This window comes from Serratia sp. szju (genome assembly GCF_044594185.1).
Lineage (GTDB): Bacteria > Pseudomonadota > Gammaproteobacteria > Enterobacterales > Enterobacteriaceae > Serratia > Serratia bockelmannii.
The window spans coordinates 4,961,553-5,071,575 of record NZ_CP172576.1 but is presented as its reverse complement, the minus strand read 5'-3'; the positions used below and the strand labels follow the sequence as shown (position 1 = coordinate 5,071,575).

115 protein-coding genes and 2 pseudogenes (1 of these 117 running past the window's edge) are annotated in these 110,023 nt (G+C 61.8%); 66 read left to right on the top strand and 51 right to left on the bottom strand.

Annotated elements, in window-relative coordinates; translation table 11 throughout:
- Both RE418_RS24080 and lsrK read right to left on the bottom strand, forming a co-directional pair.
- Positions 1–745 carry the 5' portion of an MFS transporter gene (locus RE418_RS24080; RefSeq protein ID WP_089180663.1) on the bottom strand. Its footprint begins 440 nt before the window's first position, so the window shows 745 of its 1,185 coding nt (coding positions 1–745); the start codon lies at positions 743–745; the stop codon falls past the left edge of the window.
- Between the two features lie 220 nt (positions 746–965).
- On the bottom strand, positions 966–2,531 hold the full coding sequence (gene lsrK / locus RE418_RS24075; protein WP_197835260.1) for an autoinducer-2 kinase: 1,566 nt from the start codon (positions 2,529–2,531) through the stop codon (positions 966–968).
- Between the two features lie 193 nt (positions 2,532–2,724).
- On the opposite strand from lsrK, the gene lsrG reads away from it, so the two are divergent.
- The 3 genes from lsrG to RE418_RS24060 all read left to right on the top strand — a co-directional run bounded on the left by lsrG (position 2,725) and on the right by RE418_RS24060 (position 4,685).
- On the top strand, positions 2,725–3,018 hold the full coding sequence (gene lsrG, locus RE418_RS24070) for a (4S)-4-hydroxy-5-phosphonooxypentane-2,3-dione isomerase (protein ID WP_033642299.1): 294 nt from the start codon (positions 2,725–2,727) through the stop codon (positions 3,016–3,018).
- A gap of 87 nt (positions 3,019–3,105) precedes the next feature.
- Complete coding sequence (locus tag RE418_RS24065) at positions 3,106–4,011, top strand: EamA family transporter (protein ID WP_025301996.1); 906 nt, start codon at positions 3,106–3,108, stop codon at positions 4,009–4,011.
- Between the two features lie 83 nt (positions 4,012–4,094).
- The gene (locus tag RE418_RS24060; RefSeq protein WP_043136876.1) at positions 4,095–4,685 is read left to right on the top strand and encodes a LysE family translocator; all 591 of its coding nucleotides are present in this window, start codon (positions 4,095–4,097) and stop codon (positions 4,683–4,685) included.
- Here the strand turns inward: RE418_RS24060 and RE418_RS24055 are convergent.
- Complete coding sequence (locus RE418_RS24055) at positions 4,661–5,488, bottom strand: AraC family transcriptional regulator (RefSeq protein ID WP_025301998.1); 828 nt, start codon at positions 5,486–5,488, stop codon at positions 4,661–4,663. The two genes, RE418_RS24060 and RE418_RS24055, sit on opposite strands and share 25 nt — an antisense overlap.
- A gap of 69 nt (positions 5,489–5,557) precedes the next feature.
- On the opposite strand from RE418_RS24055, the gene RE418_RS24050 reads away from it, so the two are divergent.
- A complete protein-coding gene (locus tag RE418_RS24050) occupies positions 5,558–5,776 on the top strand; it encodes a hypothetical protein (protein ID WP_049203872.1) in 219 nt (72 codons plus the stop codon).
- Between the two features lie 9 nt (positions 5,777–5,785).
- Here the strand turns inward: RE418_RS24050 and RE418_RS24045 are convergent, their stop codons facing one another.
- From RE418_RS24045 to RE418_RS24025, 5 genes are all read right to left on the bottom strand, one after another.
- Positions 5,786–6,634, bottom strand: a complete 849-nt coding sequence (locus tag RE418_RS24045; RefSeq protein ID WP_025302000.1) for a PA4780 family RIO1-like protein kinase — start codon at positions 6,632–6,634, stop codon at positions 5,786–5,788.
- Positions 6,635–6,754: 120 nt separating this feature from the next.
- Positions 6,755–8,245: an alpha-amylase gene (gene amyA, locus RE418_RS24040; RefSeq protein WP_049203873.1), complete on the bottom strand. Its 1,491-nt coding sequence runs from the start codon at positions 8,243–8,245 to the stop codon at positions 6,755–6,757.
- 112 nt (positions 8,246–8,357) lie between these two features.
- Complete coding sequence (locus RE418_RS24035) at positions 8,358–9,014, bottom strand: DUF799 domain-containing protein (RefSeq protein WP_089180664.1); 657 nt, start codon at positions 9,012–9,014, stop codon at positions 8,358–8,360.
- Positions 9,011–9,367: a DUF4810 domain-containing protein gene (locus RE418_RS24030; RefSeq protein ID WP_089180665.1), complete on the bottom strand. Its 357-nt coding sequence runs from the start codon at positions 9,365–9,367 to the stop codon at positions 9,011–9,013. The genes RE418_RS24035 and RE418_RS24030 overlap by 4 nt, the downstream gene beginning before the upstream one ends.
- 18 nt (positions 9,368–9,385) lie before the next feature.
- Positions 9,386–10,057 (bottom strand): CsgG/HfaB family protein, encoded by a 672-nt coding sequence (locus RE418_RS24025; RefSeq protein ID WP_016928605.1) that lies wholly within the window; start codon positions 10,055–10,057, stop codon positions 9,386–9,388.
- Positions 10,058–10,538: 481 nt separating this feature from the next.
- Here RE418_RS24025 and RE418_RS24020 point away from each other — a divergent pair, with 481 nt between their 5' ends.
- Both RE418_RS24020 and RE418_RS24015 read left to right on the top strand, forming a co-directional pair.
- The gene (locus tag RE418_RS24020) at positions 10,539–11,444 is read left to right on the top strand and encodes a helix-turn-helix domain-containing GNAT family N-acetyltransferase (protein WP_080440167.1); all 906 of its coding nucleotides are present in this window, start codon (positions 10,539–10,541) and stop codon (positions 11,442–11,444) included.
- Positions 11,445–11,528: 84 nt separating this feature from the next.
- Complete coding sequence (locus RE418_RS24015; protein ID WP_043136891.1) at positions 11,529–12,827, top strand: SLC13 family permease; 1,299 nt, start codon at positions 11,529–11,531, stop codon at positions 12,825–12,827.
- Here the strand turns inward: RE418_RS24015 and dapF are convergent.
- From dapF to RE418_RS24000, 3 genes are all read right to left on the bottom strand, one after another.
- Positions 12,802–13,677 carry a diaminopimelate epimerase gene (gene dapF, locus RE418_RS24010; RefSeq protein WP_060447585.1) on the bottom strand — a complete coding sequence of 292 codons (876 nt, stop codon included), beginning with the start codon at positions 13,675–13,677 and terminating at the stop codon, positions 12,802–12,804. The genes RE418_RS24015 and dapF overlap by 26 nt on opposite strands.
- Before the next feature lie 113 nt (positions 13,678–13,790).
- Positions 13,791–14,048 carry a YdgH/BhsA/McbA-like domain containing protein gene (locus tag RE418_RS24005; RefSeq protein ID WP_016928601.1) on the bottom strand — a complete coding sequence of 86 codons (258 nt, stop codon included), beginning with the start codon at positions 14,046–14,048 and terminating at the stop codon, positions 13,791–13,793.
- Positions 14,049–14,239: 191 nt separating this feature from the next.
- On the bottom strand, positions 14,240–14,497 hold the full coding sequence (locus RE418_RS24000; RefSeq protein WP_016928600.1) for a DUF1471 domain-containing protein: 258 nt from the start codon (positions 14,495–14,497) through the stop codon (positions 14,240–14,242).
- A gap of 176 nt (positions 14,498–14,673) precedes the next feature.
- Between RE418_RS24000 and RE418_RS23995 the strand changes: the two genes are divergently transcribed.
- On the top strand, positions 14,674–15,318 hold the full coding sequence (locus tag RE418_RS23995; RefSeq protein ID WP_049203879.1) for a TetR/AcrR family transcriptional regulator: 645 nt from the start codon (positions 14,674–14,676) through the stop codon (positions 15,316–15,318).
- Between the two features lie 35 nt (positions 15,319–15,353).
- Here the strand turns inward: RE418_RS23995 and RE418_RS23990 are convergent, their stop codons facing one another.
- The 4 genes from RE418_RS23990 to RE418_RS23975 form a co-directional block, all read right to left on the bottom strand.
- Positions 15,354–16,172: a MetQ/NlpA family ABC transporter substrate-binding protein gene (locus tag RE418_RS23990; protein WP_043136906.1), complete on the bottom strand. Its 819-nt coding sequence runs from the start codon at positions 16,170–16,172 to the stop codon at positions 15,354–15,356.
- A gap of 19 nt (positions 16,173–16,191) precedes the next feature.
- Complete coding sequence (locus RE418_RS23985) at positions 16,192–16,860, bottom strand: methionine ABC transporter permease (RefSeq protein WP_004939505.1); 669 nt, start codon at positions 16,858–16,860, stop codon at positions 16,192–16,194.
- On the bottom strand, positions 16,853–17,878 hold the full coding sequence (locus RE418_RS23980; RefSeq protein ID WP_025302007.1) for a methionine ABC transporter ATP-binding protein: 1,026 nt from the start codon (positions 17,876–17,878) through the stop codon (positions 16,853–16,855). Before RE418_RS23980 ends, RE418_RS23985 begins: the two co-directional genes overlap by 8 nt.
- A 262-nt stretch (positions 17,879–18,140) precedes the next feature.
- Complete coding sequence (locus tag RE418_RS23975) at positions 18,141–18,584, bottom strand: acetyltransferase (RefSeq protein ID WP_016928596.1); 444 nt, start codon at positions 18,582–18,584, stop codon at positions 18,141–18,143.
- A 242-nt stretch (positions 18,585–18,826) separates the two neighbouring features.
- Between RE418_RS23975 and RE418_RS23970 the strand changes: the two genes are divergently transcribed.
- From RE418_RS23970 to RE418_RS23960, 3 genes are all read left to right on the top strand, one after another.
- Entirely contained in the window at positions 18,827–19,699 is an 873-nt protein-coding gene (locus tag RE418_RS23970) for an oxygenase MpaB family protein (RefSeq protein WP_025302008.1), read from the top strand.
- Positions 19,700–19,862: 163 nt separating this feature from the next.
- Positions 19,863–20,966, top strand: a complete 1,104-nt coding sequence (locus tag RE418_RS23965; RefSeq protein WP_025302009.1) for a suppressor of fused domain protein — start codon at positions 19,863–19,865, stop codon at positions 20,964–20,966.
- 25 nt (positions 20,967–20,991) lie between these two features.
- Positions 20,992–21,519, top strand: coding sequence for a cysteine hydrolase family protein (locus RE418_RS23960; RefSeq protein ID WP_043136914.1), 528 nt, complete (start codon positions 20,992–20,994; stop codon positions 21,517–21,519).
- A 32-nt stretch (positions 21,520–21,551) separates the two neighbouring features.
- Here the strand turns inward: RE418_RS23960 and RE418_RS23955 are convergent, their stop codons facing one another.
- Complete coding sequence (locus tag RE418_RS23955; RefSeq protein ID WP_025302011.1) at positions 21,552–22,427, bottom strand: NAD(P)-dependent oxidoreductase; 876 nt, start codon at positions 22,425–22,427, stop codon at positions 21,552–21,554.
- Between the two features lie 290 nt (positions 22,428–22,717).
- On the opposite strand from RE418_RS23955, the gene trpS reads away from it, so the two are divergent.
- From trpS to urtE, 15 genes are all read left to right on the top strand, one after another.
- Positions 22,718–23,725 (top strand): tryptophan--tRNA ligase, encoded by a 1,008-nt coding sequence (gene trpS, locus RE418_RS23950; RefSeq protein ID WP_043136919.1) that lies wholly within the window; start codon positions 22,718–22,720, stop codon positions 23,723–23,725.
- 117 nt (positions 23,726–23,842) lie between these two features.
- Positions 23,843–24,676 carry a phosphonate ABC transporter ATP-binding protein gene (phnC, locus tag RE418_RS23945; RefSeq protein ID WP_019454697.1) on the top strand — a complete coding sequence of 278 codons (834 nt, stop codon included), beginning with the start codon at positions 23,843–23,845 and terminating at the stop codon, positions 24,674–24,676.
- A 47-nt stretch (positions 24,677–24,723) separates the two neighbouring features.
- Positions 24,724–25,656, top strand: coding sequence for a phosphonate ABC transporter substrate-binding protein (phnD, locus tag RE418_RS23940; protein WP_089180666.1), 933 nt, complete (start codon positions 24,724–24,726; stop codon positions 25,654–25,656).
- 78 nt (positions 25,657–25,734) lie between these two features.
- Positions 25,735–26,598: a phosphonate ABC transporter, permease protein PhnE gene (gene phnE, locus RE418_RS23935; protein WP_021503954.1), complete on the top strand. Its 864-nt coding sequence runs from the start codon at positions 25,735–25,737 to the stop codon at positions 26,596–26,598.
- Positions 26,595–27,494, top strand: coding sequence for a phosphonate ABC transporter, permease protein PhnE (gene phnE, locus RE418_RS23930; RefSeq protein ID WP_025302015.1), 900 nt, complete (start codon positions 26,595–26,597; stop codon positions 27,492–27,494). The genes phnE (RE418_RS23935) and phnE (RE418_RS23930) overlap by 4 nt, the downstream gene beginning before the upstream one ends.
- A 231-nt stretch (positions 27,495–27,725) precedes the next feature.
- On the top strand, positions 27,726–28,190 hold the full coding sequence (locus RE418_RS23925) for a DUF1456 family protein (protein ID WP_004939471.1): 465 nt from the start codon (positions 27,726–27,728) through the stop codon (positions 28,188–28,190).
- Positions 28,191–28,378: 188 nt separating this feature from the next.
- The gene (locus RE418_RS23920; RefSeq protein WP_089180667.1) at positions 28,379–31,522 is read left to right on the top strand and encodes a right-handed parallel beta-helix repeat-containing protein; all 3,144 of its coding nucleotides are present in this window, start codon (positions 28,379–28,381) and stop codon (positions 31,520–31,522) included.
- 253 nt (positions 31,523–31,775) lie between these two features.
- On the top strand, positions 31,776–33,605 hold the full coding sequence (gene atzF / locus RE418_RS23915; RefSeq protein ID WP_089180668.1) for an allophanate hydrolase: 1,830 nt from the start codon (positions 31,776–31,778) through the stop codon (positions 33,603–33,605).
- A 2-nt stretch (positions 33,606–33,607) separates the two neighbouring features.
- Complete coding sequence (gene uca / locus RE418_RS23910) at positions 33,608–37,228, top strand: urea carboxylase (RefSeq protein ID WP_089181667.1); 3,621 nt, start codon at positions 33,608–33,610, stop codon at positions 37,226–37,228.
- Between the two features lie 14 nt (positions 37,229–37,242).
- On the top strand, positions 37,243–37,953 hold the full coding sequence (locus RE418_RS23905) for a GntR family transcriptional regulator (protein ID WP_049208994.1): 711 nt from the start codon (positions 37,243–37,245) through the stop codon (positions 37,951–37,953).
- Between the two features lie 35 nt (positions 37,954–37,988).
- Complete coding sequence (gene urtA / locus RE418_RS23900; RefSeq protein WP_049208925.1) at positions 37,989–39,257, top strand: urea ABC transporter substrate-binding protein; 1,269 nt, start codon at positions 37,989–37,991, stop codon at positions 39,255–39,257.
- A 56-nt stretch (positions 39,258–39,313) separates the two neighbouring features.
- Positions 39,314–40,894: an urea ABC transporter permease subunit UrtB gene (gene urtB / locus RE418_RS23895; RefSeq protein WP_089180669.1), complete on the top strand. Its 1,581-nt coding sequence runs from the start codon at positions 39,314–39,316 to the stop codon at positions 40,892–40,894.
- The gene (urtC, locus tag RE418_RS23890; RefSeq protein ID WP_089180670.1) at positions 40,894–41,970 is read left to right on the top strand and encodes an urea ABC transporter permease subunit UrtC; all 1,077 of its coding nucleotides are present in this window, start codon (positions 40,894–40,896) and stop codon (positions 41,968–41,970) included. The genes urtB and urtC overlap by 1 nt, the downstream gene beginning before the upstream one ends.
- On the top strand, positions 41,967–42,773 hold the full coding sequence (gene urtD, locus RE418_RS23885) for an urea ABC transporter ATP-binding protein UrtD (protein WP_015377102.1): 807 nt from the start codon (positions 41,967–41,969) through the stop codon (positions 42,771–42,773). The genes urtC and urtD overlap by 4 nt, the downstream gene beginning before the upstream one ends.
- A gap of 12 nt (positions 42,774–42,785) precedes the next feature.
- Entirely contained in the window at positions 42,786–43,484 is a 699-nt protein-coding gene (gene urtE, locus RE418_RS23880) for an urea ABC transporter ATP-binding subunit UrtE (RefSeq protein ID WP_089180671.1), read from the top strand.
- 7 nt (positions 43,485–43,491) lie between these two features.
- On the opposite strand, the gene RE418_RS23875 is transcribed toward urtE, so the two are convergent.
- Both RE418_RS23875 and RE418_RS23870 read right to left on the bottom strand, forming a co-directional pair.
- Entirely contained in the window at positions 43,492–43,749 is a 258-nt protein-coding gene (locus RE418_RS23875; protein WP_233497028.1) for a type II toxin-antitoxin system RelE/ParE family toxin, read from the bottom strand.
- Positions 43,750–43,775: 26 nt separating this feature from the next.
- Positions 43,776–44,039 carry a type II toxin-antitoxin system ParD family antitoxin gene (locus RE418_RS23870; protein ID WP_049203895.1) on the bottom strand — a complete coding sequence of 88 codons (264 nt, stop codon included), beginning with the start codon at positions 44,037–44,039 and terminating at the stop codon, positions 43,776–43,778.
- Positions 44,040–44,173: 134 nt separating this feature from the next.
- Here RE418_RS23870 and RE418_RS23865 point away from each other — a divergent pair, with 134 nt between their 5' ends.
- Positions 44,174–44,686, top strand: a complete 513-nt coding sequence (locus RE418_RS23865; RefSeq protein WP_043136947.1) for a DUF2165 family protein — start codon at positions 44,174–44,176, stop codon at positions 44,684–44,686.
- Between the two features lie 22 nt (positions 44,687–44,708).
- Here the strand turns inward: RE418_RS23865 and RE418_RS23860 are convergent, their stop codons facing one another.
- The 5 genes and pseudogenes from RE418_RS23860 to RE418_RS23840 all read right to left on the bottom strand — a co-directional run.
- Positions 44,709–45,221 (bottom strand): GNAT family N-acetyltransferase, encoded by a 513-nt coding sequence (locus tag RE418_RS23860; protein WP_089180672.1) that lies wholly within the window; start codon positions 45,219–45,221, stop codon positions 44,709–44,711.
- 24 nt (positions 45,222–45,245) lie between these two features.
- A complete protein-coding gene (locus tag RE418_RS23855) occupies positions 45,246–45,551 on the bottom strand; it encodes a type II toxin-antitoxin system RelE/ParE family toxin (RefSeq protein WP_028127915.1) in 306 nt (101 codons plus the stop codon).
- Position 45,552: 1 nt separating this feature from the next.
- Positions 45,553–45,813 (bottom strand): type II toxin-antitoxin system Phd/YefM family antitoxin, encoded by a 261-nt coding sequence (locus RE418_RS23850; RefSeq protein ID WP_016928576.1) that lies wholly within the window; start codon positions 45,811–45,813, stop codon positions 45,553–45,555.
- A gap of 68 nt (positions 45,814–45,881) precedes the next feature.
- The gene (locus tag RE418_RS23845) at positions 45,882–47,117 is read right to left on the bottom strand and encodes an FAD-dependent oxidoreductase (protein WP_060432678.1); all 1,236 of its coding nucleotides are present in this window, start codon (positions 47,115–47,117) and stop codon (positions 45,882–45,884) included.
- Between the two features lie 76 nt (positions 47,118–47,193).
- Positions 47,194–47,502, bottom strand: a pseudogene (locus RE418_RS23840) (DUF4865 family protein); the annotation flags it as partial.
- Between the two features lie 287 nt (positions 47,503–47,789).
- On the opposite strand from RE418_RS23840, the gene RE418_RS23835 reads away from it, so the two are divergent.
- Positions 47,790–48,188 carry a hypothetical protein gene (locus RE418_RS23835; RefSeq protein ID WP_049203899.1) on the top strand — a complete coding sequence of 133 codons (399 nt, stop codon included), beginning with the start codon at positions 47,790–47,792 and terminating at the stop codon, positions 48,186–48,188.
- 45 nt (positions 48,189–48,233) lie between these two features.
- On the opposite strand, the gene RE418_RS23830 is transcribed toward RE418_RS23835, so the two are convergent.
- The 3 genes and pseudogenes from RE418_RS23830 to RE418_RS23820 all read right to left on the bottom strand — a co-directional run.
- Complete coding sequence (locus RE418_RS23830; protein WP_072269807.1) at positions 48,234–48,521, bottom strand: colicin Z C-terminal domain-related protein; 288 nt, start codon at positions 48,519–48,521, stop codon at positions 48,234–48,236.
- A 15-nt stretch (positions 48,522–48,536) separates the two neighbouring features.
- Complete coding sequence (locus tag RE418_RS23825) at positions 48,537–48,743, bottom strand: hypothetical protein (RefSeq protein WP_399675630.1); 207 nt, start codon at positions 48,741–48,743, stop codon at positions 48,537–48,539.
- 395 nt (positions 48,744–49,138) lie between these two features.
- Positions 49,139–49,291 (bottom strand): annotated as a pseudogene (locus RE418_RS23820) (DUF4865 family protein); the annotation flags it as partial.
- A gap of 105 nt (positions 49,292–49,396) precedes the next feature.
- On the opposite strand from RE418_RS23820, the gene RE418_RS23815 reads away from it, so the two are divergent.
- A complete protein-coding gene (locus RE418_RS23815) occupies positions 49,397–50,266 on the top strand; it encodes a LysR substrate-binding domain-containing protein (protein ID WP_025302028.1) in 870 nt (289 codons plus the stop codon).
- Here the strand turns inward: RE418_RS23815 and sseA are convergent.
- A complete protein-coding gene (sseA, locus tag RE418_RS23810) occupies positions 50,263–51,108 on the bottom strand; it encodes a 3-mercaptopyruvate sulfurtransferase (RefSeq protein ID WP_049203902.1) in 846 nt (281 codons plus the stop codon). The two genes, RE418_RS23815 and sseA, sit on opposite strands and share 4 nt — an antisense overlap.
- Before the next feature lie 106 nt (positions 51,109–51,214).
- Here sseA and RE418_RS23805 point away from each other — a divergent pair, with 106 nt between their 5' ends.
- Positions 51,215–51,637 carry an NUDIX hydrolase gene (locus RE418_RS23805; protein WP_049203903.1) on the top strand — a complete coding sequence of 141 codons (423 nt, stop codon included), beginning with the start codon at positions 51,215–51,217 and terminating at the stop codon, positions 51,635–51,637.
- A 10-nt stretch (positions 51,638–51,647) separates the two neighbouring features.
- Here RE418_RS23805 and RE418_RS23800 read toward each other — a convergent pair whose 3' ends face one another.
- From RE418_RS23800 to RE418_RS23790, 3 genes are all read right to left on the bottom strand, one after another.
- On the bottom strand, positions 51,648–52,313 hold the full coding sequence (locus RE418_RS23800; RefSeq protein ID WP_060447572.1) for an epimerase: 666 nt from the start codon (positions 52,311–52,313) through the stop codon (positions 51,648–51,650).
- Entirely contained in the window at positions 52,310–53,335 is a 1,026-nt protein-coding gene (locus RE418_RS23795) for an AraC family transcriptional regulator (RefSeq protein WP_025302032.1), read from the bottom strand. The genes RE418_RS23800 and RE418_RS23795 overlap by 4 nt, the downstream gene beginning before the upstream one ends.
- Before the next feature lie 81 nt (positions 53,336–53,416).
- Entirely contained in the window at positions 53,417–54,853 is a 1,437-nt protein-coding gene (locus tag RE418_RS23790; RefSeq protein WP_060447571.1) for a PLP-dependent aminotransferase family protein, read from the bottom strand.
- A 180-nt stretch (positions 54,854–55,033) separates the two neighbouring features.
- On the opposite strand from RE418_RS23790, the gene RE418_RS23785 reads away from it, so the two are divergent.
- The 3 genes from RE418_RS23785 (at position 55,034) to RE418_RS23775 (ending at position 57,214) form a co-directional block, all read left to right on the top strand.
- On the top strand, positions 55,034–55,216 hold the full coding sequence (locus tag RE418_RS23785; protein WP_016928567.1) for a DUF1127 domain-containing protein: 183 nt from the start codon (positions 55,034–55,036) through the stop codon (positions 55,214–55,216).
- Positions 55,217–55,231: 15 nt separating this feature from the next.
- On the top strand, positions 55,232–55,855 hold the full coding sequence (locus RE418_RS23780) for a glutathione S-transferase family protein (RefSeq protein ID WP_049203905.1): 624 nt from the start codon (positions 55,232–55,234) through the stop codon (positions 55,853–55,855).
- 228 nt (positions 55,856–56,083) lie between these two features.
- Positions 56,084–57,214 carry a Gfo/Idh/MocA family protein gene (locus RE418_RS23775; RefSeq protein ID WP_049203906.1) on the top strand — a complete coding sequence of 377 codons (1,131 nt, stop codon included), beginning with the start codon at positions 56,084–56,086 and terminating at the stop codon, positions 57,212–57,214.
- 101 nt (positions 57,215–57,315) lie between these two features.
- Here the strand turns inward: RE418_RS23775 and RE418_RS23770 are convergent, their stop codons facing one another.
- The 3 genes from RE418_RS23770 to RE418_RS23760 are packed head-to-tail and all read right to left on the bottom strand — an operon-like array spanning position 57,316 to position 60,447.
- Positions 57,316–59,187, bottom strand: a complete 1,872-nt coding sequence (locus RE418_RS23770) for an amidohydrolase (RefSeq protein WP_049203907.1) — start codon at positions 59,185–59,187, stop codon at positions 57,316–57,318.
- 21 nt (positions 59,188–59,208) lie between these two features.
- Positions 59,209–59,754 carry an antibiotic biosynthesis monooxygenase gene (locus RE418_RS23765; protein ID WP_049203908.1) on the bottom strand — a complete coding sequence of 182 codons (546 nt, stop codon included), beginning with the start codon at positions 59,752–59,754 and terminating at the stop codon, positions 59,209–59,211.
- Between the two features lie 48 nt (positions 59,755–59,802).
- Positions 59,803–60,447: a hydrolase gene (locus RE418_RS23760; protein WP_004939390.1), complete on the bottom strand. Its 645-nt coding sequence runs from the start codon at positions 60,445–60,447 to the stop codon at positions 59,803–59,805.
- Between the two features lie 140 nt (positions 60,448–60,587).
- Here RE418_RS23760 and RE418_RS23755 point away from each other — a divergent pair, with 140 nt between their 5' ends.
- The 9 genes from RE418_RS23755 (at position 60,588) to RE418_RS23715 (ending at position 68,337) form a co-directional block, all read left to right on the top strand.
- Positions 60,588–61,499, top strand: coding sequence for a LysR substrate-binding domain-containing protein (locus tag RE418_RS23755; protein ID WP_025302038.1), 912 nt, complete (start codon positions 60,588–60,590; stop codon positions 61,497–61,499).
- A gap of 41 nt (positions 61,500–61,540) precedes the next feature.
- Positions 61,541–61,915: a cell envelope integrity protein TolA gene (locus RE418_RS23750; RefSeq protein WP_060447570.1), complete on the top strand. Its 375-nt coding sequence runs from the start codon at positions 61,541–61,543 to the stop codon at positions 61,913–61,915.
- A gap of 140 nt (positions 61,916–62,055) precedes the next feature.
- The gene (locus RE418_RS23745) at positions 62,056–62,532 is read left to right on the top strand and encodes an OsmC family protein (RefSeq protein ID WP_049295238.1); all 477 of its coding nucleotides are present in this window, start codon (positions 62,056–62,058) and stop codon (positions 62,530–62,532) included.
- A gap of 89 nt (positions 62,533–62,621) precedes the next feature.
- Positions 62,622–63,653 carry a fatty acid desaturase gene (locus RE418_RS23740; RefSeq protein ID WP_060447569.1) on the top strand — a complete coding sequence of 344 codons (1,032 nt, stop codon included), beginning with the start codon at positions 62,622–62,624 and terminating at the stop codon, positions 63,651–63,653.
- 40 nt (positions 63,654–63,693) lie between these two features.
- Positions 63,694–64,623 (top strand): ABC transporter substrate-binding protein, encoded by a 930-nt coding sequence (locus tag RE418_RS23735; protein ID WP_060447568.1) that lies wholly within the window; start codon positions 63,694–63,696, stop codon positions 64,621–64,623.
- Between the two features lie 61 nt (positions 64,624–64,684).
- Positions 64,685–65,845 (top strand): ABC transporter permease, encoded by a 1,161-nt coding sequence (locus RE418_RS23730; RefSeq protein ID WP_060447567.1) that lies wholly within the window; start codon positions 64,685–64,687, stop codon positions 65,843–65,845.
- Entirely contained in the window at positions 65,842–66,777 is a 936-nt protein-coding gene (locus tag RE418_RS23725) for an ABC transporter ATP-binding protein (RefSeq protein WP_060447566.1), read from the top strand. Before RE418_RS23730 ends, RE418_RS23725 begins: the two co-directional genes overlap by 4 nt.
- A complete protein-coding gene (locus tag RE418_RS23720) occupies positions 66,774–67,547 on the top strand; it encodes an ABC transporter permease (RefSeq protein WP_025302044.1) in 774 nt (257 codons plus the stop codon). Before RE418_RS23725 ends, RE418_RS23720 begins: the two co-directional genes overlap by 4 nt.
- Positions 67,548–67,575: 28 nt before the next feature.
- Positions 67,576–68,337 carry a phosphate/phosphite/phosphonate ABC transporter substrate-binding protein gene (locus tag RE418_RS23715; protein ID WP_080433008.1) on the top strand — a complete coding sequence of 254 codons (762 nt, stop codon included), beginning with the start codon at positions 67,576–67,578 and terminating at the stop codon, positions 68,335–68,337.
- Positions 68,338–68,343: 6 nt separating this feature from the next.
- On the opposite strand, the gene RE418_RS23710 is transcribed toward RE418_RS23715, so the two are convergent.
- Positions 68,344–69,063 (bottom strand): SDR family oxidoreductase, encoded by a 720-nt coding sequence (locus RE418_RS23710; protein ID WP_025302046.1) that lies wholly within the window; start codon positions 69,061–69,063, stop codon positions 68,344–68,346.
- A gap of 134 nt (positions 69,064–69,197) precedes the next feature.
- Here RE418_RS23710 and RE418_RS23705 point away from each other — a divergent pair, with 134 nt between their 5' ends.
- The gene (locus tag RE418_RS23705; protein WP_025302047.1) at positions 69,198–70,109 is read left to right on the top strand and encodes a LysR family transcriptional regulator; all 912 of its coding nucleotides are present in this window, start codon (positions 69,198–69,200) and stop codon (positions 70,107–70,109) included.
- Here RE418_RS23705 and RE418_RS23700 read toward each other — a convergent pair.
- The 4 genes from RE418_RS23700 to RE418_RS23685 all read right to left on the bottom strand — a co-directional run bounded on the left by RE418_RS23700 (position 70,097) and on the right by RE418_RS23685 (position 72,735).
- Positions 70,097–70,273, bottom strand: coding sequence for a hypothetical protein (locus RE418_RS23700; protein ID WP_165698097.1), 177 nt, complete (start codon positions 70,271–70,273; stop codon positions 70,097–70,099). The genes RE418_RS23705 and RE418_RS23700 overlap by 13 nt on opposite strands.
- Positions 70,274–70,379: 106 nt before the next feature.
- Positions 70,380–71,300, bottom strand: a complete 921-nt coding sequence (gene yedA / locus RE418_RS23695) for a drug/metabolite exporter YedA (RefSeq protein WP_049203915.1) — start codon at positions 71,298–71,300, stop codon at positions 70,380–70,382.
- Between the two features lie 110 nt (positions 71,301–71,410).
- Positions 71,411–71,905, bottom strand: coding sequence for a DUF2878 domain-containing protein (locus tag RE418_RS23690; protein WP_025302049.1), 495 nt, complete (start codon positions 71,903–71,905; stop codon positions 71,411–71,413).
- Positions 71,906–72,081: 176 nt separating this feature from the next.
- Complete coding sequence (locus RE418_RS23685; protein ID WP_025302050.1) at positions 72,082–72,735, bottom strand: metalloregulator ArsR/SmtB family transcription factor; 654 nt, start codon at positions 72,733–72,735, stop codon at positions 72,082–72,084.
- A gap of 103 nt (positions 72,736–72,838) precedes the next feature.
- Between RE418_RS23685 and RE418_RS23680 the strand changes: the two genes are divergently transcribed.
- The 6 genes from RE418_RS23680 to RE418_RS23655 all read left to right on the top strand — a co-directional run bounded on the left by RE418_RS23680 (position 72,839) and on the right by RE418_RS23655 (position 77,423).
- The gene (locus tag RE418_RS23680; RefSeq protein WP_089180674.1) at positions 72,839–74,293 is read left to right on the top strand and encodes an MFS transporter; all 1,455 of its coding nucleotides are present in this window, start codon (positions 72,839–72,841) and stop codon (positions 74,291–74,293) included.
- Between the two features lie 30 nt (positions 74,294–74,323).
- The gene (locus tag RE418_RS23675; protein WP_089180675.1) at positions 74,324–75,172 is read left to right on the top strand and encodes an AraC family transcriptional regulator; all 849 of its coding nucleotides are present in this window, start codon (positions 74,324–74,326) and stop codon (positions 75,170–75,172) included.
- Between the two features lie 71 nt (positions 75,173–75,243).
- Positions 75,244–75,954, top strand: coding sequence for an AzlC family ABC transporter permease (locus RE418_RS23670; protein WP_043137025.1), 711 nt, complete (start codon positions 75,244–75,246; stop codon positions 75,952–75,954).
- Entirely contained in the window at positions 75,951–76,262 is a 312-nt protein-coding gene (locus tag RE418_RS23665; protein ID WP_043137027.1) for an AzlD domain-containing protein, read from the top strand. Before RE418_RS23670 ends, RE418_RS23665 begins: the two co-directional genes overlap by 4 nt.
- Before the next feature lie 70 nt (positions 76,263–76,332).
- Positions 76,333–76,902 (top strand): helix-turn-helix domain-containing protein, encoded by a 570-nt coding sequence (locus RE418_RS23660; protein ID WP_060432694.1) that lies wholly within the window; start codon positions 76,333–76,335, stop codon positions 76,900–76,902.
- 2 nt (positions 76,903–76,904) lie between these two features.
- Positions 76,905–77,423, top strand: coding sequence for a GNAT family N-acetyltransferase (locus tag RE418_RS23655; protein WP_043137032.1), 519 nt, complete (start codon positions 76,905–76,907; stop codon positions 77,421–77,423).
- A gap of 3 nt (positions 77,424–77,426) precedes the next feature.
- Here the strand turns inward: RE418_RS23655 and RE418_RS23650 are convergent, their stop codons facing one another.
- The 3 genes from RE418_RS23650 to ompC form a co-directional block, all read right to left on the bottom strand.
- Positions 77,427–78,257 (bottom strand): 5'-nucleotidase, lipoprotein e(P4) family, encoded by an 831-nt coding sequence (locus RE418_RS23650; RefSeq protein ID WP_043137035.1) that lies wholly within the window; start codon positions 78,255–78,257, stop codon positions 77,427–77,429.
- A gap of 17 nt (positions 78,258–78,274) precedes the next feature.
- Positions 78,275–79,126 carry a GNAT family N-acetyltransferase gene (locus RE418_RS23645; RefSeq protein WP_043137039.1) on the bottom strand — a complete coding sequence of 284 codons (852 nt, stop codon included), beginning with the start codon at positions 79,124–79,126 and terminating at the stop codon, positions 78,275–78,277.
- Between the two features lie 179 nt (positions 79,127–79,305).
- Positions 79,306–80,403, bottom strand: coding sequence for a porin OmpC (gene ompC, locus RE418_RS23640; protein WP_025302059.1), 1,098 nt, complete (start codon positions 80,401–80,403; stop codon positions 79,306–79,308).
- 241 nt (positions 80,404–80,644) lie between these two features.
- On the opposite strand from ompC, the gene RE418_RS23635 reads away from it, so the two are divergent.
- From RE418_RS23635 to dinG, 4 genes are all read left to right on the top strand, one after another.
- Complete coding sequence (locus RE418_RS23635) at positions 80,645–81,301, top strand: glutathione S-transferase family protein (protein WP_025302060.1); 657 nt, start codon at positions 80,645–80,647, stop codon at positions 81,299–81,301.
- A 124-nt stretch (positions 81,302–81,425) separates the two neighbouring features.
- Positions 81,426–81,758, top strand: coding sequence for a carboxymuconolactone decarboxylase family protein (locus RE418_RS23630; protein WP_025302061.1), 333 nt, complete (start codon positions 81,426–81,428; stop codon positions 81,756–81,758).
- On the top strand, positions 81,748–82,140 hold the full coding sequence (locus tag RE418_RS23625) for a tautomerase family protein (protein WP_089180676.1): 393 nt from the start codon (positions 81,748–81,750) through the stop codon (positions 82,138–82,140). The genes RE418_RS23630 and RE418_RS23625 overlap by 11 nt, the downstream gene beginning before the upstream one ends.
- A gap of 66 nt (positions 82,141–82,206) precedes the next feature.
- Positions 82,207–84,405, top strand: coding sequence for an ATP-dependent DNA helicase DinG (gene dinG, locus RE418_RS23620; RefSeq protein WP_025302063.1), 2,199 nt, complete (start codon positions 82,207–82,209; stop codon positions 84,403–84,405).
- On the opposite strand, the gene RE418_RS23615 is transcribed toward dinG, so the two are convergent.
- A complete protein-coding gene (locus RE418_RS23615; protein ID WP_025302064.1) occupies positions 84,406–84,840 on the bottom strand; it encodes an Lrp/AsnC family transcriptional regulator in 435 nt (144 codons plus the stop codon). It lies immediately after the preceding gene.
- Positions 84,841–84,976: 136 nt separating this feature from the next.
- Between RE418_RS23615 and RE418_RS23610 the strand changes: the two genes are divergently transcribed.
- A complete protein-coding gene (locus RE418_RS23610; RefSeq protein ID WP_049203920.1) occupies positions 84,977–85,885 on the top strand; it encodes a DMT family transporter in 909 nt (302 codons plus the stop codon).
- A gap of 3 nt (positions 85,886–85,888) precedes the next feature.
- Here the strand turns inward: RE418_RS23610 and prpR are convergent, their stop codons facing one another.
- Positions 85,889–87,490 carry a propionate catabolism operon regulatory protein PrpR gene (prpR, locus tag RE418_RS23605; RefSeq protein WP_089180677.1) on the bottom strand — a complete coding sequence of 534 codons (1,602 nt, stop codon included), beginning with the start codon at positions 87,488–87,490 and terminating at the stop codon, positions 85,889–85,891.
- Positions 87,491–87,735: 245 nt separating this feature from the next.
- Between prpR and prpB the strand changes: the two genes are divergently transcribed.
- The 4 genes from prpB to RE418_RS23585 all read left to right on the top strand — a co-directional run bounded on the left by prpB (position 87,736) and on the right by RE418_RS23585 (position 92,034).
- A complete protein-coding gene (prpB, locus tag RE418_RS23600; RefSeq protein ID WP_049203922.1) occupies positions 87,736–88,626 on the top strand; it encodes a methylisocitrate lyase in 891 nt (296 codons plus the stop codon).
- Positions 88,627–88,659: 33 nt separating this feature from the next.
- Positions 88,660–89,823, top strand: coding sequence for a 2-methylcitrate synthase (prpC, locus tag RE418_RS23595; RefSeq protein WP_164068360.1), 1,164 nt, complete (start codon positions 88,660–88,662; stop codon positions 89,821–89,823).
- A 50-nt stretch (positions 89,824–89,873) separates the two neighbouring features.
- Positions 89,874–91,325: a bifunctional 2-methylcitrate dehydratase/aconitate hydratase gene (locus RE418_RS23590; RefSeq protein ID WP_169540424.1), complete on the top strand. Its 1,452-nt coding sequence runs from the start codon at positions 89,874–89,876 to the stop codon at positions 91,323–91,325.
- Positions 91,326–91,404: 79 nt separating this feature from the next.
- Complete coding sequence (locus RE418_RS23585) at positions 91,405–92,034, top strand: LysE family translocator (RefSeq protein ID WP_164068358.1); 630 nt, start codon at positions 91,405–91,407, stop codon at positions 92,032–92,034.
- Here the strand turns inward: RE418_RS23585 and RE418_RS23580 are convergent.
- The gene (locus RE418_RS23580) at positions 92,031–92,870 is read right to left on the bottom strand and encodes a helix-turn-helix transcriptional regulator (protein WP_164068356.1); all 840 of its coding nucleotides are present in this window, start codon (positions 92,868–92,870) and stop codon (positions 92,031–92,033) included. The two genes, RE418_RS23585 and RE418_RS23580, sit on opposite strands and share 4 nt — an antisense overlap.
- Before the next feature lie 99 nt (positions 92,871–92,969).
- Between RE418_RS23580 and RE418_RS23575 the strand changes: the two genes are divergently transcribed.
- Genes RE418_RS23575 through RE418_RS23560 form a run of 4 tightly spaced genes read left to right on the top strand, consistent with a single transcriptional unit; the run spans position 92,970 to position 97,982 of the window.
- Positions 92,970–94,394: an MFS transporter gene (locus tag RE418_RS23575; protein WP_025302072.1), complete on the top strand. Its 1,425-nt coding sequence runs from the start codon at positions 92,970–92,972 to the stop codon at positions 94,392–94,394.
- A 57-nt stretch (positions 94,395–94,451) separates the two neighbouring features.
- Positions 94,452–95,081: an FMN-binding negative transcriptional regulator gene (locus RE418_RS23570; protein WP_399675618.1), complete on the top strand. Its 630-nt coding sequence runs from the start codon at positions 94,452–94,454 to the stop codon at positions 95,079–95,081.
- Positions 95,082–95,119: 38 nt separating this feature from the next.
- A complete protein-coding gene (gene ybiB / locus RE418_RS23565; RefSeq protein WP_043137073.1) occupies positions 95,120–96,079 on the top strand; it encodes a DNA-binding protein YbiB in 960 nt (319 codons plus the stop codon).
- A 46-nt stretch (positions 96,080–96,125) separates the two neighbouring features.
- On the top strand, positions 96,126–97,982 hold the full coding sequence (locus RE418_RS23560; protein WP_399675615.1) for a M3 family metallopeptidase: 1,857 nt from the start codon (positions 96,126–96,128) through the stop codon (positions 97,980–97,982).
- A 63-nt stretch (positions 97,983–98,045) separates the two neighbouring features.
- Here the strand turns inward: RE418_RS23560 and RE418_RS23555 are convergent, their stop codons facing one another.
- The 3 genes from RE418_RS23555 to RE418_RS23545 form a co-directional block, all read right to left on the bottom strand.
- Positions 98,046–98,681 carry a carbonic anhydrase gene (locus RE418_RS23555; protein WP_025302076.1) on the bottom strand — a complete coding sequence of 212 codons (636 nt, stop codon included), beginning with the start codon at positions 98,679–98,681 and terminating at the stop codon, positions 98,046–98,048.
- Positions 98,682–98,967: 286 nt separating this feature from the next.
- Positions 98,968–99,225: a YdgH/BhsA/McbA-like domain containing protein gene (locus RE418_RS23550; protein ID WP_193402645.1), complete on the bottom strand. Its 258-nt coding sequence runs from the start codon at positions 99,223–99,225 to the stop codon at positions 98,968–98,970.
- 166 nt (positions 99,226–99,391) lie between these two features.
- A complete protein-coding gene (locus RE418_RS23545) occupies positions 99,392–100,021 on the bottom strand; it encodes a flavin reductase family protein (RefSeq protein WP_099816766.1) in 630 nt (209 codons plus the stop codon).
- Between the two features lie 118 nt (positions 100,022–100,139).
- Between RE418_RS23545 and rlmF the strand changes: the two genes are divergently transcribed.
- The 5 genes from rlmF (at position 100,140) to RE418_RS23520 (ending at position 105,104) form a co-directional block, all read left to right on the top strand.
- A complete protein-coding gene (gene rlmF / locus RE418_RS23540) occupies positions 100,140–101,105 on the top strand; it encodes a 23S rRNA (adenine(1618)-N(6))-methyltransferase RlmF (protein WP_193402728.1) in 966 nt (321 codons plus the stop codon).
- A gap of 294 nt (positions 101,106–101,399) precedes the next feature.
- Positions 101,400–102,704: a PAS domain-containing methyl-accepting chemotaxis protein gene (locus RE418_RS23535; RefSeq protein WP_060432706.1), complete on the top strand. Its 1,305-nt coding sequence runs from the start codon at positions 101,400–101,402 to the stop codon at positions 102,702–102,704.
- Positions 102,705–102,886: 182 nt separating this feature from the next.
- Positions 102,887–103,456, top strand: coding sequence for a TetR/AcrR family transcriptional regulator (locus RE418_RS23530; protein WP_025302081.1), 570 nt, complete (start codon positions 102,887–102,889; stop codon positions 103,454–103,456).
- Between the two features lie 11 nt (positions 103,457–103,467).
- Positions 103,468–104,106 (top strand): N-acetyltransferase, encoded by a 639-nt coding sequence (locus tag RE418_RS23525; protein ID WP_089180680.1) that lies wholly within the window; start codon positions 103,468–103,470, stop codon positions 104,104–104,106.
- Positions 104,094–105,104 carry a S9 family peptidase gene (locus RE418_RS23520; protein WP_089180681.1) on the top strand — a complete coding sequence of 337 codons (1,011 nt, stop codon included), beginning with the start codon at positions 104,094–104,096 and terminating at the stop codon, positions 105,102–105,104. The genes RE418_RS23525 and RE418_RS23520 overlap by 13 nt, the downstream gene beginning before the upstream one ends.
- A 2-nt stretch (positions 105,105–105,106) precedes the next feature.
- On the opposite strand, the gene ybiO is transcribed toward RE418_RS23520, so the two are convergent.
- From ybiO to glnH, 4 genes are all read right to left on the bottom strand, one after another.
- Complete coding sequence (ybiO, locus tag RE418_RS23515; protein ID WP_053085973.1) at positions 105,107–107,326, bottom strand: mechanosensitive channel protein; 2,220 nt, start codon at positions 107,324–107,326, stop codon at positions 105,107–105,109.
- 153 nt (positions 107,327–107,479) lie between these two features.
- Positions 107,480–108,202: a glutamine ABC transporter ATP-binding protein GlnQ gene (gene glnQ / locus RE418_RS23510; protein ID WP_004939230.1), complete on the bottom strand. Its 723-nt coding sequence runs from the start codon at positions 108,200–108,202 to the stop codon at positions 107,480–107,482.
- The gene (gene glnP, locus RE418_RS23505) at positions 108,199–108,858 is read right to left on the bottom strand and encodes a glutamine ABC transporter permease GlnP (RefSeq protein ID WP_019454487.1); all 660 of its coding nucleotides are present in this window, start codon (positions 108,856–108,858) and stop codon (positions 108,199–108,201) included. Before glnP ends, glnQ begins: the two co-directional genes overlap by 4 nt.
- Positions 108,859–108,961: 103 nt before the next feature.
- The gene (glnH, locus tag RE418_RS23500; protein WP_004939223.1) at positions 108,962–109,705 is read right to left on the bottom strand and encodes a glutamine ABC transporter substrate-binding protein GlnH; all 744 of its coding nucleotides are present in this window, start codon (positions 109,703–109,705) and stop codon (positions 108,962–108,964) included.
- Positions 109,706–110,023 lie beyond the last annotated feature (318 nt).

Here is a 110,023-nt window from a genome sequence, read left to right as displayed (position 1 = left end):
AGATAGCCGATGGGCTGAGGACGAACACCTGCTGCAGCAGGGGCCGCAGGTAGGTGTAGGCGGCGAAGTGGCCGATGAACAACAGCACGATGGCGATCAGGCCGATGCGCGCCATCGGCAGGCGCAGCGGCAGTACCAGATCGCGCGGTGTGACCGGCCGGGACGGTGGTACCGAGGTCAGCAAACGCAGCTGCGCCAACAGCACGCCGACCGCCAATGCCGCACCGCCGAAGAAGGCGGCGCGCCAGCCGAACAGATCGCCGATCAGCGCCCCGGCCGGCACGCCGCACACCGCGCCGACCGAGATGCCGCTGAGGATCAGCGCGGTGGCGCGGCCCTGGCTGGCTTCCGGCACCAGATGGCGGCCGTAGTTGGCGGCGAACGACCAGAAACCGCCGACGCAGATGCCCAGCAGCACGCGGCCCAGCAGCATCATCGGGAAGTTGACGGCCAGCGCCGCCACCAGGTTGGACACCATCAGCAGCAGCGACAACCCCAGCATCAGTAAACGCCGATCCAGACGGCCGGAAATCAGGCTCAATGCGGGAGCGGCCACCGCTGCCACGATGCCGGGCATGGTCACCATCAGCCCGGCGGTGCCGGTGCTGACGCCGAGCGAAGGGGCGATGTTGGTCAGCAGGCCGATCGGCAAGAACTCGGTGGTGACCATGACAAAACAGGCGACCGTCAGCGAGAAGATCGCCGGCCACGGGGATGATGCAGAGTTATCTTTATTATTCAGCATAATGCCGCTCGTCTCAGGTGAATGCGCAGGCCGCTCTCGGGGCGCGGCGTGATCAAAGTCACAATCTACGGCAGGCCGAAGGCGCAGATAAATCCATCTGCGGTGGTTACACTGTTTCTGAAGGGAAACAATCGCGGCGGCGAGTGAAAACGCGGCTCGCGCCGCGCCTAAGAGAAAGGAATAAAACGGCATAAGGTTATGACCGAATGCCGCGTGGCGCTTATAGCCCCGGCGCTTTCCACAGCGAGGTGGTCAGGCCGTTGTCCACCAGCGTCAACTGATCGGCGTAGACCCGCCGCCAGGTTTCTTTCTGTTCCTGATACAGCGTGTGGTGGGTCATGTCCGGCTGATGCTCGCGCTCCCAGCGCACCAATCGCTCGCCGGTTTCGGCCAGCGACTCGTATAACCCGGCGCCGACGCCGGCGGCGATCGCGCAGCCCAGCGCGGTGGCCTCTTTCACCACCGGTACCCGTACCGTCAGCCCGGTGACGTCGCTGAGGATCTGGCTCCACAGTTTGCCCTTGGCACCGCCGCCGGCGAACACCAGCGAGCGCGCCTGCACGCCGGAGAAGGCGGCGATCTGCTCCAGATTGCAGGCGGAGACGATGGCGGCATTCTCCTCCAGCGCGCGGAACAGCGTCTGTTTGTTGCAGCGCTCCGGATCGATAGACATGTTGATGAACGACGGCGCCGCGTGATACCAGGTTTTGAAATGCATGGCGTCGGAAAAGATGGGCATCACGCCGTAGGCGCCCGGCGGCACTCTGGCCGCCATCTCTTCCAGCAGGCTATAGGCATCGACGCCCAGCCGCTCCGCCAGCAGTTTCTCTTCGGCGCAGAACGCGTCGCGGAACCAGCGCATGGTCAGGCCGGTAAAGAAGCTGATGGATTCTGCCTGCGCCATGCCGGGAATGACGTGAGGGTTGATGCGGATGTTCATCTCCGGATCGATGGCCGGCTCCGGCAGGTTGACGATTTGCTGCCAGAAGGTGCCGCCGAGCACCGCCGTCTGCCCGGCGCGCACGATGCCAAGCCCCAGGCTGCCGAGCTGCACGTCGCCGCCGCCCATCACCACCGGGGTGCCGCGCAGCAGCCCGCTTTCCTGCGCCGCCTGTTCGGTGACGCACCCCAGCACGCTGCCGGTCTCTTTCACCGGCGACAGAATATCGGCGCGCAGCCCGGCCATATCGAGCAGCGCCGGCCGCCAGTCACGGCTGCTCAGATCCAGCATGCCGGTGGTGCCGGCGTTGGAAGGATCGACCGCCAGCTCGCCGCTCAGCATGTTGGCCAGCCAGTCGCTGATCATGGTCAGCGTCGCCGCCTGGCGATAGATGTCCGGGCGGTGGTGCGCCAGCCATAGCAGGCGCGGCATGGCGCTCAGCGCCAGCGTCTGGCCGGAGTATTGATACACCTCGCGTTCGAAGCCGTGGTTGTGCAGCTCTTTCAGTTCACTGACCTCATGGCTGGCGCGCGCATCGACGTTGGCACAGGCCCAGATCGGCACGCCGTTGCGATCGTACAGAACGATGCCTTCGCGCATCGAGCAGCAGGCCACCGCGCGGATCGCCTGAGCGCTCAATCCAGCGCGTTGCATTGCCTGGCGGATGCACTGGCAGGCCAGCTGCCAGTTGCGGTTGAGGTCAAACTCCATTGAGCCGGGTACGCCCGGCACCGCCAGGTGTTGCCACTCCGCCTGGCCGTGCGCGATCTGGTTACCCGCCAAATCGAAGATCACGGCGCGAATGCTGCCTGTTCCTGCATCCAGCGCCATCAAGTAGTTATCCATAGCCTATGCTCTCAGGGGGAGGAGTGTTAACTATAGATGCCGCCGTCTTCCCTCGCCGGGGGTGGGGTGGGCATCGCCGGTGCGATTTGTGAGCCAGGCGGCAAAATTGCCGTTGCGGCAGGGCAATCGACGGGAATGAACCTATGGTTGGAAAGCGCCATGCTACGGCGCGCCGTTCAAACAAGGAGCTGTCATGCACGTCACATTGGTAGAGATCAACGTTAAACAGGACAAAATCGACGAATTTATCGACGTTTTCCGCGCCAATCATCTGGGGGCGATCGAAGAGCCGGGCAACCTGCGCTTCGACGTGCTGCAGGATGAGCATATTCCGACGCGGTTTTACATCTACGAAGCCTATCGCGACGAGCAGGCGGTGGCGGCGCATAAGCAGACCCCGCATTACCTGCAGTGCGTGGAGAAGCTGGAAGCGCTGATGACCGGCCCGCGCAAGAAAACCACCTTTATCGGCCTGATGCCGGAATAAGCGCCGGCGTTTGCCGGTGTCCATGTCCCCGGTTTGGTTGTAATCTGCAAGGTAAAGCGAATTTTCAATGGGATAAGCGGGGCGAGGATGACATTGCGCGATCGGCTGTTGGCGCTGTTGGTGGTGGTGATCTGGGGTGTGAATTTCGTCGTCATCAAGTTCGGTTTACAGGGCATGCCCCCGTTTCTGCTGGCTGGGATGCGCTTTTTGCTGGTGGCGTTGCCGGCGATCTTCTTTATTCCGCGCCCGACGATCCCGTGGAAATGGCTGTTGCTGTACGGCATGACCATGAGCTTCGCGCAGTTCGCGTTTTTGTTCGTCGCCATCAAGGTGGGCATGCCGGCGGGGCTGGCCTCACTGGTGCTGCAGGCGCAGGTGTTTTTCACCCTGCTGTTGGGTGTCGTGCTGATGGGCGAAAAGCTGCGCGTCAACCATTTCGTCGGCATTGCTATCGCCAGCGGCGGCATGCTGGTGCTGGCGCAGGCCAGCCTGCATAAGCCGGGCAGCGGCGCGGTCCCCCTGGCGGGCCTGCTGCTGACCCTGGCGGCGGCGTTTTCCTGGGCGCTGGGCAACCTGACCAACAAGAAGATCCTGGCCGGTTTCCCGCAGCGCAACATTTTGTCGCTGGTGGTGTGGAGCGCGCCGATCCCGGTCGTGCCGTTCCTGGTCTGCAGCTGGCTGTTCGACGGCCCGCAGGTGGTGCTCGCCAGCCTGAGCCATGTGCAGGTCGGCACCTGGCTGGCGATTGCCTATCTGGCGTTCGCCGCCACGCTGTTCGGTTATTCTGTGTGGGGCAGCCTGCTGGGGCGCTACGAAACCTGGCGCGTCGCGCCGTTGACGCTGCTGGTACCGTTGGTCGGGCTGTTTGCCGCCTGGCTGCTGCTGGACGAAGCGCTGTCGCCGGCGCAGTTCGGCGGCGCATTGCTGGTGCTGGCCGGCATGGCGGTCAACACCTTTGGGCTGCCGCGCCGCCGGGCCGTCGCCGTGCGCTAAATTGAACAGGGCAATTCTGTTCAATACGTTGTCGGCGCGGCCCGGCACTCTGGCACCTGTGAATATTTTCTCAGGTGCCCATCATGAATATCTACCTTTCCATGGCCGCGTTCGCGCTGGCGGCCTCCATCACCCCCGGCCCGGTCAACATCGTCGCATTGAGCGCCGGGGCGCAATTCGGCTTTGGCGCGACCCAGCGTCACGTATTCGGCGCCACGCTGGGGTTTACCCTGTTGCTGTTACTGCTGGGATTGGGCATGCACCAACTGCTGATCCTGTGGCCGGCGCTGACCCGCTTGATTCAGTGGGCCGGCGTGGCCTTCCTGCTGTTTATGGCCTACCGGCTGGCGTTTGACGACGGCAGGCTGGGCAACGGCGCGGCGCAGGCGCCTTCCTGTTGGTACGGCGCGCTGATGCAATGGCTGAATCCCAAGGCATGGTTGGCGTCGGTGGCCAGCCTCGGCGCTTTTGTCGGCGACGGCGACATCCGGCTGCTGTGGCAATTCGCCGGGCTCTACTTCGTGATTTGCTATGCCTCAGTGGCCTGCTGGGCCTATGTCGGTGCGATGCTGCGCGGCCTGCTCAGGCAGGCGCGCAACGTACAGCGTTTCAACCGCGTGATGGCGGCGTTGCTGGCGGCCAGCGCCTGCTATCTGTTGGCGGAGGGTTTTTGATACTGGCCGGGCGTGGCGGCCAGCAGCTGTTTGAAGGTGCGCTGAAAGTGCGCCTGATCGGCAAAGCCGCTTTCGCTGGCGGCCGCGGCGATCGGCAGGCCGCTTTTCAATAGCCGATGGCCGTGCTGCACGCGGCGGTTGACCAGATAGGCGTGCGGCGTCATGCCGTAACGCTGGCGGAAGGCGCGGATCAGGTAAGAGGGCGAGAGCGCGGCGGCGCGGCAAATATCGTCCAGCGTCAGCGGCCGGGTGCAGTGCGCGTCGATAAACGCCGCCGCCGCTTCCAGCCGGGCATGCGGCGGTGTCTCCGGCTGGCGGCCGCTGCCCAGCCCGAGCTGCAGGGCGCTGAAATACTCCACCATGGCGATCTGTTTTTCCAGCGCGCTGCACAGCGGATCCGTCAGCAGCGCATAAAGCCGATTCAGGCCGTGGAACAGCGCCGGATCGCGGCTGTGCGGCTGGCTGAAGGGAACAAAACGCTCTCCTTCGCCCCCGAGCAGCTCCTGCTGCAGCGCGCCGATCCAGGCGAGATCGAGATAGAACATGATGTATGACCAACGGCGGTCGGCGATCGGATTACAGGCATGCGCCTGCTGCGGGTTGATGACAACCAGATCGCCGGCGCTAACCTGCATGCGCCGCTCGCCGTTGACATAGGTGCTGACGCCGCCGGTGATGGCACCGATGGAAAAGAATTCGTGGCTGTGCAGGCTGTAACACGCCTGGCGGCCATCCGCGATGGCGCGGGCTTCGACGAACGGCAACTGCGGATCGCGCCAGAACTGCGGCGTTTTTTCACTCATACGCTTTCCTTTTCACTGCGGTGGCATCACAGTGTTATAGCCTGAAAGCGACGAGAGGGGGAATGGCGGATGATGATTTTTAACGTGTTCGGCCGTCTGCTGGGCGTGAAGCGCATCGGGGATGAGTGGCGGCTGTTCCGCGTGACGCTGCCGGAGCGCAAGTATGCCCCCAGCCACGATATCGTGCTGCCGGCGGATCTGCACGAAGAGGAGATCGCCGGCTATCTGGGGGATATTTATCACGAGGCCGCGACGCCGCAGCGGCCGGACGTGTTTCGCGTCGAATAGCGCGGCGCGTTACTCTTCCGCGTTGCGCGCCATGATGCGGCGCTGGTGTTCCTCGCTGGCGGCCTGGATCTCTTCCAGCACCGAGCCGACATCGGCGCGCTTCTGGATTTCGCTGAACCGGCCGCTGAGGGCGCTGTCCGGCGTCAGATTGCCTTCCTGATACAGCGCCCAAATCTCTTTGGCGTATTGGCTGTCGCGCAGTTCCGGCGCGAATTGGCCATAATATTCCGCCAAATTGTTGATATCGCGCTCGAACATGCTTTTGGCGTGGTTGTTGGCGGCGGCGTCCACCACCTGCGGCAGATCGATGATCACCGGCCCGTCTTTATCCATCAGCACATTGAATTCCGACAGATCGCCGTGCACCAGCCCGGCGCACAGCATGCGCACCGCGTAGTTCATCATCAGGGCGTGATCGGCCCGCGCCTGTTCCGGCGTCAGGATGACATCGCTCAGGCGCGGCGCCACCAGACCTTCTTCGTCGGTAATTAGCTCCATCAGCAGCACGCCGTCCAGGCAGATATCCGGCTGCGGCACCCGCACCCCGGCCTTGGCCAGCAGATACAGCGCGTCCACTTCGGTGTTTTGCCAGGCTTCTTCCTGCTGCTGGCGGCCGAATTTGGAGCCTTTGCTCATGGCGCGCGCGTCGCGGCTGTTGCGCACCTTGCGCCCTTCCTGATAGTGAACGGCCTGCTTGAAGTTGCGCTTCTCGGCCTCTTTGTACACTTTGGCGCAGCGGATCTCATCGCCGCAGCGCACGATAAACACGTCGGCTTCTTTGCCGCTTTTCAACCGGCGGATGACGTCGTCGATTAACCCGTCATCTACCAGCGGCTGGAGTCGTTTTGGAATTTTCATGCAGCCTTGTACCCTATTTAGGCTCCGGTGTGAATGGCTTGCGCAGTTGATAGCGTAAGTTAGACCCGAAAGGCAAACATTAGTTTTGCCGCCGCGGCATCATTGCACGGCGGCGGGCGTTCACAGGCTGCCTGTCGGCACCCAGACGCTGACGCTGCCGGCGTTGACCGGGAAATGGGCGCTGCCCTGGTCGTCGGTGGTGATTTCCTCCTGGCGGTTACCGAGGAAATCGCGCCAGGCGGTGTGCGCCAAATCGGCGCCCAGCGCGACCGTCTTGCCGCTCTCGCTGCCGTTGGTCAGTACCACCACGCAGCCGGGGGCCTCGGCGGTGCCGGCGCGGCTGAAGGCCACGCAGTGGCTGTCGTCGAAGTAGTCGGTTTGCGGGCCGTTGGCGAAGCGCTGGCGGGCGGCGATCAGCTTCTCCAACTCCGGGATCGCCGGCATGTCAATCTGGTACTCGCCGCCGTCGCGCCCTTTGTCGCGGTAGCTGGCGCCATACAGATCGGGGTAAAACACGCAGGGCACGCCCTGTTCACGCAGCAGGATCAGCGCGTAGGCCAGCGGTTTGAACCAGGGTTCCACCGGCGCTTCCAGCGATTGCAGCGGCTGGGTATCGTGGTTGGCGACCAGCGTCACCGCGTGGGCCGGATCGGCGGCGGTCAGGGTATCGGTGAAGATCTGCGCCATGTCGAAGCCGTCGCCCTGTTTCGACGCCTGATGAAACTTCAGGTGCAGCGCTACGTCGAACAGCATCACCTTGCCGTCCACCAACTCGATGTATTGTTGCAGCGCGCCGAGATCGTGCGACCAGTATTCGGCAACGATAAACAGGTCGCGCTGCGCGCTGTCGCGCACGTGATCCGCCCACTCTTTGAAGAACCAGGCGGGAATGTGTTTGGCGGCGTCCAGACGGAAGCCGTCGCACGGCAGGCTTTCCAACAGCCAGCGCGCCCAGTATTTGAGCTCCTCCGTCACGGCGGCATTGCGGAACTCCACGTCGGCGCCCATCAGATAGTCGTAGTTGCCTTTTTCGTCGTCGACCTGATCGTTCCAGCCGTCGTCGCCATAGTCGTTGGCGATTTTGAACACCCCTTTGTCGTCCGGCTGCTCAACGTAGTCGACGCCGCTGAAGCATGTGTAATCCCAGATAAACTCGGAATGCACGCCCTGGCGGCCGGGAAAGGTGAAGCGGGTGTAGGCCAGCGCGTCGAAGCCCTGGTCGTCGATGTCGTTGCGGTTGTTGGCGTCCACCTTGAACACGTGTACCTGTTCTTTTTCGTCCGCGCCGAGCTTGTGGTTGAACACCACGTCGTAGATCACCCCCACGCCGTGTTCGCGCAGCGTAGTGGCGGCATGTTCCAGCGCCGCCTTGTCGCCGTATTTGGTGGCCACGCTGCCTTTCTGGTCAAATTCGCCCAGATCGAACAGATCGTAGGTGTCGTAGCCGACGGAGTAGCCGCCGGAAGCGCCCTTGCAGGCGGGGGGTAGCCACAGATCGGTGATGCCCAGTTCGGCAAGGTGCGGGGCGCGCTCGGCGGCCTCCTGCCACAGTTTGCCGCCGTCGGGGTAGTACCAGTGGAAGAATTGCAGCAGGGTGGTTTTTTTCGTCATGAGCCAGCGTCCCGGTTAGCCAGAAGGAAAGGAGCAGTTAAAGCATGGGCTACTTTTGGCAAAAGGGACAAGTTTGACATAGGCGGCCCGAGAAGGCCGCCCGAGAGACTGCTTAACGCTGGCTGGCGTAATGAGGCGAGCGCGGGCCATAAAGAATGGCGCCGTTCTGACCTGTTGCCGACAGGAGGCGAGTGTTGGCGATGGCGCCAATGTCGAACCCTTTGTCGCTGATGGTATCCGCGATTTGTGAAATCGCGGCGCTGATCACCATGCCCAGCAGGCCACCGGAATTGTTGTTGCCTTCGTTGCTGGATGCGGTGGCGGTACCGGCCCACAGCTGTTTGCCGTTGCGCAGGTCAACCAGGCGAGCGGCTACGGTAACGCGAGTTTCACTGCTGATCACCATGTAGCTGGTACCGTATTGCGTGACATCCAGGTACAGCACGGTGTCGGCGCCGAAAATCTGGTGCAGTTTTTTCGGACTGACGGCGCGGATGTCGTTGGCGTTGGTTAGACCGTTTTGCAGGAAGGTTTCCTCCACTACAGCGACCGGCAGCACATAGTAACCGGCCTCGGCCAGCGGTAAGGTTGCACTGGCGAGCACGCTGTGGCTAGCTTTGACATCCGGCGACTGATTAACCGGCGGCAAGACCAGGATCGACTTCGGCTTGCTCTCATGGAATGCCGCATAGTCATAAGGCGTTTGCTTGGCACAGCCGCTCAGCAACAGGGTGGCGGCAACGCTGAGGAAAGTGAGTACACGCTTCATTTAAAGCTCCCCTTATCCTTGGCCATCAGGAAATTCATAAACGGTGCCGATTCCGGGAACAGCGTTTTTTCCGTGTTGAATTCACTCATGGCTTGTCCGTCGTTGCCGGTTTTGTTGTACAGCAGCCCCAGTTGCGCATGCAGCCCCGGCGGTACGGCTTTATCCTTGGCGCGGGATTTCTCGACGATCTCTTTCAGCGTAGCGATTTGCTGCTCAGGGCTTTGCCCCTCCTGCTGGTAGTATTGATAGAGAGAAGTTTGGTAGCCATCCCAATTGTAAAGCGTTTTCGGCGCGGCGCAGCCGGCCAGCAGGGTCACTGCAAACAGCGCCCCGCCCATTTTTTTAGTTATCATCTTTCTGCTTCTAGTCCGTTAGTTAGCAGGGCGCCATGCGCCGTTTTCGATACCGGTAACCAGGTTATTGACGGCTTCACGCACGGCCAGATCCAGTACCTTGCCGTTAAGGGTGGAGTCGTAGCTGGCGGTGCCCCCGAAACCGATAATTTCGCGATTGGACAGTTCGTATTCACCGGCGCCCTGAGAGGAATAGACGACTTCTGAGGTCTGTACGTTCACCACGTTCAGATTGACTTTGGCGTAAGCGACCTGTGATTTACCACGGCCCAAAATGCCCCACAGCTGATGATCGCCGACTTCTTTGCGGCCGAATTCGGTGACATCGCCGGTAATCACATAGTTGGCGCCTTTCAGCGTTTGTGCTTTCCCTTTAATGCCGGCTTCAGTTTTCAGCTCTTCCATGTTGGCGCGATCCAGCACGTTGAAACGGCCAGTCTGCTGCAAATGCGTGATCAGGATAGTCTTGGACTGATTGCCCAGCCGATCGACCCCATCGGAGAAGATGCCATTCATGTAGCTGGAGCGGTTGTCGAATTTACCGACGGCGATAGGGCTGCGTGGGCCCTGATAAGTGGTGTTGTAGGAAGCCACTTTCGGCACTTCCAAAGAGCGGGAGGATTCGGTCGCGCAGCCTGCCAGCAAAGTGACGGAAAGGGCGACGGAACAGACGGCGAGTGATTTTTTCATTGGTGTGCAATCTATCCATGAGCATAAAACAGCGCGGGAGCAACCCGCGCCCGACGTTGATATAACGAGCGCTGTCGCCGTTATAGAAACGCCGCGATCCTGCCATGAATATGTAACAAATTACAACAAGATATCGGCATTAATGTCGCTATTAACATTGTTGTAACCTATTGTAATACAATGGATTGATATCGATTTTCTCTTTTACCCTCAGATTTTTTCACGATTGTATGTTTTTTAACTGGTTTATTATTTTATAAACATTAAATTAATGAATTTTTATTCTAATTTTTTTGAATTAATTAGTTTATTGTTTTGGGTGATGTAACGTTTTGCATCAGCTCCTCTGTTATACCGGGGTTCATGGCGGCTTGATGATCCGTTAAGGTAGTGAGAATTAGGTAACACTATCAACTAAATCTCATTTTTTATCGGTAGCTAATTGGGGATATCAATTGTGAACATCAGGGATTTCAGGGCATTGGCGCGCAGTTTGGTCAGAGAATTCGGCATGTTGAACAAGCAGAGCAACGGCTCGCGCTTTTCGCCGCTGCAGATCCATCTGATGATCGAAGTCAGCGAGCAGCCGCTGGGCGTCACCGAGCTGGCGGCCCGACTTTGCATCGACAAGGCCAGCGCCAGCCGGGCGCTGCGCAGCCTGGTCGCCGCCGGCGTGATAGAAACGGTGGATCATCCGGATGACAAGCGGCACAACCTGCATCGGCTGAGTAAACAGGGCGGCAAGGCGCTGGCCGGCATCGAGAGCGACGCCGACGGTTTTATGCAGGCGGCGCTGGCGCAGTTGGATGACGATGAGCTGGCGAGCACCACTGCGGCGATGAAAAAGATGACCGCGGCGCTGCGTAGCGCGCGCAAACAGCGCGACGCCAACCTGCGGGTGCGGCCGATCGCCGTGCGCGACGATGCGGCGATGGCGGCGATCATTCGCGATGTGTTTCGCGAGTACGGCATGGACAAGATGGAAGGGGTCAGCCTGCACGATCCGGATCTCGATCGGCTGACCGGCCTGTATCGCGACAACGGCGGCCGCTACTGGGTGCTGGAGCGGGACGGGCAGGTGGTGGGGGGCGTCGGCATGGCGCCGCTGGCGGGCGAAGAGCCCGGCTATTGCGAGCTGCAGAAGCTATTTTTCAAGCCCGGCGCGCGCGGGCTGGGCATGGCGCGCTATATGGTGGTGCAGGCGATGAAGGCGGCGCGGGCGGCAGGGTATCGCTATTGCTATCTGGAAACCACCGAACAGTTGAAAGAGGCGATTGGGCTGTATTACGCGCTGGGTTTCACGCTGTTGACGGAACGGCGCGGCAATACCGGCCACCACGGCTGCAATGTGTGCATGCTGAAAAATCTGCAGAACGACGATATGTGAGCGGTTTCAAGGTTAACGCCTGCGCCTTGTGTCACCCTGTTAACCGTTTGATAACAATCACAACGTTTTATCAGGGAGGAAACTATGTTGGGGGATCCGATGGCGCTGTCCGCGCTGGTCACGCTGGTGGTCATCGCGCTATGGGCCAGCGCCCGCTTGCCGGAGTATTTGGTCGCGCTGCTGTTCTTTGCGGCGGTGATGGTATTGCAGCTGGCGCCCGCCGCGGTGACCTTTTCCGGTTTCGCGTCCTCCGCATTCTGGCTGGTGCTCAGCGGTTTCGTGTTGGGCAGCGCCATCCGCAGCACCGGCTTGGCGGATCGTCTGGCCAACCGGCTCTTGCCGCATCTGGCCGGTTCCTGGCCGCGCCTGGTGGGCGGCGTGGTGGCAATAAGCTACGCGTTGGCGTTTGTCATGCCCTCGAACATGGGGCGGATTACGCTGCTGATGCCGATCGTCATGGCGTTGGCCGAGCGCGCCGGCCTGGCGGAAGGCTCGCGCGGCCGCATCGGTTTGGCGCTGGCGGTGGGGTTCGGCACCTTCCAGCTCTCCGCCAGCATTTTGCCGGCCAACGTGCCCAACCTGGTGATGAGCGGTGCGGCGGAAAGCGCCTACGGCAGCCACTTCGCTTATCTCTCTTATCTGCTGTTGCATGCCCCGGTGCTCGGGGTGGCCAAAGGCGCATTGTTGACGCTGTGCATCTGCGGCCTGTTCCGGGCGCGGCCGCAACCGGTGGTGGCCGAGGCGGGGCAAACGCCGCTCAGTGCCGCCGAGTGGCGACTGATCGCGCTGTTGGGCATTACGGTGCTGCTGTGGATGACCGACAGCTGGCACGGCATCGCCCCCGCCTGGATCGGGTTGGCGGCGGCCTGCGTCTGCCTGCTGCCGCGCCTCGGTTTTCTCAACGGCGAACAGTTCGCCGCCGGCGTTAACGTGCGCACCTGTATTTACGTGGCGGGGATCCTGGGGCTGACCGCGTTGGTCAGCCACTCGGGCCTCGGCGATCGGTTGGGCGGTGCGCTGCTGGCGATGATGCCGGATCTGCACGGCAAGCCGTTTACCGCATTCGGTTCGTTGGTGGGGATCACGGCGTTGCTGAATTTTGTGGTGACCGCCAACGGCGTGCCGGCGCTGTTTACTCCGCTGGCGCAGGCGCTGTCCGCAGGCAGCGGCCTGCCGCTGCTGACGGTGCTGATGACCCAGGTGATCGGTTACGCCACGCCGCTGTTGCCGTATCAGGCCTCGCCGATCGTGGTGGCGATGGGGATGGGCAAAGTGCCGGCGCGTGAAGGGCTAAAGCTGTGTCTGCTGTTGGCCGCGCTCAGCTTTGCGCTGCTGGTGCCGTTGGACTATCTGTGGTTCAGGCTGCTGGGGTGGATCCCGTAAACAGCCCCGCACCGCCGGCAAAACAATCTTCGTCCAGCGTCAGGGTGGCGATTTTATGCACCGGCCCGCGCATGCTGACCTGAAAATCGCCGCTGAAGGCGATCTGCAGTTCGCCGCCCGGCATCCGCACGCTAACCCGATCGCCGACTCGTCCCAACTTGCGCATCACGCTGGCGGCGGCGCAGCTGCTGCTGCCGGAGGCAAGGGTAAAGCCGGCGCCGCGCTCCCAGATGCCGATGCGCAGCGTCTGGCGATCGACCACTTCCACCAGTTGTACATTGGTGCGTTTCGGGAACAGCGGATGGCGCTCAATCTGCGGTCCCAGCCGATGCACCTGCGCCAGATCCAGTTTTTCCACCGGCACCACGCAGTGCGGGTTGCCCATCGACACCAGCGAAACGCTTAACGTCTCCTCCTTCAGGGGAAGCGGATAGTTCAGCGCCTCCGGCAGATCGATCAAGGCCGGCAGCGCCGCCGGGCTGAAATTGGCGCGCCCCATCTCCACGGCTATCTGATGCGCGTCTTCCGCCACCTGGCAACGCACGTCGCCGCCGGCGGTGTGCACCAGAAACGGCTGATGCACTACGCGCTCGCTGTCGAACAGATACCGCGCGTAGATACGCAGGCCGTTGCCGCTTTTCTCCGCTTCGGAGCCGTCCGGGTTGATGATGCGCAGGGTGGGATTGACGGCGTCACCGCTGTCGATCAGCAGGCCGTCGGAACCAATGCCGTAATGCGGGTGGCACAACAGGCGGATCTGTTCCTGGCTCAGACGATCGGCGACCGAACGATGGCAGACCAGGTAGTCGTTGCCCAGGCCGTGATATTTGTGAAACAGCAGGGGAGTCATGGCGTTGCTCGGCTCAGCAAGAAAAGGTGGCTACAGCTTACAACAGAACGTTGGCGTCAAAACAAACAAAAGGCGGCCTGAGCCGCCCTTTTGCACGATTGCCTATCTGGCCATTAATTATAGATGATCGCGGTGCCGTGCAGTTTGTTGTCACCGGTGGTGGCGATGATCTGGAAGGATTTGGCGCCCGCCGCGTCGGCTTTGGCCGCCAGTTTGTTTTCCAGGCTGCTCAGGTCGGACGCACCGCTGACGGTGACGACGCCGGCTTTTTGCAGGTCGGCGGGTTGTGCGTTAACCAGATCGGCGGCGAAGCTGCCGAAGGAGACGGAAGCCAGTGCGATGGCTGCGATGGTCATTTTCAGGTTTTTCATGGTCTTATTTCCTATCTTTGTTCTTTACGATGTTTGTTTTGTAAGGTCGTTAAATTGATTAACGATCGATAATTTAATGTTAGATGCCGGTTTAACGGATTGCAAGTATTTTTTTAATGCTCGTTAATTAATTTTTTTACGCCCTGGCGTTGTGAGCAAAAGGACAGGCAATCAGTTGGCTTAATACTTTGTTATTGATAGATTTCTGCGGTGCCATGCAGCTGGTTGTTACCGCCGGCACCGATGATGCGGAAGGATTTTGCACCGGCCTGATCGGCTTTGGCGGCCAGGCTGTTTTCCAGCGAGGTCAGATCGGATGCGCCGCTGACGGTGATAACGCCCACTTTCTGCTGGTCTGCCGGTTGGTTCTGGACTAAATCGGCGGCGAAGCTGCCGAAGGAAACGCTGGCCAGAGTGAGAGCTGCTAAGGTTAATTTTAAGTTTTTCATGATGTTAATTCCTTTCCGATAACGGTCAATAGAGGGTTTTAATCTGCTTCGTTAAATTATCTTAACGATCGATAACTAAATGCTAATCGGTTCTCGACGAGCGCGCAATATTTTTTTATAATGATCGTTAAGTTATTTGTGCTAAGCCTGCCGTGGAGCGGGATAGGAGAGGAACGATGAGCATCAATGAAGCGGTCTGCGGCAAGAAAAGCCGTGGCAGACCAAAACAATTTGATCGCGACCGGGCGCTGGAAAGCGCGCTCGATCTGTTCTGGCGGCACGGTTATGAAGCCACCTCGCTGGCCGATCTGGTGGAAGTGACCGGCGCCAAGGCGCCGACGCTGTATGCGGAATTCGGCAACAAAGAGGGGATGTTCCGCGCGGCGGTGGAACGCTATCTGCAAAAATACACCACCTGCACCAACCAGCTGTTGGAACAGGATGTGCCGGTGGCCGAGATCGTCGAGGCCTACGTGCGCTCTTCCGTCGAAGTGTTTACCGACCCCGATACGCCGTCAGGCTGTTTTATGGTGTGCGCCTCCGCGGCACTGTCGTCCGCTTCCGACGACGTCGCCCAGATGCTGCGCAAAAAACATCATGCCCAGGAAGCGGCGCTGAAAGTCTGCTTCGATCGCAAGGTGCAGCAGGGCGAATTGCTGGCGAAAACCGATACCGCGCTGCTGGCGAAATACGTCATTTGCACCATTGAAGGCATGTCGGTGCAGGCGCGAGAAGGGGCAAGCCGGAGCGAGCTGTTGCGGTTGCTGGAGGCGCTGATGCTGGTGTGGCCGCGGCTCAGCCAGATTGGCAATAAGGTGTAACAACAGGCCCGGTTTTCACCGGGCCGTATAACCTACTACTGATTGACCGGGATCACCGCGCCCTGGTATTTCTCGCGGATAAAGTCCTGAATCGGCTTGGAGTGCAGCACCTTCACCAGCGCCACGATCTCCGGCTTGTTCACGTCGGCTTTGTGCACGGTGATGATGTTGGCGTACGGGTTGTTTTCGCCGCTTTCGACCGCGATTGGATCCTTGGTCGGATTCAGCCCGGCGTCGATGGCGTAGTTGGCGTTGATCACCACCGCGTCACCTTCGTTGTTGTTGTACATCTGCGGCAGCAGCGCGCCTTCAACGTTCGCCTGGAACTTCAGGTGTTTCGGGTTTTCCACCACGTCGGTGATGCGCGCGTCCACCTTGCTCACCCCTGGCTTCAGCTTGATCACGCCTTGCTGTTCAAAGATTGACAGAATGCGGCCTTCTTCCGCCACCGCGTCGCGCATGATGATTTTGCCGTTTTCCGGCAGATCTTTCAGGCTCTTGTACTTCTTCGAGTAGATGCCGATAGGCTCAATATGGATCGCGCCGGCGCTGACGAAGTCGTAGCTCTTGTCGTCGGCGTGGTCTTTCAGCACCGAGTTCAGGTAAGGCACGTGCTGGAAGTAGTTGGCGTCGATGTCGTGGCTGGCCAAGGCGGTGTTCGGCAGAATGTAATCCTGGAAGCGCTTGATCTGCAGATCGATGCCTTCCTTCGCCAGTATCGGTTTGGCCTGTTCGAGGATCTCGGCGTGCGGCACGTTGGAGGCGCCGACCACCAGCTTGGTCGCCGCGGCGGCGCCGTAAGAGGCGAGGGTGGCGACAGAGGCGAAAGCCAACATCAGTAGGTGCTTTTTCATCATCGTTTTCCTTGGTTAATTAACGTTTATCGAGCGTTCTTGTCAGGGTGTCGCCAATGAACTGAATGACGAAAACGATCAGCAGGATCGTCAGCGTCGCCACCAGCGTCACGTCACTGTGGTTGCGTTGGAAGCCTTCCAGATAGGCCAGGTTGCCCAGGCCACCGGCGCCGATCACCCCGGCCATCGCGGTGTAGCTCACCAGTGCGATCAGGGTGACGGTGATGCCGGAAACCAGCGCCGGCGAGCTCTCCGGCAGCAATACGCGGAAAATCAGGGTGCGGTTTTTGGCGCCCATCGAGCGCGCCGCTTCGATTACCCCTTTGTCGACCTCGCGCAGCGCGATCTCCACCAGCCGGGCGTAGAACGGCGCGGCGCCGACGATCAGCGCCGGTAGGGCGGCGTCCGCACCGAGAATGGTGCCGATCAGCGACTTGGTGAACGGGATCAGCAGCACGATCAGAATGATGAACGGAATGGAGCGGAAGACGTTGACCAGTACGGAGATCAGCGAGTAGACCGCCCGGTTCTGCAGCAACTGGCCCTTCGAGGTTAAAAACAGCAGCACGCCGAGCACGATGCCCAGCACCAGCGTGGCCAAACCGGCGATGCCGGTCATGTACAGCGTTTCCCAGGTGGCGTCCCACAGTTGGTCCAGGCGCAGGTGGGGGAACAGGGATTCAATCATGTTGGATAACCTCGACGGCGATATCTCTTTCGTGCAGCAGGCTGAGCATGTCGGCGACTTGTTGTTCGTTGCCTTCGGCGTGAATGTACAGTTCGCCGAACGAACCGTTGAGGGTGTGGCTGATCTTGCCGTGCAGAATGTTGACGGTCAGGGCGTAGCGCCGGATCACTTCGGAGATCACCGCCTGATGGGTTTGCACGCCAACGAAGGTCAGCTTGAAAATCGCCCCCGGCAGATGAGCGGTGAGCAGCGGATTGAAGCTCTCTTCCGTGTCCGCATACTGCGACACCTGTTTGACGAATTGCCGGGTGATCGGCTGTTGTGGCCGGGTGAACACGTCAAGCACCGGGCCTTCTTCGACGATGCGGCCGTTTTCCATTACCGCCACGCGGTGGCAGATTTTGCGCACCACGTGCATCTCGTGGGTGATCAGCACGATGGTCAATTTCAGCTGGCGATTGATGTCCAGCAGCAGGTCGAGAATGGCGTCGGTGGTTTGCGGATCGAGCGCCGAGGTGGCCTCGTCGCACAGCAGCACGCTCGGGTTATTGGCCAGCGCGCGGGCGATGCCGACGCGCTGTTTCTGGCCGCCGCTGAGCTGCGACGGATAGGCGTTTTCGCGCCCCTGCAGGCCGACCAGCGCGATCAGTTCCGCCACGCGCGGCGCAATCTGCGCCTTGGGCACGCCGGCGATCTGCATGGAAAAAGCGATATTCTGGCTGACGGTGCGCGACCACAGCAGGTTGAAGTGCTGGAACACCATGCTGATTTTCAGGCGTGCCTGGCGCAGATGGCTCCCTTTGGCGCGGGCAATATCGAAACCGCCCACGTCAATGCGGCCGCTGGTGGGCGTTTCCAGGCCGTTGAGCAGGCGGATCAGCGTGCTTTTGCCCGCGCCGCTGTAGCCGATGATGCCGTAAATTTGCCCGGCGTCCACCGCCAGACTGACGTCGTCTACCGCCACGACGCGGCCCTGTGCGCTGTCAAAAGTTTTGCAAACGTTCGAAAGAACGATCATAACGAAGCGGATCCTTATCGATACATCACAGCATTCCGTCCGGAGCGCGTTGCGCCGGACAGGGATCGTTCGGCTTTTCGGCGGGGCACGACCCGGCGGGAAGTGGCGGACGGAACCTCTGTTGCGGGTGAATACCGGGCAATCCTACCGAGGGTTGATAGTGACAGGAAGAATGTAAAATCTATTACTTATTCTGATTTGATATATTAAACGGCGGGCGCCATGGGGGGAGAAAACCGGCCGCTGGGCGGCCGGTGGAGGGCTAGCGTTTTTCCAGCTTCATGTGCAGCAGCGGGAACGGGTTGCCCTGGCCGTCGAGCGGCGAGCGGCCGGTGATGACAAAACCGTAGTGGCGGTAGAAGCCGCTGGCCTGCGGATTTTGCTCGTTCACGTCCAGCTGCAGCTCATCGTGCAGCGTTTCCGCGTGGGTCAGCAGCGCTTTGCCCACCCCTTTGCCGCGCTGATCGGCGTCGATAAACAGCATCTCCACCTTGTTGCCGTTCAGACCGATAAAGCCGCAGGGATGCCCCGGCCGCTCTTCGGCCACCCAAACGTTGACCGCCGGCAGGTAGTCGTTCAGCACCAGCGGGAACAGCTGTGCGATGTTGTCTTCGGTTAAAAAGTGGTGAGTGGCGCGCACCGAACGCAGCCAGATATCTGCCAATTGCGCGTTGTCTTCCGCCGCGCGTGCTCTGATGGTAATCATCGAACTCTCTGCTATCTAAGTTGAAGGAAAAGAAACTAGATAGAGGTTTTGTGGGGTTAGTGCCGAATTAACGTGGGTTAACGCCCTGCAAAGCGCCTCTGCAGTGGATCGAATAGGCCCGCCTGGTTGCAAGCGGTATAACAACTGTAATTCAGTAAGTTAATGCTTTCAACCGCCGCAGGGCGCAATGAGGCGCTCGCCGCGTGATACACTGGCCGCTGAATGAGCAAGAGGGCGGCAGGATGGAAGCGGTACGCGCAGCGATAGAAAAACAGGTGCTCAGCCTGACCGGGTTGGCGCTCGGCGGCGTCGATTTTGAGAATCCGCCCGGCGATCCGGGGCTGTTCGGCCCGCAGTCGGTCATCTGGCAGGTACACCGCGATTTCACCCCGATGCTGTGCGGCGGCGTCAGCGCCTTGCTGTTGCAAATGCTGCACCCGTTGGCGCTGGCCGGCGTATGGGATCACTCCAACTTCCGCGACGATATGATTGGCCGCCTGCGCCGCACCAGCCAGTTCGTGTCGGTCACCACCTTCGGCCCGACCGCCGAGGCGGAGCGGCTGATCGCCAAAGTCAAAGCCATCCATCTGCGGGTGACCGGCGTCGGCAGCGACGGCACGCCTTATGCCGCCAGCGATCCGGCGCTGCTCACCTGGGTGCACGTGGCGGAGAGCAGCCGTTTTCTGGCCAGCCACCTGCGCTACCGTAACCCGCATCTTTCCCGCGATTTGCAGGATCAATACTACCGCGAAGCGGCGCGCGTGGCCGCCGCGCTGGGGGCGACCGCCATTCCTCAGTCCTGCGCGGAGGTCGAAGAGTACCTGCAGGCGATGCGGCCGCAGCTGGTCTGCGATGAACGCACGCAAGAGGTGGCGCGCATTCTGCTGAAAGCGCCGGCACCTAGCGCATTGGCGCGCCCGCTCGGCGGGGTGGTGATGCAGGCAGGCATCGATCTGTTGCCCGATTGGGCGCAGCGGCAGTTCGGCTTTCATCCGGGCGCACTGCGGCGGCGGCTGGTGCGAACGGGGGCCGCAGGCCTCGGCAAAGTGCTGGGCGCGTCGATGCGCAACGGTTCCTATCAGCGCGCGGTGAGGCGCATTACTCGGCCGTCATGAGCCACAGCCGCTATAATTAGTCTTTGTTTATCTTCGTTTACGGCCGCTTTTGAGACTTTTACGGGTGATCCGGCCAGTAATGCGTTTTACACTTGGGGGCAAAGCCACATTCCATTTTTTGCGCGCAGCCGATTCTGCCGCGCCCTGACCCTATTGAGGTGATATGAACGAGTCATACGTACTTGCTGAAGTCAGCAATGAGAACCAGACGCTGGTCGCGGTGGTTCAGCAAGATCACCGGGCAGCCTATTTTTATATCTATCCCGCCGAAGCCTACAGCGATCGCTATCAGGTGCGCGCCTGTTGGCTGCGCAATCTGGCCGCCGCGCCGCTGCAGGAAGATCGCGCCGCGCTGGAGCAGGGGCAGCCGCCGATGCTGGCGGCGGAATTTTGCCGCAACCTGGAAGGGGAAGCGCCGCTGAACCCGGAAGGGTTGATGGTGGTGTGGAGCGAAAGCGACGACGGCGCGGCCCTGTGGTATTACGGCCAGCTGCTGGCGGTGATCCCCGGTTGGAGCCTGTATATCGACCATTCGGTGTGCTATTCGGCCAGCTGCATCAAGGAGAGCCCGTTGGCCTATCCGCTCGGCTCGGCCTCGACCAACACGCAATATGCGCAGGCGGAAAGCACCCGCCAGTTTTGGCGCAGCTGGCAGCGTGAAGAGGGCAACCCGTGGCCGAAGATGCAGCGCGATTTTCAGGCGCGCTATGAGCCGCATTTCGGCCCTTCGGTAAAATACTACGCCATCGATCAGGGCAAGTGGCCGCCGATGGCCATCACCCAGCACGAGCGCGACGGCATCTATTACTTCCTCACCATGGGCGTCAGCATTCGGCCGATGCCGTGGGTGGAGATTCTGTTCAACGACGAGGCTTCGCGCTATCGCCGCATGGAGATGGCGATCGCCATCGACAGCCAATACATGACCGAAGACAACGCGGTGCAGATGGCCAGCGCGCTGGCCGGTTTCGCGCACGCGCCTTGGGCGCGGCTGACCTGGATCGGCGAAGGGCATACGCTGGAGTCGGACGTGGCGCCGCTGGGCTACGAGGGCTATATTTTATCGTCGTCCTTCTACCCGCATCACGCGCATCTGACTCTGCCGCAGCAGTACGGCGACCCGGTGAACCTGTTTTGGGCCAGCCCGGTGTTTACCGCCGAGCGCCAGCTGGCGCACGCCACGCCGAACGGCGGGCACGATCTGGTGAACCGGTTGCGTGAGCAGGGCGTCGATCATATTTTCCGCCCGCGCCAGCCGGTGTGCTGACGCGGCTTAATCTTCGGGAGCCGCCATGACCACCGCGCTGTTGATTATCGATGTGCAGGAAGGATTGTTTACGCCGCCGCCGGCGGATGCCACGGGCACCGTTACGCGCATTAATCAGCTGAGCGAGCGCGCCCGCCGGGCGGGCGTGCCGGTTGTCGTCATTCAGCACCATACGCCGGACGACGAGCTGCCGCACGGCAGCGCCGCCTGGCAAGTGCTCGCGGCGCTGAAGGTGGCGCCAAGCGACCATCGGGTGGATAAAACCACGCCGGACTCGTTCCTGCGCACTTCGCTTGGCGCGTTGCTGATCGCCAACGGCGTATCGCAGTTGGTGGTTTGCGGTTACTCCACGCCGTTTTGCATCGATTCCACGGTGCGCAGCGCCGCGGCGCACGGCTATCCGGTGACGCTGGCGGCGGATGCCCACACCTGCCACGACAAATCCTATGCCGACGGCCTGCTGATCCGTACCCACCATAACGAGACGCTGTCGAATATCGACAGCTTCGGCGTGCCGATCCGCGCCGTGCCCGCAGCGGACATCGTGTTCTGAGAACGGAAAACGGGGGCCAGCGCCCCCGTTCGTTATTTCAGGCCCGCCCGCCGCGCCGCCACCTTGGCCAGCGCGGCCCAGTCCAGATCCGCATCCCCCTGCGCCATCGCGTCGAGGAAGTTGTCCTTCAGCACTCCGGCGAACGGCATCGGCGTATGGCTGTCGGCGCCGGCGGCCAGCGCCAGCCCGACGTCCTTCAGCCCCAGCGCCAGCCGGAATCCGGCGGGTGAATACTTCTCGGCGGCGATCAGCGCACCATAGCCCTGGTAAGCCGGGGCGGCGAAGACGGTGCTGCTCAGCATCTGCAGGTAGTCGGCGCCGGAAACGCCGTAGTTGCGCACCAGCGCGCTGCCTTCCGCCATCGCTTCAATGGCGCTGGCCAGCGTAAAGTTGGTGGCGATTTTGACCACGTTGGCCTGCGCCGGGTCGGCGCCGAAGTGCCAGGTTTTCTGGCCGAGGGCATCGAACAGCGGCTGCGCTTGCTTCAGCCGTTCGCTATCGCCGGCTGCCAGAATATTCAGCTTGCCGGCGGCGGCCACGTCGATCCGCCCCAGCACCGGTGCGGCGAGATAGCCGATGCCGTGTTCCGCATGCAGCGTCGTCAGGCGTTTGGCGAGCTCGACCGAGATGGTCGCCATATTGATATGCAGCGCGCCCGGTTTCATCCGCTGCAGCAATCCGCTGTCCACCACCACCTGTTGCGTGGCGGCATCGTCGGCCAGCATGGTGATCAGCACGTCGGCATCGGCCAACTGTTCTGGCCGTTCGGCCTGTCGCGCGCCGGCGTTTACCAGCGGCTGCGCCGCCTGCGGCGAGCGGTTCCATACCGTCAACGCGAAGCCCGCCTGCACCAGGTTAGTTGCCATGGCGCTGCCCATCCCACCCAGTCCGGCAAATCCGATCTTCATCATGCGCTCCTTTTTCAGGTTGAAGGTTTTACCCTAGCGCGCCGGGCCAGGAACGCAAATGCCGGAGTGTAACGCCTTCTTACGCGCCGGCGGCGGGCTATTGACGCATTGCCGCTGCGGGTATACCTTGATGGCATGAATATATCGATGCACTCCACCCACAATCAGTCATGGTGGCGCCTCTTCTGAGGCGGCACGAGTATTCACATCTCTTTTTAATGCCGCCGGTTTGGCGGCATTATCTTTTGTGGCGTTGATCCGGCGGTCTACAGACCTTCAGGAGCACTGTCATGAGCTACACCATTCTTACCGGCGATCGCGCTACCGGCCCACTGCATTTAGGTCACTTTGTCGGCTCGCTGCGCCAACGCGTCGAACTGCAGCACCAGCATAACCAAACGGTGATGGTGGCGGATCTGCAGGGCCTGACCGACAACGGCAACAACCCGCAAAAAATCAGCGCCAACGTGCTCAACGTGGTGGCCGACTATCTGGCGGTCGGCATCGATCCGCACAAGACCACGATCTGCCTGCAGTCGGCGCTGCCGGCGTTGGCCGAGCTGACGATGTACTACCTCAATCTGGTCAGCGTGGCGCGGCTGGAACGCAACCCGACGGTGAAAAACGAAATCGCCGAGAAGGATTTCGCCCGCAGCCTGCCGGCCGGTTTTCTGATCTATCCGGTCAGCCAGGCGGCGGACATCACCGCCTTCGGCGCCACCCACGTGCCGGTCGGCGAGGATCAGCTGCCGATGCTGGAGCAAACCAACGAGATCGTGCGGCGCTTCAACCACATCGTTGGCCAACCGATATTAACGGAGTGTCAGCCGCTGTTGAGCAACGTCGGGCGTCTGCCGGGGCTGGACGGGCAGGGCAAGATGTCGAAATCGCGCGGCAACGCCATCCCGCTTGGCGCCGGCGCCGACGAGGTTCACAAGGCGGTGATGAGCATGTTCACCGATCCTGGCCATCTCAACGTCAGCGATCCCGGCCGGGTGGAGGGCAACATGGTGTTCACCTATCTGGACGCCTTCTGCGAAGACGCCGCACTGGTGGCGGAGCTGAAGGCGCACTATCGGCGCGGCGGGTTGGGGGACGTGAAAATCAAACGGCTGCTGGAGGATTGCCTGCAGAGCCTGCTCGAGCCGATCCGCACCCGCCGCGCCGAATTCATTGCCGATAAAGGCGAGCTAACGCGTATCCTGCAGCACGGCACCCGCCGCGCGCATCAGGTCAGCCAGCAGACGCTGCAGCAGGTCAAGATGGCGCTGGGGCTGGACTTCTTTAGCCTGGAATGATGCGCACGCCGGGGCGGCACGCGTCACGCCCCGGCCATAAAACGATCATCCCACTGTCATAAACTTATCCGTTAATAGGTGCCCATAATGATTAGCCACTGAAACCAGAGAAATCATATGGCTCAGGCACTGTTAAAATTGGCACAGCACGACTTTCCAGGGCAGCACGCCGCCGCATCCCGCAAAGTATTATCGGTAAAGGGACTCGGCAAGGCCTATAAAGCGCAGCAGCGCGTGCTGGATGACATCAATTTCGATCTGCACGCCGGCGAGTTCGTGGCGGTGATCGGCCGCTCCGGCGCAGGCAAGTCCACGCTGCTGCATACCCTCAACGGCACCATTCCTTCCAGCTGCGGCGAGATGCTGCACTTCGAAGACGATGGCGTGGCGCAGGATATCGCCCAGCTTGCCGGCCGCCAGATGCGCCAATGGCGCGCGCGCTGCGGCATGATCTTCCAGGACTTCTGCCTGGTGCCGCGGCTGGACGTGATGACCAACGTGCTGCTGGGGCGCCTGAGCCACACCTCCACCCTGAAATCCTTCTTCAAACTGTTCGATGACGCCGACCGCGCTCGCGCCATCGAGCTGTTGCAGTGGCTCAACATGCTGCCGCACGCGCTGCAGCGCGCCGAGCACCTCTCCGGCGGCCAGATGCAGCGCGTCGCCATCTGCCGCGCGCTGATGCAAAACCCGCAAATCCTGCTGGCCGATGAGCCGGTCGCGTCGCTCGATCCGAAAAACACCCGCCGCATCATGGACGCGCTGCAGAAAATCAGCGAAGACGGCATCGCGGTGATGGTGAACCTGCACTCGGTCGAACTGGTGAAAGAGTATTGCTCGCGGGTGATCGGCATCGCCCACGGGAAGATCGTGTTTGACGGGCATCCTTCGCAACTGAACGAACGGATCCTGCACCAGCTGTATGGCGAAGAAGCCAATCAGATCCATTGAAGCACTTTTGACCTTTACCCTTTACCTTTACACACAAGGCACACCTAATGAAAAAAGTATTGAGTCTGACCACCCTGATGGCCGGCGCGATGATGGTATTTAATGCTGCCGCAGCGGGTGCGCCGAAAGAGCTGAACCTGGGCATTCTCGGCGGCCAGAACGCCACCCAGCAGATCGGCGATAACCAGTGCGTGAAGCAGTTCCTGGACAAGGAACTGAATGTCGATACCAAGCTGCGCAACTCGTCCGACTATTCCGGTGTGATCCAGGGCCTGCTGGGCGGCAAGATTGACCTGGTGCTGAGCATGTCGCCGTCGTCGTTCGCCTCGGTCTACATCAAGGATCCGAAAGCGGTGGACATCGTTGGCATCGCGGTCGACGACGTCGACCAGTCGCGCGGCTACCACTCGGTGGTGGTGGTGAAGGCCGGCAGCCCGTACCAGAAACTGGAAGATCTGAAGGGCAAGGCCATCGGCTTCGCCGATCCGGATTCCACCTCCGGCTTCCTGATCCCGAATCAGGCGTTTAAAAAGCTGTTCGGCGGCACGGTCGACAACAAATACAACAACACCTTCTCCAGCGTCACCTTCTCCGGCGGCCACGAGCAGGATATCCTTGGCGTGCTGAACGGCCAGTTCGAAGGCGCGGTGACCTGGGCGTCGATGATCGGCGACTACAACACCGGCTACACCAGCGGCGCGTTCACCCGCATGATCCGCATGGATCACCCGGACCTGATGAAACAGATCCGCATCATCTGGCAGTCGCCGCTGATCCCGAACGGCCCGATCCTGGTGAGCAACTCGCTGCCGGCCGACTTCAAAGCCAAAGTGGTCACCGCCATCAAGAAGCTGGATAAAGACGATCACCAGTGCTTTATCAAAGCGATGGGCGGCAAACAGCACATCGGCGACACCACCCTGGCGGAATACCAGACCATCATCGATATGAAGCGCGAGCTGACCAAAGGCGACCGTTAATTCCCGGCTGCCTCGGCCGTCCGAATGAAGGGGTTCAGCGTGCTGAACCCCTTGTTCCATCAAGATGGAAGACCTGCTTTGAATACCGATTTCGCACACTATTACCAACGGATCCGCAGCAAGCAAAAACGCGAAGCGCTGCTGTGGTCGCTCGGGCTGGTGGTGCTGTACCTGGGCGCCGGCAACCTCGCCGAGTTCAACCTGCACACCGTCTGGGTGTCTATTCCGCACTTCTTCGACTACCTGGCCGAAACCGTGCCGACGCTGCACTGGCACCTGCTGTTCGCCGATGGGCGCACCGAAGGTTCGCTGGCCTATTGGGGTTACCGCCTGAACATCCAGCTGCCGCTGATCTGGGAGACCCTGCAGCTGGCGCTGGCGGCGACCATTTTTTCGGTGCTGGTGGCGACCGTGCTGGCGTTTCTGGCGGCCGGCAATACCTATACCCCGGCCTCGGTGCGGCTGGCAATCCGCACGCTGGTGGCGTTCTTGCGCACCATGCCGGAGCTGGCGTGGGCGGTGATGTTCGTGATGGCGTTCGGCATCGGCGCCATTCCCGGCTTCCTGGCGCTGGCGCTGCACACCATCGGCAGCCTGACCAAGCTGTTCTACGAATCGATCGAAACCGCCTCCAACAAACCGGTGCGCGGGCTGGCGGCCTGCGGCGCCACGCCGCTGCAGCGCATGCGCTTCGGCCTGTGGCCGCAGGTGAAGCCGGTGTTTCTCTCCTACAGCTTCATGCGGCTGGAGATCAACTTCCGTCAGTCGACCATTTTGGGGCTGGTGGGGGCGGGCGGCATCGGCCAGGAGCTGATGACCAACATTAAACTCGACCGTTACGATCAGGTCAGCATGACGCTGCTGCTGATCATCGTGGTGGTTTCCGTGCTCGACTACGTGTCGGGCGAGCTGCGCAAGCGTGTGGTGGAGGGGGCAAAATGATAGCGGGCACTCCGGCATCGGCGGAAACGCTGCGCCAGTTGAAACAGCAGCATCCGGCGATCTTCGCGCAGCAGGGGCGCTACCTGCGCACCGTCGGCCTGATCGCGCTGGCGATCGTGCTGTACTATGTGTTCTTCTTCCTGGTCTTCGGCATTAGCTGGCCGCAGTTTATCAACGGCTGCCAGCAGCTGGGGCGCTATTTCCTGCGCATGTTCGTCTGGCACGACTTCGCCAACTGGCCGTTCATGTACTACTTCCAGCAGATCGGCATCACCATCGCCATTGTGTTCGCCGGCACCATCACCGCGTCGCTGATCGCGCTGCCGCTGTCGTTCTTCGCCGCGCGCAACGTGATGTCGACGCCGCTGCTGCGGCCGATCTCCGTGCTGGTGCGCCGCTTGCTGGACGTGCTGCGCGGCATCGACATGGCGATCTGGGGGCTGATCTTCGTGCGCGCCGTCGGCATGGGGCCGCTCGCCGGGGTGTTGGCTATCGTGATGCAGGACGTCGGGCTGCTGGGCAAACTGTACGCCGAAGGCCATGAGGCGGTGGACAAGTCCCCCAGCCGCGGCCTGACGGCGGTGGGCGCCAACGGGTTGCAGAAGCACCGCTACGGCATCTTCACCCAGTCGTTCCCCACCTTCCTGGCGCTCAGCCTGTACCAGATCGAGTCCAACACCCGCTCAGCGGCGGTGCTGGGCTTCGTCGGCGCCGGCGGCATCGGCCTGGTGTATGCGGAGAATATGCGGCTGTGGAACTGGGACGTGGTGATGTTCATCACCCTGATCCTGGTGGTGGTGGTGATGATCATGGACAAGGTCTCGTCGATGCTGCGCAACAAGTACATCATCGGTGAAGACATCCCGCTGTATCAGCAAAAAAGCCAAATCGATTGAGAAACCCCTTGCCGATCCCTATACTGCCGCACATTCAAGGTGTGCGGCCATACCCGTCATACTTGGAGCTGCCTCTTTGTTGGCTGCATTTGCGCGCCCCGGTCACATAGTTAACTATGCTCCGGGGGCTTACAAATTTGCCGCCGCGATGCAACTCCAATTATTTTGGGTATGGGGCATTTTTTTACAATGCGCACGTCCCCGTTAGACAAGTAAAGGCAATGCAATCCCATGATGAACAACGACGTGCTGCGCAGCGTGCGCTATATGCTGAGCATTAACAACGCCAAAATGGTCGAGATTATCAAACTGGACGATTTCGAGGTGGCGGTGTCGGCGATGGACGCTTACGTGATCAAAGAAGGCGAGCCGGGCTACGAAAAGTGCCCGGACGAAGTGATGGCGCACTTCCTCAACGGCCTGGTGTTCTTCAAGCGCGGTAAGGACGACAAGTTCCCGGCGCCGGCGGTTGAGCTGCCGATCACCAATAACCTGGTGCTGAAAAAGCTGCGCGTGGCGTTCGAGCTGAAAGACACCGACATGCACCAGATCTTCACCGCGGTGGACTTCCGCATCTCCAAGCCGGAGCTGAGTGCGCTGTTCCGCAAAGAGGGTACCAAGAACTACCGCCCGTGCGGCGATCAGATGCTGCGCTACTTCCTCAAAGGGCTGGCGCAGCGCGTTCGCGGCGAGTAACGCGCAGCGTTCACCGAACATCAGGCGCAATCGCAAGGTTGCGCCTTTTTTATTGCCGCTCTCCCGCCCGCCGTTGTTGTACTGGCCCTCAGCCACCCGTCATCGATGGAGGGCGTGCCGCCCGTCCGGTTACTTTTCTAGGGTTCGTTCAATGTCGATTGAAACGTAAAATCCAGAGGAGTAATTCAATGGCTCAAATGTCAAAAGAAGATCCACAGTTCAACACAAAAAATGCCGCCGCTCAGGTCAATGATGGCGGCGAATTCGCTGAATATACCCCTGAACAGTTCGGCGCCGTAGGCGATGGCCTGGCTGACGATAGAGATGCCGTCAGCGCCATGTTCGCTAAAGTGGCGATTGACGCCGCTAGCTCGATGAAAAAACGCCAGGTCAGAATGGCGAATGTCTATCGGTTGACGTTGGGTTCGGCTTGGCAGCCTCTGCAGATCCCTAGCAACTGCCATATTTATGGCGGTGGTGAAATTCACCTGGATGACGATACGCCTCAAATCAATATTTTTAATACCGTGGAACAGTCGAATTTCATCGTGGAAGATCTGAGGATCACGAGAAAGGTGACTCAGAAAGATGCAGATCCTATTTGGTGGTATGCCACTCGCGCGTGTACCGGCATGGCTTTCACCCGTTGTGAACACTTCACCGTGAGAAATTGCGCCATCAGCATGCATACCGATGCTTTGGGCCTTTCTGACTGTACGTCAGTTACCCTTGAGAACAATTTACTTAAAGATCTGGGTGAAGAACCTATCGCCGTTCGTGGCGGACGCCATATTACAATCCAGAATAACGAACTGACGAATCACCAGGGTGACGGGATCTTGCTGAAAACGGGCGTGAACCGAGATGCTTATGACATCTTGATTGTGAACAATCATATTCATGATGGACATAAACCCGCTAAACCCGCTGGGGCCGGGCATACGCAAAGAGGGGGCGGGGTGACATTGAATAATGAAGTGACCGGCACGCCTCATTCATTCACTAACCTGACCGTTGCCAATAACCATATTGTTAATACCAGCTATGGCATCTCGCTGGGTGGAATCAGTGACATTAATATCTCTAATAACTACATCAAAACGATCGAAAGGTTCGGCATTCAGATCGACTATTCCTTAGTGAATAACCCCACCAAAATCCCTACGAATAATTCACGAATTATCGGGAATCACGTTGAAGATACCGTTGAGAATGGCATCGACTATCACGGCAATAACGATATTTCTGTCGCTGAGTCCGTTATCGCAGATAATTTTTTAAATTTCTGCGGCACCTCCAATTCCTCGGCCTTCAATGGCATTGCCGCAACGGAGGCGACCCTCTCAGGCAATATTATCAATAATTGCAAGGTTGCCCTGTTCACCAATAGCTGCGTGATGACCGGCAACAAGATAACCAACTCCGGATGGACCAGCAGCCAGGTATGGATCAAGCTGTACGGCGACCGTACGGTGTTTTCCGGCAATCGGGTCACGGACTCTGGGTTTGGTTATATCCGTTTCTTGAATGGGAAAAACGCCATTATTGAAGGAAATGTGATTAAACTTGCTTCTCCCGCTCGGGCGCTGGAGTTAGGCGGGGCATTTGACGAAACGACTCTCATTGGCAAGAACGTCTGGGATTGCGCTTTTAAACCGATTATCTCTACGCTTGTAGGGGTAACGGGCAATCAACTCATTCAGTATTCCTTCCCGAATGAAGGCGTGCCCCACATTACCCCTCAGATGTTCGGCGCGAAGGGCGATTGGAATGATACAGCTGGCGTTGGTACGGATGATACGCAGGCGTTTAAACAGGCTATCGCTTATGCGATTAGCCAAGGCTGCAAGAAGCTCTATGTTCCTGCCGGTAACTATTACATTACAGATACCTTAAATTTAGGGGGAGAAAACTACACCGGAGATAAAGGCATTGCGATAGAGGGCGAAAATTGGATTAGTACGAAATTCTTCTTTAAGCCGACGTCTAATGATCATGCGTGTTTTGAGTCGAAAGGCGGTTCCGGGATCCATACCAACAGATATATCAGCGATGTGACGATTACGCCGGCCAAGGGCGCGTTATATACGGGCACCGGCTATCGGATCAATGGTTCCTGTTTCATGCGGCATGAAAGATTGCTGATTATGAAGTTTTTTGTGAACTTACATCTGTTGAACGGCTATGCCGGTGCGTTTACCGAGTTCGTCAGTTTTCACTCTTGCCGGTTCCACCGCGGCCTGTCCAACATATTGATGGAGAGCAATGGCGGGGATAGCTCCTTCCACGGCGTGGGGTTCCATGAAATTCAATGTCAGATCAAAGTCTCCGGCAATCCGGGCGATGGTGGCACAAATACGGATGCCGGCGTGGGGCTGGAGCTGAGAGGAAACGCCAACAGAGCAACGTGGTACAACGGTTTCTGCTATATCCACCTGTTCGGTGGCGTCGGCGCTACGGCGATTAAACTCACCCGAACCAACACCGATAACATCCTGGGGCAGTTTACTTGCGAAGGTGAAACTATTCTTCAGAGTGATGGAAGCACTTTTGAATGTCGAGGCGGTTTCTATAATGTGAGTAATACCACTTACAATGTGGCTGCAGAACCGGTAAACGGCATCGCGGCGGCATTTGTGTTTGATAACATGCTGAGCAATACGACAAGATTCGCCAACGCGGCAATCGCCGATATGGCTCCTAGGCAACTTCCGTGGTCCTTGGCGGACAGGGCCAGCCATGGCGCTTATCCGGCGATTTTCCATGGCATCAAGGGCGAATCCGATAACCTGTTCTATGCCGCCAAAGGAGGGAGTACCAGCTACCATTACTTTGGCGGCATTTCTCCAGGCAATAACCTTCAGGGGTTTGAACCGGGCGTCAGGTTGGCTCAGGACGGGGCTTCTTTAATTAGTTTTTCACCTAAGTTTACGCTTGGCGCTAATAACAATACGACCAGCAGCGGCGTATCCATCTCCCCGGCGGATTTTTCGCCGCAGAAGGATATCGCGACCGCCTTAGGACAACCCTCATTTAAATGGAGCGGGTTGTACACCAAGCAGTTAACGGTTGCGGATAATGGCATCTATCCGGCCGGTAACGGCGCTTATCCTATTGGTGGGCCGAATAACCAATTCTCCTCCGGCCACATAAAAGTGTTGAATATTTATGATTCAGCGAACGTGAACGGAGATCCTGTAGGTGTCAGAGTTGCTGTCCCCGCTTCGGCCGTTGCGCCCGGTAAAATAGGCCAATGGTCGGCAGACTCCACGTTCTTTTATATTTGCACGGCGGCCAATACCTGGAGAAGGGTAGCGCTCACGACATGGTAGGTGCTGAGCTTGCGGTTGACGGTTGACCTATCCCCATCGGCCTGCGGGGCGGCGAGTGTCGTCGCCCCGGTTTTTCCTCTGCGTCATCCCGCCATTGCACTCTTTTTGTTCTCCCGCTGCGCGCCGCTGGTGCAGCCCGTTTGCCGCCGCCGTCATAAGTTTTAATTATAATTTATTGAAATCATGAGATTAAAAATTGGCACGCCGGTTGCTCTGTTGAATCCCATCTTGTGTACCAGATGGAATTCAGCCGATGAGCGAACCTGTTGTAGCGTGCGGTTTTACCCTCAGTGAATGGCAGCACCATTACCAAACCCGCCCGGCGGGCGAGCGCCTTGCCTGCGTCAGTGCGACGATCGAAACGCTGGTCGCCGGGCTGAGCCCAGACGATAACGCCTGGCTGTATCTCGCCACGCCGGCGCAGCGCGAGCAGCAGTATCGGCAGCTGGCGCAAAGGCTGGAAGCAGTCGCCGGCGATCTCACCCGCCTGCCGCTGTTCGGCGTGCCCTTCGCCATCAAAGACAATATCGACGTCGGCGGCTGGCCGACCAGCGCCGCCTGCCCGGCGTTCACCTATCAGGCCGCGGCGGACGCCACCGTGGTCGCCCGCCTGCGCGCCGCCGGGGCGATCGCCCTCGGTAAAACCAACCTCGACCAGTTCGCTACCGGGTTAGTAGGCACTCGCTCACCGTATGGCGCGGTGGTCAACAGCTTCGACAGCCGCTACGTCAGCGGCGGTTCCAGCTCCGGCTCCGCCTCGGTGGTGGCACGCGGCCTGGTGCCGTTCGCGCTCGGCACCGACACCGCCGGTTCGGGGCGCGTGCCCGCCGGGTTCAACAACATCGTCGGGCTGAAGCCGACCAAGGGGCGGTTGTCCAACCGCGGCGTGGTGCCGGCCTGTCGGTTGAACGATACGGTGTCGGTCTTCGCGCTGACCGTGGCCGACGCCGCGCAGGTGGCGGAGTTGGCGAGCGGGTTTGACGCGGCAGACCCGTATTCCCGCCCCGATCCGCATACCGCGCCGGCGGATATCCCCGCCGCACCGCGTTTCGCCGTTCCCGCCCAGCTGGAGTTTTTCGGCGACGTTCAGGCCGAGCGGGCGTTTCACCGTGCGCTGGCGCAGCTGCAGGCGGGCGGCGCGACGCTGGAACCCCTCGATTTCGCGCCGTTTCGCACTCTGGCGGAACAGCTGTATTACGGCCCCTGGGTGGCGGAGCGCACGGTAGCCATTGAGCAGGTGCTGGAAGCGAGCCCGCAGGCCATCGATCCGGTGGTGCGCGGCATCGTCGGCAACGGCCTCGGCTACAGCGCCTGCGACGCCTACAAGGCGGAATACCTGCGCGCCGAGCTGGCGCGGCAAATCGCCCAGCGGCTGGCGCCGTTCGACGCGCTGGTGGTGCCGACCGCGCCCACTATTCGCACCCTGGCGGAGATGGCGCAGGAGCCGGTGCTGTTCAATTCGCAATTCGGCACTTACACCAATTTCACCAACCTGGCCGATCTGAGCGCGCTGGCGCTGCCGGGGCCGCAGCGCGAAGACGGTCTACCGGCGGGCATCACCCTGATTGCGCCCGCCTGGCATGACCGGGCGTTGGCGGCGTTTGGCCTGCGCTGGCAACGGCAAAGCGCCTTGCCGCTCGGCGCTATCGGCCGGGCATTGCCGCCGCAGCCTGTGCCTGCGCCGTCCACAGGGCACGTGCGTCTGGCGGTAGTGGGCGCTCACCTTAGCGGCATGCCGCTCAACGTCCAGCTGACACAGCGCGACGCGGTGCAGGTGGAGCAAACCGCTACCGCCCCCTGCTATCGCCTGTATGCGCTGGCCGATACCGAGCCGCCGAAGCCGGGGCTGGCGCGCGCGGCGCAGGGGGCGGCGATCCGCGTTGAGCTGTGGGACATCCCGCTGGCCCGTTTCGGCGAGTTTGTGGCGGAAATTCCGGCGCCATTGGGCATCGGCACGCTGCTGCTGGCGGACGGCCGGCGGGTGAAGGGGTTTATCTGCGAAGCCTGGGCGCTGGAAGACGCGACGGATATCACTGAGTTTGGCGGCTGGCGCGACTATCTCGCCAGCGTTAAGGGGGCATGAACATGTTTACTACCGTACTGATCGCTAACCGCGGCGAAATCGCCTGCCGCGCCATTCGCACCCTGAAACGCCTGGGCGTAACCAGCGTGGCGGTCTATTCCGACGCCGACCGCAATGCGCCGCACGTCGCCGAGGCCGACAGGGCGGTGGCGCTTGGCGGCGACAAGGCCGCCGACAGCTACCTGCGCATCGACAAGATCCTCGCGGCGGCCGCGGCCACCGGCGCGCAGGCGATCTACCCCGGCTACGGCTTTTTGTCCGAGAGCGCCGAGTTTGCCGACGCCTGCGAGGCGGCGGGCATCGCCTTTATCGGCCCGACGGCGGCGCAGATGCGCGAGTTCGGCCTCAAGCACCGGGCGCGCGAGCTGGCGGCGTTGGCCGGGGTGCCGATGACGCCGGGCACCGGCTTGCTGGAGAGCGTTGAGCAGGCGGTCTCGGCCGCTGCGCGCATCGGCTACCCGGTGATGCTGAAAAGCACCGCCGGCGGTGGCGGCATCGGTCTGACGCGCTGTGACGACGAGGCGGCGCTGCGCGACGCGTACGACAGCGTCAAACGGCTGGGAGAGCAGTTCTTCCGCGACGCCGGCGCCTTTATCGAACGCTTCGTCGATCGGGCGCGCCACGTCGAGGTGCAGATTTTCGGCGACGGCCAGGGGCGGGTGGCGGCGCTCGGCGAGCGCGACTGTTCGCTGCAGCGGCGCAACCAAAAGGTGGTGGAGGAAACCCCGGCGCCGCATCTGCCGGCGGCGACCCGCCAGGCGCTGCACCGGGCGGCGGTGGCGCTGGGCGAGTCGGTGAATTACCGCAGCGCCGGCACCGTAGAGTTTATCTATGACGCCGCGCGCGACGAGTTTTATTTCCTGGAAGTGAACACCCGCTTACAGGTCGAGCACCCGGTTACAGAAATGGTCACCGGCCTGGATCTGATCGCATGCATGCTGCAGGTGGCGGCGGGCGACGCGCTGGATTGGGCGGCGTTGCAGCGCGCGCCGCAGGGCGCGGCGATCGAAGTGCGCCTCTACGCCGAAGATCCGCTGAAAAACTTCCAGCCTAGCCCCGGCGTGCTGACCGAGGTGCATTTCCCTGACGACGTGCGCCTCGACGGTTGGGTGGCGACCGGCAGCGAAGTGTCGGCGTTTTACGACCCGATGATCGCCAAGCTGATCGTGCACGGCGCCGATCGGGCGCAGGCGCTGGAAAAATTGCGCGTGGCGCTGGCGGCGACCCGTTTGCACGGCATCGCCACCAACCTCGACTATCTGCGGCAGGTGATCGCCACGCCGCAATTTCAGCGCGGCGACGTCTGGACGCGCCTGCTGGACGATGTGCGTTTCCAGCCGCACTGCCTCGAAGTGCTGCAACCCGGCACCTACAGCAGCGTGCAGGATTATCCCGGCCGCCTCGGCTATTGGGACATCGGCGTGCCGCCGTCCGGCCCGATGGACGACTTCGCGTTTCGGCTGGCCAACCGCATCGTCGGCAACCACCCGGCGGCCGCCGGGTTGGAGTTTACCCTGCAGGGGCCGACGCTGCGCTTTCACTGCGACGCCACCCTCGCGCTGACGGGCGCGAGCTGCCCGGCCGATCTGGACGGTGAAGCGGTTGCGTATTGGCGGCCGATCGCGGTGCGGGCCGGGCAGGTATTGACGCTGGGGCGCGCCACGCATGGCTGCCGCACCTATCTGGCGGTACGTAACGGCTTTGACGTGCCGGTGTATCTCGGCAGCCGCTCCACCTTCGCGCTGGGCCAGTTCGGCGGCCACGCCGGGCGCACCTTGCGCGTGGCGGACATGTTGGCGATCGCCCAACCGGCGCTGGCGGCCAGCACTACGCCGGCGCCGATCGCCGCGCCGCAGGCGATGGACGACAGCCTGATCCCGCACTACGGCGACCAGTGGCACATCGGCGTGCTGTACGGGCCGCACGGCGCGCCGGACTTTTTCACCGCTGAATCGATAGAGGCCTTTTTTGCCACCGACTGGCAGGTGCATTACAACTCCAACCGCCTCGGGGTGCGCCTGGCGGGGCCGAAGCCCGAGTGGGCGCGGGAGGACGGCGGCGAGGCCGGTTTGCATCCTTCCAACGTGCACGATTGCGAGTACGCCATCGGCGCCATCAACTTCACCGGCGACTTCCCGGTGATCCTGACCCGCGACGGGCCCAGCCTTGGCGGCTTCGTCTGCCCGGTGACCATCGCCAAGGCCGAGCTGTGGAAAGTGGGGCAGGTGAAGCCGGGCGACCGCATCCGTTTCCATCCGATCGGCTTCCGGCAGGCGCAGTCGCTGGAGCAGGCGCAGCTCGGCAGCATCGAAGCGCTGGCGGCGGTGAAGGCCATCACCCTGCCGCCGCCGGATCTGGCCCCGGCGGAGACCGTTTCCGCCGCGGTGCTGGCGGCGCTGCCGGCGGCGGACGGGCGCCCGGCGGTGGCGTATCGCCAGGCGGGGGACGGCTACATCCTGATGGAGTACGGCGACAACGTGCTCGATCTGGCGCTGCGGCTGCGCATTCATCTGCTGATGCAGTCGCTGCGGGAGGAGGTGATACCGGGCGTGGCGGAGCTGGCGCCGGGCGTGCGTTCACTGCAGATCCGCTACGACAGCCGGCAGATTAGCCAGGCCGACTTGCTGCAGCGCCTGCTGGCGCGTGAACGGGCGCTGGGGGACGTCAGCCGCCTGAAGGTGCCGACGCGCACCGTGTGGCTGCCGATGGCGTTCGAAGATTCGGCCACGCTGGGGGCGGTGGATCGCTATCAACAGACGGTGCGCGCCTCGGCGCCCTGGCTGCCGAACAACGTCGATTTCATTCAGCGCATCAATGGCCTGAGCCGACGCGAGCAGGTGCGCGACATTCTGTTCGACGCCAGCTACCTGATCCTCGGGCTGGGCGACGTCTACCTCGGCGCGCCCTGCGCGGTGCCGCTCGATCCGCGCCATCGCCTGCTGAGCTCCAAATATAACCCGGCGCGCACCCACACCGCCGAAGGGACGGTCGGCATCGGCGGCATGTACATGTGCATCTACGGCATGGACTCGCCGGGCGGTTACCAGCTGGTGGGGCGCACGCTGCCGATCTGGAACAAGTTTCTCAAAAACCCGCAGTTCACCGCCGGTGAACCCTGGCTGCTGCGCTTCTTCGATCAGGTGCGCTTCTATCCGGTCAGCGAGCAAGAGTTGGACGAGCAGCGCGAAGCGTTCCGTGAAGGGCGCATGCAGGTGCGCATCGAAGAGAGCGAGTTCGACTTCGCCGCCTACACCCGTTTCCTGGCCGACAACGCCGGGGCGATCGCCGACTTCCAGTATCGCCAGCAGCAGGCGTTCAGCGCCGAAGTGGCGCGCTGGCGCAGCGATGACGACGAGGCCGAGGCGCAGCTGTTGCCGCCGGAGGAAGAAGACGCCATCGACGGCGATTTGGTCAGCGCCGATCTGAACGGCAGCGTGTGGAAGATCCTGGTGGAACCGGGGCAGGCGGTGGCGGCCGGGCAGCCGCTGATCGTGGTCGAGGCGATGAAAATGGAGCTGGCGGTCACCGCGCCGCGCGCCGGGGTCGTTAAACGCATCAGCTGCCGGCAGGGGCGGCCGGTCGGGCCGGGCGACGCCCTGCTGTGGCTGGAAAAGGCGGTCTGAACGGAGGAGCGATGATGCAAATCACCAACGGAGAGCACAAGGCGCGGCCGGAAGGGCTGGCGGAGCGCATTTATCTGCAGCTCAAGGCCGACATCTTCGAGTTTCGCCTGCTGCCAGGCGATCGCTTCAGCGAAAGCGACGTGGCGCAGCGCATGGCGGCCAGCCGCACGCCGGTGCGCCAGGCGCTGTTTCGACTCGAGCGTGAAGGCTATGTCGAGGTGCTGTTTCGCAGCGGCTGGCAGGTGCGGCCGTTCGACTTCGCCTACTTCGAAGAGCTGTACGACCTGCGCATCGTGTTGGAGCAAGAGGCGGTGAAACGGCTGTGCGAACGCCCGGCCGGGGAAACGCCGGACGCGCTGGCGGCACTGAGCCGTTTTTGGACCGAAGCGCCGCGTCTGGCGGACGGCAAGGCGGTGTCGCAGCACGATGAGCAGTTTCATCAGGCGTTGGTGGCCGCGGCGGGCAACGGTGAAATGGCGCGCATCCACCGCGAGCTGACCGAAAAGATCCGCATCATTCGCCGGCTGGATTTCACCCAGCAGGCGCGGGTGGACGCCACCTACCGCGAGCACGCCGCCATTTTGCAGGCGATCCTGCAGCGGCAAAGTGAGGAGGCGCAAACGCTGCTCGGCGAGCACATCGCCGTCAGCAAGGCAGAAGTGCGAAAAATAACGCTGCACATGTTGCACCAGGCGCGGGCTCAGCAGCCTGCGCGCTCGGCGTAACGATTTTGATTTCACACACATCAGGAGTTTGAACTATGCAACGTCGTCGTTTTATCAAAGCTTTTGCGCTGTCCGCCGCCGCTGTCGGCATGGGCCTGGCCTGGAGCGCGCAGGCCGCCGACACCATCAAGGTCGGTATTCTGAGTTCGCTCTCTGGCACCATGGCGATTTCCGAGACGCCGCTCAAGGATGTGGCGCTGATGACCATCGACGAGATCAACGCCAAAGGTGGGGTGCTCGGCAAAAAGCTGGAGCCGGTGGTGGTAGATCCGGCCTCCAACTGGCCGCTGTTCGCCGAAAAGGCGCGCCAGCTGCTGAGCCAGGACAAGGTGGCGGCGGTGTTCGGCTGCTGGACTTCGGTGTCGCGCAAGTCGGTGCTGCCGGTGTTTGAGGAGCTGAACGGACTGTTGTTCTATCCGGTGCAATACGAAGGCGAAGAGATGTCGCCGAACGTGTTCTACACCGGCGCGGCGCCGAACCAGCAGGCGATCCCGGCAGTGGAATACCTGCTGAGCGAGGACGGCGGCGGCGCCAAGCGCTTCTTCCTGTTGGGCACCGATTACGTCTATCCGCGCACCACCAACAAGATCCTGCGTGCCTTCCTGCACAGTAAAGGCGTGCAGGACAAGGATATCGAAGAGGTCTATACGCCGTTCGGCTACAGCGATTACCAGACCATCGTCGCCAACATCAAGAAGTTCGCCGCCGGCGGCAATACCGCGGTGATCTCCACCATCAACGGCGATTCCAATGTGCCGTTCTACAAAGAACTCGCCAACCAGGGCGTCAAGGCCACGGACGTGCCGGTGATCGCCTTCTCGGTCGGCGAGGAGGAGCTGCGCGGCATCGACACCAAACCGCTGGTGGGCAACCTGGCGGCCTGGAACTACTTCGAATCGCTGGATAACCCGACCAACAAACAGTTTGTCAGCCAGTGGAAAGCCTACGCCAAGGCGCACAATCTGCCGAATTACGCCACTGCGGTGACCAACGATCCGATGGAGGCCACCTACGTCGGCCTCCACATGTGGGCGCAGGCGGTGGAAAAGGCCGGCACCACCGACGTCGATAAGGTGCGCGCGGCGATGGCTGGGCAAACCTTCGCCGCGCCGTCGGGCTTCACGCTGACCATGGACAAGACCAATCACCACCTGCACAAGCCGGTGATGATCGGCGAGATCGAGGGCAACGGCCAGTTCAACGTGGTGTGGCAGACCGAGGCACCGGTGCGCGCGCAGCCGTGGAGTCCGTATATCGCCGGCAACGACAAAAAACCGGATTACCCGGTGAAAGGCGGCAAGTAACGTCACTCAGCGCCGGCACGGCTCGACGCGCGCCGGCCCAACAGAAGAGGCAGCTGATGCAATCTCCGTTTTTATCCTCTCTGCGCGCCGGGCTGTGGCTGTTGTGCGCCTGGCCCCTGCTGGCGCAGGCCGGACCGGCCGATGAGTTCGCTGCGGCCACTCGCGCGCAGCAGGCTAAACTGCTGCAGGCGTGGGCGGCCGAGCCGGACGCCGCGCGCCTGCCGTTGCTGCAGGGGCTGCAGCAGGAAACCGTGGCGATCGACGGGGCGAAACGCGCCTTTATCCGCCAGGGCGACCGCTATCTGCCGCTTGAAGGTGAGGCGGCCCCGGTTGGCGAGCCGAAGAAAGTGTGGCTGAACAACCGGCTGCGCATTCTGATTGCCAACGCGTTGTCGGCGCAGCGGTTGGTCAGCGCGGACGCGGCGGTGCGGCTGCAGGCGGCGACCGCGCTGCAGCGCGAGGCGCAGGGCGAGCAGTTGCCGCTGTTGACCCGGCGGCTGGCGCAGGAGAAAGACCCGCAGGTACGCGACGCGCTGAGCATTGCGCTGGCGAACCTGCAATTGGCCGACGCCAGCCCGCAGGTGCGCTTCAATGCGGTGCGGCTACTGGGGGAATCGGGCGAGCCGGAAACCCGCGCGCGGCTGCAGGCGTTGACCGACGCGGCCAATGAGCCGGACGCCGCGGTGCGCGCCGAGGCGCAGCGCAGCCTGCAGCGCGTGCAGCACCGCCTGATGATCGGTGATCTGCTCGGCCAGGCGTTCAGCGGCCTGTCGCTCGGTTCGATCCTGCTGTTGGCGGCGCTCGGCCTGGCGATCACCTACGGCCTGCTCGGCGTCATCAATATGGCGCACGGCGAAATGCTGATGCTCGGCGCCTATTCCGCCTATCTGGTGCAGGGGTTGTTTCAGCAATTTGCGCCGCAGTGGCTGGCGCTCTATCCGCTGGCGGCGCTGCCGGTGGCGTTCGCCATCACCGCCGGGATCGGCATGCTGCTGGAGCGTACGGTGATCCGCCACCTGTACGGCCGGCCGCTGGAAACCCTGCTGGCCACCTGGGGCATCAGCCTGGTGCTGATCCAGCTGGTGCGGGTGCTGTTCGGCGCGCAGAACGTCGAGGTCGCCAACCCGGCGTGGCTGTCGGGCGGGGTGCAGCTGTTGCCGAACCTGGTGCTGCCGTGGAACCGCATCGCGGTGATCGTGTTCGTGCTGCTGGTGCTGGCGTTGACCTGGCTGCTGCTGAACAAAACCCGGCTCGGCATGAACGTGCGCGCGGTGACGCAAAACCGCGCGATGGCGGCCTGCTGCGGCGTGCCCACCGGGCGGGTGGACATGCTGGCCTTCGGGTTGGGATCCGGCATCGCCGGGCTCGGCGGGGTGGCGCTGTCGCAGTTGGGCAACGTTGGGCCGGAGCTGGGGCAAGGTTACATCATTGATTCGTTCCTGGTGGTGGTACTCGGCGGCGTCGGCCAACTGGCGGGGACGGTGGCGGCGGCCTTCGGCCTCGGCATCGTCAACAAGATCCTCGAGCCGCAGATCGGCGCCGTGTTGGGCAAGATCCTGATCCTGGTGCTGATCGTTCTGTTTATTCAAAAGCGTCCGCAGGGGCTGTTCGCCCTTAAGGGCAGGGTGATTGACTGATGAGCCAACCATTGACCGTAACCGGCGTGCAGAAAGCGCCCCGGCTGGCGTTGAGCATCGGCGGGCTGGCATTGCTGGCGCTGCTGGTGATGCCGTTCATGACGTTGTTGCCGGCGGATCATCCGCTGGCGGTGTCCACCTATACCCTGACGCTGGCGGGCAAGATCCTGTGCTACGCGGTGGTGGCGGTGGCGCTCGACCTGGTGTGGGGCTATGCCGGGCTGCTGTCGCTCGGCCACGGGCTGTTCTTCGCGCTCGGCGGCTACGCCATGGGCATGTACCTGATGCGGCAGGCGGCGGGCGACGGGCTGCCGGCGTTTATGACGTTCCTCTCCTGGAATGAGCTGCCGTGGTTCTGGAGCGGCACCCAGCATTTCGCCTGGGCGCTGTGCCTGATCGTGCTGGTGCCGGGTCTGCTGGCCTTCCTGTTCGGCTACTTCGCCTTTCGCTCGAAAATCAAAGGGGTGTATTTCTCGATCATGACCCAGGCGCTGACCTATGCCGGCATGCTGCTGTTCTTTCGCAACGAGACCGGCTTCGGCGGCAATAACGGCTTTACCGGTTTCACCACGCTGCTTGGCTTTCCCATCACCGCCGCCGGCACGCGAGTGGCGTTGTTCCTGGCGACGGTGCTGCTGCTGGCCGCCAGCCTGACCATCGGCTTTGCGCTGGCGCGCAGCAAATTCGGCCGGGTGCTGACCGCGGTGCGCGATGCGGAAAACCGCCTGACCTTCTGCGGCTACGATCCGAAGGGTTTCAAGCTGTTCGTCTGGACGCTGTCGGCGGTGCTGTGCGGGCTGGCCGGCGCGCTCTATGTGCCGCAGGTCGGCATCATCAACCCCGGCGAAATGTCGCCGACCAACTCGATCGAGGCCGCCATCTGGGTGGCGCTCGGCGGGCGCGGCACGCTGGTGGGGCCGCTGCTCGGCGCCGGCATCGTCAACGGCGCCAAGAGCTGGTTCACCATGGCCATTCCCGAATACTGGCAGTTCTTCCTCGGCCTGATGTTTATCGTCGTCACGCTGTTTCTGCCCAAAGGGGTGATCGGTCTGCTGCGCCGGAGGAAAACCTCATGAAAGCGATGCAAGTGACCGACGAGCTGTTTACCCACCCGCTGCCGGCGGATAAATACCGGCAGCAAACCGATCCGGTGCTGCAGCTCGACAACGTCAACGTCAGCTTCGACGGTTTTCGCGCGCTGACCGATCTGTCGCTGCGCATTGGCGTCGGCGAATTGCGCTGCGTGATCGGCCCCAACGGCGCCGGCAAGACCACGCTGATGGATGTGATCACCGGCAAGACCCGGCCGGACAGCGGCAGGGTGTTTTACGATCAGACCGTCGATCTGACCCGGCTGGCGCCGATGCAGATCGCCCACGCCGGCATCGGCCGCAAGTTTCAAAAACCGACGGTGTTTGAGGCGCTGACGGTGTTCGAAAATCTGGAGATCGCGCAGAAAACCCGCAAATCGGTGTGGGCCTGCCTGCGCGCCCGCCTGAGCAGCGAACAGCGCGACCGCATCGACGAGATGCTGAAGACCCTGCGGCTGGGGCATGAACGCCACCGGCCCGCCGGGCTTTTATCTCACGGGCAGAAACAGTTTCTCGAGATCGGCATGCTGCTGGTGCAGGAACCGCACCTGCTGCTGCTCGACGAGCCGGCGGCCGGCATGACCGACGCTGAAACCGACTACACCGCCGAACTGTTCCGCGAGCTGGCGGGCAAGCATTCGCTGATGGTGGTGGAGCACGACATGGGGTTTGTGGAAACCATTGCCGATCGCGTGACGGTGCTGCATCAGGGACAGGTGCTGGCGGAAGGATCGCTGGCGCAGGTGCAGGCCGATGAACGGGTGATTGAGGTATATCTGGGGCGCTGAGGAGGCGTAATCATGCTGCAGGTAGAGGAATTGAATCAGTATTACGGCGGCAGCCACATTCTGCGCGGCCTGTCGTTCGAGGCGCGCATCGGCGAGGTGACCTGCCTGCTGGGGCGCAATGGCGTGGGCAAGACCACGCTGCTGAAATGCCTGATGGGGCTGATCCCGGCGCGTAGCGGCAGCGTCCGTTGGCGGGGCGAAACCATCACCGGTAAAAAGCCGCATCAGCGGGTGCAGGCGGGCATCGCCTATGTGCCGCAGGGGCGGGAGATTTTCCCGCGCCTGACGGTGGAGGAAAATCTGCTGATGGGGCTGGCGCGTTTTTCCGGCGCTGACGCGCGCGCGGTGCCGGATCCGATCTATGAACTGTTTCCGGTGCTGCGGCAAATGAAGGATCGGCGCGGCGGCGATCTCTCCGGCGGGCAACAGCAGCAGCTGGCGATCGGCCGGGCGCTGGCCTGCCGGCCGCAGCTGCTGATCCTCGACGAGCCGACGGAAGGGATCCAACCTTCGGTGATCAAGGAGATCGGCGCGGTGATCAAGCAACTGGCGGCGAAGGGCGATATGGCGATCCTGCTGGTGGAACAGTTCTATGACTTTGCCGCCGATCTGGCGGACAGCTATCTGGTGATGTCGCGCGGCAGCATCGTGCAGCGCGGCGCCGGCAGCGCCATGGAACAGGACGGCGTACGCGGGCTGGTGGCGATTTGACGTTGGGTCAGCTTAAAAAGGATTGGCTGAGCGGATCGCGGGAATGATGCAGCACTCTGATGATATTCACCTCCCGCCTCTGCTGTCGAAAATAAATCAGGTGGTTGGCGACGGGCAATACCCATAGGCCGGGGCCGATTGCATCGATGTTTCTGCCGAGTTGGTGGTGGCTAAGGTTATCGAAAGCCTGATGCAGGCGGCGCAGATAATCTTCGGCCACCTGTAAGCCAAAGTGCGCCAACCCGTAAAAATAGATCTCTTCCATATCGTCCAATGCTTTTGGACGAACGGTTACTCTCCTGCGCATCCTTTTGCTTTGCTCCGTATTCTTTCCATGAACACATCACGATCCCATTCAACGGCCTCACCGCTGTTTTCTCCTTCGGCGATCAGGCGCCTAAGCTCTTCCAGCTTTGAGGTGGCGGTACGTTCGCGCAAAGTGCGCACCGATTCGCGGATGACTTCACTGGGCGTGCGGTAATCGCCGCTGGCCACCAGGTCTTCGACGAAGCTACGCAGTTCGTCACCCAGATCTACCGTTAATGTTCTGCCCATTGTTCCTCCTCACTTTCGGCTATGCTGCGTCATTGTAAGATTAGTTCTTACATTGTGCACGTCAAACTATCAGGATCTCAATAGCGGTCCCGTCATGAGGGCGGGAGTCACCCGTTTATTCATTAAGGATAACCATGAACGAAATCACTGTGTCACGCCTCGGTTGCATCGTCCTGTCTCTGTTTCCGGCCCTGTGGGGGCTGTTCAGCCTGTTGAACAATACGGCGGATTTCGCCGGTACCGCGCGCAATGCGGTGGGGCCGCTGCTTGCCATGCAGGATACCTATCAAACGCCGGGGCTGATGTGGCGCGCGATCAGCGCCGACTGGGCCTGCATGTTGGGGTTGGCGGTCATCACCACGCTGGAAACGCTGGCCGGTCTATTCGCGGCGGCAGGCGTGGTGCTGATGATCGGGCGATTGAAAGGCCCTTACGCCGCCTTCGCCAAGGGCAAAGCCTGGGCGATGCTGGGGGCGCTTTGCGCAATTGCGGTGTGGGGCGTCGGCTTTATGGTAGTCGCCGGCGACTGGTTTATGGCCTGGCAGGCCAAGAAGGATCCGCTGGCGGTGCAGCTGGGGGCGCTGATCTACCTGGCGCCCAATGCGTTTGCCTTGCTGTTCCTGATGCTGCAGCGGGAGCCGCGCTAAACGACGGCGGAGCGGGGCGCGGTTACAGCGCCTTGCTCATCGTCCAAAGTTCGATGGCACCCTGTTCGCTGGTGTATTGGGCCTCGCCGCATACGGCCAGGCCTTGCCGCTGATAAAAGCGCTGGGCGTCGGCGTTCTGTTTCAGCACTTCCAGCCACAGCAGGGGCTGACGGCGTTCGACGGCCCGCCGCTGCACCTGTTCGAAAAATTGTCGGCCGAAACCGCGCCCGGCGTAGTCCGGCAGGAAGTAGATCTTTTGCAGTTCGGCGCCGCGCCGTTGGGTCGCGGCCAACAGGCTGTCGAAGTTCACGCGTGCATAGCCGACCAGGGCGTCATCCGCATAGGCTAACAGCCAGCACACGTCGGGATCGCGCAGCGTCTGTTCCAGCGCGGAGACGGAAAAATCCTCGGCCAAAAAGGCCTCCAGCTCGTGCGGGTAGTGCCACAGCTCACCGAAGTGGGCGCGGTAGGTGCGGATGCCGATATCGCGCACCAGGGTTAAATCTTCCAGCAATGCCTGACGAACGGTGAACATCAGTGCCCCTTTGAGTAAGAAAAATTACAGCCGTTGTTCCAGATGCCGGTGAGGCACCATCGCCTGATGCAGAATGGCGAGAACGGTGATGCCGGCAGGGCGGTTGCGGTAGTAGATCCTATGGCTGGCGTAAGGAAAACTGCGTATCTCTTCGCCCAGATCGTGGAAGTGAGCTTTACCCGCTTCCGGCATATCTGCCAAATGATGCATGACCTCTCTCAACTGCTCAAGATAGCGGCGAGATTGCGCTTGGCCCCAGTGCTCGATGGTGAAATGACGAATAGCCAGCAGATCTTGTTGGGCCTGCGGGGTGAGGCGAAACGCGGGCATCTCAGTCTGTTTCATCGGTGAGCAGACGGTTGAAGAAGGCATCGCCGTCTACCGCCTTACCGGCGTCTTCCTCGGCGGTAGCCTGCGCGATTTTTTGCTGCAGTGCGCTTAATTTGAGATCTTCCAGCGCCTGGTAATCTTCTACAGACATGACGACGGCGACCGGTTTGCCGTTGCGGTTGATTTGCACCGGTTCACGCTGCGCCTTGAGCAGCAAATCGCCGAATTGGGTTTTGGCCTCGTTCGCGGTGAGTGCGTACATTTAATCGCTCCAGTTAATTAAATCGTTCGATTTAACCATTATACGGCGCGATGAAAAAATCACCAATGCTATTCCGGCGGGCAGGTTTCGTTGGACAGATGCCGCGGTGTTTCACGGCGAAAACCCAGGCCGATGATGCGGCCGAACAGGCGCGGCAGCCAGCGGCTGTTGCCGACGCGGGCGATCAAGCGCGAGCCGCCCGCCGCGCGGCGTTCGCCCGGCTTGCGCTGGCTCATTTTGATCTGCAAAAACTGGATGGCGCGAGTGGGGAATTCGCGCCGGCGCTGCACGCTCAGCAGATGCTTCAGCTGCAGCCGATGCTGGCGCAGCGGCGGGATCAGGGCGTTGGCGGCGGCCACCGCGTCCTGAATCGCCAGGTTGACGCCCACACCGCCGATCGGCGACATGGCGTGCGCGGCGTCGCCGATGCACAGCACCCCCGGTTTGGCCCAGCGATCCAGACGATCGATGCGAATGCTCAGCAGTTTGACCTGATCCCACTCGACGATCTCCTGCAGGCGATCGTCCTGGAATGGCGCTACCTCGGCGAGGTGCAGTAAAAATTTCTCCAGCCCGCTGTGGCGGATCGCATCGAAGCTGCCTTTGTCGATCGAGTAACCGCACTGCCAGTAGTCGCCGCGATCGATCATGATGAAGTTTTGCTTCGGCCCGGTGTGGCCCATCGACCAGGCCGGATCGCCCGGCTGCTTGCTGAGCTTCATCCACAATACGTCGCGCGGCGCGCCGAAGGATCGGCTGCTGAGCGCCGCCTGTTCGCGCACCACCGAGTTGCGGCCGTCGGTGCCGATCACCAACTGGCTGCGCACGCGGATCGGGCCTTCCGGCGTGTCGGCCAGCACGCCGCACACCTGGCCGCGGTCGTACAGCAGCTGGTGAACCTGCGTTGAGGTCAGCAGCCTGAAGTTGGGGAAGGCGGCGGCCTGCTGGGCCAAAAAGTTGAGGAACTCCCACTGCGGCATAAAGGCGATAAATTTGCAGCGCGTCGGCAGGCGGGTGAAATCCGCCAGCTTGATGTCGCGCCCGGCGACTTCGGCGTGCAGAGACTCCGCACGCTGGTGCGGCAACGTCAGCAGTTCGTCGAGCAGGCCCAGTTGGTGCATGACTTCCAGCGTCGATGGGTGAATGGTGTCACCGCGAAAATCGCGCAGGAAGTCGGCGTGCTTCTCCAGCACCGTCACGTCGATCCCCGCCCGCGCCAGCAGATAGCCGAGCATCAGCCCGGCGGGGCCGCCCCCCACGATGCAGCAGGTGGTGGCGTAAGGTGTGATCGGTGATGACGACATGGCGGTTGACCCCGGAGAGCGGCCCGCATCCCGCGAGCCGCAAGTGAATGTTTAATGTTGATAATGATTATCAATATCAAGTTTGGCTGTCAACCCGCGGCGCAGTGTGGTCAAAGGGGGCAGACAGATGGCCGACGCGGAACAGTTGGCGGTTTTGCGGCCGTGCCTGCGGGGGGGCACGCCAGACATCCAGCCGCACTAATCGCCACTCGGCGGGATCGAACGCCACGATGGAGGCCAGCGCGCCGGGTGCCGCCTGCTGTTGCCGCCGCAGCGCAGGCAGATCGCTGTAGGGGGCGATAACCTGCTCCTGACAGGTCGCCCAGGCGGCCTCGGCCAAATGAGGGCGATCGAAATGCGTCAGCCAGTGATTGACGCGCGGCCAAACGTCGCCAGTACCTGAATCAACATGCACAGGGTAGACGGCAGCTCGCTTTTTAATCATTAAAGGCAGGGGGTGGCCAGCACCAGCAGATAATTCTTTATAGAATTTTGATAATTTCTGGCTCAGTGCGGAGGTGGGAATGTAAGAACATTTATAAAATATGTCAGATGACCGTATGTTGATTTATGTAGGTTATAAGGAGAACATTGAGATGCATCGAACTTATTAACGTACTACAATAAGATTGTAGCTTATTCTAACGCTAAGCCCCCACAAAAGGAGTTGATATGAAAAGATTTAAGACGAAGTCCTTATTGTTAAGCGTACCTGCATTGTTATTATTAGGCTGCTCAAGTTACAAAGAAAAAGATCAGCTAAAGTATGTAGTTGGGCAGGATAGTTTTACCCTAAGTCATAAATGTGTCGCCACAGCAAAGTTACAAGATAATAAAAAGACTAATCAAACCGGTGTGATTATAAATTTGAGTGACAATGACCAGTGTAAGAAAAAGTTAAACAATTTGATAAACAGCAACGAGGGTAAGGATGTTTCCGTTTATTTTAACGAAACACCAGTAACATCTCCTGTAAGAATTCATTCTAAAATAGATGTTGGCAACGGATATTATCAGTCTGTCACCAACAAAGAACTCGCTATCGACATACTCAGTGCTTACGACCAATAAGGTATAGAATAGCAACCTTATTTATAATAAGGTTGCTTTATGATATCAAGCTAAATTAGTATAAACGTGAACACCTTGTCCCGTCCCGCTAATGCTCTTAAATTTGATTTTATCTTGCCCAGCGCCTCGACAGGCAATTTGAAACGATGCAGGGCCAATAACCGTCACTGTTTTAGGGCCGTTTGGCGCATACCAAATAAATGCCACAAAGGGACCTTCAAGTTGAGAGATAGACTCAAAGTAAACAGTGTATGCTATATCACCAATATGACTTTCAAGATTAACCCAGGGTCCAAAGGCACCTGGCGGTGCCCAGACGTTTTGAGAAATCATAATACCTCCAATTAATTAATGTTCATGTGAGTGCTGTTGCCATTGTTTGTCATTAGATACATCTATAATTGAAACATCGGCACCTTCAAAAGCCTTGAAGAAATAGTCTAGTACTTGTTCTTTTGTTGCAACAATATCTGACTGGCAACTAATTTCGGTGCCATTCTCATTTTTATAAGAAAAGAGAATGCGTTGTGTTAAAACTGAATTTTCGTTTTCCATAGTACCTCCTGCCTTTAATAGAGGAACTGAATTTAAGATAAATAACTATTGTTATCACCTTATATAGACCTTGTCAGAGATGGCACAACCTGAGCATTACAGGTCGACTCAGAAAGTGTAGTAAAACTTATAAATTAGGTCAGCATAGCATTCTTGATGATTAAGAAGGTCAATCGACTTTTTGGGGTTTCTAACCATGAAACGTAGCGTGACCTATCCGCGGCTGGCGTGAACTAACGATACATAATGTATGAAAATGCCAGTTTCGATGTGTTTTTTAACCTAAAAACCATTTTTCAGGCACATTTATCCAATGCTGACAGCTGCAGTCATCTTTTTTCTCCATCAGATGGCGCTTGTCTGACAACCGGTTGGTGGCATGCACGCCTCGCAGTGGCGCTGCCTTCGCTGCGCTGTGCGTACAGATACGCTTTGACGATCAGCTGCGGGCAGGCGTCGAGCCGATGGCCGACATCGGCGATGCGGCGGCGGACGATCGCCATGTCGTAATCGGCGGGCAGGGTGAAACGGTATTGCATCGCGAGCATAAGGATTCTCCTGAAAGACATTGACCGGGAGAGCGTGACACGCCATCTTTATCAGTAAAATCGGTATTATTTTGATTGATGGTTCAGAAAATCAGGATGGTCAGCATGGGGCGAATAACGTTCGATCTCGAGGATTTGCGCAGCTTCGTCACCGGCGTCGAGCTGGGCAGCTTCGCCAAGGCGGCTGAACGGCTGGGGCGTTCGACGTCGGCGGTCAGCGCCCACCTGAAAAAGCTGGAACAGCAGGTCGGCGCGCCGATCCTGCGCAAGGCCGGGCGCGGCATGGTGATGACCGAGGCGGGGGAAACCCTGCTCGGCTACGCGCGCCGTCTGCTGGAGCTCAATGACGAAGCCGCCGCCGCGGTGCGCGGGTTGGATCTGCAGGGCACGGTGCGGCTGGGGTTGCAGGAGGATTTCGGCGAGACGTTTCTGCCGCAGGTGTTGGGCAGCTTCGCGCGCGCCAATCCGAAGGTGCGCATCGAGGCGCGCATCGCCCGCAATGCCGAGCTGATCGACTGGGTGCTGAAAGGCCAGCTGGACCTGTCGCTGGCGTGGGATGGCGGTTTGAGCACGCCGTTTCATCAGGCGCTGGGGCAGCGGCAGCTGCACTGGATCGCCTCGCCCGGCTTCGCGCTGGCGCCGTGGCGAGAAGGGGATGAGCCCTTGCCGTTGGTGATGTTCGACGCGCCCTGTCTGATGCGCAGCGCGGCGACGCAGGCGCTGGATCGCGCCGGTATTCCCTGGCGCATCGCCTTTACCAGCCGCAGCCTGAATGGCGTTTGGGCGGCGGTGAGCGCCGGGTTGGGCGTCACGGTGCGCACGGCGGCGGGCTTACCGCCCGGCCTGTCACCGCTGGCCCCCGATCTGCTGCCCGCTCTTGGCCAACTCGGCGTGGTGCTGCACCGCGCCGAGGATCAGCCTTCGGCCGCCGTGCAGCGGCTGGCGCAGATCGTGGTCGAGCGGATCGAAACCTAATCTTGGGCGATTGGCTGCTTGCCGCTCAGCTGGCCCCATTCGCTCCAGGCACCGTCATACAGCTTGACCTGCGGCGCGCCGAGCGACAACAAGCCAAACGCCAGCACCGCCGCCGTCACGCCGGAGCCGCAGCTGGTGATGATCGGGCCGTTGATGTCCACCCCCTTGTCGCTGAAGGTTTGGCGCAGTGCCTCCAGCGATTTGAAACGGCCGTTCTCCAGCAGCTCGCCGTACGGAACGTTGATGCTGCCCGGAATGTGGCCGCGGTGCAGGCCGGGACGCGGCTCCGGCGCTTCGGCATGGAAACGCGGCGCGGCGCGCGCGTCGAGAATTTGCACCGGCGTGCCTAGCGCCTGTTCCACTTGCCGCATATCCACCACCGCGTCGGCGTTGAACCGGGCGTTGAACGTCTGCGGGGCAGGCTGCGCCGGGCCGGTTGCCAGCGCTTGCCCCAGCGCGGTCCAGCCGTTCAGCCCTTCGTCCAGTACGTAAACATGCTCGGCGCCGAAATTGCGGAAGGTCCACCAGCCGCGCGGTGCGGAGAACTGGTTGCCCTCGTCGTAAATCACCAGGGTATCGCGCTCGCTGATGCCCAGTTTGCCCACCGCCGCGCCAAACTCCGCCGCCGTCGGCAGCATGTGCGGCAGCGCGGTGTTTTTGTCCGCCACGTCGTCGATATCAAAATAGACCGCGCCGGGGATATGGCCGCGTTCGAACTCGGCAAGCATGTCCTTTTTCGGCGTTAGCCCCACCGGCGACATCCGAACGTCGATCACCACCAGATTTTCATCGTTGATATGTTGCGCAAGCCATTGGGGAGTCACCAGAAACGGAGAGTTCATCGTTATTGTTCGCCTGTTGTGAAAACGGATTTTCACTATACACCAGGCCGCGCGGGGATGAAGTATGATGTTCGGTCAAAGGCGATGGGCCGGGAGCGGAGAAATCATGACGGACGAGGCGTTTGGCGGGGCCAAGATCGCGCTGCTGTGCGACGATCGCTTGCTGGTTTACCAACGGGACGACAAGCCGGGCATTCCATGGCCCGGTCAATGGGATCTGCCTGGCGGCGGGCGGGAAAACGGCGAAACGCCGCTGCAGTGCGTGCAGCGGGAAACGCAGGAAGAGTTCGGCGTGACGATCGCGGAATGTCAGGTTGTCTGGCGGCGGCGCTACGATGGCGTTCTGCCCGGCTCCCCGCCGACCTGGTTTATGGCCGGCGAGATCGCCCCGGCGCAGATCGCCGCCATTCGCTTTGGCGACGAAGGCCAGCGCTGGCGGATGATGCCGGTGGCGCAGTTTATTGAGCATCCGCAGGGCATCGAGCATCTGCGCCGCCGGGTGGCGGCGTATTGGCGGCGGCGCGGTTGATGACGGTATTTCAGCGCGTCGCCAGTTGATTGATCTGCGGCGGCTCCAGGATGCGCAAGGCGGTTTCCCGGCGCGCCACCGCCAGCATCGCCAGCCCGATTCGTTCGGTGCTGCTCACCTGCGAGGGAAACAGCCGCAATGCGCCGAGCCACAGCGGTTTGAACAGCCGATAAATCAGATCGTATGTACGGACTTTGGAGCGAATGCCGTGCAGCGGCACAATGGCGCCGGGGCGGAACATCACCGCGTGGAACGGCAGCGCCAGCAGCGCGTTTTCGGTGGCGCCCTTGACCCTGGCCCACATGCTGCGGCCGCGTTCGCTGCTGTCGGTGCCGACGCCGGAAACGTAGATGAAGACCATCGTCGGGTTCAGCGTCGCCAACGGGCGAGCCGCGGCCAGCGTCAGGTCGTAAGTTACCGAGCGATACTCGGCTTCGCTCAGGCCGGCGGACGAAATCCCCAGACAGAAGAAACAGGCGTCGTAGCCGGCGAGCTGCGGCTCCAGCGCCGACAGGTCACGCAGGTCGGGCAGGGAGAGCTGGCGCAGTTTGGCGTGGCTCTGCGCCAACGGGCGCCGGCCGATGCTGAGCACTTTGCTGACCCGCGGATCGCGCAGGCATTCTCGCAGCGCGCCCTGGCCCACCATGCCGCTGGCGCCGAAGATAATCACTTTCATGCTCTGTCCTCCCGATGGTCGGCTGCACGCTGAGTGCGCCAGCGGCTGGGCGTCAGCGCTTCCCACTGAATAAAGGCGCGGCTGAACGAGTTCAGCTCTTCGAATCCCAGCACAAAGGCGATTTCGCCCGGCTCGAGATCGGTATCCGCCAACAAGCGGCAGGCGGTACGATGGCGAGTTTTGTCCAGCAGCTGCTGGTAGCTGTAGCCGTGCCGTTGCAGACGGCGCTGCAGCGTGCGCGGGCTGAGATAGAGCTCCGCGGCCACGCTGTTGACGCTGGGGCGCTGGCCGCGCATGCTGCGGCCGAGGATCGTCATCACCTGTGTGGGCAAGTCTTGCTCGGCGCGCGCTTCGGCCAACTCGGCCTCCAGCTCCGGCAGCAGCAGCGCCAGCATGTCCTGGTCGTGGGTGATGAGCGGCTGCTGCATCAGCGCACGGTCAAATACCAGCACGTCCAGCGGCGCGTCGAATCGCACCGGGCAGCCGAAGTGGCGCAGCAGCGGTGAGTGGGGATCGCGACGGCGGGTCACCTCAAGCGCCTTGGGCTGCAGCGGTAAACCGGTGCCACGGCGGCACAGGGTGGTGATAGAGGCGAACATGGTGTCTATCAGCAATTCCGGCGTATGGTCCTCGATCATCGTCCAACGCGTATGCAGCCGAACGCTGTCGCCATCTTCCTCCAGCATCAGTTCTTCCGGGCACACCAACCGTTTGTAGCGCGCGACTTTACGCAGGGCCTCGCCCATCGTGGCGGAGTGCAGTGCGGCGACTGACGCGATATCGTAATGCTCCGGCGCGACGTCGCCGCCCAGCCGCAGACCAAAGGCGGGATCGTCGCTCAGTTGGGCGAGGGCGCGCCAGACGGCGAAGAACTGGTGGGTGGTCAACCGCACTTTTACGCGCCGCTCGCTGAGCAGCCCGGCGGGCAAGCCGGCTAACTGACCGACCCGTTCGAGATCGACGCCTTGCGCCGCGAGGCGCACCGCCAACGCGTTGGAAACCGGAATTTGATCGCTGCTCATGGTTGTTGCCTGCCAGTGGTAAGAGAAGGCATTACTCTAAAACAGCCTGTCCGTGCGCCGATAATCCGATCGCGTCAAGATTTAATCCGATTGCGCCAAACTGTCGGTTGGCATCAGCGCCTGGATGGTGGCGCCGACCCGTTGTACCGCCTGTTCGATCTCCGTCGTCAGCGTCGGCGCATAGTTGATGCGCAGACAGTTGCGGTACTTGCCGGCGGCGGAAAAAATGCTGCCGACGGCGATTTGTACGCCTTGCTGCTCGAGATGGCGGTTCAGCCGCAGGGTATCGAACGCTTCGTCCAATTCGATCCACAGCATAAAACCGCCGCGCGGCCGGCTGACGCGGGTGCCGACCGGGAAGTGTTTCAGGATCAAATCGGTCATGCGATCGCGGTTCTGCTGGTAGCGGGCGCGCATGCGCCGCAGGTGCTGCAGATAGTGCCCGCTGCGGATAAATTCGGCGATCGCCAGCTGCGGCTGGGTGGCGGTGGCGCCGGAGCCGATGAACTTCATGTGTAGCACCCGCTCCAGATAGCGGCCGGGCGCGATCCAGCCCACGCGCAGCCCCGGCGCCAGCGTTTTGGAAAACGAGCTACACAGCAGCACGCGGCCGTCGTCGTCGAACGACTTGATGGTGCGCGGCCGCGGGTAGTGATAGGCGATGTCGCCGTAAACGTCATCCTCGATGATCGCCGCATCGTGGCGTTGCGCCAGCGTCAGCAGCCGCTGTTTATGGGCGTCGGGCATGATGTAGCCCAGCGGGTTGTTGCAGTTGGGCGTCAGCAGAATGGCCTTGATCGGCCACTGTTCAAGGGCCATCTCCAGCGCGGCCAGGCTGACGCCGGTGAGCGGATCGGTGGGGATTTCCAGCGCTTTGATGCCCAATCCCTTCAGCGTTTGCATGGTGCCGTGGAAGCAGGGGGAATCGACCGCCACGATGTCGCCGGGTTGGCAAACGGCGCGCAGCCCGGCGGAGATCGCTTCCTGGCAACCGGTGGTGATCAGCAACTGATCGGCACCGATATGGCAGCCGGAATCCAGCAGCAGACGAGCGACCTGTTCACGCAGCGCGGTCACGCCCTGAATGCTGTCGTAATAAAGGCTGCGCAGGTCGCCGTGGCGGGCGGCGTTGCGCAGGGCGACAATCAGCGGTTTCATCGTCGGCTCGGCGACGTCCGGCATGCCGCGCCCCAGTTGGATCAGGCCTTCGTGCGGCCGGTTGCGCACCAGCTCCAGCACCTGCTCCCATTGCGAAATGTCCACCGGCCGCTGCACCGGTGCCGTCATAGCGGGCAGCTCGGCCTGCGCGCGCCGCGTATGCACGAAGTAGCCCGACTTCGGCCGCGCTTCCACCAGGCGCTGTTCCTCGAGCAGCCGGTAGGCTTGCTGCACCGTGCTGATGCTGACGCCGTGCTCCTGGCTCAATGCGCGCACCGAAGGCAGGCGATGGCCGGCCGGATACAACCCTTGCTGAATGCGTTGGCTGAGAATGGCGGCCAGCGTGGCGTAGCGTGTCATACAGAGGCCTCTCATCGGCGGTAAGAATTAAAAAACCGGTACAGATGCTTTCAAAGTAAACCATTCAGTGGGTTTTTTGGTGCAGCTGTATGAAAAAAATAGCGCCAGCGTGAATCTGTATTGTTTTTCTCTCGGCGAGCATGATGACTGCAACGCGAAAACATCAGGGAGAATAACAAGATGGCTCTGTTTACTGGCGCGCCGCGGCGGCGCTCATTCGGTGGGTCACGCTGGCGTCTGTATCTGCAACGCTACAGGACGCGAAAAGAATTATTATTGCTGGACGATGCGCGGCTGATCGATATTGGTTTGTCGCGTGCAGAAGCGCTGCGTGAAGGATGTAAACCTTTCTGGAAAGAATAGATAAGAGGAAAACCGATGCTGAGAGTCTTGGGCAAGGCTTCATCAATCAACGTGCGCAAAGTGTTATGGACCTGTCAGGAGCTGGGGCTGACGCTGGAACGGGAAGACTGGGGCAGCGGCTTTCGCTCCACGCAGGAGCCGGCGTTTCTGGCGCTGAATCCCAACGGCCTGGTGCCGGTGCTGATTGACGGCGAGCGGGTGCTGTGGGAGTCGAACACCATTTGCCGCTATCTGGTGGGGCGGGAAGGGCGCCGCGATCTGCTGCCGCAGGAACCCGGCGCGCGCGCGGCGGTGGAGATGTGGATGGACTGGCAGGCCACCGATCTGAACGGCGCCTGGCGCTATGTGTTCATGTCGCGCGTGCGCGGGCATGCGGATTACCAGGATGCCGCCAGCCTGGCCGCCGCCGAACGCGAGTGGAATCGGCTGATGGGGCTGCTGGACAGGCATTTGGCGCAGCACGGCCCTTATGCCGCCGGCGGCACCTTCACGCTGGCGGACGTGGTGCTGGGGCTGTCGCTGAACCGCTGGCTGATGACGCCGTTCGAGCGGCCGAATTATGCGGCGCTGGCGGCCTATCAGCAGCGCCTGCTGCAACGCCCTGGCTACGTGCAACACGGTGCCAACGGTTTGCCGTAATATGAAATAAATGGTTCATTTTATCCCGTCCGGATACGACCAGCCGCGTCCGGGCTTTCCTCATTGCATCATCCCGTCAACGTTTCATGAACGGCATCACGAATATGAACTTTATTTTCCCGCGTGCTTGTTATTGAAATTTATATTCCATATAAACCCGTTATCAATCGGCGCGTTTCATTGAGCCGCGCCTGGTTCTACACAGAATTTCGGTCACGGGAGAAAATGATGAAACAGGTACGCGTTGGGTTAATCGGCACCGGCTATATCGGGCGTTGTCACGCTATCGCCTATGCGCAGGCCCCCACGGTATTTCCCCTTAAAGGGGATCTGGTGCTGGAGATGCTGGCGGAGGTGACGCCCGAGCTGGCGGCGCAGCGCGCGGCCGAGTTCGGCTTTGCGCGTTCGACCGGCGACTGGCGGCAGCTGGTGGCCGATCCGGCGATCGACGTGGTAGACATCTGCGCCCCTAATTTCTTGCACAAAGAGATGGCGCTGGCGGCGATCCGCCACGGCAAGCACGTATATTCGGAAAAACCGCTGGCGCTGGACGCCGCCGACGCGGCGGAGATGGTGCAGGCCGCCCGCGCCAAGGGCGTGAAAACGCTGGTCGGTTTCAACTACATGAAGAACCCGACCAGCCAGCTGGCGCGCGAGATCATCGCCAACGGCGAAATCGGCGAGGTGGTGCATTTTTACGGCACCCACAATGAGGATTACCTGGCCGACCCGCGCACGCCGATCGACTGGCACTGCCGCCGCGCCAGCGCCGGGCTGGGCGCGTTGGGGGATCTGGCGGCGCATATCGTCAATATGGCGCACTACCTGGTGGGCGATATCGTGGCGGTCTCTGGCGATATGCAGACCGTGATCAAGCAGCGCCCGGACCCGCAAGACCCGGCGCGCCTGCTGCCGGTGGAAAACGAAGATCAGGCCAGTGCACTGCTGCGTTTCGCCGGCGGGGCGATGGGCACGATCGAAACGTCGCGCATCGCCTGCGGGCGCAAGATGGGGCTGACCTATGTGGTCACCGGCACTAAAGGCACGCTGAGCTATACCCAGGAACGGATGGCGGAGCTGAAGCTGTATCGGCACGATGAACCGGTGGAGCGGCAGGGGTTCAAGACGCTGCTGGTGGGGCCGAAGCACCCGGACTATGCGGCGTTTTGCATCAGCGCCGGGCACGGCATTGGTTTTAACGATCAGAAGACGGTGGAGATCCGCGATCTGGTCAACGGCATCGCCGCGGGCGATCGCATGTGGCCGGACTTTGAAGAAGGCTGGAAGGTGTCTTGCGTGCTGGATGCGATAGCCGCCTCCGCCGAGCAGCGGTGCTGGCTGGAGATCAACCGCGATTGACAATAAAATGGCGCTCTCCGCGGACAGCGCCATTAATTTGCTACTTTACTAACTTAGTATCTTATTAAGCTAGTTACGTAATAAGTTGCTGGGCTGGCAACTTAGAACGAGAAGCACGAACAGCCGAACGCGCCCCAGAAGGCATTCTCGTCCGACACCGGGATGCTGGAGCGGCGCGCAATGTCATGCTGATGCGCGTGTACGCCGCACGGGCCGCAGCATTGGTGCGCCTGGCTCACGACCCCGACGCGAGCTGCCGCCGACGGCGGCGCGGAGCGGTAATGGCCCGGCACTTGGGTGACCGGTGACCACTCCGGCAGCACCGGCAGCGGCGGTGGCGCCAGCGGCGAGAAGCTGCCAGCGGCGTAGACCACTTTGCCATCCACCACCGTCATCACCGACTCGATGCCTTTGATCTGCTCTTCCGGCACGCTGAAATAGTCCTGCGACAGCACCGCCATATCCGCCAACTGACCGACCTTGATCTGGCCTTTCTTGCCCTGTTCGGTGGAGAACCAGGCGCTCCCTTGCGTCCACAGCATCAGCGCCGTTTCGCGATCCAGACGGGCGCTGTCGTCGTACATCGCCATGCCGCCGACGGTGCGGCCGGAGACCAGCCAGTACAGCGCCGTCCACGGGTTGTAGCTGGCGACGCGGGTGGCGTCGGTGCCCAGCCCGACCGGCAGCTCAGCCGCCAGCATTTTCGCTACCGGCGGCGTATGTTTGGTGGCTTCGATGCCGTAGCGATCGGCGAAATATTCGCCCTGGAACGCCATGCGATGCTGCACCGCAATGCCGCCGCCCAGCGCCTTGACCCGTTCGATATTGCGTTCGGTAATGGTTTCGGCGTGGTCGAATAGCCAGTGCAGCCCGTTGAACGGAATGTCGCGGTTCACCTTCTCGAACACGTCCAGCATGCGGCTGATGGACTCGTCATAGGTGGCGTGCAGGCGGAACGGCCAGCGGTGCTCGACCAAATGGCGCACCACCCGCTCCAGCTCGTCTTCGGTGCCCGGCGGCAGATCCGGGCGCGGCTGCAGGAAGTCTTCGAAGTCGGCGGCGGAAAACACCAGCATCTCGCCGGCGCCGTTGTGGCGATAGAAATCGGTGCCCTGGCCTGGCTTGAGCATATCAGTCCACAGCTCGAAGTCTTCCAGTTCCTGCTTCGGCCGTTGGGTGAACAGGTTATAGGCGATACGGATGGTCAGCTGCTTTTTCTCGTGCAGCTCGGCGATCACCTGATAATCCTCCGGGTAGTTCTGGAAACCGCCGCCGGCGTCGATGGCGCTGGTGAGGCCGAGGCGGTTCAGCTCACGCATGAACTGGCGGGTGGAGTTGACCTGCTGTTCCAGCGGCAGCTTCGGCCCTTTCGCCAGCGTGGCGTACAGGATCATGGCGTTGGGTTTGGCGATCAGCATGCCGGTCGGGTTGCCGTTGGCGTCGCGCTGGATCTCGCCGCCCGGTGGGTTCGGCGTGTCTTTGGTGTAGCCGACCACCTTCAGCGCCGCGCGGTTGAGCAGCGCGCGATCGTAGAGATGCAGAATAAATACCGGCGTGTCCGGCGCCGCCTGGTTGATTTCGTCCAGCGTTGGCATGCGGCGTTCGGCAAACTGGAATTCGGTCCAGCCGCCGACCACCCGCACCCATTGCGGGCTCGGCGTGCGCAGCGCCTGCTCTTTTAACATGCGCAGCGCGTCGGCCAGCGAAGGCACGCCTTCCCAGCGCAGCTCCAGGTTGTAGTTCAGGCCGCCGCGGATCAGGTGCAGGTGCGAGTCGTTCAGGCCCGGAATGGCGGTGTGGCCATGCAGGTCGATCACCTGGGTTTCCGGCCCGGCGTGCTGCATGACTTCGCCTTCGCTGCCGACCGCCAGAAACTTGCCGTCGCGGATGGCGACCGCCTGTGCGGTAGGATTTTGGCGATCGACGGTGTGAAACTTGCCGTTGGTGATGATCAATGAAGCGTGGTGGTTCATAACATTCTCCCGGCGAACCGCCTAGCGGCGGGTCAGCCATTGATGAAAAACGCGAGTCACGATGGGCATCCACAGGTACACCACCAGGGCGACCACGGTGGCGTCATTGAGAAAATGGCCGAGCAGCGTGCCGTCCAGCTGCGGCAGCGCCAGCCCCCAAAACCAGGGCACCAGATTGGTGGAAGGGAAGATCACCAGCAGGGTGATGATGAACTGCTTCCACTGGGGCGGCTGGCGCACGTTGGGGTTGGGTGGGGTAAACCAGAACTCCGCGCCGGGGCGGATCTCGATATGGTCGTTCTCCAGCAACAACGGAGTGACTTCTTCGATGTATTGCTTGCGCAGCGGCGAGTTGAGCCAGCGGTAGAGATTGTCGACATTGTCGAAGCGGACCAGCACCGTATAGGCCTGTTCGCTGTCGGATGGGCGGATGACGTTGACGCCCAGATGGCCGGTGAAGCCCGCGGCGTCCGGCATGATGCGGTTCAGCCAGGCCTCATAGGCCTGCTCGTTCCCCGGCGCCAAACGGTGGGTGATCACCAGCGTGACATGCTGCGGATGGGCCATAAAACCGACTCCTGAAAATACCCCGGCGCGGGGCCGGGGCAGGGGGAATTATTTCACCGTGCGGGCCGGTGCGTGGTGCACCATGGTGTAAGCGTAGTCGACGCCCATGCCGTACGCGCCGCTGTGTTCGCGCACCAGCGCCATCACCGCGTCGTAGGTGTCTTTGCGTGCCCAGTCGCGTTGGTACTCCAGCAGCACCTGTTGCCAGGTCACCGGTACGGCGCCGGCCTGCACCATGCGATCGATCGAGCGTTCGTGCGCATCGACGGAGGTGCCGCCGGAGGTGTCGGTCACCACATACACTTCATAGCCGGCTTCCAGCGCCATCAGCGCCGGGAAGGTCAAGCAAACTTCGGTCCACAGCGCGGAGATCACCAGCTTTTTGCGGCCGGTGGCTTCCACGGCTTTGACGAAGGCCGCGTCTTCCCAGGAGTTCATCGAGGTACGTTCAATCGGGGTGATTTCAGGGTGTACCGCCAGCAGTTCCGGCCAGATATAGCCGCTGAAGCTTTCGGTTTCGACCGAGGTGAAAAGGGTGGGGACGTTGAAAATTTTGCCTGCCTTCGCCAAACCAACAACGTTGTTTTTCAGTTGCTGACGATCAATATTAGCCACGCCGAAGGCCATTTGTGGTTGATGATCGATAAAAATCAGTGCGGAGTTGTCTTTATCAAGCAGTTGAAACTTGGACATAATTTACCTTCCCAGTGATATTTCGGTTGAACATCTGATGAGTGTAACGCCGATAAAACCCATGGTAGGCAGAGGGCGATTTCAAAGATACCGCAGAATTTTTGCCGACTTGTTGAGTTTTTTTATACACGGGAGAAAGCATGAGATTAAACCTGGAAGCGCTGCTGATTTTGGACGCGCTGGACCGGCACGGATCTTTCGCCGCCGCGGCCGCCGCACTGTTTAAAACCCCTTCGGCACTGAGCTATATGGTGCAAAAGCTCGAGAACGATCTTGACATCACCCTGCTCGATCGCTCCGGCCATCGGGCGAAGTTCACCGATACCGGCAAGCTGATGCTGGAAAAAGGGCGGGTGTTGCTGCGCGCGGCGCAGGATCTGGAACAGCAGGCGCGCTACGTGGAGAACGGCTGGGAAAGCGAGATCACGCTCGGGATCGACGCCTCCTTCCCGTTTGCCCGCCTGTTGCCGCTGATCGACGAGTTCTATCGGCAGCATCACCATACCCGGCTGCGTTTCAGCCACGAGGTGCTGGCCGGTTCCTGGGAGTCGCTGGTTTACGGTTGCGCCGACATTATCATCGGCGCCATTTGCGAGCCGCCGTCGCGGGTGGGCTATGCGTTCAGCCGCCTGGGGCAGCTGGATTACGTGTTCGCCGTCGCGCCGCAGCATCCGCTGGCGGCGCTGCCGGAACCGTTGCCGAAGGATGAGATCCGTCAGCACCGGGCGGTGGTGGTGCGCGATACCTCGCGCGTCAACGCGCCGCAGAGCCTGAACCTGCTGGAAGAACAGGATACGCTGACGGTCTTCGGCTTTGACGCCAAACTGCAGGCGCAGTTGGCCGGGCTGGGCTGTGGCTATCTGCCGCGCTCTCTGGCGGAACCTTACCTGAACAGCGGCGAACTGGTGGCGAAACGCGTTGAATCTGAGCGCTGCAGCGACGCTGCCTATTTCGGCTGGCGTGAAAGCGCCAGCGGCCTGGCGGCCAAGTGGTGGCGCGAGCGCCTGCAGCGTTACGCGGATGACGGTGAGGCTTACCCAGCGGCGCAGTAAGGGCGCTCGATAAAGATTAATCCCCAATAAGGACATCGGGAATGAAAAAGACACTAGGCCTGTTGGCGCTGTTACTGTTGAGCGGCTGCGGCGCGGGCGCCGGGCGTCAGGCCGGCACCCCCTTGCCGTCGCCGCAGGCCGAGGCGCAGACTGCGATGCCGCTCAGCTATCCGGTGCGGGTGCATAACGCGGTGAGCCGCGAGCTGCGTTTGCCGGAACACGCGCGCGGCCAACGCTGCACCATCAGCATACGGCTGCAGCCGGACGGCAAGCTGGTGAGCAGCAAGATCGTGAGGGGCGATGCGCCCCTGTGTGCGGCGGCCAGCGCGGCGGTGCAGCGCGCGCAGTTTCCGCCGATGGCCAGCGCCACTGAATACGCGTTGTTCAACGCCGTGGTGCTCGATTTCGTTCCCTGAAGGGATGTGACCGACGGGCCGCCTGCGCGGCCCGTTTTTTCTCGTTTCGCCGTTTGCGTATTCACGCTTTTCCGCCAATAGTGTTCTCCGGGCATGCACCCAGACAATTTTTCATTGGCCGGCCAACGGGAGCAAAAGACATGAAAGGCGAGCATCATTATCAGGTCTCGGTGACCTGGCAGGGGAATCTGGGCGCAGGCACGGAAGATTATCGCGCTTATGGACGCGATCACCTGATCGGCGCCGTGGGCAAGGCAGATATCGCCGGCTCAGCCGATCCGGCCTTCCGCGGTGACGCGACGCGCTGGAATCCGGAGGATTTGCTGGTGGCATCGCTCAGCGCTTGCCACAAATTATGGTACCTGCATCTGTGCGCCACCTCGGGGATTTCGGTGCTGGCCTATCAGGACGATGCCGTGGGCGTGATGCGCGAAGACGCCGCGCGCGGCGGCTTTTTCACCTCGGTGACGCTGCGGCCGCAGGTCACGGTGCGCGATGGCGACGATCTGCAGCTGGCGCAACAGCTTCACGAGAAGGCGCATCACCTGTGCTTTATCGCCAACTCGGTGAATTTCCCGGTGGCGTGTGAGCCGCATGCCGCGTACGCAACCCGCTGAATTTTCACTTAGCTTTGCCATTTTCGTTATTTTGAACGCCGCAACGGCTCACGGATACTGAGAGAAAATCTCTTACCGCGAGCCGCAGCATGTCCCACGCCCACTATTTGCACCCCGAACAGCGCGAACGAATCAGGCAGCTTTATCGGCGCCGGCATTGGCGGCTGGAGCTGCCCACCTGGGGGATCATGGCGGCGGTGTACGGCGGCTGGTTCGGCGTGGCGTATTCTTGGCAGGCGCTGGGCCCGTGGCTTGGCGCACCGCTGCTGATCCTCCTGACCACCTGGTACCTGTCGTTGCAACACGAGCTGATCCACGGCCACCCGACGCGCTGGCCGCGCGTCAATCAGCTGTTCGGCCTGTTGCCGCTGGCGGTGTGGTATCCCTATGGGCTGTATCGCGATTCGCATCTGCGCCACCACCGCAACGACCACCTGACCGATCCGCACGAAGATCCCGAAAGCTATTACTTCAGCGCCGCGCAGTGGCGGCGTTATCCCCGCCTGTTGCCGCTGTTGGCCGCCGTGCGCAATACGCTGATCGGCCGGGTGCTCCTCGGCCCGGCGCTGGATATTGCCGCGACCCTGGCCGGGGCGGTGAAAGCGCTCGCCGGAGGGGAGTGGCGCGCCTGGGCGAGGTGGTTAGCGCACCTGTCGCTGTTGGCGGTACTGCTGCACTGGTTGCAGATGCAGGGTATCGGCACGGCGTTTTACCTGTTGGCCATCAGCTATCCGGCGTTGGCGCTGACCAAGGTGAGATCGTTTTTTGAGCATCGCGCCGTGGACGCACCGCAGGCACGTTCTATTATTAATGAGGCGGGCTGGCCGTGGCGGCTGTTGTTTCTCAATTTGAACTACCATTTAGTGCATCACGATCTGCCCGGCCTGCCCTGGTATGGTTTGCGCGAAGTCTATCTGGCGGAGCGCGAGGCGTATCAGCGGCGCAGTCAGGGATTTGTCGCGCAAGGTTACGGCGAGTGGCTGCGCGATTACGCCCTGACGCCGATCGACGTCGGCGTGCATCCGTTGCACGCCGATGAACCGCAGGGGGAAGGCGATGCCCTGCCGACGGAAAAATTTATTGCGCGCTGGAAGCGCGTTTCTCAGGATTTTCCAACCTAACTGGCCCATGAGCCGGAAAACGTATAACCAGAGGAAAAGTATGGCAATCACCTTATCACGCGGACGTTCCTTTGCCGTCGCGCTGGCTCTGCTGGCCACCGGCGGCCTGGCGCAGGCGGCCGACTCGGTGCACGTCGGCTCCAAGATCGATACCGAAGGTTCGCTGCTCGGCAACATCATCGTGCAGGTGCTGGAAGCCAACGGCATCAAGACCACCAACAAGCTGCAGCTCGGCACCACCAAGGTGCTGCGCGGCGCCATCACCTCCGGTGAGATCGACATCTACCCGGAGTACACCGGCAACGGCGCGTTTTTCTTCTCCGATGAGAAAGATCCGGCGTGGAAGAACGCCCAGGCCGGCTTCGAGAAAGTGAAACAGCTCGACTACGACAAAAACAAAATCGTCTGGCTGGACGCGGCGCCGGCCAACAACACCTGGACCATCGCTATTCGCCAGGACGTGGCGGAGGCCAATCATCTGAAAACGCTGTCGGATCTCGGCAAGTGGATCAACGGTGGCGGCAAGTTCAAGCTGGCGGCCTCGGCGGAATTTATCGAACGGCCGGATGCGCTGCCGGCGTTCCAGAGCGCCTACGGTTTCAAACTGAATCAGGATCAGCTGCTGTCCCTGGCCGGCGGTGATACGGCGGTGACCATCAAGGCGGCGGCGGAGCAGACCTCCGGCGTCAACGCGGCGATGGCCTACGGCACCGATGGCCCGGTAGCGGCGCTGGGGTTGCAGACCTTGGCGGACCCGAAAGGAGTACAGCCGATATACGCGCCGGCGCCGATCGTGCGCGAAGCGGCGCTGAAAGCGCACGCCAATCTGCCTGAGCTGCTGAAGCCGGTGTTCGCCTCACTGGACGGGCCGACGCTGCAAAAGCTCAACGCGCAGATCGCCGTGGAAGGCCAGGACGCCAAACAGGTGGCGGCCGCTTACCTGAAAGAGAAAGGGTTTGTTAAGGGATAATGCCGAGGTGCCCCCTCAGCCGTCGGGAGAGGGGGTTAACCGAGGGAGCCGGAGCGTTTCTTTGACTATCGCCGTAAAACATCGCGTCTTGTTGACGCTGTTCATGCTGTTGCTGCTGGCCGCGTTCGGCCTGCCGTTCCTCAGTTATGCCCCCAATCGCCTGTTGTCGGGCAAAAGCCTCTCCTTGTTCTCCCTGCTGCACGGCCCGGCGCTGTGGCTGCTGTTGCCGCTGGCGGCATTGGCGATCCTCAGCCTGTTGCCGCCGACGCGGGGGCGGGCGCTGCTGGCGGCGCTGGCCGCCTGCGGGGTGTTGACGCTGGCCTTTTGGATCAGCGGGCAGGCCGCCGGGCACCTGGCGCAGGAAGGATCGCGCCTGGCGCGCACCTCCTGGGGCAGCGGGTGCTGGCTGACGATGGCGCTGAGCCTGCTGATCGCCGCCGACGCCATGGCGCGCCTCACCGCGTCGCACCTGTGGCGCATGCTGGGCAACGCGCTGGTGCTGGTGCCGCCGGCGCTGCTGCTGTTCGGGCATCAGCTCGATCAGCTGTCGCTGCTGAAGGAGTACCACAATCGTCAGGAGGTGTTTGACGCTGCGCTGCTGCAGCACCTGACCATTCTGCTGGCGACGATGGCGCCGGCGCTGGCGATCGGCGTGCCGCTCGGGGTGCTGTGTTTTCGCTCCGAACGCTGGCAGCGGCCGATTTTCTCCGCGCTGAACATTATCCAGACCGTGCCGTCCATCGCGCTGTTCGGCCTGCTGATCGCGCCGCTGGCGGGGCTGGCGACGGCGGTGCCCTGGCTGGCGGAGCACGGCGTCAGCGGCATCGGCATGGCGCCGGCGATCGTGGCGCTGGTGCTGTACGCGCTGTTGCCGCTGGTGCGCAGCGTGGTGGCGGGGTTGCAAAGCGTGCCGGCCGGGGTGATCGAATCTGCCACCGGCATGGGGCTGACGCGCGGGCAGATCTTCCTGCGCGTGCAGCTGCCGCTGGCGCTGCCGCTGTTCCTGACCGGCGTGCGCATCCTGGCGGTGCAAACCGTCGGCATGGCGGTGGTAGCGGCGCTGATTGGCGCCGGCGGTTTTGGCGCCATCGTGTTCCAGGGGCTGCTCAGCAGCGCGCTGGATCTGGTTCTGCTGGGGGTGATCCCGGTGGTCATGATGGCGGTCATCGTCGATTCGCTGTTTAAATTTTGGGTTTCAATCCTGGACGTATCGCGCCGATGATTCACTTTGAGCAAGTCAGCAAAATTTTTCAGGGCAAGCCGGCGGTCGACGATCTCACGCTGCACATCGCCGAGGGCGAATTCACCGTGTTGATCGGCACCTCGGGTTCTGGCAAGTCCACGACGTTAAAAATGATCAATCGCCTGATCGAACACGATCGGGGCAAGATCCTCTTTGCCGGCGAAGAGATCCAGTCGTTCAAACCGCAGGATCTGCGGCGACGCATGGGCTATGCGATCCAATCGATCGGCCTGTTTCCACATTGGACGGTGGAGGAGAACATCGCCACCGTGCCGCAGCTGCTGAAATGGCCGCGCGCGCGCATTCGCGATCGGGTTACCGAGTTGCTGGAGCTGCTGCACCTGGAACCGGATCTGTTTCGCCGTCGCTACCCGCACCAGCTTTCCGGCGGGCAACAGCAGCGGGTGGGGGTGGCGCGCGCGCTCGCCGCCGATCCCGAGGTGTTGTTGATGGACGAACCGTTCGGCGCGTTGGATCCGGTCACCCGCGCGGCGCTGCAGGCGGAGATCGCCCGTATTCATCAGATCTCGGGCCGCACCATTGTGCTGGTGACGCACGACATCGACGAGGCGTTGAGCCTGGCGGATCGCCTGGTGCTGCTCGATCAGGGGCGGGTGGTGCAACAGGGCACGCCGCTGGCGCTGCTGACCGCGCCGGCCAACGATTTCGTGCGCGATTTCTTCGGGCGCAGCGATCGCGGCATCAAGCTGCTGTCGCTGGGTACGGTGGCGGAGCGGGTGCGGCCCGGCGTCGCTGGGGGCGAGCCGATCGCCGCCGCCATGAGCCTGCGCGAGGCGCTGTCGGTGTTCGTGGCGCGCGGCAGCGACTGCCTGCCGGTGGTGGATGAACGGGGCGAAGCGTTGGGGGTTCTGCACTTCCACGATCTGATCGCCGGGCAGGCGCTGTCATGAGCGGGCGCATCGGGCGCCTGCTGCGCGATCCGCTGCCCTGGACGTTGGCGCTGCTGTTGGCGCTGGTGTTCGGCATGGATCATCTGCGCGGCCTGTTCGCCGCCTGGTTCCCTGATTTGGAGCGGCCCATTTATCAGCAGGACAGCTTTATCGCGCTGGTGGGGGCGCACCTGTCGCTGGTGGCGATCTCCAGCCTGATCGCGGTGGTAATCGGCGTGGCGGCGGGCGTCGCTGTGACCCGACGCAGCGGCCGGGAGTTTCGTTCGCTGGTGGAAACGGTAGTGGCGGTGGGGCAGACCTTCCCGCCGGTGGCGGTGCTGGCGGTAGCGGTGCCGGTGATGGGCTTCAGCGAGCAGCCGGCGATCATTGCGTTGGTGCTGTACGGCCTGCTGCCGATCCTGCAGGGCACGCTGGCGGGCATCGAATCGGTACCGCCCGCCACGCGCGAGATCGCCCGCGGCGTGGGGATGAGCGCCTGGCAAATTCTGTGGCGGGTTGAACTGCCGCTGGCGGCGCCGGTGATTGTCGCCGGGATCCGCACGTCGGTGATCATTAACATCGGCACGGCGGCCATCGCTTCCACCGTCGGTACCAAAACGCTCGGTTCGCCGATCATCATCGGCCTGAGCGGGTTTAACACCGCCTATGTGATCCAGGGCGCGGCGGTCGTGGCGTTGTTGGCTATTATCACCGATATGCTGTTCGAACGTTGGGTGCGTTATCTCACCGCCTGGCGCCAGCAGACGCTGGCGACCACTCCGGCGGGGTAAGGGGGAAATGATGCAGGTGTCTCTACCGATGTACGGCGTTGGCCGGGAGCAGGCCGAATCCTTCTGGCAGGTCTTGCGCGGCAAGCTGCTGCGGCTGGGGTTGCCGGCGGCGCCGGAACGGCTTAGCTGGCCGGACGATCTGGCGCAGCATTGGCGGCGCGAGGATCTCTTGCTCAGCCAAACCTGCGGTTATCCGTTGGTCAGCAGCCTGCCGCAGGTGCAGCTGATCGGAACCTATCATTATCGGGTGGAAGGGTGCGACGGGCCAAATTACCGCAGCTGGCTGGTGGTGCGCGCAGGCGACCCCGGCGAGCGGCTGGCGGATTTTCGCGGCCGGACGGTGGCGTATAACAGCACCGATTCCCAGTCCGGCTACAACGGCTTGCGCGCGCTGATCGCGCCGCTGGCGCAGGACGGGAAATTCTTCGGTGCGGCTATCGCCTCCGGGGCGCATTACCAGTCGCTGAAGCTGATCCGCAGCGGGCAGGCGGATATCGCCGCCATCGATTCCATCAGCATGGAACTGCTGCGCCGCGCGCAGCCACAGGCGCTGGAGGGGCTGAAAATCATCGGCCGCACGGCGGCGGTGCCCGGTTTGCCGCTGATCACCGCAGCCGGCACGCCACCGGAACAGGTGGACATCCTGCGCGCCGGCGCCCGAGCGATGCTGGATGAGGCGGTCAGCGACCGCCTGCTGATCGGCGATTTCAGCCTGGTGCCGCGCTCGGCTTACCAGATTATCACCGTGCTGGAGCAGCAGGCCGCCGCACAGGGCGTGACGGCGCTCTAGCCGCCGTTACAGCAGGCCGCCGCCGTCGATGTCGATCACGCTGCCGGTGACGAAACCGTTCTCCATCGCCAGCAGGTAACCCGCCGCGACGTCGGCCGCCTGGCCGATCCGGCCGACCGGCAGGCTGCCGCTTACGCGCTCGAACAGCGCCTGACGCTGCGCGGCGCTCATGCCGTCGTAGGCTTCGGTGGCGGTGATGCCGGGGCTGACCACGTTCACCCGCCGCGGCGCCAGCTCCTTCGCTAGCTGTTTGCCGACCGCTTCCAGCGCGGCGTTGATGCCGGTTTTGATCAACTGACCGCCAAGGTATTTACGCGACAGTTGGCCGGAGGTCAGGGTGATGGAGCCCTGCGGCGCCAGCGTCGGCAGCGCCGCCTGCACCGCGCGCAAGCTGCCCCAGAATTTGACGTTGAAGTCGGCCTGCGCCTGCTCAAAGGCAGTCTCCGCCAGCGGTTTCGCGTCCACCAACGGCCCGGCGGTGATCACCAGATGGTCGAAAGCGCCGACGGCGGCAAACAGCGCATGCAGTGATGCTTCATCGGTCAGGTCGGCCTGCATCAGATGCAGCGCGTCGTTTTTCTCCCCGGCGTGGGGAAGGCGACGTGAAGCCAGCACCACTTCAGCGCCGCGCGCCGCCGCCGCGTAGGCCACCGCGGCGCCAATGCCGCTGGTGCCGCCCAGGATCACCAGCTTTTGTCGTTTCAGGGGGGAGTCGGGAATCGTCATGTTAAGGCCTCTTTTTAGGTAAGTTTCAACGGGATCTATCTTTCCTGATTGAAAATGAGGAAAAAAGCCCGCCTAATAGCAAACACTTGTAAATTAATATTAATAATTGATTGGGCTAAAAAGAGGGGAAATACATGACCTCATTTGTCGATCTCGAGGTGTTTGTCCGCACGGTGGATGGCGGCAGTTTTTCCGCCGCGGCGCGCGCGCTGGACATGACGCCGGCGGCGGCCAGCATTGCGGTGAAAAGGCTGGAGCAGCAGCTGGGCGCGCGGCTGCTGGTGCGTTCTACCCGCAGCCTGAGGTTGACGGAGGAGGGCGCCCGCTATCTCGACAGCGCGCGCCTGGCGCTGGGCGCGTTGGCCGAAGGAGAGCAGGCGATCCGCGAGAAGCATCAGGGGCTGTCCGGGGTACTGCAGATTTCCGCGCCGTCGGATTTTGGCCGCAATTTGCTGCTCTGCTGGCTGGATGAGTTCCGCCTGCAGCACCCGCATATTCAGCTGCAGCTCCTGATCAACGATCGGCAGGCCGATCTGTTTCGCGAACCGGTGGACGTGGCGCTCCGTTTCGGGCCGTTGGCCGACTCTTCGCTGGTGGCGCTGCCCATTTTGCCGCAGCACCGGCGGCTGATCTGCGCCAGCCCGGATTACCTGCGGCGGCATGGCGCGCCGCAAACGCCGGCCGATCTGGTTCGGCACAGCATTCTGGTGTATCAGCCCAGCGGCAAACGACAGGTGGAATGGCGGCTATGGCGCGGTGAGGAACTGATCGAAGTGCCGTTGAACGGCAGCTATTTTACCGATGACGGCGAGGTGGCGCGGCGCTGGGCGCTGGCCGGGCATGGGGTGGTGCGCAAGTCGGCGATCGACGTGGTGGCCGACATTCGCGCCGGGCGGCTGGTGCAGCTGTTGCCGGAATGGCGCAGCGACGCGGTGCCGATCAATCTGGTTTGCCCGCATCGCTCGCAGGTGTCGGAACGCGTCAGGCAGCTGCAGCGCTTTTTACAGCAGCGCTGTCAGCGTTGGATGGACGATCACTTGGCCTGAAGGGTTTCGGTTTGCGCCGGCGTGGCGGCGCTATCCCCGGCAGGCGCGCTTTCTTCATGCGGGGTGGTGGAACGGGTGTAGATGTTCAACCCGGCGAGGAATACGCCGCCCAGAGAACCGAAGGCGCACAGGGCGATGACGATGAGGAACGCTTTTTTCAGCATAGGAATAATTTCGCAGGTTGCTTGGAACAGCGGGAATTATAGCCCCTTCGCCGGGTGAAACAAGAATCGTTTTTAACGGCGGCCCGCTGACCGCCCTTTGCGATCGCTACCGTTCGCTGTCGATGGCCTGCACGCGGGCCGGGCGGGCGAACAGGTATTTTCCCAGCGTCACCAGCACCACCGCCGCCACGATGATCACCAGCGCCAGCCACTCGCGCGGCGCCAGTGATTCGCCGGCAAAGCCGATGCCGAGCAGCACCGCCACCACCGGGTTGACGTAGGCGTAGCTGGTGGCGACCGCCGGGCGCACATTCTTCAACAAGAACATATAGGCGCTGATCGCCAGCATCGAGCCGAAGACAATCAAGTACCCGAGCGCCAGAAAGCCGCCGGTGCTCGGCATCTGAGCCAGGTGCTCGCCGCTCAGCCGGCTGGCGACCAATAACACCACGCCGGCGACCAGCATCTCCGCCGCGCCGGCCATCGGCCCGGCCGGCAGCGAGATGCGCGATCCCAATACCGAGCCAAAGGCCCAACTGGCCGACGCCAGCAAGATCAACAGCGCGCCGGTCGGGTTGCCCACCAGGTTGTTGCCGGTGTTGAGCAGCACGATGCCCACTAACCCGAGCGCAATACCGGCCCATTCCAGTTTGGTGTTGCGCATGCCCCACAGCAGGCTGAAGCAGAGGGTGAACAGCGGCACCGTCGCCACCATCACCGCGGCGATGCCGGACGGCACATGTTGGTGTTCCGCCACCGTCACCAGGCCGTTGCCTACCGCCAGCAACAGAATGCCAATGGCGCCGGCGGCCAGCCACTGCTTCGGCGTCGGCAGCGCGTGGCCGCGCCAGGCCAGGAAACTGAACAGCACGATGCCGGCAATCAGAAAGCGAATCCCGGCCATCATCAGCGGCGGCCACTGCGCGACGCCGAGGCGAATGACGAAATAGGTGGAACCCCAAACGATATATAACGTGAACAACGCCCCGATCAACGGCAGGACGCTACGGCTTTGTTGGCTAAGCATAGGGATGTGTTTTTGCAGGGATGATTATTATTAGAACGCTCAGTAAACCCGATTGGGCAACCGATAAGCAATGGCTTTCGGCATTATTTTTCCCGACTGCCGCAAGCCGTTCAGCTGTTCCGCCGCTTCCACTGCAGCCAACTGACGGCCGGCAGGTAAATCGACCAGCCGACGGCCAGCAACAGCAGCATGAACTCCGGCGGCACGCCGGGCAGTAACACGCCCAGCTTCCAGGAGACGGCGTAGGCGAAAGGACCGACGGCGGCGCCCAGCACCGCCAGCGGCCAGGGCGCCGCTCTGACCACGTCCAGCAGCCAATACCACCAGCAGCCGAAGCCGATCCACAGCGCGAGGGTCCAGAGCGGCAGGCCGTGTTGCCCGCTGTAGTGCAGCACGCCGCTGTAGCTCCATAGCCCATCCATGCCGATACCGCCCAGGGCAGCCAGAGCCGCGCCCTTACGGCGGGTGGCAGGGGTAAAGATCAGCGCCAGCGCCGCGCCGGCCAGCAGTAGGCCGTTGAGCCGATCGCGAGTCAGCAGCGCCAGCAGCCAGCAAACGCCCAGTCCCAGCGTCGCCAGCCAGAATCCGGCATGCGGCTTCTTCATCGTTCAACTCCCGTGGGGTTACTCTGCCGCTGCGCGCTTAGCGCCGACGGATTTGCCAAGCGGGCGCGAGGCCCGCTGTTTGCCTGAATGTTCGTTAATTCAACCTTAGAAGGGAAGGTGTGGGGTGCACAAGCAGAATAATCTGTACCGGTTGAAAACGTGGGCAAAAACCGGTGTTACAGGAGCGAAATCCGGTAGGCGCAGCGGCGCGAGCCGGCCAGAATGTGTTCGGCGCGCTCCACCTGCGCCTGCAGCACTTCGGTGAAGATACTCAGCTCCGCCCGGCAGAAGCCCTGGCAGACGGTGGCAGCGGCGCAGATCGGGCAGTGGTTTTCCACCAGCAGATAGGCACCGTCCTCCTCCTGGCGCCATTCGGCCATATACCCTTCGCGACAGCGGATCTCGGTCAGGCGCGCCACGCGCTCCTGCAGATCGGCGGCGCCAATCATCGCCTGCTTGTAGTTGATGCGGTTTTCCTGCTCGCGGGTTTCGATCAGCACGTCGAGCGCCTGTTCGCCCAGCTTGTCGCGCACGGTGCGCAGCAGCTGAACCGTCAGGTCCGCATGGGTATCGGGAAAGCGTGCATTGCCGGCCGAGGTCAAATGCCACAGCTGTACCGGGCGGCCTACGCCGCGCGTTTCCGCCACCGCTTCGACCAGCCCCTCTTTCGCCAGCTTGACGAACTGCTGGCGGGCCGCCTCACCGGTGGTGCCGAGCACCTTTCCTGCGTCAGAAGCTTGCTGCGGGCCGCGGGTTTTCAATAGCGTCAGCAAGCGGTCACTGACCGATTGTGCGGTCTTTCCGCTATTTTCCAAGTTTATTCTTGACATATTTCTCCGCCTCGCCCTAACTTATTCCAAGATAACTCTTGTTAAATTTAACGCAATCTTATGATCAACTCAATGCCATTCCTCTGAAAACAGGACGACAACCGTGATAACCCATGACGATAGCCGCTGGAGCGACCTTTTCTCTGGCAAAAATGCGGCCAGTGCGATCGCGCTCTCGCTCGGCGTGGCGCTGCATGCCATCAATATTCTGGTCGCCACCACCATCTTGCCCTCGGTGGTGCAGGATATCGGCGGGCTGGATCTCTATGCCTGGAACACCACGCTGTTCGTGGTGGCGTCTATCCTCGGCTCCGCGCTGTCGGCCCACTTGCTCAGCGGCTACGGTGCGCGCAGCGCCTATCTGGTGGCTTCGCTGTTCTTCATCGCCGGGGCGGCGCTGTGCGCGCTGGCGCCGAGCATGCCGGTGATGCTGATCGGCCGCACGGTGCAGGGCTTTGGTGGCGGGCTGATCTTTGCGCTCTCCTACGCGATGATCAATCTGGTATTCGAGCAGCGGCTGTGGCCGCGCGCCATGGCGCTCATCTCGGCGATGTGGGGCATCGCCACCCTGGTGGGGCCGGCGGTAGGCGGTATTTTCGCCGAACTGAACGCCTGGCGCTGGGCCTTCGGCATTCTGCTGCCGATCATGGCGCTGTACGCCGCGTTTACCTTCCTGATCCTGCCCAAGGGCAAAGCGCAGCAGGCGGCCGCACCGTTGCCGACCGCACAGCTGCTGTTGCTGACCGTGGCGGTGCTGGTGGTGTCCGCCGGCAGCCTGGCGCACAGTGCCTGGATCAACCTGGCGGGCATCGCGCTCTCGCTGGTGCTGATGGCCTGGTTGCTGAAGCGCGAAGCGCACTCGCGCGCCCGCCTGTTGCCGCACGGCGCACTGCGGCGCGGCTCATCGCTGGCGGCGTTGTACATCACGACCGCGTTGCTGGTGATCGGCATGACCAGCGAAATCTTCGTGCCTTATTTCCTGCAGCTGCTGCACGGCCAGTCGCCGCTGATCTCCGGCTATATCGCCGCCGCTATGGCCGCCGGTTGGACGTTGTCCGAGATCCTCAGCTCCGGCTGGCGCGGAGCGGGCATTCGCCGGGCGATCGTCAGCGGGCCGCTGTTCGTGCTGGTGGGCTTGCTGGCGCTGGCGATCCTGATGCCGATGCCGTCCGGCGGCCACTGGCAGGCGTTGGCGCCGATCGTCATTGCGCTGTTGCTGGTGGGATTCGGCATCGGCTTCGGTTGGCCGCACCTGCTGACGCGCATTTTGCAGGTGGCACCTGAAGCGGACAAAGATATCGCCGGCGCTTCAATTACCACGGTGCAGCTGTTCGCCACCGCATTCGGTGCGGCGCTGGCCGGGATGATCGCCAACCTGGCGGGGCTGAACGATCCGGGTGGCGCGACGGGCGCGGCATCGGCGGCGCGTTGGCTGTTCCTGGCGTTCGCGCTGGCGCCGCTGCTGGCGGTATTCAGCGCCTGGCGCTGCGCGGCGATCGCGCCGCCGGGGGCCGAGACGGGCAATTTTGTACAAAACCCGCCCTCGCGCGAGTGCTAGAATGCCTCTCATTCAGCGGAGGTAGGCAAGATGAAGGCGGAAGGCATAGCGCGCAAAGCATCCCGGGAGCAGGCTCATTTTATGCACGTCGACGATCTTGGCGGGCTGGAAGTGCTGCAGGCCACCTACCGCCGCCAAACCTTCTCGCGCCACAGCCATGAAGGCTTCTGCGTGGGCGTCATCGACGATGGCGCCCAGCGCTTCTACCGCACCGGCGGCGAACACGTGGCGCCGCTGGGCAGCATCATTCTGGTCAACGCCGACGATATTCATACTGGCAGTTCCGCCACCGAAGAGGGCTGGTCGTATCAGGCGATGTACCCGACGCCGGAGCTACTGGCCTTTTTATCGCGCGATCTGAAAACCGGCGCCGGCGCGACGCCTTATTTTCCCAACCCGGTGGTGCACGACGTCGGCCTGGCTGGCCAGTTGCGCATGGCGTTCAGCCTGCTGCGCAGCGATGAGAACCGGCTGATGAAGGAGACCATGGTGTTCTCGGCGCTGACCTGGCTGATGCTGCGGCACGGCAAAAGCCGTATCGATCCTGCGCCGCAGAGCCGGGCGCAAAGCCAAGTGGCGCGGGTGAAAGCCTTTCTCGACGATTTCCCCGAGGCGGACATTTCGCTGCTGGAGCTGGCGGATCGCGTGGCGCTCAGTCCTTATTACCTGCTGCGGCAGTTTCAGCAGGCCACCGGCCTGCCGCCGCACGCCTATCAAATTCAGGCGCGGCTGCGCAAGGCGCGCGGCATGCTGAAGGCCGGCAACAGCGTGCTGGACAGTGCGTTGAGCTGCGGCTTTCACGATCAAAGCCATTTCCACCGCCATTTTCGCAAGTCGATGGGCGTCACGCCGGGCGACTACGTCAAATCGCTGAAATAGCCGGGCAATCGGGTGCAATACCCGTGTACGCCTGCGCCGTAAGCTGGCTTCTTCAACTCAAGGAGAAGCCCATGACTGATTCAATCCCCCTCATCACGCCGCCCTCCGCCCGCCTGCGCCCCGCGCTGCAGGGCGGGGTGGCTATCTTGCCGCTGTGCCTGGCGGTGGTGCCGTGGGGAGTACTGGCGGGCTCGATGGCCCTGCAAAGTGGCCTGACGCCGGCGCAGGGGCTGGGCATGTCGGCCATCGTGTTCGCCGGAGCGTCGCAGCTGGTGGCGATGGGCATGATCAAGGGCAGCGCCGGGCTGCTGGCGATCCTGCTGTCGACCTTTTTCGTCACCGCCCAGCATTTTCTTTACGCGCTGCGGCTGCGGGAGCGTATCGCGCCGCTGCCGTTGCGCTGGCGGCTGGCGCTGGGATTCTTGCTCACCGATGAACTGTTCGCGCTGACCGGCGAACAGACGCCGGCGCGTTTCAACCGCTGGTATGCGCTGGGCGCCGGGCTGACCTTTTACCTGTGCTGGTTTCTCTCCACGCTGCTTGGCATCGTGGCCGCCGGCAGCGCCGGCGATCTGGACGGTTACGGGTTGGATTTCTCCATCGCCGCCACCTTTATCGCCATCGTGGTGCCGCTGGTGCGCAGCCTGCCGGTGTTGGCCTGCGTGCTGACCGCGCTGCTGCTTTCCATCGTGTTGCACCATTTCCAGACGCCGGGCGCATTGGTGATCGCCACCGTGGCGGCGATGCTGGTCGGGCTGCTGTGCAGCGGGGGGCGCCGATGATCTGGCTGACGATCGTTTTGATGGGGCTGGTGGTGTTTTTCAACCGCTACTGTTTTCTGGCGCCCGGGTTGCCGCTGCGTCTGTCGCCGCGCGTTAAAACCCTGCTGAGCTTTTCCGTGCCGGCGGTGCTGACGGCGATCTGCGGGCCGATTGTCGCCTTCAGCGGCGACCAGCTGCGCGCCGCGCCGGATAACCCTTACCTGTGGGGGGCGGTGTTTGCGGTGATACTGGCGTTCTTTCTACGCAATATGCTGGCGGTGGTGTTGCTGAGCATGCTGATTTTCATCGCGCTGCGCGGCATTTTTTAAAATTCGCTTGCCATATCTCTAATTTGAGATTATTTCTCTTTTATGAGATTTTTTAGGCGAGGTATGAGCGGTGGATAATGGTTTGGAGACGGCCGACCTGAGGTTGGCGCAGCGGCTGGCGGATTTGCGCCAGCAGCGGGCGTGGTCGCTGGAGGAGTTGGCGCAGCGCACCGGCCTTAGCCGGGCGACGCTCTCGCGGGTGGAGCGCGCCGAAACCAGCCCGACGGCGTCGCTGCTGAACCGGCTGTGCGCCGCCTACGGGTTGACCATGTCGCGCCTGCTGAGCGAAATCGAAGACGAACCGCCGGAGCTGCTGCGGCCGCCGCAACAGCCGGTGTGGGTCGATCGGGCCAGCGGTTTTCACCGTCGCTCCGTTTCCCCGCCCGGCGCATTGTATAAGGCCGAGTTTATCGAAGCCCGGCTGGATGCCGGCGCGCAGATCGATTACGACCTGCCGTCGATTCCAGCGCTGGAGCATCACCTCTGGCTGTTGTCCGGGCAGCTGGAATTGACCCTGGAAGGGCGCGTTTTCCGGCTGTCGCCCGGCGACTGCCTGCGCTACCGCCTGTTCGGCGCCTCCCGTTTCCATGTCCCCGGCGATGAGCCGGCCCATTACACGCTCGTTATCTGCAGGCCATAGCCATGATTGAATTGCAACAGTGGGACGCCGATGCGGCGCAAAGTGCCATGGCCGAGTTGGCCGAGATGCTGCACGCCAGCGTGGCGCACGGCGCCAGCATCGGTTTTGTCATGCCCTTTACGTTGGAACAGGCGCAGGCGTTTTGGCTGGGGCTGCTGCCGGCCCTGGTGCGGGGAGAGCGTGCGATGCTGGTGGCGCTCGAGAACGGTCGGCCGGTCGGCACCGTGCAACTGCTGTTGGCGATGCCGGACAACGGCCGTCACCGGGCGGAAGTGGTCAAGCTGATGGTGCATCCGCAGGCGCGGCGGCAGGGCATCGCCCGGCTGTTGATGCAGGAAGTGCAGGCGCTGGCGGCGCGTCATCGGCGCAGCCTGTTGGTGCTGGACACCCTGAGCGGCAGCGCGGCGCAGGGATTGTACCGTCAATTGGGGTTCGAGGCGGCGGGCGATATCCCGCAATACGCCCGCGCCAGCGATGGCGGGGCGTTGGAGGCCACCTGCTATATGTACAAACTGCTGTGAGGCTTAGCGCCCGTGCCAGGCTTTGATCGCCTGTTGGCGCACCTGCAGCTTCTGCTGTGGCGTCAGCTTGTTGTAGTCGCGGGCCAGCCCGCTTTCCCAATCGCCGTACAGCGGGTTGGGCAGCACGATGAATTCGGTGCCGAACTTGTTCTGGTTCTCGCTGACGAACGCCCGGCGCTGCGCATTATCCTGGTGATAAGTCGCGGCGCCGAAGTCGTTCAGGTTGTCGCCCGCGTACACCACGATGTCATAGCCGGCTTGTTTGATGGCGTCGAAGCGCGCCTGCTTATTGGAAGTGTCGGTACTGAGCAAGACGGTCTTTTCCGACATGCCGGTGAAGCCGAGCTTCTGCATGTTGGCCACCGTGGCAGCGTATTCGCTCTGCTTGCGGTTCGAGACGTAGAACATTGTTCCCTGATGAGCGTTAACGTAGCGGGCGAACGACACGGCACCCGGCACCGCGCCGGCCTGTTCGGCCTGCGTCCACTGGGCCCAGGTGGTACCGTCGTACGGCTGGCCCTGCTGCGCCTGCCAGCCGGAGTAGGCGCTGTTGTCCAGCAGGGTTTCATCCAGATCGACCACCACCGCCTTTTTGCGGCCCGGTGCGGCCTTGGCCTGATCGAAGGCGCGCTGCGCGCTGTTGAACGCTTGATGCGCCAGCGCCTGGTATTCACCGGACTGTTGGAACCAGTTCACCGCCAGCACCGACTGATCCGCCAGCCGCTGCTGGGCCTGAGCGTCGGTATGCGGCGGCTGCGCGCAACCGGCCAGCGTCAGCAGCGCGACGCCAACTGCCGCGCCAAGGGTGAGTTTCCTTGCCTGTTTTCCTGCCATCGTTCTCTCTCTCGGTTTTAGTCTTGTGGGCTGTCCAGCAGCATATCCATCTCGAACTGGCGCAGGGGCTCCTGACGCCAGCCAAGATGCGTAAAGAAGGGGGCGGCCACCTCGGGCACAAAGACGTTGGCGGTCAGCGGCAAAGGGGCGAACTGCGCTTGCAGGGCGGCTAGCAAGGCGCGGGCATGCCCCTGACCGCGGTGCTGCGGGGGCACGTAGATCAGGCGCAGCCAGCAGTGCTCGGCGCCGGGCATCACCACGGCGTAGGCCTGACGATTGAGCGTATAGGCTCGCGGTGTGCCCGGCAGCTTGAACAGCGATTCGGGGGCAATCAGCCAGGGCAGGTCGGTGGCGCCTTCCGCCGTCAGGCGATGGCTGACGGTCAACGGATCGACCGCCTGCAGCACCGCCGTGCCTGGCGGCACTTCCGCCGGCGCCTGGTGGCCGGTCAGGGTGCGCACGATGCGCAGCCCGGCGCGATGGTACAGCGCCAGCGCGGCTTCGTTGCCTTCGATCACTTCCAGCGACAGCCGATGGTCGCCGCGCTGACGGGCATCCGCCACCACCCGCTGCATCAGCGCCTTACCCAGCCCCTGACCGCGCATCTCGGGGCGTATGGAAAAGGCCGCGACCCGGCTGTGTCGGCCGCGACGGGCGATCAGCGCCACCGCCACCGGTTCCTGGCGATGGGTGACGATCAGGCTGTCGTTCAGGCTGAGGTCTTCGGCGCCGAAGCGGGCGGCGAAGGCCGGCCCGTCGAGCACGAAGCGTACAATGTAGTTTTCAAAACAGTGGGTGAGGATATTGGCCAGCTCGTCGCTGCTGTAGCGCACGGCGTTGTGGAAGTCGAAGCGTCCGTCGTTGTGCATGGCTGATTCCGCTCGGGGGAAAGCTATACATGTAGACCCGTTTGTTTTGCAAGGCAAGCGGGGGGATTCGTTGGCGGGGAAAATAAAAACAAAAAAGCCGGACGCAGCCGCCCGGCGAAATAAAACTCTGGGTATCAAGTGACGCTAAAGTTTGCAGTGGTGGTTATTCATTCATCACATCAGAACTGGTAGGTCAGGGCGAGAACAACGACGTCGTCGTTTTTCAGGCCCAGCTTGTTGTCGTCATCGAGCTGGTTGATTTTATATTCGACATAAGTGGACATGTTTTTGTTGAAGTAATAGGTCGCCGCCACGTCGAAATATTTAACCAGATCGACATCGCCGATGCCTTCAATATCTTTGCCTTTCTGCTGAACGTAACCCAGCGATGGGCGCAGACCGAAGTCGAACTGATATTGCGCGACCAATTCAATCCCTTCCGCTTTATTGGCGAAGCCGCTAACGGAAGTCGAATTGTTATTGATGGTGGCGGTGCCGGAAATAGGCGCAATATTGCGGCTCTGCGAATAAGTCGCGGCCAGGTAGACGTTGTTGTTGTCGTATTTCAGACCACCGGCCCAGATATCGGCCTTGTCGCCTTTACCGAAGGTGCCCGCTTTTTGCGTGGCGGTGCGGTTGGAAGAGGCATAGGCGGCACCCACGCTCAGACCGTCGATGATTTCGTAGCTGGAGGAGAGGCCCCAACCGTCGCCGTTCGCCTTGCTGGCGGAGCGGCCGTCGTTTTCGTTCTTGCCCTGGTACTGCACGGCAAATTTCAGGCCGTCAACCAGACCGAAGAAGTTGTTATTACGGTAGGTGGCGACGCCGTTGGTGCGGCCGTTCATGAAGTTGTCGGTCTTGATATAAGCATCGTCGCCGAATTCAGGGATCATATCCGTCCAGGCGCCGACGTCGTAAATGATGCCGTAGTTGCGGCCGTAGTCGAAGGAGCCGAGATCCTTATATTTCAGACCGGCGAAGCCCAGACGCGTTTTAGTGTCTTTAGTGCCGTCGGATTCAGTATGGTTGGCGGCGATCTGATATTCCCACTGGCCGTAGCCGGTCAGCATATCGTTAATCTGAGTCGCGCCTTTAAAGCCGATGCGGACGTAAGTTTTATCACCGTCGTTGCCGGCATCATCGGAGAAATAATGCAGGGCTTTTACACGGCCGTAAAAATCGAGCTTGTTGCCGTCTTTATTGTAGATTTCTGCTGCCTGTGCCGCTTGCGCAAGTAAAAGTGCCGGAATAATAACGGCCAGAAGATTACGTTTCATGGGTTACCCTGCTTTATTCGATTGAAAGACGCTTATCATCAGTTGCATTGCTGTTTCACTGTGCCGCCTGATTGTTGGCGGCGGAGAATTTTTACCGTAGTAATGTGATCCATTTATGACAAAAAATTCATTTTCATGTCGAACGATTAAAAAAGTCGCGCAAAGGGTGAATTTTTTCTTCAGCCGACGGTCGGCGGCTGGTCTACAGTTATCGATACCTTGTTCCGCTGCGGGAGGAATCATGCACGATACTTATACTTTGTTCGGCACGCAGGGTTGCGGTTCGACGATCGTGGCCGCCGCGTTGGCGTTGACCGCGTTCCCCTGGGGCTATGAGGAGGTGGACTACACGCAGGACGGCCCGGAGCGCGATCGCCTGCTGGCGCTAAACCCGCTGGGCCAGGTGCCTACCTTGGTGTTGCCCAATGACGAAGTGATGACGGAGAGCGCGGCGATTATCCTGCTGCTGCACGATCGCGCACCGCATGCTGAACTGGCGCCGCCCGGCGGCTCGCCGCTGTTGCCACGTTTTCTGCGCTGGCTGCTGTTCATTAACGCGGAGATTTACCCCACCTTCACCTATGCCGACCATCCGCAGCGCTGGCAGCCGCAGGCGGCGGGGGCGGAGCAGCTGAAAAATGCGGTGATGGATTATCGCGAGCGTTTATTGCAGCAGCTGAACGCCGCCGCCGGCGCAGCGGGCCCGTGGTTTCTCGGCAAGAGCTTCAGCGCGTTGGATCTGTACGTGGCGGTGATGTGCAACTGGCGGCCGGGCCGCGCGTGGTTCCGGCAGCACTGCCCGCGGCTGTACGCCATCGCCGAACGGGTGGAGCAGCGGCCGGAGCTGAATGCGCTGCTGAGCGCCCATTTCGACGGCGTTGCCCCACTGGAATCGTGAAACCTCCCCGCTGCCCGGCGGGGAACCCTCCCGTTTTTCTGAACCGAGACTGTCGAAAATCCCGATTTTCACTCGCTGCGGCGGCGGGTAGCGTAAGGCTATCCGTAACTGACAGGAGAGTGTGATGCCATCAGAATCCCAGGCCGGGCAACAGGCGTTCGGCGATATTGCCCCCAAGCTGGCGCAGCTCAGCGACAACATATTGTTTGACGATGTCTGGCAGCGGCCAGAGCTGAGCCCGCGCGAGCGCAGCCTGATCACCGTCGCCGCGCTGGTGGCGCTCAACCGCGTGGAACAGCTGCCGTTTCACCTGCAGCTGGCGCAGCGCAACGGCGTGGCGCGTCAGCAACTGGCCGAGCTCATCACCCATCTGGCGTTCTACGCCGGCTGGCCTGCAGCGGCATCGGCCGTGGCGCGCCTGCGCGAGCTGGAACCGGAGGCGCCCCATGCCGTTTAGCCGCATCGCCCTGCATCAGGGCAAATCCGCCGACTACCTGCAAACCTTGTCCGACAGCCTGCATCAGGCGCTGGTGGAGGCGTTCGAGGTGCCGCCGGCGGACAAATTTCAGGTGTTCGATCAATACCGCCCCGGTGAGCTTATCTACGATCGCGACTATCTCGGCGGGCCGCGCAGCGCTGATTTCGTGCTGTTTTACATCACCGCCGGGCGGCCGCGCGACAGCGACACCAAGCGGCGTTTCTACCGACGGCTGGCGGCGTTGCTGATGGAAAAGCTGCGGCTGAACCCCGAGGATGTGATGGTGGTGATCGCCACCACCCAGTTGGACGAGTGGTCGTTCGGCGGAGGTCGCGCCTCGATGATCGATCCGCAGGCGTAACTCGGGCTGACGTCGCCGGCGGTCTGTGGGACAATAGCGCCATCATTTCGTTTAGATAAGAGTTGAATGGCGCTCTCCTCCGCAGTTAAAGATCAGATTGGCCAGTGGTACAAAGCCCTGCAGCAGCAAATACCGGATTTCATTTCCCGCGCGCCCCAGCGTCAGATGATCGCCGAGGTGGCGAAGACGTTGGCCGGTGACTACCCGCGCCATCTGGCGATCGAGGCGCCGACCGGCGTCGGTAAAACGCTGTCTTATCTAATCCCGGGCATCGCCGTCGGGCGGGCGGAGAGCAAGCCGCTGGTGGTGAGCACCGCCAACGTGGCGCTACAGGACCAGATCTACAGCAAAGATTTGCCGCTGCTGAAGAAGATTATCCCCGATCTGAAATTTACCGGTGCATTTGGCCGCGGGCGTTACGTCTGCCCGCGTAACCTGGCGGCGATGAGCACCGACGTCAGTCAACAGGGCGATCTGACGCTGTTCCTCGACGACGAACTGGCGCCGTCCAGCGGCGAAGAGCAGGCGCTGTGCCAGAAACTGACCAAGGCGTTGGCTCGCTTCGAGTGGGACGGGCTGCGCGATCACTATCAGCAGAGCATCGACGATCCGCTGTGGGCCAAGCTGAGCACCGACAAGGCCAACTGCCTGGGGCGCAACTGCCACTACATTCGCGAATGCCCGTTCTATATTGCCCGCAAAGAGATCGAGAGCGCCGACGTGGTGGTGGCCAACCACGCGCTGGTGATGGCGGCGCTGGAGACGGAATCGGTGCTGCCGAACCCGAAAGAATTGCTGCTGGTGCTGGACGAAGGCCATCATTTGCCTGAGGTGGCGCGCGACGCGCTGGAGATCGACGGGGAAATCACCGCGCTGTCGACCAACCTGCAGTTGGACATGATCGTGCGCCAGGTCGAGCAGTGCATGACGCAGTACCGGCCGAAGAATCCGCCGGGGCTGGCCAACAGCGAACGGCTGAAAAATCATTGCGAAGAGCTGCGCGAGCTGGTGCAGATCTTCGAGCATCAGGTCAGCGCCTACCTGCCCGGCGATAGCGTGGCGGCCGAGCACCGTTTTGAAATGGGCGAGCTGCCCGCGGAGATGGTGGAGAGCTGCGCGCGGCTGTTTAAACTGACCGATGCATTACGGGGGCTGGCGGAGTTCGTGCTTAACGATCTTACCGAGCAGACCGGCAAGCACGACATCGTGCGTCTGCATCGCGCGATCATTCAGATGAGCCGCACGCTGGGCTATCTGGAGGCGATGAGCAAGCTGTGGCGGCTGGCGGCGCTCGACAAGTCGTCCAACGCGCCGATCTCCAAATGGGTCACGCGCGAGCTGCGCGATAACGTTACCCATCTGTATTTGCACTGCGTCGGCATCCGCGTCAGCGACCAGCTGGAGAAGCTGCTGTGGCGCAAGGTGCCGCACGTGGTGGTCACCTCGGCCACGCTGCGTTCACTGAACAGCTTCGCGCGTTTGCAGGAGATGAGCGGGCTGAGCGAGAAGGCCGGCGATCGCTTCGAAACGCTCTCTTCGCCGTTCAATCACGTCGAACAGGGCAAAATTGTCATTCCGCAGATGCGCTATGAACCGGCGCTCGCCAACGAGGCGGAGCACCTCGAGGAGATGGCGCGGTTTTTCCGCGCCGAGCAGGCGAGCGGCAAGCACAAAGGCATGCTGATCCTGTTCAGCAGCCACCGGGCGATGCAGACTTTCCTCAGCTACGTGACCGATCTGCGGCTGATGCTGCTGGTGCAGGGCGACCAGCCGCGCTACCGGCTGGTGGAAGAGCACCGCAAGCGGGTGGAGAAGGGCGTCGCCAGCGTGCTGGTGGGGCTGCAATCGTTCGCCGAAGGGCTGGATCTGAAAGGCGAACTGCTGACCCAGGTGCATATTCACAAAATCGCGTTCCCGCCGATCGACAGCCCGGTGATCATCACCGAAGGCGAGTGGCTGAAATCACTGAAGCGCTATCCGTTCGAAGTGCAGAGCCTGCCGAGCGCCTCGTTCAACCTGATCCAGCAGGTCGGCCGACTGATCCGCAGTAACCAATGCTACGGCGAGATCGTGATCTACGATCGCCGGCTGTTGACCAAAAACTACGGTTCGCGGCTGTTGGCGTCGCTGCCGGTGTTCCCGATTGAGCAGCGCGCGGTGCCGGAGGCCGACAAGGCGCATCTGGCGGCGCTGAAATCCGCCGCCGACGCGGCCAAAAAAGAGAAGAAGCGCGGCAACCCGTTCGCCCGCAAACGGCGGCGTTGATCAGAGCAGCGGCGGCAGGCGGCGCTTGACCGGCGTGGTTTTCACGATCGAGGTGTTGCTCTGCGCATGCTCGGCCAGCCGATCGAGGGTATGGTCGAGCTGTTCCATCGAGTGCGCCACCAGCCGCACGATAAAGCAGTCTTCGCCGGTCACCTTATCGCATTCGACCACTTCCGGGATCGCCTGAATCAGCTGCTCGACCTTCTTCAGCATGCCCGGCAGCGGCTTGATGCGCACCAGCGACTCGAAGGCATAGCCTACCGCCTGCAGATTGACGTTCAGGGTATAACCCTGGATCACGCCGCTTTCTTCCAGCCGCCGCAGTCTTTCCGACGTGCTCGGCGACGACAGCCCCACCTGCGCGCTCAGCGTCTTCAACGATGCGCGCGCATCTTCCGCCAGAATGGTCAGGATTTGGCGATCGATATCATCCATAACGCCTCCGTTAGGTATTTTCTTTATTATAGCTTAGAGAAAAAGGCAGTTAAGCATATCTGCCTTTTTTATGCTATGGAAAGCCGCCCCGCGAAGCCGCAAGCTATGTCTCTGGGCAAGCTTCGAGGAACGCAGAATGAATGCAGAGATAAAACGCGGATCGCTGGAGATGGCGGCGGCGATGTTGATTTCCGGCTCTATCGGCTGGTTTGTGTTGATGTCCGGCCAGCCGGTTATCAACGTGGTGTTTTGGCGCTGCGCGGTAGGCGCGCTGGTGCTGCTGGCGGTGTGCGGCGTATTGGGGCAGCTGCGACGCGATGCGCTGACGTGCGCCACGCTGCTGCTGGCGATCGCCGGCGGCGTCGCGCTGGTGATCAACTGGCTGCTGCTGTTTGCCGCCTATTCCTATGCCTCTATTTCCATCGCCACCGCGGTGTATAACACCCAGCCGTTTATGCTGGTGGGGCTGGGGGCGCTGTTTTTGGGGGAACGGCTGACCGCCCGCAAGCTGCTGTGGCTGGGGCTGGCGTTCGGCGGCATGATGCTGGTGGTGCTGGCGCAGCCGCGGCAGGCGGGGGAGCAGAGCCATTATCTGGCGGGCATCGCGCTGGCGCTCGGCGCGGCGTTTTTCTACGCCCTGATGGCGCTGGCGGCCAAGCGGCTGAAGGGCACGCCGCCGCATCTCATTGCGCTGATCCAGGTGACGGTAGGGGCGGTGATGCTGTTGCCGCTGGTGGATTTCCATGTTTCGGCCAGCGTTGGGCAGTGGGGGATGCTGGCGACGCTCGGCGTGCTGCACACCGGCCTGATGTACGTGTTGATGTACGGTGCGCTGCAGAAGCTGCCCACCAACCTGATCGGCTCGCTGTCGTTTATCTACCCGATCGCCGCCATGCTGGTGGATCGCCTGGCGTTTGGCCACCGCCTGTCGGCGTGGCAGCTGCTGGGCGCGGCGATCATCCTGCTGGCGGCGGCGGGCATGAACCTGCTGGGCGATCGGCGAGCGCGACTGCTGCCGGCCTCGGACGGCCGGCGCGCCGGCTGATGCTCAGTTCGGTTTTTTCAGCCGGCGCCATAAGGTGGTGCGGCTGATCCCGAGCAACCGGGCGGCGGCGGCGTGGTCGCCCCCGCACCGCGCCAGGGCTTCGTGGGCGGAGATGGGCGCCGCCTGCGTCTCGGGCGGCGTGACCGCCGCCAGCTCCGGCAACAGCCACTGCAGCGTTTCACCGCTCGGCGCTGCGCCGGTGCTCAGCATCAGCGCTACCCGTTCCATCATGTTGCGTAGTTCGCGCAGGTTGCCGGGCCAGGCGTAATGGCTTAGCGCGGCGTAACAGCCGGCCAGGGCGGTGCGCAGCGGCTCCGTCAGCGGCACATCGAGCGCCGCCAGCGACTGTTTCAGAAAGTGTTCCGCCAGCATCGCAATATCGTCGCCGCGCGCCCGCAATGGCGGCAGCTGCAGCCGCAGGGCGCTCAGGCGATAAAACAGATCGGCGCGAAAACCGCCCCGTTGAATCGCCTGCTCCAGGCGGGTGTGGGTGGCGCTGATGACGCGAAAGTCGACCGTTACCGGCTGTTGCCCGCCCACCCGGGTGATAGTTTTCTCTTCCAGCGCGCGCAGCAGTCGCGTTTGCAGGTGCAGCGGCATTTCGCCGATCTCATCCAGAAACAGAGTGCCGCCGTTGGCGGTTTCCAGCAGCCCGCGCCGGCCGCCGCGCCGTGATCCGGTGAAGGCGCCTTCCTCATAGCCGAACAGTTCCGCCTCCAGCAGCGATTCGGCGATGGCGCCGCAGTTGATGGCGACGAACGGCGGCGTCGCCCCCCTGGACGGTGCGCCGCGCCGGGAAAAGTATTCGCGGTGGATTGCCTGCGCCGCCAGCTCTTTGCCAGTGCCGGTTTCTCCTTCAATTAATACCGCCGCCGGCGAGCGGGCGTACAACATGATGGTGCGCCGGGTCTGCGCCATCTGCGGGGAGTCGCCCTGCAAATCGCCCAGCCCATAGCGTGGCTGCAGGGTATCGCGTGCGGCGTAATCGCCGCCGCGTTTGCCGCCGCTCAGCATCAGGCGCGTTACGTCCAGCGCATCGCTGAAGGCGGCGCGCAGGGTGGCGGCGGAATAGAGAAAAATGGCGGTGAGCCCGGCCTCTTCCGCCAGATCGCTGATGAGGCCGGCGCCGACCACCGCCTGAATACCGGCGGCTTTCAGCTCGGCGATCTGGCCGCGCGCGTCCTCTTCGGTGACGTAACTGCGCTGTTCCAGCGGCAGATCGAAGGTTTGCTGGAACTCCATCAGTGCGGGCAAAGGCGTTTTATAGGTGATGACGCCGATCCGATCGGCGGTTCTGCGCGCCTTGCTCAGCGCCTGCAGCAGGTCGAAGCCGCCGGGCTTGACCAGGATGACCGGCACCGACAGGCGACTTTTCAGGTAGGCGCCGTTGGAGCCGGCGGCGATGATGGCGTCGCACGGTTCGGTCGCCAGGCGTGCGCGGATGTGCTGCACCGCCTCCTCGAAGCCGAGACGGATCGGGGTGATGGTCGCCAGATGGTCGAACTCGAGGCTGATGTCCCGGAACAGATCGAACAGGCGGGTGATGGAGACGGTCCAGATCACCGGTTTGTCCGGCGCGCGGGATGGCGTGATGTGATCGCTCATGGTGGGTTACCGAATGGAAGTGGCTGCATTAGGTGTAGCCCGGTTTCAGTTATGTTTCAAATTTACTGTGTGAAACAACGATTGAAACGTTAACTGAAACGTTTTTTATCCCTTTGCCAGGCCAATGGCGCTGAATATGTTGTAACTCACTTATTTTTATAGTTTTTAATTTTCCCCCTCACCGAAGTGAAACCTGGCCCGCTCCTTGCTCTGTCTGTTCCATCTAGCTAATCGGAGAGAACGTCATGACGCTGCGCTCACCCGGGCTCGCCTTTCGTCAGGCCCTGAATAAAGAGAAACCCCTGCAAATCGCCGGCGCGATCAACGCCAACCATGCGCTGCTGGCCCAGCGGGCCGGGTTCCAGGCCATCTATCTTTCCGGCGGCGGCGTGGCGGCGGGTTCGCTGGGGCTGCCGGACCTGGGCATTTCGACGCTGGACGATGTGTTGACCGATATTCGCCGCATCACCGACGTCTGCCCGCTGCCGCTGCTGGTGGATGTCGACAGCGGTTTCGGCGCATCGGCGTTTAACGTTGCCCGCACGGTGCGCTCGGTGAGCAAGGCCGGGGCGGCGGCGCTGCATATCGAAGATCAGGTCGGCGCCAAGCGCTGCGGCCATCGGCCCAATAAGGCCATCGTCTCCACCGAAGAGATGGTGGATCGCATCAAGGCGGCGGTAGATGCGCGCAGCGATCCGGACTTCGTGATCATGGCGCGCACTGACGCGCTGGCGGTGGAGGGGCTGGAGGCGGCCATCGAGCGCGCTCAAGCTTACGTGGCGGCCGGGGCCGACATGCTGTTCCCGGAAGCGATCACCGAACTGGGCATGTACCGCCGTTTCGCCGAAGCGACGCAGGTGCCGATCCTCGCCAACATCACCGAATTCGGCGCGACGCCGCTGTTCACCACCGACGAGCTGCGCAGCGCTCGGGTGGATATGGCGCTGTATCCGCTGTCGGCCTTTCGGGCGATGAACCGGGCGGCGGAGCGGGTGTACCGCGCCCTGCGCGAGGAGGGCACGCAGAAAAGCGTCATCGACACCATGCAGACCCGCAACGAGCTGTACGAAAGCATCAACTACTATTTGTTCGAAGAGAAACTCGACGCTTTGTTCGCTCGCCAGCGCGACGAATAAGCGCCATTCACGCAGAAGCCAAATGAGGACAGTATGAGCCAAGCGATCCCCCCGCAAAGCCCGACTGGCGTTAAGCCGAAAAAATCCGTGGCGTTATCCGGCGTGCCCGCCGGAAATACCGCGCTGTGTTCCGTAGGGCGCAGCGGCAACGATCTGCACTACCGCGGTTACGATATCCTCGATCTCGCGCGCCACTGCGAGTTTGAAGAGGTCGCCCATCTGCTGATCCACGGCAAGTTGCCCAACCGCGACGAGCTGCAGGCCTATAAACACCGTCTCAAAGCGCTGCGCGGCCTGCCCGCCAGCGTGCGCACGGTGCTGGAGGCGCTGCCGGCGGCTTCGCATCCGATGGACGTGATGCGCACCGGCGTTTCGGCCCTTGGCTGCACGCTGCCGGAAAAAGAGCAGCACGGCGCGGCCGGCGCGCGCGACATTGCCGATCGGCTGCTGGCGTCGTTGGGATCGATGCTGCTGTATTGGTATCACTACAGCCACAACGGCGAGCGCATTCAGCCGGAGACCGACGACGATTCCATCGGCGGCCACTTTCTGCACCTGCTGCACGGCGAGGCGCCTTCTGCCAGCTGGGAGCAGGCGATGCACGCGTCATTGATCCTGTACGCCGAGCATGAGTTCAACGCCTCGACCTTCGCCGGCCGGGTGATCGCCGGCACCGGATCCGACGTCTATTCGGCGATCGTCGGCGCCATTGGCGCGCTGCGCGGGCCGAAGCACGGCGGCGCCAACGAGGTGTCGCTGGAGATCCAGCAACGCTATGAAACGCCGGACGAAGCGGAAGCCGACATTCGCCGCCGCATCGACAACAAAGAGGTGGTGATTGGCTTCGGGCACCCGGTGTACACCGTCTCCGATCCGCGCCATCAGGTGATCAAAGAGATCGCGCTGCGCCTGTCGCAGGAAGCGGGGGCGATGAAGCTGTATGACATCGCCGATCGGCTGGAAAGCGTGATGCACGACACCAAAAAGATGTTCCCCAACCTCGACTGGTTCTCGGCGGTGTCTTACCACCAGCTGGGGGTGCCCACCGAAATGTTCACGCCGCTGTTTGTCATGGCGCGCGTCAGCGGCTGGTCGGCGCACATCATCGAGCAACGGCAGGACAACAAAATCATTCGCCCGTCCGCCAACTATACCGGGCCGGAAGTGCGGGCGTTCGTACCGCTGGATCAGCGCTGAGCGCCGGTCGTTATCGTGTCGTTTTCACTCTGGAGCCTTTGGGAATCATGATGCTTGAGTCTGCCAATACCCGCCGTCCGCCGTTCGATCGCGAAATGGTCGATATCGTCGATTATGTGATGAAAGAGGCCGTCGATAGCCCGGCGGCATACCGCACCGCTCACTATTGCCTGCTCGATACCCTCGGCTGCGGGCTGGAGGCGCTGAGCTACCCGGCCTGCAAGAAACTGATGGGGCCGGTGGTGCCGGGCGCCGAGGTGCTGAACGGCAGCCGGGTGCCCGGCACCCGTTTCCAGCTGGATCCGGTGCAGGCGGCGTTCAATATCGGCGCCATGATCCGCTGGCTCGACTTCAACGACACCTGGCTGGCGGCGGAGTGGGGCCACCCGTCGGACAACCTGGGCGGGATCCTGGCGGTGGCCGACTGGCTCTCGCGCCAGGCGGTGGCGGCAGGCAAGGCGCCGCTGACCATGCGGCAGGTGATGATCGCCATGATCAAGGCGCATGAGATCCAGGGCTGTCTGGCGCTGGAAAACGCCTTCAACCGGGTGGGGCTGGATCACGTGCTGCTGGTGAAGGTGGCGTCCACCGCAGTGGTGGCACAGCTGCTCGGCCTGAGCCGCGAGGCGATCCTGAACGCGGTGTCGCTGGCGTGGGTGGACGGGCAGTCGCTGCGTACCTATCGCCACGCGCCGAACGCCGGCACCCGCAAATCCTGGGCTGCGGGGGATGCGACCGCCCGCGCGGTGCGGCTGGCGCTGATGGCCGCCACCGGCGAAATGGGCTACCCCTCGGCGCTGACGGCGCCGACCTGGGGATTCTACGACGTCTCGTTTAACGGCAAACCTTTCCGCTTCCAGCGGCCGTACGGCGCGTATGTGATGGAGAACGTGCTGTTTAAAATTTCGTTCCCGGCGGAGTTCCATGCCCAGACCGCCGTGGAGGCGGCCATGACGCTGCACCGCCAGATGCAGGCCGCCGGCAAAACCGCCGCTGACATCGCCAGGGTGAGCATCCGCACCCACGAGGCTTGCCTGCGCATTATCGACAAGCAGGGGCCGCTGGATAACCCGGCGGATCGCGATCACTGCATTCAGTATATGGTGGCGATCCCGTTGCTGTTCGGCCGGCTGACGGCGGCGGATTACGAAGACCGGGTGGCCGAAGATCCGCGTATCGACGCATTGCGTAGTAAGATCCACTGCCATGAAGATCCCGCTTTCACGTGTGATTATCACGATCCGGAAAAGCGCTCGATCGCCAATGCGCTGACGGTGGAGTTCGCCGACGGCAGCCGTCTGGATGAGGTGGCGGTGGAGTATCCTATCGGCCATGCGCGGCGGCGCGAAGAGGGCATCCCGCTGCTGATCGAGAAGTTCAAAATCAACCTGGCGCGCCAGTTCCCAGCCCTGCAGCAGCAGCGCATTCTCGAGGTGTCGCTGGACCGCCAGCGGCTGGCGCAGATGCCGGTCAACGAGTATCTCGATTTGTGGGTGATCTGAGGTGAGCGGCGCTGACAAGCCACGTCGGCGTCGCTATGATGGACGCTCCATCCCCGTCCGTCTTCTTATCAGGTGATTCATGATTGATGCCGCAACGTTGTTGTTGTTTTCCGGTGCCTGCGTGGCGCTGGCGCTGACCCCCGGCCCGGATATGCTGCTGATCGCTTCGCGCAGCGTCAGCCAGGGGCGGCGCGCCGGTTTCGCTTCGCTGGCGGGCATTCAGCTCGGCACATACTGCCACGCGCTGGCGGCGGCGCTGGGGTTGTCGCAACTGTTCGTCGCGGTGCCGCTGGCTTACGACGCGGTGAGAATGTTGGGCGCCGCCTATCTGCTCTACCTGGCGTGGAAAACGCTGCGATCCGGCAGCAGTCTGCAGGCTTCTGCCGGGTTGCAGGCCGTGCCGACGGCGCGCATTTTCCGGCAGGGACTGTGCACCAACATCCTCAACCCGAAAATGGCGCTGTTCGTGCTGGCGCTGTTCCCGCAGTTTATCGATCCGCGTGCGGGCTCGGTGGTGGCACAGATGCTGGCGCTGGCGACGGTGCTGAATCTGGTGGGGTTGCTGATTAACGGCGGGGTGATCCTGGCGGTCAGCGGCATGAAAAGCCGCTTCGCCGGCCGCCGCTTCAGCGCCCGCTGGCCGAACTACCTGCTGAGCGGCGTATTCGCCGGGCTGGCCTGCAAGCTCATTTTCGACAGCCGCCGCTAACCCTCGCGCAGCAGCGCTTCAAACGCCGCGCTGGCCGGTTCGTCCGGCAGCGCGCTGTACATCACCAGCCGCAGGTGGTTCTCTTCGTCGACGATGAAAGAGGCGTGGTCAAAGGTGACCGGGCCGATTGCCGGGACGATGAAGCTGCGCCGCCCCTGGCAACGTCCGTGAATGTCATGCTGCCGCCAGAGCTGGCGGAATTGCGGCGATACCTGCTCCAGCGCCTGTACCCGTTGGCGCATCACCTCATCCTCCGGCGCACGGGCGTAGTCGCGGCGGAAGCTGGCCAGGATTTGCGGCGCCTGCGCCCGCCACTCCAGCAGGCGCGCATTGAGCTGCGGATCGGCAAACAGCATCCACAACATGTTGCGCTCTTGCGCCGGGCGCTCGCCGATGGCGAACAGCTGCTGCGCCGCCGGATTCCAGGCGATGATGTCCCAACTCAGGTTCATGACGTAGGCCGGCCGCAGCGTCAAATCGTCCAGCAGGCGCCGCACCAACGGCGAAACCTGGCACCACTGATGCCCAACCGGCACCGGCGGGCGCTGATGCGCCAATAAGAACAGGTGGTAGCGGCCGGCGGCGTCGAGCTGCAGCACCCGCGCCAGATTTTCCAAAAACGTCACCGACGCATTGATTTCCCTGCCTTGCTCCAGCCAGGTGTACCAGGTGAGGCCGACGCCGGCCAGCGCCGCCACCTCCTCGCGCCGCAATCCCGGCGTGCGGCGGCGGCTGCCGCTTGGCAAGCCGACTGACTCTGGTGACAGTTGTTCTCGCTTTTGCCGCAGAAAATCCCCCAGTTCGTGGCGGGTGCGTTCGAGGGTGCGTGGGGGCATGTCGGCCGTCCTGTTGCTGTCAGTAATAGTATAAATGGCTATATAGTAACAGTTTAAACCTTGTTCCATACTGCGGCCATCATAATCTCTGGAGGTGGTATGGAACATTCATTATCTCGTGAGCGGCGAGGGCTGCCTGGCCTGCCGGTGCTGCTGTTGGGCGGGTTCGTCACGGTGTTCGATCTGTTCGTGGTCAACGTGGCGGCGCCGGTGATCCAGCGGCAGTTCGCCGCCGATTTCGCCGGGATCGGTTTGATCGTCGCCGGTTATGAGCTGGCGTTTGGGGTGCTGTTGATCGCCGGTGGGCGTTTGGGCGATCGCTTCGGGCGTCGGCGCTTGTTCAGCCTCGGCATGCTGGGATTCACGCTGAGCTCCCTGTTGTGCGGGCTGGCGGGATCGCTCGGCCTGCTGATCGCCGCGCGTATTCTGCAGGGGGCGACGGCGGCGCTGTTGTTCCCGCAAATTTACGCCTTGATGCGGGTCCTGTACGCGCCGCAACAGCGGCGGCGCGCCTTCGCTTGGCTGGGCATGACGCTGGGATTGGCGGCGATCTTCGGCCAGATCCTCGGCGGATTTATCATCGAGGCTAACCTGTTCGGCAGCGGCTGGCGCATGATCTTTTTGATCAATTTGCCGATCGGCGCACTGGCGCTGTGGGCGGCGCGGCGCATTCCCGAATCGCGCGTGGCGCAGGCGCAGCGGCTGGACGGCGTTGGCCTGTGGCTGGCGGCGACCGGCCTGTCGCTGTTGTTGCTGCCGTTGCTGGAGGGGCCGGCGCGCGGCTGGCCGTGGTGGATAGCGCCGATGTTGGCGTTAGCGATGCTGACGCTGTGGGGCTTTCTGCGTTGGGAGCGCCGTCTGGCGCAGCGCGGTGATGATGCGGTGCTCGATCCGGCGCTGTTCCGCCAGGCGGGTTTCGCGCCGGGTATGGCGGTGGTGCTGGCGATTTATGCCACCGCTTCCTCGTTTTTCTTGTGTTTCGCGCTGCTGCTGCAGGCGGGGGCGGGGCTGACGCCTTTTCAGGCGGGCAGCCTGTTCGCCCCGGCCAGCGCGGCCTTTATGCTGGCGTCGATGCTGGCGCCCCGGCTGGCGCTGCGTTGGGGCAATGGCGTACTGAGCGTGGGCGTGGCGATTTACGCCGCCGGGTTGGCGCTATTGATGGCGCAGGCGCTGTGGGGTGAGGCGCTGGCGCACCCTCTGCGGCTGCTGCCGGGGTTAGTGGTGCTGGGATTCGGTCAGGCGCTGAGCATGACGCCGCTGCTGAATCTGGTGCTGGGTTTGGCGCCGGAGCGGCAGGCGGGCATGGCGGCGGGTCTGGTTGCCACCGTGCAGCAGGTGGGGGGCGCGCTGGGCATCGTGGTCAGCGGCGTCGCTTTTGTGCCGCTGTTGGCGAGCGGCGGTGCAGCGGAGCGCTATGCCCAGGCCTTTGCCGGCGCCATGGTATTTAATCTGTTGGCGATGGGCATCGCCCTGCTGTTGTTAAACCGGATCACTCGAAATACTCAGAAAGCGGATCTTAAGTAGGCCGCCGGCGGGTGCTTTACTGTTGTCATCATAAGAGAGCGATAAGGAGCCACACTGATGTTTCAACCCGCCACATTTCGCGAAGACAATCTGGATGCCCAACTGGCGCTGGTGCGGACCCACCCGTTGGGGCTATTGGTCAGCCACGGCGAGCAGGGATTGACGGCCGATCCGCTGCCGTTTCTGGCCGATGTCGAACAGGGGCAGATCCGGCTGCGGGCGCACCTGTCGCGCGCCAACGCGCACTGGCGACGGCTGCAGCACGCGGCGGAATGCCTGGTGATTTTTCAGGGCGTGGAGGGCTATGTGTCCCCCGGCTGGTACCCGAGCAAGCGCCAGACCGGCAAAGTGGTGCCGACCTGGAACTACAGCATGGTGCAGCTGTATGGCGTGCCGACGGTGACGGACGATCCGGCCTGGCTGCGCCGCCAGCTGATCGACCTGACGGCACAACAGGAAGGGCGCCGCCCGGCGCCCTGGCGGCTCGACGACGCGCCGGCCAACTATATCGCCGCACAGCTTAAAGGCATCGTCGGTATCGAGATCGCCGTTACCCGGCGCGAAGGCAAATGGAAAATGAGCCAGAACCGCAGCGCCGACGATGCCGGCGGGGTGATCGCCGGGCTGCGCGAGGGCGATGACGCGCAGCGGCGACTGGCGGCGGAGGTTGAGCGGCGGCGCGGATAGGGTATGCTAACCGAAGAGTGAGCTGAGGGAACCTTCGGATGGATTACACCAAAATTATCAAAGAAATAGGCCGCGGCAAAAATCATGCGCGCGACCTGGACCGGCAGACCGCCTTTGAGCTGTATCAGGCGATGCTGGCCGGGGAGGTCCCCGAGCTGGAGCTGGGCGGCATTCTGATCGCGCTGCGCATCAAGGGCGAAGCCGAAGAGGAGATGCTGGGCTTCTATCAGGCGATGCAGCAGCAGGTGTTGCCGCTGCAGGCGCCGCAGGGGCGGCCATTGCCGGTGGTGCTGCCGAGCTACAACGGCGCGCGCAAGCAGGCCAACCTGACGCCGCTGCTGGCGCTGCTGCTGGCGAAAGTGGGCCTGCCGGTGGTGGTGCACGGCGTGCTGGACGACAGCACCCGCGTGACCAGCGCCGAGATTTTCCGCGCTCTGGGGCTGCCGTGGTCGGAACAGGCTGCTCACGCCCAGCGGCGTCTCGATAACGGCGAGGCGGTATTCATGCCGGTTTCCACGCTGTCGGCGCCGTTGGCGCGGCAGCTCGGATTGCGTTGGCGCATGGGGGTGCGCAACAGCGCCCATACGCTGGCCAAGCTGGCGACGCCGTTCGGCGAACAGGATGCGCTGCGCCTCGCCAGCGTCTCTCACCCGGAGTATGTTGGCCGGGTGGCATCGTTTTTCCGCCAAATCGGCGCCCGCGGGCTGCTGATGCACGGCACCGAAGGTGAAGCCTACGCCAACCCGCTGCGCTGCCCGCAAATTCACCACATCGTCGGCGGCGAACAGCACGTATTGCTGGAGCGCACCTTGCAGGATGAAACGCCGGCATTGCCGGCGGCGAAAGACGCGGAAACCACCGCACGCTGGACCGAGCGCTGCCTGGCGGGCGAGGTGGCGATCCCGCAGGCCATCCAGCGGCAGGTCGCCTGTTGCCTGGTGGCCGCCGGCGAGAGCGAGACGCTCGAGCAGGGGCTGCAGCGCCTGCGTCAGGCCTAAGCGCGACTATACTGGGATATTTCCTCATCGGCTGAGAAGGACGGTTATGCAACAGGCTCTCGATTACTTCAATCAATTGAACCAGGATTACCTCGACGTTCACCGCGCCAAAGAAGAGCTGTTCTGGCAAAACTACATGGGCACCGGCGATGAAGGCGTGTCGGCGCGCTTTTCCGCCGCGGAAAGCGCCTATAAGCGCTTTATCGCCGAACCGCGCCGGCTGGCCGAGATCCGCAATCTGCTGGCCGGATTGGAAACGCTGCCGCAGGAGGCGCAGCGCGATGCGCTGATCCACGGCCTGCAAGGCTGGCTGCGTTTCTTCGACTGTAACGCCATTGAAGATCCGCAGGCGCAGGCGCTGTTGGATCAGATCATTCACGCCGAGTCCGATCTCTACTCGCGCCGCAAGGGCTATCAGGTCACACACCTGAACGCCGACGGCCAGCGGGTGGCGGCCTCGCTCGGCGAGCTGCTGACCAACCAGGCGACCAACCCGAACGAAGACTACCGCCGCAGTTCGCAGCAGGCGCTGCGCGACCTGGAGCAATGGCTGCTGCATAACGGCCTGCCGGAGCTGATCGGCCTGCGCAACCGCTTTGCGCGCCAGATGGGCTATCGCAACTATTTCGACTACAAGGTGAACAAAACCGAGCGCATGACGCCGGAGCAGCTGTTCGCCATTCTGGATCGTTTCGAGCGGGAAACCCGCGAGGCCAACGCGCGCAGCCTGCAACAGCTGGCGGCCGACAAGGGCGGCCAGGCGCTGGAGCCGTGGAACGTCCGCTTCGCCAGCGCTGGCGACGTCACCCGTCAACTGGATCCTTACTTCCCGTTTTCTCGTTCGCTGGAACGCTGGGTCGACAGCTTCAAACGCCTGCACATCGGCTTTGGCGGCGCCGAGATGAACCTCGATCTGCTGGTGCGCAAAGGCAAGTATGAGAACGGCTTTATGCACGGCCCGGTGCCGCCGTTTGTGCGCCAGGGGGAATGGGTGCCGGCGCGCATCAACTTCACCAGCCTGGCGCAGCCGGGGCAGGTGGGCAGCGGCGCTTACGGGCTCAACACCCTGTTCCACGAGGGCGGCCACGCGGCGCACTTCGCCAACATTCGCCAGAATGCGCCGTGCTTCTCGCAGGAGTTCCCACCGACCTCGATGGCCTATGCCGAAACCCAGTCGATGTTCTGCGACAGCCTGCTGGACGACGCCGACTGGCTGAAACGCTATGCGAAAAACGCCGCCGGCGAAGCGGTGCCTGATGCGCTGATCGAGGCCGGCATCGCGGCGCGCCAGCCGATGCGTGCGTTCAACGAACGCCACATCCTGCTGGTGCCGTACTTCGAGTGGGCGCTGTACCAGTGGGATGACGAGCAGCGCACGCCGGAAGCCATTACCGCGCTGGCGCGCGAGGTCGAGCAAAAGATCCTCGGCATCAGCGGCAGCCCGCGTCCGACGTTGGCGATCCAGCACCTGCTGTCGCTAGAATCCGCCTGTTCCTACCAGGGCTATCTGCTGGCGATGATGGCGGTAGAGCAAACCCGTCACTTCTTCCTGCAGCGCGACGGTTACCTGACGGACAACCCGGCCATTGGCCCGGATCTGGCGCAACACTACTGGTTGCCGGGCAACAGCGTCAGCCATGACGACACGCTGCGCAGCCTGACCGGCGAAGGGTTTAATCCTGACTATCTGGCGCAGGCCTGCAACCAGACGGTGGCACAGGCGTGGCATGAGGCGCAGCAGACGATGGCCGCCGCAGCCAAGCGCCCGCAGCCGCCGGCAGATTTCGATTTGCAGGCGCACATCCGGGTGGTGGATGGCGAGACGGTATTGGCGGACAACGCCGAGGGTGACGAGCGGATGTGCCGCGACTTCGCTGCGGCGATAGAGGCGCGCTTGCCTTAAGGCTGACAATAAAATCCACGCCGCGGCGTGGATTTTATTTAATGATAAAAACCGGGCGTTATTTTATTCGAAATAGACGTCGGGATTATCGGCCAGAGACACGAAGCTCTTGGTGTTTCTATCCAGCGTGCGAATTTCGCCGCTTTCGATGTCGTATACCCAGCCGTGTAGGCGCAGCCCACTGTTGCGCAGACCCACCGCCACAGAAGGGTGGGTTTTGATATTATTTAGCTGGGCTATGACGTTTTCTTCCACCATAGCGTTCACTTTGTCTGTTTCGCTATCCCAGGTTTTCTTCTCGACCACCGCTTTGGCCGCATCCGCGTAGTGCAGCCAGTGGGCAACGGCAGGCATGGGATCGAGGCACTGACAGGATGCGATAGCCTTCATGGCGCCACAGTTCGAGTGGCCACAAATCACGATATCAGTCACGCCCAGCGCCACCACCGCGTATTCAATAGTCGCAGAAACCCCACCCGGCTCCGGGCCAAAGGAAGGGACGATGTTACCGGCGTTACGGATAACGAAAAGCTGCCCAGGTTCTTGCTGCGTCACCAGCTCGGGCACCAGACGGCTGTCAGAACAGGAGATGAAAAGCGCTTTAGGATTTTGGCTGGAGGCCAGGCTGCGAAAGAGTTCCTTACGCTGCGGGAAAATCTCTTTCTGGAAACTGAGGAAACCTTCAATGATATGTTGCATACAACGCTCTCTGCATCTGTAGTCTGCGTAACATGATAATCATCCTCTCCCGTTAGTCCAGCAATGGGGTGGTAAAAAAATGTGTGCTTAACTGCCTGCAAACCCCATTAAATAAAGGGTTTCTGCCTGTTGGCGACGGTATTTTCCGGGTCGTTGACGCGTGGGTTGCTGACAAAGCGGACGATAGGAAAATTGCTGTCGTACCCATTCAGCGCTGACGTACGCGAACATAAAAAAAGCCCGCCGGGATGATATCCGGCGGGCTTTTTGACGTCTGGGGCGGCGATTATTTGTAGATAACCGCGGTGGCGTGCATCAGGTTATTGCCGCTGGTAGAGGTGATGGTGAAAGCCTTGGCGCCTACGGCATCGGCTTTGGCGGCCAACTGAGAGGTCAGGCTGCTCAGGTCGGTTGCGCCGCTGGCGACGATCACGCCGGCTTTTTCGAATTGGGCGGCATCCTGGGCGCTGACGTGTTCAGCGGCAAAAGTGGTGAAAGAAACGGTGGCCAGAGCGATAGCAGCAAAAGTTTTGATGGTTTTCATGTTCGTCATTCCTGTCAAAGTGAATTAGGGAGAAAGGGGTTGCCTTTCGATGGGAAGATTATTGCGCAGTGACAGGCGGGATGAAATCGGAGAGTGTTGATAGTTTTATTCAGAATTTTTGATTATTAATTCCCCCGTTTATCTTCTGCATAAACGGGGGAAACGATCAGCGTGACGGGCGCGTCAGATCGAAACGGTGCTGTTCGGAAATGCCGTAGTAGGCGGTCGGGCCGCCGGCGCGCAGGATAGGTTCGGCGGCGGCGGTCTGGTAGACGCCGTGTTCATCCAGCAGCGCCGGATCGAGATGCACCGCCACCACCTCGCCCAACACCAGCCAGGTCTCCACCTGTTCCCCGGCGGCGGTTTGCAGTTGGATGCATTGGGTCAGCCGGCATTCGAAGTTCACCGGGCTTTCGGCCACACGCTCGGCTTTGACCCGGCGCCCGGGCAGCGGCGTGACGCCGGCGAAGGCGAATTCGTCCTCACCGCGCGGCAGGGTGATGGAACTGTTGTTCATCGCTTCCGCCAACGGGCGCGTCGCCAGGTTCCAAACGAACTCGCCGGTTTCCACGATATTCGCCACGCTGTCTTTCCAGCCGGTGCTGGCGAAACCGATGATCGGTGGGCGGTAGTTGAAGCAGTTGAAAAAGCTGTAGGGCGCCAGATTACGCAAGCCAGCGGCGCTGCGGGAAGAGATCCAGCCGATGGGGCGCGGGCCGACGATGGCGTTCAGCGGATCGTGCGGCAGGCCGTGGCCGGCGGCGGGTTCATAATAGTAATGAGATTCACGGCTCATGGGGGCCCCTGTGGCAATCGATGAAGCTTTCATTGTGCCGGGTTTCCCGCCGCTGCGCCATTGCGGGCCGGATGTGTTATCTTACGCGCCGGAAATCCCTTCAAGAGAGCCCGTCACGGTGGAAAAAAAGAAAACCTTCCCGCAGCAGAAAAGCGGCCTGCATCCGCGCAACCGTCATCGTTCGCGCTACGACTTCCCGGCGCTGATCGCCAGCTGCCCGGCGCTGGCGCCGTTCGTAAAACCGAACGCCTGGGGCGATGTCTCGGTGGATTTCGCCGATCCGGCGGCGGTGAAAATGCTCAACCGTGCGTTGCTGCAACACTTTTACGGCATCGAACACTGGGATATTCCGGCTGATTACCTGTGCCCGCCGATCCCCGGCCGCGCCGACTATCTGCACCACCTGGCGGATCTGCTGGCGACCAGCAACGGCGGCGAGATCCCGCGCGGCAAGGGCGTGGCGATCCTCGACGTCGGCGTCGGCGCCAACTGCATCTACCCGATCGTCGGCCTGCGCGAATACGGCTGGCGTTTCACCGGGTCTGAAATCGATCCGGTGTCGCTCAACGCGGCCAAGATGATCGTCGAGATGAACCCGACACTGCGCAATAGCGTGCGTCTGCGGCTGCAAAAACAGCCTGAGCTGATTTTTAGCGGCATCATCGGCGCGGTCGAGAAATTCGACGCCACCCTGTGCAACCCGCCGTTCCACGCGTCCGAGCAGGAAGCGCGCGCCAGCACCCGCCGCAAGCTGCATAAATTGGGCAAAGGGGAAGTGGCCGACAAGCCGGTGCAAAACTTCGGCGGCAAGAACAACGAGCTGTGGTGCGAAGGCGGCGAAGAAGCCTTTGTGCGCAAGATGGTGGAAGAGAGCGTCAGCAAGGCCAACAACTGCCTGTGGTTCACTTCGCTCATCTCGAAAAACACCACGCTGCCGGCCATTTATCATGCGCTGAAGGTGGCGGGCGCGGCCGAGGTGCGCACCATCGAGATGGCGCAAGGGCAGAAGATCAGCCGCTTCGTCGCTTGGACCTTCCACGACGCCGAGCAACAGGCCGCCTGGGCAGCCGAACGCTGGCGTTAATCTTCCCGGCGCCGGTTATCCTGCCGGCGCCGACAAAAAACCGCATTTTACCTTTCAATTTTCATCACTTACGTTATTCTCAATACAGTTTTCATAATAAAAATCTTAGGTTGTTGGTTTATTTAAATTCGAATAATTACTTTACTGAATAAATAAATTTAATCCGGTTAAGAGCAATAACCAGAAGGAGCGGCGCTGCCCGTTCCTTCCGCGATGGCACGTCTGCGTGTGGGCGCGGCATGTGGCCAGGAAAAATAAGAAAAGCGCCATCATCTGCCACAAGGACTACACCTTATGCTGTTACGATTCAGTCAGTTAACTACCCACAAAGGCGCCGAGCTGAGCGCGATAGAACACGCCGTTCCGATGATCGTATTTTCGCTCGACGGCACGGTCTTGCGCGCCAACGATCTTTTCCTCAGCACGCTGGGATTTCAACGTGATGACGTGATAGGTCAGCATCACCGTATTTTCTGCGATCCGAACTATGTCGCTAGCCCGTTATATCGCAAACATTGGGAGACGCTGAATAAAGGCCAACCCATCACGGACACCATAAAGCGCATCGCGAAAAACGGCGAGGCGGTGTGGCTGCAGGGCACCTATGCGCCGGTGCTGAATAAACAGGGTAAGGTGGTGGAAATCGTCAAGATCGCCAGCGAAGTGACCGAGCGAGTGACGCAGGCGCAGGAGCACCGCAGCCTGCTGGCGGCGTTGAATCGCTCGATGGCGATGATTTCTTTCACGCCGCAGGGCACCATTGTCAGCGCCAACGACAATATGTTGGCGCTGATGGGCTATCGGCTGGAAGAGGCGTGTGGGCAGTCGCATGCGGTGCTGTGCCCGCCGGAGTTCGCCGCTTCCGACGATTATCGGCGGCATTGGCAGCGCCTGGCGCGCGGCGAGTTCATCACCGGGCGTTTTGAGCGCGTCAACCGGCGCGGTGAACGGGTATGGCTGGAGGCCAGCTATAACCCGATCCTCGACAACGACGGCCAGGTGGTGAAAGTGGTGAAGATCGCCCAGGACATCACCCGGCTGATGCAACAGCAGCAGCACGAAGAAGAGATGGTGCGTAACGCGCATCATCTGTCGCTTGACACCGATCGGCAGGCGGCGCAGGGTGCGGTCATCGTACAGCAGGCGGTGAAGGGCATGCAGCAGGTCGAAGCGGCGGCGCGCGAAACGTCGGACGTGGTCACCGAGCTCGGTAAGTGCTCTCAGCAGATCGGCACCATCGTCGAAGCCATTCGTAAAATCGCCTCCCAAACCAACCTGCTGGCGATTAACGCCTCCATCGAAGCCGCCCACGCCGGTGAGCACGGGCGCGGTTTTGCCGTGGTGGCCAACGAAGTGCGCACGCTGGCGGAGCAGTCGCGCAAGGCGGCGACCGAGATCGAACGCATGACCAAGTCTATCCAGCAGGGCGTGGCGGCGGCGATCGCCGGCATGGCGACCTGCGTGGAACAGGCTGGCGGCGGCGTGGCATTGACCCATGACGCCGGAGAAGTGATCAACCAGGTCAACATCGGCATGCACGACGTCGTGAAGCTGATGCAGGCGTTTACGTCGGTGAAGCAGGGCGACGCGCTGCACTGAGTGCGCCGGGCGCCGCTCCTAAAAGCGGGGCGGCGTTTGCCTCTTCCTACCGATTCCTGCGCCGTTGAGCTGCGGTTCAATTTTATCGGTCTATGCTAGACTTGAGAATGAACGAACGTTCGTTCATTTGTTGATGTCAATTTGTGGCGCCAGGCGCCCCTTCACCGTTTCGGGAACTGACGATGGGAAATCGAGAAAAGATTGTCGAGGCCGCGCTGCACAGCTTTACCCATAAGGGATTTCACCAGACCAGCATGCGAGATATCGCGCAGGCAGCGGGCGTCAGCGTCGGCAACCTCTATAACCATTTTTCCGGCAAGGAGGCGTTGATCGGCGAAATTGCGCTGCTGGAAAACGGCATATTCGCCGAGTTCGCCGCCGGATTGCGGGCCGACAGAACGCGGCCGAAACAGGCGCTGTCGGCCTTTTTCACCGCCTATCACGCCTTTGTCGCCGAGCCGGCCAATGTGCAACTGTCGGCGGAGATCGTGGCGGAGGTGGCACGCAACCCGGCGTTGGCCGAGCCGTTCAGCGCCAACCAGCGGCAACTGATTGAGGCGCTGGCGACGACGATCGCCGAGGCTCAGCAAACCGGTGAGATCGCAGCGGCGATAGCGCCGTTACCGCTCGCGCAGCTGGTGCTGGACGTGATCGAAAGCCAGGCCTGGCGGCAGGCGATCTTTGCGTCGCCTGCGCCGGAGGAGACCGCGCCGGTGCGGCTGTTGGAGCAGCTGCTCTACCGCCAACCCTAGACGAGGTTGATATGTTGCATATTGATCCTTATCGCGACGCTGATCGCCTGCAAACGGCGGCGCTGATCTACGCCGCGTTCAGCGACAAGTTTCAGCGCGCGCGCCGTCTCAGAGCCCGCTTTCAGTGGCGTCTGTTCTATCGGCTGTGGAGTTGGCAGCAAAGCGGCAGCCGGGAGCGCAGCTTCGTGGTGAAGCAAGATGAACAGGTGGTGGCGGCCTTTGCGCTCAATGCGGCCGCTGGCGAGAACAACGTCGGGCTGCGTCCGCGCACCTTGCCGATTTGGCGGCTGTGCCGCCGCTATGGCTGGCTGAACGTTTGGCGCATGTATCTGCAAATTGCGGTGCTGCAGCACACTCCGGCGGCCGGTGAGCTGTATCTCTCTTACCTGGCGGTGGCCGAGAACCAGCGCGGTAAAGGGGTGGGCAGGCGGCTGCTGCAGTGGATGAACGACTACGCCGCCGAACAAGGCACAGGCCGGCGTCTGAGCCTGCACGTCAGCCGGCGCAACGTGGATGCGCAGCGTCTGTACCGGCGCTGCGGCTTTCAGGTGCGGCGCGAAGAGCATTACGCCTCGCTGGGCTTACTGTTCGGCCAGGCCGATTGGATATTGATGGAGAAACGCAACGGGGAGGCGACGTGCGCAAAATAGGGCTGTGCCTCGTGGCGCTGGTTTTGGCGGCGTTTGGCTGGGTGATTTACGTCAACGACTTTCGCTTTGTCACCGAACCGGTCGTGGTGACCGCCGGCGGCAACCGGTTGACCGGCACGCTGGTGTTGCCGCAGCATGCGCCGATCAAGCCCGGTATCGTGGTGTTCGTGCACGGCGATGGGCCGGCTAACGCCAGCCGCGACGAAGGCTATTACGGCATTTGGGAGGCGATGGCGCAGCAGGGCTATGCGGTTTTATCCTTCGATAAGCCGGGCGTTGGCGGCTCCGGCGGCAACTGGCTGCATCAGACCATGGCGGATCGCGCACGGGAAACCGCCGATATCATCGACTGGGCCCGGCGGGACGGGCGCTTCGATGCGCGCTGCGTGGGGCTCTGGGGCACCAGCCAGGCGGGGTGGGTGATGCCGGAGGTGGCGCGTTTGCGCCCCGACATCGCCTTCACGCTGGCGTTGGCGCCGGCGATCAACTGGCTGCGGCAAGGGCGTTATAACACCCGGGCAGCGATGGTGGCGGCAGGGGACAATGAAGCGTCGATCGCCGCGCGCGAGGCGCACTGGCGCCACATTCAAACGCTGCTCGAACAACCGGACGGCTACGCGCAGTACCGCCGTGAGTATGGCGCCACCGCCGCATTGAGCGCCGACCGCTGGCGCTTTATTCGCGCCAACATGGCCAGCGATGCGACGGCGGGATTACGAAATTTCAACACGCCGGTACACCTGATACTGGGCGGGCGTGACGTCAACGTGGACGCGGACGAAACCGAGCGCGTTTATCGGCAAACGGTCCCGGCCTCGCTGTTGACGGTGACGCGCATCGACGAAGCCGACCACGTGATGATCAAACCGCTGTTCGCGCGCCATCCGTGGCTGATCAACGTGGTGGGCCTGTTTGCGCCGCGCTCGGTGCAATACGATGCCTACCGACAGGACGTGGCGGCCTTCCTGACCGCTCAGCCCTGCGGGCGCGGGCGCTAACCTCAGATCGCCGCGGGCGGCGCCTGTTCTTCGTGCGGCTGCGGCGCGCGGGAGATCTGCATCGCCTGTTGCGGCATGCCGATACCGGCCCGATCGAAATGGATTTTCACCAGCCGGTCGAGGGCGTATTGCACCACCCACTGTTTCAGCGCCTGCGTGCGCACCGTCACGCGGGTGGTGAACGAGCGGTCTCCCAGCGCCACCACGCCGTTGAAGACCGGCTCGCCAATCAGGAAATGCTTCACCTGTTCATCCTGCTTCAGCGCCTCGATGGCCTGATGCAGCACCTCATTGACCCGATCGATGTCCTCGTCGCGGCTGACGGTGTAGTTGGCGCGATACACCCCGAACTCACGCGCATAGTTGGCCAGCGTGGTGATCGAAGAGTACGGCACGATGTGATAGACGCCGTAGTCGTCGCGCAGGCCGATCGAGCGGATGGTCATGCGCTCCACGGTGCCGGTGATGCCGCTGACGGTGACGTATTCGCCGGTGTTCATGCCATTTTCGAACTGGATGAACACGCCGGTGATCACGTCTTTCACCAGCGTTTGGGCGCCGAAGCTGATGGCCAGCCCCAGCGCACCGGCGCCCGCCAGCAGCGGCGCGATGTTCAGTCCGACCTGCGACAGTACGATCATCACGGTGATGGTGCTGATAACGATAGCCAGCACGTTGCGAAACAGCGTCAGCAACGTGCGTTCACGCGCGCTCGGCCGCACGCCGTTGCTCAGTTCCAGCGCCAGGCGGTGTTCGATGATGCTGGCCATCAGCGTCCAGCTGAAGACGGCAATCAGCAGGATCAGCAGGATATGCACCAGCCCGCCGAGCGTCCGCTGGCCATTTTCGCTGCCCGCCCACTGGTACAGGTTGATCAGGTGCCAGGCGTCGAGCAGAAACAGCGTCACCGCCAGCACCACCATCACCCGCAGTATCTTCAACCCGTTGGGGATGTAGGAGTTGATGCGCCGCTCGAGCATCGGATAGCGCAGATTGACGTCGGTCGGCAGCGAAATGCGGCGGAAAATCCAGCGGGTCAGCATGCCGGACAGCAGGGCGCCGACGCCGACCACCAGCAGGCTTTTCACCGTGGCGCTCATCATAAAGCGTAGGCTGTTGCCGATGTCGAACTGGGACAGCACGAACAACACCAGAAAATAGGCGATCGCCAGCAGGTGCCAGATATGCCCCAGGCCGCGCAGGATCACGCTGAAAAACGCCATCGACCGTTCGGCCAGCAGGTTGATCTGTTGCTGTATCGGTTTGCGGTTGTGCAGGATCAGCCAAATGGCGTACAGCGTCAGCGCCAGCATCACCACCAGGTTGACGGCGGCGGCGGCCGGGTAGCTTATTTGTACCGCTACCACCGGCACCACCACCATCAGACCGTAGCCGATCAGCCCGCTGAGCCAGGCGAGGCGCGTGTTCCAGTAGCGTGCGCTCCGGTCGCTGAAGGGGAAGGGACGCAGGTAGTCGAAGTTAGGGGCGAAAATCAGCCGCAGCACAGCCTTGAAAAATTCAATCACCGCGAAGGCGCTGAGAAACAGGGTCTGCAGCCGCAGAATGGTGGCGCTGTCGGCGTGGACGTGGCGGGCGAACAGATTGCCCGCCGCCAGCGCCAGCAGCAGCACCAGCAGATCGACGGCGAAAGCGCCGAGAATGGCGGCGGGGCGCTTATACCACGGGCCGCGCTGCAGCCGCGCATTGTGCCCCCAACTGCCCATGCGTTTGTACAGCGGCGCGATCAACCGCCGGATCAGGTGGAACAGCGCAAAGGTGACCGCCACCGTCAGCAGAAAGTAGCCCAGCGCGCGGAAAAAGCCGGCGGGATTGAAAACGCGCTTCGGGCCGGAATCGATCAGCTTTTGCAGCGCGCCGAGCTTCTGGTTAAAGGTGCCGATGCCTTCCTGCGCCAGCGAGTTCAGGCTGTCGCTCAGCGTAGCGGGCGTCGATTCCTCCGACGTTGCCGGCGCTGCGGCGGGGGCGTCGCCGGCGGTCTGTTTCAGGTGATTGATGAGTTCCGCGCGCGCTTTGTCGTCTTGCAGCAGATCGGCCAGCGCGGCGTAGGCGGCCTTCTGCTGCTCGCTCTTGTCGGCGGGCGCAGGCGGCGCGTTTTGCGCCAGCGCCGGTGGTGCGAAGACGCTCAAGGTCAGCAACAGCAGCAGGAAAAGCAGGTGTTCTCGCAGATGAGAACCTCGTCGGGAGTATGCGTTTGGCGGCATTGTTCCTCTCTTTGGCGTTCTGTGATCGGCGGATGTCAGAGCAATACGATGAAAACAATGAATATAGTAGGAAAGGAAACGCGATGGGGCGTGGGAACGCGTGCGGAATGAAAGCGGCGGGCGCGTGGCGCGCCCGCCGTTAAACAGCCAGGATCAGGAAACGTGCTGCAGGAACTCCTGCAGACGCGGGCTTGGCGGATGGTTGATCAGGTCGTGCGGGTTGCCGTCTTCGGCAATCCGGCCCTTATCGATAAAGATCAGGCGCGACGCCACTTTTTCGGCAAAGCCGACTTCGTGGGTGACGATGACCATCGTCATGCCTTCCTCGGCCAGATCCTGCATCACCTTCAGCACTTCGTGGCGCAGCTCCGGATCGAGCGCAGAGGTCGGCTCGTCGAACAGCATCATTTTCGGCTTCACCGCCAGCGCGCGCGCAATGGCCACGCGCTGCTGCTGGCCGCCCGACAGTTCGGACGGGTAGTGGTGGGCGCGCTCCGCCAAACCGACCTTAGCCAGCAGCTCGCGCGCCAGCTTTTCCGCATCGGACTTCTTCGCGCCGCGCACGCGGATCGGGCCAAAGGCGACGTTTTCCAGCGCCGTCAGGTGCGGGAATAGGTAGAACTGCTGGAATACCATGCCGGCTTCCTGGCGGATCAACCGATCGTCCACTTTCGGATCGTTGGCTTTTAGGCCATCGACGATCAGATCGCCGCTGGTCACCTCTTCCAGCTTGTTGATGCAGCGCAGCAGGGTGGATTTGCCAGAGCCGGATGGCCCGATGATCACCACCACTTCGCCTTTGTCGATCTTCAAATCGATGTTGTGCAGCACCTGGGTTTGGCCAAAATGCTTGGAGACGTTTTTAAATTCAATCACAGGATTTTCATCCTTCTTTCCAGACGACGCAGCACGAAGCTCAGCACCAGGGTAATAATCAGGTAGATAACCGCCACGGCGCTCCAGATTTCCAGCGCGCGGAAGTTACCGGCAATAATTTCCTGACCCTGACGGGTCAGCTCCGCCACGCCGATCACGATGAACAGCGAGGTGTCTTTGATGCTGATGATCCACTGGTTGCCCAGCGGCGGCAGCATGCGACGCAGCGCCAGCGGCATAATGACGTAGCGGATGGTTTCGCGGCGCGACAGGCCGAGCGCCAGGCCGGCTTCGCGGAAACCGTTATGAATCGACAGCACCGCGCCGCGGGTGATTTCCGCGATGTAAGCGCCGGAGTTGATCATGATGGTCACCACTGCCGCGGTGAACGGATCGATACGCAAGTCGCTAAATGCCATCGGCAGGGCGAAGTAGATGAACATCACCTGCACCACGATCGGCGTGCCGCGGATCACTTCGATAAACACCAACGCGATGTGGTTGGCGATCCATCCGCCGTAGGTGCGGGCAAAGCCGGCGACGAGGCCGATGATCAGGCCGCCAATCAGACCGAGGACCGAAATCCACAGGGTCATTTTGGCGCCCTCTAACAAGATAGGAATGGCGGGCCAGATGGCGCTCCAGTCGAACTGCATGATATTTCTCCCGGTGATCCCAAACGTGGGTATCAGATACAACGAAGCGCAGGGGGTTAAGCGACCCCCTGTGCTTAAGTTAATAGCTTGCCAAATTCACAGCTTACTTAGGTTCGGTACCGAACCACTTCTTGTAGATTTCGTTATAGGTGCCGTTCTCGCGCAGGGTTTTCAGCGCGCCGTTCACCTTCTCGCGCAGCTCGTCGCTGCCTTTAGGGAAGGCGATGCCATACTGCTGCGCTTCCAGCGAATCGCCGACGGTTTTGAACTTGCCGGCGCCGGCCGTCTTGATGAAGTATAGGATGTTTGGCGTGTCGTGCAGCACCGCATCGGCGCGCTTGGTGCCCAGCTCCATGTAGGCGTTGTCGATGTTAGGGAACTGACGCAGATCCTTGGTTTTGATGTGCTGCTTGGCGTAATCCACCGAACCGGTGCCGCTCTTCACCGCCACCACTTTACCATTTAGATCGTCGATGCTTTTCACGCTGTTGTTGTCGGCGTTGACCATTACCAGCAGGCCGCTCTTGTAGTAGCCGTCGGAGAAGTCGATAGCTTTCTTGCGCTCATCGGTGATGGTGATGCCGGCCAGCGCCAGATCGACGTTTTTGGTCTGCAGCGCCGGAATGATGCCGCCGAAGTCCATCGGTTTCAGGGTGTAGTCCAGCTTCAGTTCTTTGGCGACAGCCGCCCACAGATCGATGTCGAAGCCGACGTATTTGTCGCCTTGTTTGAACTCAAAAGGAACGAAAGCGGTGTCGGTGGCAACCACCAGTTTGTCTGCTGCGTGGGAACTTACGGCAAAGGCCAGAGAGAGTGCGGCCAGGGAGACTTTAAAAATCGACTTCATGAGAGGAATTCCTGTACAGGTTGCGGATTACCCATTTTTTATATTGCAGTTGGTGCCATGAAAAAATCGTGCCATGTTTTCAACTACTATAAAAACAAAGAGTTACTTCGTGATGTTGTGCCGAAAAGGCGAATTGTTATGGTTGTGCACCACAATGAGGCACCGAAATGGTGCGTAAGAATTATCTTGGTGCACGGGGCTATCATTAACCAAATTTTGGCTGTGAAACAACCGTTCTTTAACGTTTTTGCTTCAATATTGATAACTAACTCTAACTTTCATGATGCACCGACGGTGCAAGCGGGGGCCGCGAGAGGA

Excerpts from the sequence above, each read along its gene's own strand:
- RE418_RS23980 (WP_025302007.1), bottom strand. The coding sequence starts at position 17,878 with ATGATCGTTCTTTCGAACGTTTGCAAAACTTTTGACAGCGCACAGGGC.
- RE418_RS23570 (WP_399675618.1), top strand. The coding sequence starts at position 94,452 with ATGTTTCAACCCGCCACATTTCGCGAAGACAATCTGGATGCCCAACTG.
- RE418_RS23670 (WP_043137025.1), top strand. The coding sequence starts at position 75,244 with ATGACTGATTCAATCCCCCTCATCACGCCGCCCTCCGCCCGCCTGCGC.
- RE418_RS23785 (WP_016928567.1), top strand. The coding sequence starts at position 55,034 with ATGGCTCTGTTTACTGGCGCGCCGCGGCGGCGCTCATTCGGTGGGTCA.
- RE418_RS23535 (WP_060432706.1), top strand. The coding sequence starts at position 101,400 with ATGCTGTTACGATTCAGTCAGTTAACTACCCACAAAGGCGCCGAGCTG.
- ompC (WP_025302059.1), bottom strand. The coding sequence starts at position 80,403 with ATGAAACGTAATCTTCTGGCCGTTATTATTCCGGCACTTTTACTTGCG.
- RE418_RS23870 (WP_049203895.1), bottom strand. The coding sequence starts at position 44,039 with ATGGGCAGAACATTAACGGTAGATCTGGGTGACGAACTGCGTAGCTTC.
- RE418_RS23805 (WP_049203903.1), top strand. The coding sequence starts at position 51,215 with ATGACGGACGAGGCGTTTGGCGGGGCCAAGATCGCGCTGCTGTGCGAC.
- dapF (WP_060447585.1), bottom strand. The coding sequence starts at position 13,677 with ATGACTCCCCTGCTGTTTCACAAATATCACGGCCTGGGCAACGACTAC.
- RE418_RS23975 (WP_016928596.1), bottom strand. The coding sequence starts at position 18,584 with ATGATTACCATCAGAGCACGCGCGGCGGAAGACAACGCGCAATTGGCA.
- RE418_RS23855 (WP_028127915.1), bottom strand. The coding sequence starts at position 45,551 with ATGCCCGCGTTTCGCCTCACCCCGCAGGCCCAACAAGATCTGCTGGCT.
- urtC (WP_089180670.1), top strand. The coding sequence starts at position 40,894 with ATGAGCCAACCATTGACCGTAACCGGCGTGCAGAAAGCGCCCCGGCTG.
- RE418_RS23745 (WP_049295238.1), top strand. The coding sequence starts at position 62,056 with ATGAAAGGCGAGCATCATTATCAGGTCTCGGTGACCTGGCAGGGGAAT.
- RE418_RS23905 (WP_049208994.1), top strand. The coding sequence starts at position 37,243 with ATGCAAATCACCAACGGAGAGCACAAGGCGCGGCCGGAAGGGCTGGCG.
- RE418_RS23715 (WP_080433008.1), top strand. The coding sequence starts at position 67,576 with ATGTACGGCGTTGGCCGGGAGCAGGCCGAATCCTTCTGGCAGGTCTTG.
- RE418_RS23545 (WP_099816766.1), bottom strand. The coding sequence starts at position 100,021 with ATGAGCCGTGAATCTCATTACTATTATGAACCCGCCGCCGGCCACGGC.
- ybiO (WP_053085973.1), bottom strand. The coding sequence starts at position 107,326 with ATGCCGCCAAACGCATACTCCCGACGAGGTTCTCATCTGCGAGAACAC.
- prpR (WP_089180677.1), bottom strand. The coding sequence starts at position 87,490 with ATGAGCGATCACATCACGCCATCCCGCGCGCCGGACAAACCGGTGATC.
- RE418_RS23585 (WP_164068358.1), top strand. The coding sequence starts at position 91,405 with ATGATTGATGCCGCAACGTTGTTGTTGTTTTCCGGTGCCTGCGTGGCG.
- RE418_RS24065 (WP_025301996.1), top strand. The coding sequence starts at position 3,106 with ATGACATTGCGCGATCGGCTGTTGGCGCTGTTGGTGGTGGTGATCTGG.
- RE418_RS23685 (WP_025302050.1), bottom strand. The coding sequence starts at position 72,735 with ATGTCAAGAATAAACTTGGAAAATAGCGGAAAGACCGCACAATCGGTC.
- RE418_RS23575 (WP_025302072.1), top strand. The coding sequence starts at position 92,970 with ATGGAACATTCATTATCTCGTGAGCGGCGAGGGCTGCCTGGCCTGCCG.
- RE418_RS24045 (WP_025302000.1), bottom strand. The coding sequence starts at position 6,634 with ATGAAAATTCCAAAACGACTCCAGCCGCTGGTAGATGACGGGTTAATC.
- RE418_RS23580 (WP_164068356.1), bottom strand. The coding sequence starts at position 92,870 with ATGCCCCCACGCACCCTCGAACGCACCCGCCACGAACTGGGGGATTTT.
- RE418_RS23550 (WP_193402645.1), bottom strand. The coding sequence starts at position 99,225 with ATGAAAACCATCAAAACTTTTGCTGCTATCGCTCTGGCCACCGTTTCT.
- RE418_RS23800 (WP_060447572.1), bottom strand. The coding sequence starts at position 52,313 with ATGAAAGTGATTATCTTCGGCGCCAGCGGCATGGTGGGCCAGGGCGCG.
- atzF (WP_089180668.1), top strand. The coding sequence starts at position 31,776 with ATGAGCGAACCTGTTGTAGCGTGCGGTTTTACCCTCAGTGAATGGCAG.
- glnH (WP_004939223.1), bottom strand. The coding sequence starts at position 109,705 with ATGAAGTCGATTTTTAAAGTCTCCCTGGCCGCACTCTCTCTGGCCTTT.
- RE418_RS23635 (WP_025302060.1), top strand. The coding sequence starts at position 80,645 with ATGCACGATACTTATACTTTGTTCGGCACGCAGGGTTGCGGTTCGACG.
- RE418_RS24030 (WP_089180665.1), bottom strand. The coding sequence starts at position 9,367 with ATGATAACTAAAAAAATGGGCGGGGCGCTGTTTGCAGTGACCCTGCTG.
- RE418_RS24035 (WP_089180664.1), bottom strand. The coding sequence starts at position 9,014 with ATGAAGCGTGTACTCACTTTCCTCAGCGTTGCCGCCACCCTGTTGCTG.
- RE418_RS24050 (WP_049203872.1), top strand. The coding sequence starts at position 5,558 with ATGATGATTTTTAACGTGTTCGGCCGTCTGCTGGGCGTGAAGCGCATC.
- urtE (WP_089180671.1), top strand. The coding sequence starts at position 42,786 with ATGCTGCAGGTAGAGGAATTGAATCAGTATTACGGCGGCAGCCACATT.
- RE418_RS23720 (WP_025302044.1), top strand. The coding sequence starts at position 66,774 with ATGAGCGGGCGCATCGGGCGCCTGCTGCGCGATCCGCTGCCCTGGACG.
- trpS (WP_043136919.1), top strand. The coding sequence starts at position 22,718 with ATGAGCTACACCATTCTTACCGGCGATCGCGCTACCGGCCCACTGCAT.
- lsrK (WP_197835260.1), bottom strand. The coding sequence starts at position 2,531 with ATGGATAACTACTTGATGGCGCTGGATGCAGGAACAGGCAGCATTCGC.
- dinG (WP_025302063.1), top strand. The coding sequence starts at position 82,207 with ATGGCGCTCTCCTCCGCAGTTAAAGATCAGATTGGCCAGTGGTACAAA.
- uca (WP_089181667.1), top strand. The coding sequence starts at position 33,608 with ATGTTTACTACCGTACTGATCGCTAACCGCGGCGAAATCGCCTGCCGC.
- RE418_RS23675 (WP_089180675.1), top strand. The coding sequence starts at position 74,324 with ATGAAGGCGGAAGGCATAGCGCGCAAAGCATCCCGGGAGCAGGCTCAT.
- RE418_RS23955 (WP_025302011.1), bottom strand. The coding sequence starts at position 22,427 with ATGAAGATCGGATTTGCCGGACTGGGTGGGATGGGCAGCGCCATGGCA.
- RE418_RS23875 (WP_233497028.1), bottom strand. The coding sequence starts at position 43,749 with ATGGAAGAGATCTATTTTTACGGGTTGGCGCACTTTGGCTTACAGGTG.
- RE418_RS23690 (WP_025302049.1), bottom strand. The coding sequence starts at position 71,905 with ATGAAGAAGCCGCATGCCGGATTCTGGCTGGCGACGCTGGGACTGGGC.
- RE418_RS24025 (WP_016928605.1), bottom strand. The coding sequence starts at position 10,057 with ATGAAAAAATCACTCGCCGTCTGTTCCGTCGCCCTTTCCGTCACTTTG.
- phnE (WP_025302015.1), top strand. The coding sequence starts at position 26,595 with ATGATAGCGGGCACTCCGGCATCGGCGGAAACGCTGCGCCAGTTGAAA.
- RE418_RS23985 (WP_004939505.1), bottom strand. The coding sequence starts at position 16,860 with ATGATTGAATCCCTGTTCCCCCACCTGCGCCTGGACCAACTGTGGGAC.
- urtD (WP_015377102.1), top strand. The coding sequence starts at position 41,967 with ATGAAAGCGATGCAAGTGACCGACGAGCTGTTTACCCACCCGCTGCCG.
- RE418_RS23960 (WP_043136914.1), top strand. The coding sequence starts at position 20,992 with ATGACCACCGCGCTGTTGATTATCGATGTGCAGGAAGGATTGTTTACG.
- RE418_RS23740 (WP_060447569.1), top strand. The coding sequence starts at position 62,622 with ATGTCCCACGCCCACTATTTGCACCCCGAACAGCGCGAACGAATCAGG.
- RE418_RS23525 (WP_089180680.1), top strand. The coding sequence starts at position 103,468 with ATGTTGCATATTGATCCTTATCGCGACGCTGATCGCCTGCAAACGGCG.
- RE418_RS23770 (WP_049203907.1), bottom strand. The coding sequence starts at position 59,187 with ATGAACCACCACGCTTCATTGATCATCACCAACGGCAAGTTTCACACC.
- RE418_RS24060 (WP_043136876.1), top strand. The coding sequence starts at position 4,095 with ATGAATATCTACCTTTCCATGGCCGCGTTCGCGCTGGCGGCCTCCATC.
- RE418_RS23560 (WP_399675615.1), top strand. The coding sequence starts at position 96,126 with ATGCAACAGGCTCTCGATTACTTCAATCAATTGAACCAGGATTACCTC.
- RE418_RS23710 (WP_025302046.1), bottom strand. The coding sequence starts at position 69,063 with ATGACGATTCCCGACTCCCCCCTGAAACGACAAAAGCTGGTGATCCTG.
- RE418_RS23845 (WP_060432678.1), bottom strand. The coding sequence starts at position 47,117 with ATGTCGTCATCACCGATCACACCTTACGCCACCACCTGCTGCATCGTG.
- RE418_RS23835 (WP_049203899.1), top strand. The coding sequence starts at position 47,790 with ATGAAAAGATTTAAGACGAAGTCCTTATTGTTAAGCGTACCTGCATTG.
- RE418_RS23555 (WP_025302076.1), bottom strand. The coding sequence starts at position 98,681 with ATGCAACATATCATTGAAGGTTTCCTCAGTTTCCAGAAAGAGATTTTC.
- RE418_RS23760 (WP_004939390.1), bottom strand. The coding sequence starts at position 60,447 with ATGTCCAAGTTTCAACTGCTTGATAAAGACAACTCCGCACTGATTTTT.
- urtA (WP_049208925.1), top strand. The coding sequence starts at position 37,989 with ATGCAACGTCGTCGTTTTATCAAAGCTTTTGCGCTGTCCGCCGCCGCT.
- RE418_RS23750 (WP_060447570.1), top strand. The coding sequence starts at position 61,541 with ATGAAAAAGACACTAGGCCTGTTGGCGCTGTTACTGTTGAGCGGCTGC.
- phnC (WP_019454697.1), top strand. The coding sequence starts at position 23,843 with ATGGCTCAGGCACTGTTAAAATTGGCACAGCACGACTTTCCAGGGCAG.
- amyA (WP_049203873.1), bottom strand. The coding sequence starts at position 8,245 with ATGACGAAAAAAACCACCCTGCTGCAATTCTTCCACTGGTACTACCCC.
- yedA (WP_049203915.1), bottom strand. The coding sequence starts at position 71,300 with ATGCTTAGCCAACAAAGCCGTAGCGTCCTGCCGTTGATCGGGGCGTTG.
- RE418_RS23920 (WP_089180667.1), top strand. The coding sequence starts at position 28,379 with ATGGCTCAAATGTCAAAAGAAGATCCACAGTTCAACACAAAAAATGCC.
- lsrG (WP_033642299.1), top strand. The coding sequence starts at position 2,725 with ATGCACGTCACATTGGTAGAGATCAACGTTAAACAGGACAAAATCGAC.
- RE418_RS23530 (WP_025302081.1), top strand. The coding sequence starts at position 102,887 with ATGGGAAATCGAGAAAAGATTGTCGAGGCCGCGCTGCACAGCTTTACC.
- RE418_RS23610 (WP_049203920.1), top strand. The coding sequence starts at position 84,977 with ATGAATGCAGAGATAAAACGCGGATCGCTGGAGATGGCGGCGGCGATG.
- RE418_RS23990 (WP_043136906.1), bottom strand. The coding sequence starts at position 16,172 with ATGAAAAAGCACCTACTGATGTTGGCTTTCGCCTCTGTCGCCACCCTC.
- RE418_RS23995 (WP_049203879.1), top strand. The coding sequence starts at position 14,674 with ATGAGCATCAATGAAGCGGTCTGCGGCAAGAAAAGCCGTGGCAGACCA.
- RE418_RS23865 (WP_043136947.1), top strand. The coding sequence starts at position 44,174 with ATGAACGAAATCACTGTGTCACGCCTCGGTTGCATCGTCCTGTCTCTG.
- RE418_RS23795 (WP_025302032.1), bottom strand. The coding sequence starts at position 53,335 with ATGAGCAGCGATCAAATTCCGGTTTCCAACGCGTTGGCGGTGCGCCTC.
- phnD (WP_089180666.1), top strand. The coding sequence starts at position 24,724 with ATGAAAAAAGTATTGAGTCTGACCACCCTGATGGCCGGCGCGATGATG.
- RE418_RS23970 (WP_025302008.1), top strand. The coding sequence starts at position 18,827 with ATGGAAGCGGTACGCGCAGCGATAGAAAAACAGGTGCTCAGCCTGACC.
- RE418_RS23965 (WP_025302009.1), top strand. The coding sequence starts at position 19,863 with ATGAACGAGTCATACGTACTTGCTGAAGTCAGCAATGAGAACCAGACG.
- RE418_RS23860 (WP_089180672.1), bottom strand. The coding sequence starts at position 45,221 with ATGTTCACCGTTCGTCAGGCATTGCTGGAAGATTTAACCCTGGTGCGC.
- RE418_RS23735 (WP_060447568.1), top strand. The coding sequence starts at position 63,694 with ATGGCAATCACCTTATCACGCGGACGTTCCTTTGCCGTCGCGCTGGCT.
- RE418_RS23655 (WP_043137032.1), top strand. The coding sequence starts at position 76,905 with ATGATTGAATTGCAACAGTGGGACGCCGATGCGGCGCAAAGTGCCATG.
- RE418_RS23830 (WP_072269807.1), bottom strand. The coding sequence starts at position 48,521 with ATGATTTCTCAAAACGTCTGGGCACCGCCAGGTGCCTTTGGACCCTGG.
- RE418_RS23615 (WP_025302064.1), bottom strand. The coding sequence starts at position 84,840 with ATGGATGATATCGATCGCCAAATCCTGACCATTCTGGCGGAAGATGCG.
- RE418_RS23925 (WP_004939471.1), top strand. The coding sequence starts at position 27,726 with ATGATGAACAACGACGTGCTGCGCAGCGTGCGCTATATGCTGAGCATT.
- RE418_RS23790 (WP_060447571.1), bottom strand. The coding sequence starts at position 54,853 with ATGACACGCTACGCCACGCTGGCCGCCATTCTCAGCCAACGCATTCAG.
- sseA (WP_049203902.1), bottom strand. The coding sequence starts at position 51,108 with ATGAACTCTCCGTTTCTGGTGACTCCCCAATGGCTTGCGCAACATATC.
- RE418_RS23645 (WP_043137039.1), bottom strand. The coding sequence starts at position 79,126 with ATGCACAACGACGGACGCTTCGACTTCCACAACGCCGTGCGCTACAGC.
- RE418_RS23775 (WP_049203906.1), top strand. The coding sequence starts at position 56,084 with ATGAAACAGGTACGCGTTGGGTTAATCGGCACCGGCTATATCGGGCGT.
- RE418_RS23815 (WP_025302028.1), top strand. The coding sequence starts at position 49,397 with ATGGGGCGAATAACGTTCGATCTCGAGGATTTGCGCAGCTTCGTCACC.
- RE418_RS23650 (WP_043137035.1), bottom strand. The coding sequence starts at position 78,257 with ATGGCAGGAAAACAGGCAAGGAAACTCACCCTTGGCGCGGCAGTTGGC.
- RE418_RS24000 (WP_016928600.1), bottom strand. The coding sequence starts at position 14,497 with ATGAAAAACTTAAAATTAACCTTAGCAGCTCTCACTCTGGCCAGCGTT.
- RE418_RS23780 (WP_049203905.1), top strand. The coding sequence starts at position 55,232 with ATGCTGAGAGTCTTGGGCAAGGCTTCATCAATCAACGTGCGCAAAGTG.
- RE418_RS23625 (WP_089180676.1), top strand. The coding sequence starts at position 81,748 with ATGCCGTTTAGCCGCATCGCCCTGCATCAGGGCAAATCCGCCGACTAC.
- RE418_RS23755 (WP_025302038.1), top strand. The coding sequence starts at position 60,588 with ATGAGATTAAACCTGGAAGCGCTGCTGATTTTGGACGCGCTGGACCGG.
- RE418_RS24005 (WP_016928601.1), bottom strand. The coding sequence starts at position 14,048 with ATGAAAAACCTGAAAATGACCATCGCAGCCATCGCACTGGCTTCCGTC.
- ybiB (WP_043137073.1), top strand. The coding sequence starts at position 95,120 with ATGGATTACACCAAAATTATCAAAGAAATAGGCCGCGGCAAAAATCAT.
- prpC (WP_164068360.1), top strand. The coding sequence starts at position 88,660 with ATGAGCCAAGCGATCCCCCCGCAAAGCCCGACTGGCGTTAAGCCGAAA.
- urtB (WP_089180669.1), top strand. The coding sequence starts at position 39,314 with ATGCAATCTCCGTTTTTATCCTCTCTGCGCGCCGGGCTGTGGCTGTTG.
- RE418_RS24015 (WP_043136891.1), top strand. The coding sequence starts at position 11,529 with ATGTTGGGGGATCCGATGGCGCTGTCCGCGCTGGTCACGCTGGTGGTC.
- prpB (WP_049203922.1), top strand. The coding sequence starts at position 87,736 with ATGACGCTGCGCTCACCCGGGCTCGCCTTTCGTCAGGCCCTGAATAAA.
- RE418_RS23725 (WP_060447566.1), top strand. The coding sequence starts at position 65,842 with ATGATTCACTTTGAGCAAGTCAGCAAAATTTTTCAGGGCAAGCCGGCG.
- RE418_RS23630 (WP_025302061.1), top strand. The coding sequence starts at position 81,426 with ATGCCATCAGAATCCCAGGCCGGGCAACAGGCGTTCGGCGATATTGCC.
- RE418_RS23665 (WP_043137027.1), top strand. The coding sequence starts at position 75,951 with ATGATCTGGCTGACGATCGTTTTGATGGGGCTGGTGGTGTTTTTCAAC.
- RE418_RS23705 (WP_025302047.1), top strand. The coding sequence starts at position 69,198 with ATGACCTCATTTGTCGATCTCGAGGTGTTTGTCCGCACGGTGGATGGC.
- RE418_RS23850 (WP_016928576.1), bottom strand. The coding sequence starts at position 45,813 with ATGTACGCACTCACCGCGAACGAGGCCAAAACCCAATTCGGCGATTTG.
- RE418_RS23700 (WP_165698097.1), bottom strand. The coding sequence starts at position 70,273 with ATGCTGAAAAAAGCGTTCCTCATCGTCATCGCCCTGTGCGCCTTCGGT.
- glnP (WP_019454487.1), bottom strand. The coding sequence starts at position 108,858 with ATGCAGTTCGACTGGAGCGCCATCTGGCCCGCCATTCCTATCTTGTTA.
- RE418_RS23765 (WP_049203908.1), bottom strand. The coding sequence starts at position 59,754 with ATGGCCCATCCGCAGCATGTCACGCTGGTGATCACCCACCGTTTGGCG.
- RE418_RS24055 (WP_025301998.1), bottom strand. The coding sequence starts at position 5,488 with ATGAGTGAAAAAACGCCGCAGTTCTGGCGCGATCCGCAGTTGCCGTTC.
- RE418_RS23590 (WP_169540424.1), top strand. The coding sequence starts at position 89,874 with ATGCTTGAGTCTGCCAATACCCGCCGTCCGCCGTTCGATCGCGAAATG.
- RE418_RS23825 (WP_399675630.1), bottom strand. The coding sequence starts at position 48,743 with ATGGAAAACGAAAATTCAGTTTTAACACAACGCATTCTCTTTTCTTAT.